This window comes from Gracilibacillus pellucidus, assembly GCF_033949965.1.
Classification (GTDB): Bacteria; Bacillota; Bacilli; order Bacillales; family Amphibacillaceae; genus Gracilibacillus; species Gracilibacillus pellucidus.
The window spans coordinates 230685-346027 of the sequence record NZ_JAWZSR010000003.1 but is presented as its reverse complement, the minus strand read 5'-3'; the positions used below and the strand labels follow the sequence as shown (position 1 = coordinate 346027).

Annotated in this window: 118 protein-coding genes, 1 pseudogene, 1 riboswitch and 1 other annotated feature (2 of these 121 cut by a window edge); of the genes and pseudogenes, 44 read left to right on the top strand and 75 right to left on the bottom strand. The window is 36.2% G+C overall.

The window, feature by feature from the left end:
- The 12 genes from pepF to SH601_RS07255 form a co-directional block, all read right to left on the bottom strand.
- On the bottom strand, positions 1-632 hold the 5' end (the start) of the coding sequence (gene pepF, locus SH601_RS07310; protein WP_319957619.1) for an oligoendopeptidase F. Its footprint begins 1180 nt before the window's first position; only the first 632 of its 1812 coding nucleotides appear in the window; it begins with the start codon at positions 630-632; its stop codon lies off the left edge, out of view.
- 53 nt (positions 633-685) lie between these two features.
- Positions 686-1774, bottom strand: a complete 1089-nt coding sequence (locus tag SH601_RS07305; RefSeq protein WP_319957618.1) for a competence protein CoiA — start codon at positions 1772-1774, stop codon at positions 686-688.
- A 52-nt stretch (positions 1775-1826) separates the two neighbouring features.
- Positions 1827-3221, bottom strand: a complete 1395-nt coding sequence (locus SH601_RS07300; protein ID WP_319957617.1) for an MDR family MFS transporter — start codon at positions 3219-3221, stop codon at positions 1827-1829.
- Positions 3222-3423: 202 nt separating this feature from the next.
- The gene (gene mecA, locus SH601_RS07295) at positions 3424-4107 is read right to left on the bottom strand and encodes an adaptor protein MecA (protein WP_319957616.1); all 684 of its coding nucleotides are present in this window, start codon (positions 4105-4107) and stop codon (positions 3424-3426) included.
- 438 nt (positions 4108-4545) lie between these two features.
- Positions 4546-4941, bottom strand: coding sequence for a transcriptional regulator SpxA (gene spxA / locus SH601_RS07290; RefSeq protein WP_319957615.1), 396 nt, complete (start codon positions 4939-4941; stop codon positions 4546-4548).
- Positions 4942-5152: 211 nt separating this feature from the next.
- Positions 5153-5752, bottom strand: coding sequence for a GNAT family N-acetyltransferase (locus tag SH601_RS07285; RefSeq protein ID WP_319957614.1), 600 nt, complete (start codon positions 5750-5752; stop codon positions 5153-5155).
- Positions 5753-5823: 71 nt separating this feature from the next.
- Positions 5824-7047, bottom strand: a complete 1224-nt coding sequence (locus SH601_RS07280) for a putative glycoside hydrolase (RefSeq protein ID WP_319957613.1) — start codon at positions 7045-7047, stop codon at positions 5824-5826.
- Positions 7048-7371: 324 nt separating this feature from the next.
- Positions 7372-8289 (bottom strand): ABC transporter ATP-binding protein, encoded by a 918-nt coding sequence (locus tag SH601_RS07275; RefSeq protein WP_319957612.1) that lies wholly within the window; start codon positions 8287-8289, stop codon positions 7372-7374.
- The gene (locus SH601_RS07270; protein WP_319957611.1) at positions 8286-9329 is read right to left on the bottom strand and encodes an ABC transporter ATP-binding protein; all 1044 of its coding nucleotides are present in this window, start codon (positions 9327-9329) and stop codon (positions 8286-8288) included. Before SH601_RS07270 ends, SH601_RS07275 begins: the two co-directional genes overlap by 4 nt.
- Positions 9330-9335: 6 nt before the next feature.
- Entirely contained in the window at positions 9336-10484 is a 1149-nt protein-coding gene (opp3C, locus tag SH601_RS07265) for an oligopeptide ABC transporter permease (RefSeq protein ID WP_319957610.1), read from the bottom strand.
- On the bottom strand, positions 10484-11416 hold the full coding sequence (gene opp3b, locus SH601_RS07260; RefSeq protein WP_319957609.1) for an oligopeptide ABC transporter permease: 933 nt from the start codon (positions 11414-11416) through the stop codon (positions 10484-10486). Before opp3b ends, opp3C begins: the two co-directional genes overlap by 1 nt.
- Before the next feature lie 111 nt (positions 11417-11527).
- Positions 11528-13168, bottom strand: a complete 1641-nt coding sequence (locus SH601_RS07255; RefSeq protein WP_319957608.1) for a peptide ABC transporter substrate-binding protein — start codon at positions 13166-13168, stop codon at positions 11528-11530.
- 316 nt (positions 13169-13484) lie between these two features.
- On the opposite strand from SH601_RS07255, the gene SH601_RS07250 reads away from it, so the two are divergent.
- Both SH601_RS07250 and trpS read left to right on the top strand, forming a co-directional pair.
- A complete protein-coding gene (locus tag SH601_RS07250; protein ID WP_319957607.1) occupies positions 13485-13841 on the top strand; it encodes a DUF3899 domain-containing protein in 357 nt (118 codons plus the stop codon).
- Positions 13842-13896: 55 nt separating this feature from the next.
- Positions 13897-14094: a binding site (T-box leader), on the top strand.
- Between the two features lie 60 nt (positions 14095-14154).
- Positions 14155-15147: a tryptophan--tRNA ligase gene (trpS, locus tag SH601_RS07245; RefSeq protein ID WP_319957606.1), complete on the top strand. Its 993-nt coding sequence runs from the start codon at positions 14155-14157 to the stop codon at positions 15145-15147.
- Between the two features lie 120 nt (positions 15148-15267).
- Here trpS and SH601_RS07240 read toward each other — a convergent pair whose 3' ends face one another.
- The 5 genes from SH601_RS07240 to SH601_RS07225 form a co-directional block, all read right to left on the bottom strand.
- On the bottom strand, positions 15268-16746 hold the full coding sequence (locus SH601_RS07240) for an aldehyde dehydrogenase family protein (protein ID WP_319957605.1): 1479 nt from the start codon (positions 16744-16746) through the stop codon (positions 15268-15270).
- Between the two features lie 160 nt (positions 16747-16906).
- The gene (locus SH601_RS07235) at positions 16907-17665 is read right to left on the bottom strand and encodes a DUF3603 family protein (RefSeq protein ID WP_319957604.1); all 759 of its coding nucleotides are present in this window, start codon (positions 17663-17665) and stop codon (positions 16907-16909) included.
- Between the two features lie 77 nt (positions 17666-17742).
- Positions 17743-17961 (bottom strand): YuzI family membrane protein, encoded by a 219-nt coding sequence (locus tag SH601_RS17690; protein ID WP_483401916.1) that lies wholly within the window; start codon positions 17959-17961, stop codon positions 17743-17745.
- A gap of 678 nt (positions 17962-18639) precedes the next feature.
- The gene (gene fabF, locus SH601_RS07230) at positions 18640-19881 is read right to left on the bottom strand and encodes a beta-ketoacyl-ACP synthase II (protein WP_319957603.1); all 1242 of its coding nucleotides are present in this window, start codon (positions 19879-19881) and stop codon (positions 18640-18642) included.
- 18 nt (positions 19882-19899) lie between these two features.
- Positions 19900-20835, bottom strand: a complete 936-nt coding sequence (locus SH601_RS07225; protein ID WP_319957602.1) for a beta-ketoacyl-ACP synthase III — start codon at positions 20833-20835, stop codon at positions 19900-19902.
- A 187-nt stretch (positions 20836-21022) separates the two neighbouring features.
- Here SH601_RS07225 and SH601_RS07220 point away from each other — a divergent pair, with 187 nt between their 5' ends.
- Complete coding sequence (locus SH601_RS07220) at positions 21023-21205, top strand: hypothetical protein (RefSeq protein WP_319957601.1); 183 nt, start codon at positions 21023-21025, stop codon at positions 21203-21205.
- A gap of 12 nt (positions 21206-21217) precedes the next feature.
- Here the strand turns inward: SH601_RS07220 and SH601_RS07215 are convergent, their stop codons facing one another.
- Entirely contained in the window at positions 21218-22198 is a 981-nt protein-coding gene (locus SH601_RS07215; RefSeq protein WP_319957600.1) for a BMP family ABC transporter substrate-binding protein, read from the bottom strand.
- Between the two features lie 560 nt (positions 22199-22758).
- On the opposite strand from SH601_RS07215, the gene SH601_RS07210 reads away from it, so the two are divergent.
- Complete coding sequence (locus tag SH601_RS07210) at positions 22759-22932, top strand: DUF2929 family protein (protein ID WP_319957599.1); 174 nt, start codon at positions 22759-22761, stop codon at positions 22930-22932.
- 101 nt (positions 22933-23033) lie between these two features.
- Entirely contained in the window at positions 23034-23852 is an 819-nt protein-coding gene (locus tag SH601_RS07205; protein WP_319957598.1) for an undecaprenyl-diphosphate phosphatase, read from the top strand.
- Positions 23853-23952: 100 nt separating this feature from the next.
- On the opposite strand, the gene SH601_RS07200 is transcribed toward SH601_RS07205, so the two are convergent.
- A complete protein-coding gene (locus SH601_RS07200) occupies positions 23953-24264 on the bottom strand; it encodes a metal-sulfur cluster assembly factor (RefSeq protein ID WP_319957597.1) in 312 nt (103 codons plus the stop codon).
- A 69-nt stretch (positions 24265-24333) separates the two neighbouring features.
- Positions 24334-25098, bottom strand: a complete 765-nt coding sequence (locus SH601_RS07195; RefSeq protein WP_319957596.1) for an alpha/beta fold hydrolase — start codon at positions 25096-25098, stop codon at positions 24334-24336.
- A 155-nt stretch (positions 25099-25253) separates the two neighbouring features.
- On the opposite strand from SH601_RS07195, the gene SH601_RS07190 reads away from it, so the two are divergent.
- From SH601_RS07190 to SH601_RS07180, 3 genes are all read left to right on the top strand, one after another.
- On the top strand, positions 25254-26108 hold the full coding sequence (locus tag SH601_RS07190) for a Cof-type HAD-IIB family hydrolase (RefSeq protein WP_319957595.1): 855 nt from the start codon (positions 25254-25256) through the stop codon (positions 26106-26108).
- Between the two features lie 130 nt (positions 26109-26238).
- On the top strand, positions 26239-26436 hold the full coding sequence (locus SH601_RS07185; RefSeq protein WP_319957594.1) for a DUF3813 family protein: 198 nt from the start codon (positions 26239-26241) through the stop codon (positions 26434-26436).
- 136 nt (positions 26437-26572) lie between these two features.
- Positions 26573-26836, top strand: coding sequence for a NifU N-terminal domain-containing protein (locus SH601_RS07180; protein ID WP_319957592.1), 264 nt, complete (start codon positions 26573-26575; stop codon positions 26834-26836).
- A gap of 32 nt (positions 26837-26868) precedes the next feature.
- On the opposite strand, the gene SH601_RS07175 is transcribed toward SH601_RS07180, so the two are convergent.
- Positions 26869-27780 (bottom strand): BsuPI-related putative proteinase inhibitor, encoded by a 912-nt coding sequence (locus SH601_RS07175; protein WP_319957591.1) that lies wholly within the window; start codon positions 27778-27780, stop codon positions 26869-26871.
- Between the two features lie 50 nt (positions 27781-27830).
- Positions 27831-28679: a YitT family protein gene (locus SH601_RS07170; protein ID WP_319957590.1), complete on the bottom strand. Its 849-nt coding sequence runs from the start codon at positions 28677-28679 to the stop codon at positions 27831-27833.
- A 231-nt stretch (positions 28680-28910) separates the two neighbouring features.
- Between SH601_RS07170 and SH601_RS07165 the strand changes: the two genes are divergently transcribed.
- Complete coding sequence (locus SH601_RS07165; RefSeq protein WP_319957589.1) at positions 28911-29771, top strand: DegV family protein; 861 nt, start codon at positions 28911-28913, stop codon at positions 29769-29771.
- Positions 29772-29846: 75 nt separating this feature from the next.
- On the top strand, positions 29847-30707 hold the full coding sequence (locus SH601_RS07160) for an SDR family oxidoreductase (protein WP_319957588.1): 861 nt from the start codon (positions 29847-29849) through the stop codon (positions 30705-30707).
- A 76-nt stretch (positions 30708-30783) separates the two neighbouring features.
- Here the strand turns inward: SH601_RS07160 and SH601_RS07155 are convergent, their stop codons facing one another.
- From SH601_RS07155 to SH601_RS07140, 4 genes are all read right to left on the bottom strand, one after another.
- On the bottom strand, positions 30784-32202 hold the full coding sequence (locus tag SH601_RS07155) for an alpha-amylase family glycosyl hydrolase (RefSeq protein WP_319957587.1): 1419 nt from the start codon (positions 32200-32202) through the stop codon (positions 30784-30786).
- A gap of 261 nt (positions 32203-32463) precedes the next feature.
- Positions 32464-34311 (bottom strand): asparagine synthase (glutamine-hydrolyzing), encoded by a 1848-nt coding sequence (asnB, locus tag SH601_RS07150; protein ID WP_319957710.1) that lies wholly within the window; start codon positions 34309-34311, stop codon positions 32464-32466.
- Between the two features lie 122 nt (positions 34312-34433).
- Positions 34434-34817: a YisL family protein gene (locus tag SH601_RS07145; protein ID WP_319957585.1), complete on the bottom strand. Its 384-nt coding sequence runs from the start codon at positions 34815-34817 to the stop codon at positions 34434-34436.
- 102 nt (positions 34818-34919) lie between these two features.
- Positions 34920-36092, bottom strand: coding sequence for a DUF418 domain-containing protein (locus tag SH601_RS07140; protein WP_319957584.1), 1173 nt, complete (start codon positions 36090-36092; stop codon positions 34920-34922).
- Positions 36093-36211: 119 nt separating this feature from the next.
- On the opposite strand from SH601_RS07140, the gene SH601_RS07135 reads away from it, so the two are divergent.
- The 6 genes from SH601_RS07135 to SH601_RS07110 all read left to right on the top strand — a co-directional run bounded on the left by SH601_RS07135 (position 36212) and on the right by SH601_RS07110 (position 38060).
- Positions 36212-36433 (top strand): spore germination protein, encoded by a 222-nt coding sequence (locus tag SH601_RS07135; RefSeq protein WP_319957583.1) that lies wholly within the window; start codon positions 36212-36214, stop codon positions 36431-36433.
- An 8-nt stretch (positions 36434-36441) separates the two neighbouring features.
- Positions 36442-36645, top strand: a complete 204-nt coding sequence (locus tag SH601_RS07130; protein WP_319957582.1) for a spore germination protein GerPB — start codon at positions 36442-36444, stop codon at positions 36643-36645.
- Between the two features lie 83 nt (positions 36646-36728).
- Positions 36729-37265, top strand: a complete 537-nt coding sequence (gene gerPC / locus SH601_RS07125) for a spore germination protein GerPC (protein WP_319957581.1) — start codon at positions 36729-36731, stop codon at positions 37263-37265.
- A 4-nt stretch (positions 37266-37269) separates the two neighbouring features.
- Positions 37270-37461, top strand: coding sequence for a spore gernimation protein GerPD (locus SH601_RS07120; protein WP_319957580.1), 192 nt, complete (start codon positions 37270-37272; stop codon positions 37459-37461).
- Positions 37427-37822: a spore germination protein GerPE gene (locus SH601_RS07115; protein ID WP_319957579.1), complete on the top strand. Its 396-nt coding sequence runs from the start codon at positions 37427-37429 to the stop codon at positions 37820-37822. Before SH601_RS07120 ends, SH601_RS07115 begins: the two co-directional genes overlap by 35 nt.
- Positions 37823-37841: 19 nt before the next feature.
- Positions 37842-38060, top strand: coding sequence for a spore germination protein (locus tag SH601_RS07110; RefSeq protein ID WP_319957578.1), 219 nt, complete (start codon positions 37842-37844; stop codon positions 38058-38060).
- Between the two features lie 21 nt (positions 38061-38081).
- Here the strand turns inward: SH601_RS07110 and addA are convergent, their stop codons facing one another.
- Entirely contained in the window at positions 38082-41783 is a 3702-nt protein-coding gene (gene addA / locus SH601_RS07105; RefSeq protein WP_319957577.1) for a helicase-exonuclease AddAB subunit AddA, read from the bottom strand.
- Positions 41783-45256, bottom strand: a complete 3474-nt coding sequence (gene addB / locus SH601_RS07100) for a helicase-exonuclease AddAB subunit AddB (RefSeq protein ID WP_319957576.1) — start codon at positions 45254-45256, stop codon at positions 41783-41785. The genes addA and addB overlap by 1 nt, the downstream gene beginning before the upstream one ends.
- Positions 45257-45518: 262 nt before the next feature.
- Between addB and SH601_RS07095 the strand changes: the two genes are divergently transcribed.
- Genes SH601_RS07095 through SH601_RS07085 form a run of 3 tightly spaced genes read left to right on the top strand, consistent with a single transcriptional unit; the run spans position 45519 to position 49044 of the window.
- Positions 45519-46937, top strand: a complete 1419-nt coding sequence (locus SH601_RS07095; protein ID WP_319957575.1) for an ABC transporter permease — start codon at positions 45519-45521, stop codon at positions 46935-46937.
- A 15-nt stretch (positions 46938-46952) separates the two neighbouring features.
- On the top strand, positions 46953-47624 hold the full coding sequence (locus SH601_RS07090) for an ABC transporter ATP-binding protein (RefSeq protein WP_319957574.1): 672 nt from the start codon (positions 46953-46955) through the stop codon (positions 47622-47624).
- A complete protein-coding gene (locus SH601_RS07085) occupies positions 47617-49044 on the top strand; it encodes a PASTA domain-containing protein (protein WP_319957572.1) in 1428 nt (475 codons plus the stop codon). Before SH601_RS07090 ends, SH601_RS07085 begins: the two co-directional genes overlap by 8 nt.
- A 140-nt stretch (positions 49045-49184) precedes the next feature.
- Here the strand turns inward: SH601_RS07085 and SH601_RS07080 are convergent, their stop codons facing one another.
- The 7 genes from SH601_RS07080 to SH601_RS07050 form a co-directional block, all read right to left on the bottom strand.
- A complete protein-coding gene (locus SH601_RS07080) occupies positions 49185-49694 on the bottom strand; it encodes a GrpB family protein (RefSeq protein WP_319957571.1) in 510 nt (169 codons plus the stop codon).
- Between the two features lie 38 nt (positions 49695-49732).
- Positions 49733-50614, bottom strand: coding sequence for an AraC family transcriptional regulator (locus tag SH601_RS07075; RefSeq protein WP_319957570.1), 882 nt, complete (start codon positions 50612-50614; stop codon positions 49733-49735).
- Between the two features lie 171 nt (positions 50615-50785).
- On the bottom strand, positions 50786-51793 hold the full coding sequence (locus tag SH601_RS07070) for a pectinesterase family protein (RefSeq protein WP_319957569.1): 1008 nt from the start codon (positions 51791-51793) through the stop codon (positions 50786-50788).
- Between the two features lie 19 nt (positions 51794-51812).
- Positions 51813-53300 carry an extracellular solute-binding protein gene (locus SH601_RS07065; RefSeq protein WP_319957568.1) on the bottom strand — a complete coding sequence of 496 codons (1488 nt, stop codon included), beginning with the start codon at positions 53298-53300 and terminating at the stop codon, positions 51813-51815.
- Positions 53301-53574: 274 nt separating this feature from the next.
- On the bottom strand, positions 53575-54489 hold the full coding sequence (locus SH601_RS07060; RefSeq protein WP_319957567.1) for an alpha/beta fold hydrolase: 915 nt from the start codon (positions 54487-54489) through the stop codon (positions 53575-53577).
- 141 nt (positions 54490-54630) lie between these two features.
- Entirely contained in the window at positions 54631-55176 is a 546-nt protein-coding gene (gene lepB, locus SH601_RS07055) for a signal peptidase I (protein WP_319957566.1), read from the bottom strand.
- 56 nt (positions 55177-55232) lie between these two features.
- Positions 55233-55901 carry a TVP38/TMEM64 family protein gene (locus SH601_RS07050; RefSeq protein WP_319957565.1) on the bottom strand — a complete coding sequence of 223 codons (669 nt, stop codon included), beginning with the start codon at positions 55899-55901 and terminating at the stop codon, positions 55233-55235.
- Between the two features lie 177 nt (positions 55902-56078).
- Between SH601_RS07050 and SH601_RS07045 the strand changes: the two genes are divergently transcribed.
- The 4 genes from SH601_RS07045 (at position 56079) to SH601_RS07030 (ending at position 57615) form a co-directional block, all read left to right on the top strand.
- Entirely contained in the window at positions 56079-56474 is a 396-nt protein-coding gene (locus tag SH601_RS07045) for a YhjD family protein (protein ID WP_319957564.1), read from the top strand.
- Positions 56475-56539: 65 nt separating this feature from the next.
- Entirely contained in the window at positions 56540-56911 is a 372-nt protein-coding gene (locus tag SH601_RS07040; protein WP_319957563.1) for a hypothetical protein, read from the top strand.
- Entirely contained in the window at positions 56898-57395 is a 498-nt protein-coding gene (locus SH601_RS07035; protein WP_319957562.1) for an RNA polymerase sigma factor, read from the top strand. The genes SH601_RS07040 and SH601_RS07035 overlap by 14 nt, the downstream gene beginning before the upstream one ends.
- Positions 57388-57615, top strand: a complete 228-nt coding sequence (locus SH601_RS07030; RefSeq protein WP_319957561.1) for a hypothetical protein — start codon at positions 57388-57390, stop codon at positions 57613-57615. Before SH601_RS07035 ends, SH601_RS07030 begins: the two co-directional genes overlap by 8 nt.
- A gap of 102 nt (positions 57616-57717) precedes the next feature.
- Here the strand turns inward: SH601_RS07030 and SH601_RS07025 are convergent, their stop codons facing one another.
- A complete protein-coding gene (locus tag SH601_RS07025; RefSeq protein ID WP_319957560.1) occupies positions 57718-58248 on the bottom strand; it encodes a competence protein ComK in 531 nt (176 codons plus the stop codon).
- Positions 58249-58439: 191 nt separating this feature from the next.
- Between SH601_RS07025 and SH601_RS07020 the strand changes: the two genes are divergently transcribed.
- Complete coding sequence (locus SH601_RS07020) at positions 58440-58892, top strand: DUF3939 domain-containing protein (protein ID WP_319957559.1); 453 nt, start codon at positions 58440-58442, stop codon at positions 58890-58892.
- A 228-nt stretch (positions 58893-59120) separates the two neighbouring features.
- Here the strand turns inward: SH601_RS07020 and SH601_RS07015 are convergent, their stop codons facing one another.
- From SH601_RS07015 to SH601_RS06980, 8 genes are all read right to left on the bottom strand, one after another.
- The gene (locus tag SH601_RS07015) at positions 59121-59993 is read right to left on the bottom strand and encodes an AraC family transcriptional regulator (protein ID WP_319957558.1); all 873 of its coding nucleotides are present in this window, start codon (positions 59991-59993) and stop codon (positions 59121-59123) included.
- A gap of 111 nt (positions 59994-60104) precedes the next feature.
- Entirely contained in the window at positions 60105-61043 is a 939-nt protein-coding gene (locus SH601_RS07010; RefSeq protein ID WP_319957557.1) for a hypothetical protein, read from the bottom strand.
- A gap of 14 nt (positions 61044-61057) precedes the next feature.
- A complete protein-coding gene (locus SH601_RS07005; RefSeq protein ID WP_319957556.1) occupies positions 61058-62233 on the bottom strand; it encodes a M48 family metalloprotease in 1176 nt (391 codons plus the stop codon).
- A 335-nt stretch (positions 62234-62568) separates the two neighbouring features.
- Positions 62569-63564: a lipoate--protein ligase gene (lplA, locus tag SH601_RS07000; protein WP_319957555.1), complete on the bottom strand. Its 996-nt coding sequence runs from the start codon at positions 63562-63564 to the stop codon at positions 62569-62571.
- Positions 63565-64015: 451 nt separating this feature from the next.
- Positions 64016-65413 (bottom strand): protoporphyrinogen oxidase, encoded by a 1398-nt coding sequence (gene hemY, locus SH601_RS06995; RefSeq protein ID WP_319957554.1) that lies wholly within the window; start codon positions 65411-65413, stop codon positions 64016-64018.
- Positions 65410-66345: a ferrochelatase gene (gene hemH / locus SH601_RS06990; RefSeq protein WP_319957553.1), complete on the bottom strand. Its 936-nt coding sequence runs from the start codon at positions 66343-66345 to the stop codon at positions 65410-65412. The genes hemY and hemH overlap by 4 nt, the downstream gene beginning before the upstream one ends.
- Before the next feature lie 15 nt (positions 66346-66360).
- Positions 66361-67392, bottom strand: coding sequence for a uroporphyrinogen decarboxylase (hemE, locus tag SH601_RS06985; RefSeq protein ID WP_319957552.1), 1032 nt, complete (start codon positions 67390-67392; stop codon positions 66361-66363).
- Between the two features lie 126 nt (positions 67393-67518).
- Positions 67519-69708: a transglycosylase domain-containing protein gene (locus tag SH601_RS06980; RefSeq protein WP_319957551.1), complete on the bottom strand. Its 2190-nt coding sequence runs from the start codon at positions 69706-69708 to the stop codon at positions 67519-67521.
- 157 nt (positions 69709-69865) lie between these two features.
- On the opposite strand from SH601_RS06980, the gene SH601_RS06975 reads away from it, so the two are divergent.
- Complete coding sequence (locus SH601_RS06975; protein WP_319957550.1) at positions 69866-70330, top strand: antibiotic biosynthesis monooxygenase family protein; 465 nt, start codon at positions 69866-69868, stop codon at positions 70328-70330.
- A 5-nt stretch (positions 70331-70335) separates the two neighbouring features.
- On the opposite strand, the gene SH601_RS06970 is transcribed toward SH601_RS06975, so the two are convergent.
- The 7 genes from SH601_RS06970 to SH601_RS06940 form a co-directional block, all read right to left on the bottom strand.
- The gene (locus SH601_RS06970; RefSeq protein WP_319957549.1) at positions 70336-70818 is read right to left on the bottom strand and encodes a thioredoxin family protein; all 483 of its coding nucleotides are present in this window, start codon (positions 70816-70818) and stop codon (positions 70336-70338) included.
- A 1-nt stretch (position 70819) separates the two neighbouring features.
- On the bottom strand, positions 70820-71242 hold the full coding sequence (locus SH601_RS06965; RefSeq protein WP_319957548.1) for a disulfide oxidoreductase: 423 nt from the start codon (positions 71240-71242) through the stop codon (positions 70820-70822).
- 323 nt (positions 71243-71565) lie between these two features.
- Complete coding sequence (locus tag SH601_RS06960; RefSeq protein ID WP_319957547.1) at positions 71566-72585, bottom strand: MoeB/ThiF family adenylyltransferase; 1020 nt, start codon at positions 72583-72585, stop codon at positions 71566-71568.
- Positions 72578-73348: a thiazole synthase gene (locus SH601_RS06955; RefSeq protein WP_319957546.1), complete on the bottom strand. Its 771-nt coding sequence runs from the start codon at positions 73346-73348 to the stop codon at positions 72578-72580. The genes SH601_RS06960 and SH601_RS06955 overlap by 8 nt, the downstream gene beginning before the upstream one ends.
- A 6-nt stretch (positions 73349-73354) precedes the next feature.
- Positions 73355-73549: a sulfur carrier protein ThiS gene (thiS, locus tag SH601_RS06950; RefSeq protein WP_319957709.1), complete on the bottom strand. Its 195-nt coding sequence runs from the start codon at positions 73547-73549 to the stop codon at positions 73355-73357.
- 21 nt (positions 73550-73570) lie between these two features.
- Positions 73571-74683 carry a glycine oxidase ThiO gene (gene thiO / locus SH601_RS06945; protein ID WP_319957545.1) on the bottom strand — a complete coding sequence of 371 codons (1113 nt, stop codon included), beginning with the start codon at positions 74681-74683 and terminating at the stop codon, positions 73571-73573.
- On the bottom strand, positions 74680-75294 hold the full coding sequence (locus SH601_RS06940; RefSeq protein ID WP_319957544.1) for a thiamine phosphate synthase: 615 nt from the start codon (positions 75292-75294) through the stop codon (positions 74680-74682). Before SH601_RS06940 ends, thiO begins: the two co-directional genes overlap by 4 nt.
- 97 nt (positions 75295-75391) lie before the next feature.
- Positions 75392-75489, bottom strand: a riboswitch (TPP riboswitch).
- A 138-nt stretch (positions 75490-75627) separates the two neighbouring features.
- On the opposite strand from SH601_RS06940, the gene SH601_RS06935 reads away from it, so the two are divergent.
- Together SH601_RS06935 and SH601_RS06930 are read left to right on the top strand one after the other, a co-directional pair.
- On the top strand, positions 75628-76071 hold the full coding sequence (locus SH601_RS06935) for a ferritin-like domain-containing protein (RefSeq protein WP_319957543.1): 444 nt from the start codon (positions 75628-75630) through the stop codon (positions 76069-76071).
- A gap of 150 nt (positions 76072-76221) precedes the next feature.
- Positions 76222-77391, top strand: coding sequence for a M20 metallopeptidase family protein (locus tag SH601_RS06930; RefSeq protein WP_319957542.1), 1170 nt, complete (start codon positions 76222-76224; stop codon positions 77389-77391).
- Between the two features lie 288 nt (positions 77392-77679).
- Here SH601_RS06930 and SH601_RS06925 read toward each other — a convergent pair whose 3' ends face one another.
- From SH601_RS06925 to SH601_RS06915, 3 genes are all read right to left on the bottom strand, one after another.
- Positions 77680-77970, bottom strand: a complete 291-nt coding sequence (locus tag SH601_RS06925; protein ID WP_319957541.1) for a hypothetical protein — start codon at positions 77968-77970, stop codon at positions 77680-77682.
- A 341-nt stretch (positions 77971-78311) separates the two neighbouring features.
- Complete coding sequence (locus SH601_RS06920; RefSeq protein WP_319957540.1) at positions 78312-79517, bottom strand: ABC transporter permease; 1206 nt, start codon at positions 79515-79517, stop codon at positions 78312-78314.
- On the bottom strand, positions 79510-80256 hold the full coding sequence (locus tag SH601_RS06915) for an ABC transporter ATP-binding protein (RefSeq protein WP_319957539.1): 747 nt from the start codon (positions 80254-80256) through the stop codon (positions 79510-79512). The genes SH601_RS06920 and SH601_RS06915 overlap by 8 nt, the downstream gene beginning before the upstream one ends.
- 284 nt (positions 80257-80540) lie before the next feature.
- Between SH601_RS06915 and SH601_RS06910 the strand changes: the two genes are divergently transcribed.
- From SH601_RS06910 to tnpC, 9 genes and pseudogenes are all read left to right on the top strand, one after another.
- Positions 80541-80960, top strand: a complete 420-nt coding sequence (locus SH601_RS06910) for an HIT family protein (protein WP_319957538.1) — start codon at positions 80541-80543, stop codon at positions 80958-80960.
- 118 nt (positions 80961-81078) lie between these two features.
- A complete protein-coding gene (locus SH601_RS06905; RefSeq protein ID WP_319957537.1) occupies positions 81079-81450 on the top strand; it encodes a YtxH domain-containing protein in 372 nt (123 codons plus the stop codon).
- A gap of 99 nt (positions 81451-81549) precedes the next feature.
- Positions 81550-81867, top strand: a complete 318-nt coding sequence (locus SH601_RS06900; protein WP_319957535.1) for an SDR family NAD(P)-dependent oxidoreductase — start codon at positions 81550-81552, stop codon at positions 81865-81867.
- 169 nt (positions 81868-82036) lie between these two features.
- The gene (locus SH601_RS06895; RefSeq protein WP_319957534.1) at positions 82037-82576 is read left to right on the top strand and encodes a DUF3267 domain-containing protein; all 540 of its coding nucleotides are present in this window, start codon (positions 82037-82039) and stop codon (positions 82574-82576) included.
- A gap of 133 nt (positions 82577-82709) precedes the next feature.
- Complete coding sequence (locus SH601_RS06890) at positions 82710-82889, top strand: hypothetical protein (RefSeq protein WP_319957533.1); 180 nt, start codon at positions 82710-82712, stop codon at positions 82887-82889.
- Positions 82890-83030: 141 nt separating this feature from the next.
- Positions 83031-83978, top strand: a complete 948-nt coding sequence (locus SH601_RS06885) for a peptidylprolyl isomerase (protein WP_319957532.1) — start codon at positions 83031-83033, stop codon at positions 83976-83978.
- A gap of 166 nt (positions 83979-84144) precedes the next feature.
- Positions 84145-85374, top strand: coding sequence for a hydrolase (locus SH601_RS06880; RefSeq protein WP_319957531.1), 1230 nt, complete (start codon positions 84145-84147; stop codon positions 85372-85374).
- A gap of 474 nt (positions 85375-85848) precedes the next feature.
- Positions 85849-86124, top strand: coding sequence for an IS66 family insertion sequence element accessory protein TnpB (gene tnpB / locus SH601_RS06875; RefSeq protein WP_319957530.1), 276 nt, complete (start codon positions 85849-85851; stop codon positions 86122-86124).
- 81 nt (positions 86125-86205) lie between these two features.
- Positions 86206-87709, top strand: a pseudogene (gene tnpC / locus SH601_RS06870) (IS66 family transposase).
- A 328-nt stretch (positions 87710-88037) separates the two neighbouring features.
- Here the strand turns inward: tnpC and SH601_RS06860 are convergent.
- From SH601_RS06860 to SH601_RS06835, 7 genes are all read right to left on the bottom strand, one after another.
- Positions 88038-88619: a hypothetical protein gene (locus SH601_RS06860; RefSeq protein ID WP_319957529.1), complete on the bottom strand. Its 582-nt coding sequence runs from the start codon at positions 88617-88619 to the stop codon at positions 88038-88040.
- 15 nt (positions 88620-88634) lie between these two features.
- Positions 88635-89378, bottom strand: coding sequence for an SAR2788 family putative toxin (locus SH601_RS06855; protein ID WP_319957528.1), 744 nt, complete (start codon positions 89376-89378; stop codon positions 88635-88637).
- Between the two features lie 9 nt (positions 89379-89387).
- Positions 89388-90230 carry a S8 family serine peptidase gene (locus SH601_RS06850; protein WP_319957527.1) on the bottom strand — a complete coding sequence of 281 codons (843 nt, stop codon included), beginning with the start codon at positions 90228-90230 and terminating at the stop codon, positions 89388-89390.
- Positions 90231-90903: 673 nt separating this feature from the next.
- Complete coding sequence (locus tag SH601_RS17625) at positions 90904-91149, bottom strand: HNH endonuclease (RefSeq protein WP_413775101.1); 246 nt, start codon at positions 91147-91149, stop codon at positions 90904-90906.
- A gap of 231 nt (positions 91150-91380) precedes the next feature.
- Positions 91381-91782 carry a GNAT family N-acetyltransferase gene (locus SH601_RS06845; protein WP_319957526.1) on the bottom strand — a complete coding sequence of 134 codons (402 nt, stop codon included), beginning with the start codon at positions 91780-91782 and terminating at the stop codon, positions 91381-91383.
- A gap of 14 nt (positions 91783-91796) precedes the next feature.
- A complete protein-coding gene (locus tag SH601_RS06840; RefSeq protein ID WP_319957525.1) occupies positions 91797-94625 on the bottom strand; it encodes an AAA family ATPase in 2829 nt (942 codons plus the stop codon).
- A 3-nt stretch (positions 94626-94628) separates the two neighbouring features.
- A complete protein-coding gene (locus tag SH601_RS06835; protein WP_319957524.1) occupies positions 94629-95825 on the bottom strand; it encodes a metallophosphoesterase family protein in 1197 nt (398 codons plus the stop codon).
- A 114-nt stretch (positions 95826-95939) separates the two neighbouring features.
- Between SH601_RS06835 and SH601_RS06830 the strand changes: the two genes are divergently transcribed.
- Positions 95940-96887, top strand: a complete 948-nt coding sequence (locus SH601_RS06830) for an NERD domain-containing protein (RefSeq protein ID WP_319957523.1) — start codon at positions 95940-95942, stop codon at positions 96885-96887.
- A gap of 421 nt (positions 96888-97308) precedes the next feature.
- Here SH601_RS06830 and SH601_RS06825 read toward each other — a convergent pair whose 3' ends face one another.
- The 4 genes from SH601_RS06825 to SH601_RS06810 all read right to left on the bottom strand — a co-directional run bounded on the left by SH601_RS06825 (position 97309) and on the right by SH601_RS06810 (position 101124).
- Entirely contained in the window at positions 97309-98568 is a 1260-nt protein-coding gene (locus tag SH601_RS06825; RefSeq protein ID WP_319957522.1) for an ABC transporter permease, read from the bottom strand.
- Entirely contained in the window at positions 98561-99460 is a 900-nt protein-coding gene (locus SH601_RS06820; protein WP_319957521.1) for an ABC transporter ATP-binding protein, read from the bottom strand. Before SH601_RS06820 ends, SH601_RS06825 begins: the two co-directional genes overlap by 8 nt.
- 95 nt (positions 99461-99555) lie before the next feature.
- Positions 99556-99906: a YlbF/YmcA family competence regulator gene (locus tag SH601_RS06815; protein ID WP_319957520.1), complete on the bottom strand. Its 351-nt coding sequence runs from the start codon at positions 99904-99906 to the stop codon at positions 99556-99558.
- A gap of 93 nt (positions 99907-99999) precedes the next feature.
- A complete protein-coding gene (locus SH601_RS06810; protein WP_319957519.1) occupies positions 100000-101124 on the bottom strand; it encodes a DUF445 family protein in 1125 nt (374 codons plus the stop codon).
- 83 nt (positions 101125-101207) lie between these two features.
- Here SH601_RS06810 and SH601_RS06805 point away from each other — a divergent pair, with 83 nt between their 5' ends.
- The 4 genes from SH601_RS06805 (at position 101208) to SH601_RS06790 (ending at position 104929) form a co-directional block, all read left to right on the top strand.
- Positions 101208-102437 carry a YheC/YheD family protein gene (locus SH601_RS06805; RefSeq protein WP_319957518.1) on the top strand — a complete coding sequence of 410 codons (1230 nt, stop codon included), beginning with the start codon at positions 101208-101210 and terminating at the stop codon, positions 102435-102437.
- Positions 102438-102479: 42 nt separating this feature from the next.
- Positions 102480-102662: a hypothetical protein gene (locus SH601_RS06800; protein WP_319957517.1), complete on the top strand. Its 183-nt coding sequence runs from the start codon at positions 102480-102482 to the stop codon at positions 102660-102662.
- A 138-nt stretch (positions 102663-102800) separates the two neighbouring features.
- On the top strand, positions 102801-103691 hold the full coding sequence (locus SH601_RS06795; protein WP_319957516.1) for a PucR family transcriptional regulator: 891 nt from the start codon (positions 102801-102803) through the stop codon (positions 103689-103691).
- 137 nt (positions 103692-103828) lie between these two features.
- Positions 103829-104929 (top strand): ABC transporter ATP-binding protein, encoded by a 1101-nt coding sequence (locus tag SH601_RS06790; RefSeq protein ID WP_319957515.1) that lies wholly within the window; start codon positions 103829-103831, stop codon positions 104927-104929.
- A gap of 51 nt (positions 104930-104980) precedes the next feature.
- On the opposite strand, the gene SH601_RS06785 is transcribed toward SH601_RS06790, so the two are convergent.
- The 6 genes from SH601_RS06785 to SH601_RS06760 form a co-directional block, all read right to left on the bottom strand.
- Positions 104981-105202, bottom strand: coding sequence for a hypothetical protein (locus SH601_RS06785; RefSeq protein ID WP_319957514.1), 222 nt, complete (start codon positions 105200-105202; stop codon positions 104981-104983).
- Between the two features lie 238 nt (positions 105203-105440).
- Positions 105441-105644: an alpha/beta-type small acid-soluble spore protein gene (locus SH601_RS06780; protein WP_319957513.1), complete on the bottom strand. Its 204-nt coding sequence runs from the start codon at positions 105642-105644 to the stop codon at positions 105441-105443.
- A 92-nt stretch (positions 105645-105736) separates the two neighbouring features.
- Positions 105737-107122 carry a class II fumarate hydratase gene (fumC, locus tag SH601_RS06775; protein ID WP_319957512.1) on the bottom strand — a complete coding sequence of 462 codons (1386 nt, stop codon included), beginning with the start codon at positions 107120-107122 and terminating at the stop codon, positions 105737-105739.
- 99 nt (positions 107123-107221) lie between these two features.
- Positions 107222-108082: a sporulation peptidase YabG gene (gene yabG / locus SH601_RS06770; protein ID WP_319957511.1), complete on the bottom strand. Its 861-nt coding sequence runs from the start codon at positions 108080-108082 to the stop codon at positions 107222-107224.
- A 271-nt stretch (positions 108083-108353) separates the two neighbouring features.
- Complete coding sequence (locus SH601_RS06765) at positions 108354-109172, bottom strand: M15 family metallopeptidase (protein ID WP_319957510.1); 819 nt, start codon at positions 109170-109172, stop codon at positions 108354-108356.
- Positions 109173-109458: 286 nt separating this feature from the next.
- Positions 109459-109704: an IDEAL domain-containing protein gene (locus SH601_RS06760; RefSeq protein ID WP_319957509.1), complete on the bottom strand. Its 246-nt coding sequence runs from the start codon at positions 109702-109704 to the stop codon at positions 109459-109461.
- 223 nt (positions 109705-109927) lie between these two features.
- Between SH601_RS06760 and SH601_RS06755 the strand changes: the two genes are divergently transcribed.
- Positions 109928-110803, top strand: a complete 876-nt coding sequence (locus tag SH601_RS06755; protein ID WP_319957508.1) for a cation diffusion facilitator family transporter — start codon at positions 109928-109930, stop codon at positions 110801-110803.
- A gap of 41 nt (positions 110804-110844) precedes the next feature.
- Here SH601_RS06755 and map read toward each other — a convergent pair whose 3' ends face one another.
- Positions 110845-111606 (bottom strand): type I methionyl aminopeptidase, encoded by a 762-nt coding sequence (gene map / locus SH601_RS06750; protein ID WP_319957507.1) that lies wholly within the window; start codon positions 111604-111606, stop codon positions 110845-110847.
- 381 nt (positions 111607-111987) lie between these two features.
- Between map and SH601_RS06745 the strand changes: the two genes are divergently transcribed.
- Together SH601_RS06745 and SH601_RS06740 are read left to right on the top strand one after the other, a co-directional pair.
- Complete coding sequence (locus SH601_RS06745; RefSeq protein ID WP_319957506.1) at positions 111988-112155, top strand: helix-turn-helix domain-containing protein; 168 nt, start codon at positions 111988-111990, stop codon at positions 112153-112155.
- Positions 112156-112389: 234 nt separating this feature from the next.
- A complete protein-coding gene (locus SH601_RS06740; protein WP_319957505.1) occupies positions 112390-112563 on the top strand; it encodes a hypothetical protein in 174 nt (57 codons plus the stop codon).
- A gap of 120 nt (positions 112564-112683) precedes the next feature.
- Here SH601_RS06740 and SH601_RS06735 read toward each other — a convergent pair whose 3' ends face one another.
- The 3 genes from SH601_RS06735 to SH601_RS06725 form a co-directional block, all read right to left on the bottom strand.
- Positions 112684-112788 carry a YjcZ family sporulation protein gene (locus SH601_RS06735; RefSeq protein ID WP_319957504.1) on the bottom strand — a complete coding sequence of 35 codons (105 nt, stop codon included), beginning with the start codon at positions 112786-112788 and terminating at the stop codon, positions 112684-112686.
- 263 nt (positions 112789-113051) lie between these two features.
- A complete protein-coding gene (locus tag SH601_RS06730; RefSeq protein ID WP_319957503.1) occupies positions 113052-114377 on the bottom strand; it encodes a hemolysin family protein in 1326 nt (441 codons plus the stop codon).
- A gap of 343 nt (positions 114378-114720) precedes the next feature.
- Positions 114721-115343, bottom strand: partial view of a (S)-benzoin forming benzil reductase gene (locus tag SH601_RS06725; protein ID WP_319957502.1) — the 3' portion only. The gene runs 130 nt beyond the window's last position; the window shows 623 of its 753 coding nt (coding positions 131-753); its start codon lies off the right edge, out of view; its stop codon occupies positions 114721-114723.

Below are 115343 nucleotides of genomic sequence, written 5' to 3'. Positions count from 1 at the left end.
TGATCTTTCGCTTCAAGGAAATTGATGAAGCGTCCGTGCGTCAACTCTACTTCATTTCCCTCTTCATCTTTCACAGTTGGGAATGTTAAGTCAGCATTATTTAACATACCAAAAGTTTGCGATGAACTATCCGTAACCTCTGATGCCTCCGCTAATAAAGCTTCTTCCTTTTCCGATAATACATGTGGACGCTGACGGTTAATTTCATCTAGTGTATGTTTATAAAGTTGTAATCCTTCATGCTCTTGTAAATAGTTCGTTAATGTTTGTTCATCCAATTTTAAAATCTCTGGTACAATAAAGCTCATTTTACTGGAAGCAATCGTAATTAAATTCTCTGCCTTCCCATTCAATGCCTGGTAAAATGAATTTGTTGTATCTTGATCGTAACGCATGTGTGCATATGTATAAAGCTTGCTTAATCGCTCTGATACTTCATCTTGTAATTGAAGTAGCTGATAAAGACTTTCTGCACCATCTTTTAATTTACCTTGAAAGTCATCAAACTTAGGTAATAATTGTTTGACTTCTTCCCATTCTTTATTCCAGTCATCATCGGTCGCAAAAATATCCTCTAACTTCCATGTTAACTCCTCAGGTATTTCTGAACGTTTTGGTAAAGATTTGGCCATATTGATTCCTCCTACTAACTATTATTCCCTTATTATATCGTAATTAATTCAATTCATACAATTGTATGCACTACTTTATAAGAAATATTCGAAACCTTCTGCAAAATATTTATATGCACTAATTGCTGCAAATATTCACCGATAGGGTCTTGGTTCACTTGAATTAAAGGAAAATGTTCTGCTGGGAGGTAATGCTTTTGAAGTAAGTATTGTGCTTCTTGTATCGTAAATATATCATGTGTTAAGAAGAGTTCTACATATAGCTTTGATTGCCATATCCACGGAGGGGTTTTCATTTGAAATTGTGTAGTGATTGGAAAATAACTATATGTAGGTAGTGATTGAACGGTTAACTGATGAAGATATAGCCATTGACGCCAATTCGTTTCTTCCTGATAATAATTCGGGGCCGGACGGTGTTTCCATTTACTCTTATACTTATGCCAATAAGAATGAAATGATTGCCGATTTCGAGTTCTAACCTTGAACAAATCTTGAAATAGTGTAGACGAGAGGGATTTCACATGTAATACTCCATATGTGAGTGTTTTGGATAGGAAAATAATATCTTGATAAATAATCCATTTCTTTTCATCAGAACAGTAATAATATAGACTGATTGGAAATGATGGATGGAATTGATGTAAGAACGCTTGGTTCGCCGAGGGAATGTGAAGGGAGCTTGCGGCCTTTCTTCTTAACTTATTCGCACCTAATATCCAAATTGGGATAATGCCTATTGAGCGATATCCATTCGTTCTTTCCATTATTTCATTACGTGAAATAGTTGCACATTGATATTCAATCGCTATCCGTTTTTTATTAACTTCTAGATAGATATCTGCTCGTTGCTTAATGGCTGGAAGATAGTATTCTAAATGTACTGTAAATCCTTGTTTCTTTAACCATACGTAAATATCTTTCTTACCATTTTCATGATAGATTCCTTCTCCAGTACTTAGTGTACAGTTTGTTTGCTTTTGATGTGCAAAATGCGGCGTATTCTTCCAACCTGCCTTTATCAACACTTTTTCTTTACAACCAGGACAATAAAAGTTTTTATCTTTAATTTGCTTGATTTGTTCTCGCGCTAATTGCCATAAAGGAACGAGATCACCTTGTTCATTTTCTGCTTGTAACAAAAAATCACCTCCTAGTAGATATATTCTACATAGAGGTGATTTTTCCTGCTTCTTAAGCAGTTTTTCTAGGGTTCGAATTTTTAATGAAGAATGCTAATATAAATCCTACTACAGAGATAAATCCTGCTACTAAGAAGGACATGTTAACACCATGTATCATTCCTGAAAGACCGTCTTCTGGAATCGCATGACTAATCATAACAGAAACAAGTAATGCCGTACCGAGAGCACCAGACATTTGGCGCATTGTATTATTCATTGCTGTACCGTGCTGAATCACTTCATTAGGTAACGTATTTAATCCTGCTGTTGTAACTGGCATCATGACCATTGCAATCCCTAACATCCGAATAGCATTAACAATCACAATATACCAGTAACTAGTATCAGTTGTTAAAATAGCAAATAGGAATGTCGTAACACTTAAGATTGCCAAACCAATAACGGCTAACCATTTAGCACCAAATTTATCAAACAAACGTCCCGTTACCGGGTTCATAATCCCCATTAAAACCGCACCCGGTAATAAAGCTAATCCTGAATGTAATGCATTAAAGCCTAAAGAATCCTGCATCATGAGTGGGATGATGATCGCTCCCCCGATCATTGCTAAAAAGGAAACCATCCCAATTACTGTTGTCAAAGTAAACATATTGTACTTAAAGATACGAAACTCTAAAATAGGTTTTTCTAGCTTAAATTGTCGGCGTATAAAGAAGAATAGTGCAATAGCACCAACAATTAATGGAATAAGTACCATTGTACTTAACCACTCATGATTGACGTCGCCTGCCATACTGAAACCATAAAGAATTCCACCAAACCCTAATGTAGATAAAATAATCGATAACATATCTAATTTAGGATATGTTTGTTTCGTCACATTCACTAACATTTTATTCGCAATGAATAAATCAATCACAGCAATTGGAAGGACTACGTAGAATAGACTTCTCCACGGAAAGGTTTCTACTAACCAACCTGATAAAGTTGGACCTATTGCTGGAGCAAAGGCAATAATCATACCGAATAAACCCATTGCTGTTCCACGTTTTTCAACTGGATAAATAAGAAACATAATGGTTTGCATAAGCGGCATTAATATACCTGCACCTGCTGCTTGCAAGACTCGTCCAATCATTAATACAGAAAAACTTGGAGCAATAGCCGCAACTAATGTACCTAATGCAAAGCTTCCCATTGCTGTTAAAAATAACGCTCTAGTCGTAAAACGTTCGATTAAAAAAGCTGTTACAGGAATCATAATCCCGTTAACCAGCATAAATATGGACTGTAACCACTGTGCTGTAGCAGCATCAATTTGTAAATCCTCCATTATATGAGGAAGAGCTGTTCCTAGTAATGTTTGATTCAAGATAGCGACGAATGCTCCAGACATTAACACAATCATTAATGGGGTTCGCTTTATCTCTCCTTCATTATTCATACTTTTCCTACTTTCTTTTTTAGCATATAAAATTTAGGATAACATAAATTATTTCGACTTTCGAAACAAACGCCTCATTTTTTATTGTTTACCCTTTTTATAAAAAAATGCAGTAACTCCCGAGCTAATTGTTACCATTCCATTCCCTTGTGCAACAAGCTTAAACACAAGAAAAAAACTAAGCATCTAATAAGATACTTAGTTATCGTGAAAAGTGTTCACTTATTTGTTCAAGTGCATCTTCTTCAAAAATGACATTACCGTATTCCTCCACTAGAAATACTGTTACAGACGATTCTTGACCATATTCTAAAATTTGACTAATCAAATCTTCTTGCTCATCATCAGATAAATAATCCTCATCAAAACGAGTGACTAACATATATTGTCCATTATAGGAATATAACTCATCTTTCATACCAATAACAGGCTCAAAAACATGACTTAATTGAATAATATCTTCTAACTCTTTAAAATTAACCACCACAACAAAATCTTGGCCATATTGCTGTTCGATATCTGGGATGTTTTTCTCTGGTGGACCAAATTTTTCTTCTAGAAGAGCTTCAATTTTATCATCTACAGGCATATCAATTGTTTTACCTGATTCAGTAGGTAATTGTAAATTTTGACCATCTTTTGATAATTGCGCCTTAGTGACAACAATTTCTAAACCTTTTTCAAGTGCCTGCACTTGTATCCATAACGGTCCGTCAAACTGAAATTCTTCTTCGTTATAGTTGACTTCATCCATTACTTGCCAAAAAAGCTGTTCACTTTTCTCACGATTATACCAAATTTCCTCACGATCAAAGCCACGATCTTCGATGTCCATGTAAGAGATATAAAACTTTATTGTATTTTCATTGATTCTTTCTATTTCCATCCTGTAACTCTCCCTTCTTACGATAAATGATTGGGCTTGAAGGGATAACTATTCATCTATCTAAACCCTTATATATTAATACCCTTTTGGTCACCCTTATATATGTTTAGAGTGTTAACACCATTGTATGATAAATTCGGTATATTTGAAAACATAAATACCCAAAAAATTAAAATTACTTTTAACAATGTATTAATTATAGATTGTAGCTTATTATATCCATTTTGTCACTCGATAAATACTCTATTCGTAAAGCGAGATTTAATCAATGATAGCATTAATTTCACACTGATTAAGAAGTTAACTTCTGTTTATTCTCCCCTTAACTTCCTCTTTACAATTCGAACCTTGAAATAGGGGGTTACAAACATTTGCAACCTGGTAAAAGTCAATAAAGTTAAAAAAAGCAGACCTACTATTAAGATCTGCTTTTCCAATTTAATTTACCATTCTCTGTGCTTCTCTAAGCTGGAATGTGCGAACAGTTCTAGGTAAGAAACGACGAATTTCATCTTCGTTGTATCCAACCTGAAGTCTTTTTTCATCTAAAATGATTGGTCTTCTAAGTAAACCAGGATTATCTTGAATCAGTTGGAATAAATCTTTCAATGGCAATTGATCCAAATTAACGTTTAGCTTTTGGAATACTTTGGAACGAGTTGAAATAATCTCGTCTGTACCATCTTCTGTCATTCGTAAAATTTCTTTGATTTCATCAAGCGTTAATGGCTCTGAGAAAATATTGCGTTCTTTGAAAGGAATTTCATGTTCCTCTAACCATGCTTTCGCTTTTCGACATGATGTACAACTTGGCGAGGTATAAAGTGTTACCATGTAACTTCACTCCTCATAATGGATTTATATTGCAGATGTACTTCACTTACATCTTTTATTACTTTAAAATGAATATAATCTATCATCTATGTACTAAGTATACTATATATTGCACTGGAATGATAGGGTATTATCCTTTTTTCTTTACTTTTTACATAACTTTTAGTATGAGTATACCCAATCACACTAACAATAAACCACATTTAAATAACTAATTGTTTTCTTTTGATTTATTTTCTAACATATCAAAAATATTATTTGCTTCTCTATTATCATCATAGCTTAATACTTCTTCAACAGGCTGATAGGACTTTCCATACAATTCTTTGTCCTTGTATGTATGGATATCTTCATACAATTTTTTCATTTGTTCATATATCTCTTCTTCATTCTGTGCCGTTGGTGACCAATATAAAATCTCTAATGTATTATGCTTATTCGTTGCTAATGACTTTCTTGTATAACCGATTGATACCGCGTGTTTAAAACCTTCTCGCTTATAAAAATGTAATCTCTTTGTCGAATCACTATCTTGATAATCGTACGGTTCTACTTCTAAAATAATCGGTTTATTTTTTTTCTTCAATTTTTCTATTAATTGATGACCAATTCCTTGTCCACGTGACTCTTGTGATACATAAACATAGTCAATAAACAGGAATGTAGGAAATTCTGCATACATCATCACATGATATTTCCCTTCATCCTTATAGTAAATATCACTTTTTTCTTTCAAAAGGATTTCCATATGTTGCTTAGATTTCATTTCCTCTACTGGAAAGTATTGATTTAATTTTTCATACCAATTCAAATGTAATCTCCCTTTCACAAATTCATCCCTTGAACACTGGAACATAGTTAGTTTACCCTAATTTAAAGAAATTAATCACTTGCTGGTGTATAATCCACACCTTTAGTATATGAGTTACCCGCATTCCAAATCAAGTATTCATCAATCCCATTCTCTTGCAATGCTTTAATTTGTGCCTCTACTTCCTTGGCACCGTAATGGAAAGTAGGTCCACTGTACAGCCATGGTGCATCGAAATCTTGAATCCATGGTCTAGAAACAGGTGGATCATCTAATGCTTCTAACACCTTATTTTCTACCTTTGCATATTCTGTTACTAGTCGATATGGTTCTGTATCCGGCTTTTCAATGCCAAAATAAGAAGTCCAATGACTCGGATAAATCATGGAAGAAATAACATCCACATTATCTGCAATTTTGGAAAAGTTTTGACCAATTCCTGGTGTTTCTTCAATTGTTGCTGCATAGCCGAAAATATCAACAGATACATCCACATTATAACCTGCTAACTCTTCTCGTGCATAGGAAACAAAATCTGTAACAGCTTCAACTCTTTTTTTAATATCATCTAAATCACTATCTTGATAGTCACCTTGCGCATATTCTAATTCCTGATCGCGCTTTTCAAACCCTTCAGGAAATCTGACATAATCAAACTGAATTTCCTTAAAGCCAAGTTGGGCCACTTTTTTTGCAATATCAATATTATAATCCCATACTTCTTTTTGAAACGGGTTTACAAATGCTTCCTTTTTACCATTCACCCACACCTCACCATTTTCTTGAAATGATAGATCTGGTCTTGCCTCAGCTAACATAGAATCTTTAAACACTACAATACGAGCAATTGGATATATATTTTTTTCACTTAATCTTTCTAGTACTTCTTCTACATTCATTAAATTTTTGCTAACACCTTCATAAGGCAGCTCTTCCTCGGGCTGATAGGTTACATATCCATGGTCTTCTTTAATATCAATAACCATTGCATTCAAATCAGTCGTATCTACTAAATCTACTAGAGAATCAAAATGACTTCCACCAGCTGAATTTCCTGTTACATAAATACCTCGCACAGCGTCTGGATAATCAAAGTCATATGTAGGTACCGGTGCAAATCTAGCTAACATGTCTGGAAACTCAAGCTGAGTGGATTTTGCTGTCCGTGTACTATTATTTCGAACTACTAATGCTTCTTCTTGGTCATCTGTCTCTGCAGACACACTTTCCACTGATAGTGCTGTCATCAATAGTACCACTATGATCATGATCCTTCTTGTTGTCACTCTATTCATTTCCTATCAAATCCTAACCATAAAAATGTGTATATATCTATTATACAGAAAATATGTTCTATTTTGTTGATTTTTAAAGAAAAAAATAAGATATTATCGAATTTGGTACTTTCCTCATATTTAGTATTGTTCTATTTTTCCCAAAGAAACATTCTCTATACCTCGTTTTATGTTTATCGTTCTTTTTGAAGCTTTGGGTTCTCTTCTTGCAACTTTGTCCTCTCTTCTTGCAACTTTGTCCTCTCTTCTTGCAACTTTGTCCTCTCTTCTTGCAACTTGAAAAGGGGCTGCACTCATCGTAACCGATGAGGCAGCCCCTTTCCATTATGCTTGATATGTTTTGAATTCTTTTTCTGAGCAAAGGACCCAGTGGCCTGGTTTTACTTCTCTGAATTCTAGGTTTTCTGTGTCATGCTGCGTGGGATCATAAACGATACGTTCACGATTACGTTCTACTTCTGGATCTGGTAGTGGAATGGCTGATAATAAAGATTTTGTATATGGATGTAACGGATTATTATATAATTCGTCACTATCAGCTAGCTCCACAATTTTACCGAAATACATAACTGCTATTCTGTCACTAATATACTTAACCATAGAAAGGTCATGCGCGATGAATAAATAAGTTAAGCCTCGCTCTTCTTGTAATTCTTTCATCAAGTTAACAACTTGCGCTTGAATAGACACGTCTAGTGCAGAAATTGGCTCATCTGCAATAATAAATTCAGGGTCAACTGCTAAAGCTCTAGCAATACCAATTCTTTGACGCTGTCCACCACTGAATTCGTGTGGGTAACGAGCGGCATGTTCTTTATTTAATCCAACTGTTTCTAAAAGTTCTTCCACTCGTTCTGTTTTCTCTTTATCGCTTTGTAGTAAGCCATGGATATTAATACCCTCAAGAATAATTTCTTTAACGGTCATTCTTGGATTTAATGAAGCATATGGATCTTGAAAGATCATTTGCATTTGTCTATTGAATTTCTTTAAGTCTTTTTTGGATTTTCGACCATGGACATCTTCGCCATTGAACTTCACTTCTCCACTTGTCGCATCATATAAACGGATAAGTGTTCTACCTGTTGTAGACTTGCCACAACCAGATTCACCAACTAAGCCAAATGTTTCGCCACGATAAATATCAAAGCTCACCCCATCGACAGCTTTTACAACTGTATGCTTACCAGTCTGAAAATGTTGCTTTAAATCTTTCACTTCTAAGATTTTTTCTTTCGTCATACTCGGTCTCCTCCCTTAGAAAACTTCTCCATTCTCTTTTTAATTACAGTAGGAGGGTCCACTTTTGGCGCATCTTCATGAAGAAGCCACGTTGCTGCATAATGAGAATCAGACACTTTAAACATTGGTGGCTGTTCTTCGAAATCAATTTGCATCGCATAATCATTACGTGCTGCAAATGCATCGCCTTTTGGTGGATGAAGTAAGTCTGGTGGCGTACCTGGTATAGCAACCAATTTTTCCGATTCATTTTCGACTGTTGGCATGGAACCAAGTAATCCCCATGTATATGGATGCTGTGGATTATAGAAGATATCATCAACATCTCCCATTTCAACAACCTTACCAGCATACATTACTGCTACACGATCTGCCACATTAGCAACGACACCTAAATCATGTGTAATAAAAATGATCGACATATCCATTTTTTGTTGAATTTCTTTCATTAATTCTAAAATTTGTGCTTGAATCGTTACGTCAAGTGCTGTTGTTGGTTCATCGGCAATTAGTACTTTAGGGTTACACGCAAGGGCAATCGCAATAACAACACGTTGACGCATCCCTCCAGAAAATTGGTGAGGATATTGATTCATTCTTGCTTCTGGATTTGGAATACCGACTAAATCAAGCAATTCGATCGCGCGTTCTTTCGCCTCTTGTTTCGATACTTTTTGATGAAGGAGAATTCCTTCCATTACTTGTTTACCAACCTTCATTGTTGGATTCAATGATGTCATCGGATCCTGGAAGATCATTGAAATATCTTTACCACGAATTTTTTGCATTTGTTTATCTGACAATTTCGCTAAGTCTTTTCCATCAAAAAGAATTTCACCTTCAGAAATTTTACCAGATGGTTTTGCAACTAATCCCATAATAGCTTTTGTTGTTACTGATTTACCAGAACCTGATTCGCCAACAATCGCCAATGTTTCCCCTTTTTTTATTGAAAAATTGACTCCGCGTACAGCGTGAACTACACCACCATACGTGTCAAACGTAACATTTAGATTACGAACATCTAATATATTTTCCATTTATTCTCACCTTCTCATTTTAGGATCTAGTGCATCACGTAATCCATCGGCTAAAATATTAAATCCGATCATTAATAAAGAAATAATCACTGCCGGGAATACTAATAAATATGGGTACACTCGATAATCTTGGAAAGCTGATTCGATTAATGAACCTAATGATGCATGTGGAGGCTGCAATCCTAATCCGATAAAGCTTAAAAACGATTCAAAGAATATCGCACTAGGAATAGTGAACATCGTATTGATAACAATGATACTTAACACATTCGGAATTAAGTGTTTCATTAAGATTCGATTATCTGTTGCACCTAGCGTACGAGAAGCTAAGATAAACTCTTGTCCTTTTAATTTCAATACTTGTCCACGCACAATACGCGCCATACCTATCCAACCCGTAATAGCTATTGCAACGGTTATCGCCATTAACCCTGGTTTCATAACAAGGATCATCAAGATAACAATAACTAAGTTCGGAATACCTGATAACACTTCAATAATACGTTGCATCACACTATCTGTTCTTCCACCGTAATAACCGGATATACCACCGTATAAAACACCAATCGCCATATCAATTAACGCTGCTAAAATACCGATATATAATGAGATTTGTGTTCCTTTCCAAATTCTCGTCCAAAGGTCACGTCCCATATTATCTGTACCGAACCAGAAATGTTCATCTTCAAAACCTTTCGCAGCGTAAACGTCTACCTCAAGCTCTACTTTGTAATAGCCGTTAGCACTTTCTTCAGGCGTTGCTAATACTTCTGTATCTTTCACGTACTGCTCATCAAATTCATACCCTTCCAAACCACGCTGGATGGCATCCTCTTCTGTCGAACCTTCTACTTGGAACTTTTGCGTACCATCTAAACCTAACCATTCCAAGCCACTAACTTTAGGTGGTAAATATGCAGCATCATAGTTAGGATCATCGAACGCTTTATCGTTCATTATTGGTCCAACTAATGACATGATAATGATAAATACAAGGACAATTAAGCCTGCAATTGCTCCAGTATTCTTACTTAGACGAAGAAATGCATCTTTCCAATAGGAGAGCTGTGGACGCGAAAGTTGTTCACCTAATTCTTCTTGCACTTGCACTCTCTCAAATTTTTCCTTTGGAATGTTTCTTGTTTCTTTGTCCATCAGTTCTTCCCTCCTGTCAAGCGAATTCTTGGATCGATTACACTATACAAGATATCCACAATTAAAATAACCCCAATAAACAGAATAGAGAAGAATAACGTTGTACCCATAATAACTGGATAATCATTTGTTGTAATAGAGGTAACAAATTGCTCCCCAATGCCAGGTACCGCAAAGATTTTCTCAATTACTAATGTACCTGTCATTAAACTTACAGTCATTGGCCCCAATACAGTAATTACTGGGATCAATGCATTACGTAAAGCATGCTTATATAAAATACGATTACCTGTTACACCTTTTGCTCTTGCTAACTCAATATAATCTGATCCTAATACTTCTAACATTTCTGTTCGCATAAAGCGAGCACAAATAGCCAGTGGGAAAATCATTAAAGCTATTGTTGGAAGTACGGTATAAATTGGACCTTCCCAGAACGACACAGGGAATAATCCCCATTTCACACCTAGATAATATTGGAGAAGACCGGCAAAAACGAAGGAAGGAATCGAGATACCGATAATCGCAATGATATTTGCAGCGTAATCCCAAATCGTATTATGCTTAATCGCTGACGCCATTCCTAAAATTATTCCTAATATCGCACCAATAATTAGTGCTTGTGCACCAAGTTGGGCAGATGGACCAATACGATCCAAAATTATATCTGTTACAGCTCTATTATTATATTGGAAGGAAATACCTAAATCCCCTTTTGTCATATTGACGATATAATTAACATATTGAACAGCAACAGGATCATTTAAGCCATATTTTTCATTTAGTATTTGTTCCTGTGCTTCTGTCATTTTTCCACCTAAATTGTTAAACGGGGAACCCGGTAACATCTTCATTAGGAAAAACGTGGCAGTGGCAATGATGAATAACGTAATAATCATATAGACGATACGCTTTAAAATATACTTTGCCATACCTTCCACCTCCTATAAACATAAAATTCTGACAAATACTCAAAAGAGAGCATAGCCTCTATCTTAAAAGATTAGCTATACTCCCTTTTCCACAGTTAATGAATATTCAATTTATTTTTCAATATCAACATATTTATAACTGTAGTTGTTTCCATAAGGATTGAAGTGATCAAATCCTTTTACATAGTTCTTAATAAGAACAGATGTTTTTCTTTGCATAATAGGAGCGATAGCTGCATCCTCAAGTAAAATCTTCTCCGCTTCCTGCATTGCTTCAAATCGTTCAACTGGTTTGTTAGCAAGTTCGCCTTTAACAGACGCAATTAGTTTATCATATTCTTCGTTAGAATAGTTAACATCATTGTTTTCTCCATCTGTTACCCAGATATCTAAGAAAGAAATAGCATCTTTATAGTCTGGTCCCCAACCTGAAGCTGCAATATCAAAGTCATCTTCACGTTGTAGATCTAATTGTTGTGACCATGGGACATTTTTAGTATCTAAAGTAAGACCATCTAAGTTCTTCTCTAATTCTGTTTTCATTACTTCACTGACACTCTTAGCTGTTTCATCGTCACCACTTAAGAAAGTAAGTGTTACTGTGTCGAAACCTAATTCTTCTTTAGCTTTTTCCCAATATTCTTGAGCAGCTTCTACATCATAAGATAATGTATCATTACCAACTTGGAAATCTTCACCTGTTTCGGGATGTTCTTCGAAATCTCTTGGTACGAACTCGTCTACAGGAACTGAGTCATTTCCGTATGCTACATCAATATATGCTTGTTTGTCAAAGCCTTTAGCAATTGCTTTTCTAAAGTTTACATTTTTCATATAGTCTGAACCATTTAATGGTTCTTCATTAAGTTTTAGGTAGAATGTACTTGCTTCTGATAATGATGTGTAATCAGGACTTGTTTGGTTATCTTTCACTTGAGCACCAGCCAATGTTACACGGTCTAAATTACCTGCCTCATAATTAGATAACCTTGTATCATTGTCTTTAATTACTTTAACATTAATTTCGTCAAGAGCGACATTATCGGCATCCCAATAATCTTCGTTCTTCACAACTTTCCAACCATCTTCTGTTTTCCATTCTGTCATTTTGAATGGACCATTTGCTAAGATAGCATCAGGTGATAATGAGAAATTATCTCCTTGCTCTTCCACAAATTCTTGGTGAACTGGAAGGAATGTTGAATTTGTTACATAAGAATCAAAGTATGCAACTGGTGTTTCTAGTTCTACTACAAATGTATGATCATCTGGCGCAGAAACAGCTAAGTCTTCTGGCTCCATCTCTCCATCAAAAATCTCTTTAGAGTTTTTGATTTTACCACTCATTAAATAGTTACCATAGAACGAACCACTATCTGGGTCTGTTGCACGTTGCCAAGCATAAACAAAATCATGTGCTGTTATTGGGTCTCCATTTTCCCAATTAGCATCGCGCAAGTGGAATGTATATGTTAATCCGTCTTCACTTACTTCTGTTTCGTCCATTTTTGCAATACCGGAAACAATTTCACCATTTGGTGCTTGACGATAAAGTCCTTCATACACATTATCAATCCATTGTGTTGAAATATTATCCTCTGTCATGATTGGATCCATTGTCGGAATATCTTGTTTTTCTGCAACTCTTAACACTTTAGATTCTGAGCCTGCATCATCGCCACTAGAACAAGCAACTAATGCCATACTTAACGTAATGGTAATCATTAGCAAAAACAACATTCTCTTCTTCATCTTTCTTCCCCCTTGTTATGTTTAGTCACTCGATGTTTATAGAGAATAAAAAACATTATACAACCAATTGTGCGAAAATTCACGAAAAATCTCGAAATTGAAACAATATAACTTATTATATGGACTTAATTGGTTTTTATATAAATCCAAATACCTATTAAAAAATTACCATTTCTGAATTTTATATATTTTTCATTATTTCTGATTATTCAGCTTGTTTTTGTTTCTTTGCTCACCTTTACAAGGTATAGTAAAGTAATAAAGGGATAAACCATTACAGATGAAGTTCATCAAGAGAAAGGAGTTTTTCGCTACTATGCCTAAACGGATAATACAAATAATCAGTCATTTGGTAGTATGTATCATTCTTTCGTTCTTATTCTATCGCTCCCTTAGTGTTGTGCACTATTCAGATACATTATTTTATATTGGCACTGCCTACGTGATGATCGGACTGTTCCTTTTTGTCGTTTCACGGAAGTTCTTCGATATAACTGCTTCTAGCTTCCAAAAGGTACTATCTAAAACAAATAGAAAAAAACAACTAGAGGATAAACACACAGAGTATATGTTACCTTCTGAACGTGTTAATAAAAACTGGATTCGTTTCTTTCTTATTAATGGAATATCTTTAAATATCATCATGTTCATTTTCTTGCTTCTCTTCTATTAATACACACTTGAAAAAAAGGAAGGGATTCTATATACTTTAACTAAATATTATGTTAGAAATCGGGAGTTAGAGTACTTCTTTTCCACTAGTTGAAGAGAGCCTATGGTAGCTGTGAATAGGTACTATGTAAAGAAGGAATTGGGGCTTCCAAACGGTATGTTTTCTATGTACACTAGGCATTAACTAGTAACAAGTGATCACTATAACAAGATAGTGATAACGAGGGTGGCACCGCGGTTCATTCGTCCCTTTTTTCATAAAAGGAACGAATGGGCTTTTTTTATTGGATATAATTATTAATGAGGTGAAGAATTTGAATACTATTTTTTCAGGCATTCAACCAAGTGGAAGTTTAACATTAGGAAATTATTTAGGCGCAATGAAACATTTTGTTAATTTGCAAGAAGAGAACAACTGCTATTTTTGTGTGGTGGATGAGCACGCCATCACTGTTCCTCAAGACAGATTAGAGCTTAGAAAGAACATTAAGTCATTAGCTGCTTTATATATTGCATCTGGTATTGATCCGGATAAGTCTGTCTTATTCATTCAATCAGAAGTACCAGCACACGCAGAGTTAGGCTGGATGCTCCAAACAGTCAGCTACATCGGTGAACTGGAACGAATGACACAATTTAAAGACAAATCACAAGGAAAAGAAGCTGTTTCGGCAGGACTTTTAACATACCCACCATTAATGGCAGCAGATATTTTATTATATGGTACAAATATTGTTCCTGTTGGAGATGACCAAAAACAACACATAGAATTAACTCGTGATTTAGCACAACGTTTCAATAACAAATTCAACGATATTTTCACCATCCCAGAAATTAGTATACCAAAAGTTGGTGCTCGCATTATGTCACTACAAGAGCCAACGAATAAGATGAGTAAATCAGATGATAACCAAAAAGCTTCTATCTTTATGTTAGATACAGAGAAGCAAATTGAGAAGAAAATCAAAAGTGCGGTAACTGATTCGGAAGGAATTGTAAAATTCGATAAAGAAAACAAACCTGGAATCAGTAACTTACTTACTATCCATGCAAGTTGTACAGGTGAAACCATAGAAGCTCTTGAACAAAAATATGAAGGTAAAGGATATGGTGAGTTCAAGCAAGATACAGCAAATGCTGTTATCGAAGTATTACGTCCTATCCAAGCGCGTTATAATGAACTAATTGATTCGGAAGAGCTAGATGATTTACTTGATCAAGGTGCAGACAAAGCCAATTTCGCTGCCAACAAAATGATTAGAAAAGCGAAAAAAGCTATGGGACTTGGGCGAGTGAAGAAAAAATAAAGATACATTCAGACGAATTTCTAGGATTCCACTAATTATTAGCGAAACTTACCTAGAAGTTAGCTTGATAATAAAAAGAAAACAGGCTTGAATTAGCATTAGCTAATTCAAGCCTGTTTTTTATTCAGGAATATATGGTAAGTCCCCATCTTTTGGTATGTTAATAACATGTGTATCTGTGTATGCAAGTAACCCTTCTTTGCCATATTCGCGCCCCATACCTGATTGCTTCACACCACCGAATGGAAAACGAACATCTAATCCTTGTATAGCTGCTGTATTAATCATTGTCGTACCTGCTTGGATATGTTGAGCTACTTCAATCGCATGTTCCTCATCACCCCAAACAGAACTAGTTAGTCCGTAAATACTATCGTTAGCTAATTTAATAGCTTCCTCGTCATTTTCAAACGTTAAAATCGGAACAGTTGGACCAAATTGCTCTTCGACTACTACTCTGTCGTGTTGAGCTGCGCCTAAAACAACAGTAGGCTGTAAGAAATAGCCTTCTTCAAATATATCTTGATCTAGGATTTCACCTAATTTTATTACTTCAGCACCTTTACTTTGTGCATCTTCCACTAATTCTTGTACATAATCCGCCTGCTTTTTATTGTTAACAGGACCAACTGTAACATTTTTATCAAATGGATCCCCTACTCTAATCCATTTATTTGCAGCTTCGATATATTTCTCAACAAACTTCTCGTAAATAGATTTATCGACATAAATTCGTTTCGCAATCATACATATTTGACCAGTAGTTAAGAAGTTTGAGATAACAAGTCGTGTCATCAACTTTTCATCATTAACATCAAAATCTTTCAAAATGATCGCTGCATCATTTCCACCTAACTCTAATGTCATATGTTTAATGGTATCTGCGGCAGCTTTCATGATATGTTTTGCTGTTTCTGTTCCACCTGTAAAGGCAATCTTGGCAATCTTCGGATTAGATGTTAATTCTACACCAACGTCTGCCTCACCATGCACCATGTTCAGCACGCCTGGAGGAAATTCATTTGCGATAATTGCTGCTACTTTGCTTACCGCAAGTGGTGCTAACGGACTTGGTTTCAATACCATTGTGTTTCCTGCTAATAATGCTGGGGCAATCTTAATAGTAGATAAAGATAATGGGTAGTTCCATGGTGTAATGGCTGCTACTACACCAATTGCATCTCTCGCAATAATCGTTTTACCTGTATCATGTTCTTGCACTTCATTTTTCACGACTTCTTTGACATTATCGCATGCGAACTCCATCCACATAAGTGAGACGCCAATCTCACCTTCTGCATCATACAGTGCTTTACCATGCTCACGAGATAATAATTTTGCGATCTCTGGAGTTTGATCTTTGATTTTCTGGATAGCAGCCCTCATCCGCTCTACTCGGTCATCAATAGATGATTCTCTCCATGTTGTAAAGGTATCAGACGCTACATCGATTGCTTTTTTCGTCTCTTCGACGGTATTCACTGGGGCATATCCGACAATTTCTTCTGGACGTGTAGGATTTTCACGTGGCTCATGCTTTTCGGTCTTATACATTTCTCCATTTATTATCGCATCAATAGTAATTGGGCTTTCCGACATAGAAATAGTCATCCTTTCTCGTAAATAAGCTACCTTTACTATTCCCTTTTTTTATACGCTTAAACAAAAAAATCAAAAAAGCTTTGGAAACAGTTGTCCAAAACTTTTTTCGCGGTGAGATATCTTGTAAATCACGTTATTAATCAGCACGAGTCTTACTTTATGATCGTAATGATTTTGTCGATTCTGGGTCAAGCTCTCGTTCCAAAATATCTTCATAAAAAGATTGACCTTTAATAATCTGTCTGCAAAAGTTTTCATGTTTTTGACTCCAACCTGCCGCAACACCATCATATAATGTATCCCACGCTTCTTGGAAAGTCATTCTTTTAATCGAATGATACTCTTCTGGTAACCACTCTGTTAACCAATATCTTATCTCTTCTAAACAATTAGCTACTTCTAATTGATCAAGTGCGATCATTAATAATTGTTTCAATTGACGCTCTCTTCTCGTTAATCCACTCATATATTTTGGTGGTAAGGATAATATGTGGTACTCTTTCTTCGTATCACTAGGAATAGTGTAGTTAGTAGCTGTTCGCCCTTTGATAAGGTCGAATACTAATCGTTCCTGCCGAGGAATCAATCTACTTTTACGGATCGGTATATGATATCCCATCGTATCAAATGCAAGTACAGCGGAACCATTTGTAATAATACACGCGTATTCCAACTGTTTTCGTTCTTGATTTTTTCGCGTATAGGCACGTTGATATATTTGATCTAACAATGGTTGTGGTATATCTTGTAAGTCGTTCTCTATGTAGCGAAATACTTTGTCAGTTAGAAACAAAATTGGTGCCTGATCTAATATTTCAATACCATCTGACTTTCTCCATTCATGAAAAGGACAAACATTGTAGCCGTTCTCTTCACCTTCAAACCAATTGACCCACACATCATGCAAATAAATCATATGACGAACCCTCACTTTGACTAATCTGTTTATCCAACAGTATGACCAATACAAGATAAATTATTCTTCTCTTACTATTATTTAACAGAGGATAGTGATAATTTTTGGACGGAAATTCCCATAAATAAAAGACCTATCAAGAAAAAATAACATTCCATTTTTGTTTGAATAATTTGGAGGTAATCTAGGAATGACAAACCAGCGGGGATAAAGTTTAAATAAAGAATAATCGAGATTCCACCTGAAATAGACAAACCAAATCCTATCAAAAACAGCAACAAATATATCAAATCCACCCGCTCCTTCCCCTCTTTGTATTCATTTATATGTACAAGCCTATAATCTATGACAAAAGGAAACAGAACGAAGAAGATGCACGTAATTTACGCAGTCTAAAAGCGATAGTCTCTTGTGGGCTAGATTTTCTCCCGTTCTATTGATGATGAGCGTTGGGATTAGCTCCGACAAAACACTACGCTTTCTGCGGGTACGGCTTCAGCTAACTTTGTGAAGAAAACCACTTCACAAAGTGGATCTTCAGCTCGTACTGTTCCCGCAAGAGTCTCCGTGTTTTGTCTCCGCTAAATGAAGCATTCTACTGTTTGTGAGTGGAAATACAAAGATTCATTCCTGGAAGAAATACGCTTAATCAGAGGACATGAAATGTAAGTATTCCTCTCTCATACAATAGAGAGTTTAACTAAAGTGAAGGCAGAATACGGAGACTCCTACGGAAAATGCGCAGTCTGAAAATCCACTTTTCAACCGCTCTTGTTGAAAAGTTAGTTGAAGACAAGCCCGTGGAACGCGTAGTATTCTGCCGTAGCGATAAGATATCCACTAACCATCAATCAGAATGAGTGAGCGCATTTCAAGGAGTAACCAACAGGGAGCAAAATCTACTTACGCTTTTAGACTGCGATTAATGGACATTAAAAAGAGAGCAGGATGCCTGCCCTCTTTTTACGCGTTATTTATTGTTGATATTTTTTAAATACTAATGTTACGTTATGTCCACCGAAACCGAATGAATTGCTTAATGCAACATCATATTCTTTTTCGATTGCTTCGTTTGGTACATAATTAAGGTTACATTCTTCATCAGGTGTTTCATAGTTAATGGTCGGTGGGATAATGCTATCTTGTAGTGATTTCACACAAGCGATGGCTTCCACCGCTCCACCTGCACCTAATAAGTGACCAGTCATTGATTTTGTAGAAGAAACATATAGATTCTCTGCATGCTCTTTAAATACCGTATTAATTGCAGCTGTTTCAAACTTGTCATTCAATCCTGTACTTGTTCCATGTGCGTTAATATATGTTACATCTTCTGGTTGAATGTCTGCATCTTCCATTGCTTGACTGATAGCTCGTGCAGCACCTTCTCCTCCTGGCGCTGGCGATGTAATATGATATGCATCACCAGTAGCTCCGTAACCAGTAATTTCCGCATAAATTGTTGCACCACGTTTTTGAGCTGATTCTAATGATTCTAAAATAAGAATACCTGCACCTTCACCCATTACAAAACCATCTCGATTTTTATCAAATGGTCTACTTGCTGTATTTGGATCTTCATTAAATGACAATGCTTTTGCTGTAGAGAATCCAGCAAATGCCATATTGGTTAATGGTGCTTCCGCTCCACCTGCGATCATATAATCCGCATCTCCACGCTCAATTACTTTAAACGCATCTCCGATTGAGTTTGCACCAGATGAACAAGCTGTTACCGAACAGTTGTTAATACCTTTAGCTCCTAATTGAATAGAGACTTGTCCTGCTGCCATATCAGGAATTAACATTGGTACGAAAAATGGACTGACACGACGATAGCCTTTATCAACAAACTTTCTAAATTGCTCATCATATGTTGCCATTCCGCCGATACCTGAGCCAATCCAAACACCTACACGATTGGCGATTTCATCAGTGATTTCAAGGTTAGCATCTTCTACTGCCATACGTGCTGCTGCAACAGCATATTGTGTGAATAGATCCATACGTTTTGAATCTTTCTTATCCATATACTCTGTTGGGTCAAACTCCTTAACCTCTGCAGCAACTTTCGCTGGAAATTCATCTTTGTTTACTTTCGTTACAAAATCAATTCCAGATGTACCAGATTTTAAATTATCCCATAATTGAGTAATAGTATTTCCTAATGGTGTCACGGCACCCATACCAGTAATAACCACTCGATTTTTGCTCATATCGATTCCTCCCTTTCTCTATTTACCCCACTTTAATGCGACAGCTCCCCAAGTTAAGCCTCCACCGAAGCCTACTAAGACCACTAAGTCATTATCATTTATTTTACCGTTTTTTACGCTCTCAGACAAAGCAATAGGTATTGAAGCGGCTGACGTATTACCATATTTATTAACGTTTACTGCCATGCGATCTTGCTCAATACCTAAACGTTGTCTCGCAGCTTCCATAATACGAATATTTGCTTGGTGTGGGATTAAGTAATCCACATCCTCTTTTTCATATCCTGCTTTTTCTACTACTTTTAATGAAGACTCAGGCATTTGGCGAACAGCAAATTTAAATACTTCTCTACCATTCATATAAATATAATCATCTTGTTGTTCTAAATGTTTTCCGCCGTTACCGTCTGAACCTAATTCAAATGATAAGACACCTTTATCATCACTTACAGGTCCCATTACAGCCGCACCTGCTCCGTCTCCGAAAAGAACGCACGTACTACGGTCTGTCCAATCTGTAATTTTTGACAACTTATCAGCACCGATAATTAATACATGTTTATATGCACCAGATTCGATAAATTGTTTGGCTGTTACCACACCATACATAAATCCTGCACAAGCTGCACTAATATCCATTGCTGCTGCATTTGTTGCACCTAGACGTGCTTGTAATTTACAAGACACTGTTGGAAATGGCTGGTCTGGTGTTACAGTAGCCACTAAAATTAAATCTAATTGATCAGCAGTAATTCCAGCTCCATTTAAAGCTTGTTCTGCTGCGTTATATGCTAAATCAGAAGTATCTTCATTATCGTTCGCAATTCTGCGCTCTTCAATACCTGTTCTAGTTCGAATCCATTCGTCACTAGTATCAACGATTTTTTCCATGTCTGCATTTGTCAATACTCTTTCAGGTGCATAATGCCCCGTTCCGATAATTCCTGCTTTCATCTTTATCCTTCCTCTCAAAGGAATTTTATTATCAAATATTAAGACTTGGTACTAATTTTATAGTAAGATGACGTTTTTTTCAAGTTTTAGCTTTCCAACCTGTTTCAGAATCATTCTCTACTTTTTATCAAAAATACCCATACCATTTCGTTTACCTTACCATAGTCTAATAATAGGAGGGGTATAAATGTCAGATAACAATCGATTCGATGAATTAATGTTCGGTCCAAGACCTCATTCAGAGGATACAACAGAGCAAGAAACAGAAAATAACGACACATTCGATCTAGCGAAAACAATTGAATTGCTTCATGACACTTATCAAAAACTTTCGCCAATAAAAGATGTGTTTAAAAACATGAAAAAATAGCTGTTATAACAGCTATTTTTTCATTTGGTGTGGTAACAATTCCGTTTCTTTATACTGCTCAATTAATTGTTCAAGCTCATCTATAAAAGATTCAGAAAGATGCTCACTATAAGGTCCCAGAGAGATAACTTCTTCTACAAAACCAAAATTATAAATACCACCTGTTAAATCACCTTTTTGCAACTCTTTTAATGCGTGTAAATATAGTTTATCTATATGCTGGATAGTACTTGTTAAAACAGAACTTCCACCAATCGATTGTTGGTCATTTACATAACCGATCGAATAATGACCATCATTCATCGCTCTTTCTACGATAGGTACGCTAAACGCATCACCTGCAGGATAAATTACATCCGCTTCATCCTCGGTTAATTCCTTATAATAATCCATTGCGACATCTTTTTCGTCCCAATTATGCACATATTTAATATCGATTGCTACATCACTATTTTGATAATTAGCACCTTCATAAAAACCTTCCACTTCTGGCTGCCACTCATGAGCTGCTATAACACCAATATGGTCAGTATCTGTCATTTCTGCTGCAACCATGCCTGCAAAAAATCCCATTGCTAGTGAGTTGAAATTTAGACTAATGAGGTTATCAGCCGAATATCCACCATTAACATAAATAAATTGAATATTTGGGTAGGAAGTTCTAATTTTATCGAAATATTCGCCAAAGTTACTACTATGACCAATAATAACTTGTACTCCTTGATTAGCAAATTCCTCAACAGCTATGTTCACTTCTTGTTGTGTTTGCACACCTTCTCGAAAGAATATATCCATCTTCAAATCTTCTTGTATTTCTAATAAGCCTTTGTATCCCTTACTTCCCCAATTTTGATCATGGATTGTATGTTCGATCAACATACCAACGCGCTCAATTTTTTCACCGCTTGCATTTGAGTGACAGCCACTTAAAATAGAAATAATGAAAATAAGCATAAGTATAAGCAAGCCAAAATGTTTTCTCAAAATCCGCACTCCTTATTAATCACGTAGATATCCCCTAGAACTATTTTACCGTTTACCTAACAGTCCGTAAACCTAGAAAAGATTACAAATAGATTACAAGCAGGTAAATCTCCTTAATATATCAACTGCATCATGATAAAGTGAGACTTCAATCAGTGCGAGTTTTTGACTCCCACTGATTGTTAGCAAAACGTATCAGGGCGTTAGCGTCCGTTTATCCCCCCACTTATCTTTTTTTTAACTCGAACCTTGAAATGGAGGTTTTACGGACTCATGCAACGTGATAAATAATATATGTATTTCCTCAAACTTTTTATTTATTTTATGATGGATATTTGATAAACTATATGTGGACAAAACGTAAGGGGATACATATTTTTTTTAGAGTAAGACTTTCCCGCCACAACGGGATTACGTCATAGAAAAACAAAACGTATCAGGGAGTCAGCTTCCGTTTATCTTCCGCCTAACTTCTTGGTTATCACTCCATCTGAATAGAAGTGGGCATATTATGGACGTTTGCACCCTGATGAATGAACTGGACATATAAAGAATAGAGAGGTGATTCGATGAAATATTTCGCAACTATTTTTTGGGCTGTTCTTATTTTAACGGTTGTTGCATATGTTCTAACTAGTATGGCCGGCTTACCATTTAACTTTGCAGGAGCTATTTCTTTAGCAGCAGTCTTCAGCATTGTGGCAATCGTTCTTGGTGAAGGCGTATTGAAGGAAGAAAATTAGTATACAATTACCATTTTTCTTCGACTTCCGAAATAACCCTTGTCAAAATTCATGACAAGGGTTATCTTTATGTAAGATAAATTTTAGGGGGATACATAAAAATGGAAGATCTCATTATATTGATAAAATATTTGTTTCTAGGATTAGTACAAGGTTTTACAGAACCTATTCCTATTTCATCTAGTGGACACTTAGTCATGATCCAAAAAATCATCGATGTAGGAATAACAGAAAACTTATCCTTTGAAGTATTAGTGAACTTTGGATCTTTAATTGCGGTATTAATCATTTATTGGAAAGATATTATCAAGATTGCGAAAAACGGTATTCATTTTATCGCTACGAAGGACAAAGATTCTCGTGATGACTTCATGTTTATTGTTTACTTAATTATCGCTACTATTCCTGCTGGTCTGTTAGGAATACTATTAAAAGACTATATCGAAGGTACTTTTGCCAATCAAGCAAAAATCGTTGGTATCACACTAGTGATTACCGGGATTTCTCTTTGGATTATCCGAAACTTACGTGGTAAGAAAAATGATGGAGCGCTAACGATTAAAGATGCGGTTATCGTCGGTTTTGCACAGTCCGTTGCATTACTCCCAGGAATTAGCCGTTCGGGTGCTACCATTGTAGCTGCTATGCTACTCGGAATGAAACAGGAAACGGCTCTTCGTTTTTCCTTCTTAATGTACATTCCTGTAAGTGTTGGTACAATGATGTTATCAGTTGGAGATGTCGTACGTGATCCTAACATTAGTACATTGTGGATCCCTTACCTTATCGCTTTTGTCGCAGCATTAGTCGCAACATACTATTCATTACGATGGTTTATGAACGTAATGGCAAAAGGAAACCTGAAATACTTTGCGTTTTATTGTTTAATCGTAGGTATTATCGCCTTTATTATTTTGTAACGTTTCTACAAAATGATCAATTGAAGAAAGCCACGAGAGAGCCTTCTCTCGTGGCTTTGTTTTAACTGTATACAAAAAACGCCCTTTCAGGCGCTTTTTATCAATCTGGAATACCAAGAGCAATTTTCGCGTATCTAGACATACGGTCTTTTGACCATGGTGGACTCCAAACAATATTTACTTCTGTATCTTTAACTTCTGGAATATCCTCCATCGCACGCTTCACATCTTGCTCAATGTGTCCAGCAAGTGGGCATCCCATTGCTGTAAGTGTCATTGTCACCGTCGCAATACCTTCGTCATTTAAATCTACACCATAAACTAAACCAAGGTTTACAATATCTATTCCAAGCTCTGGGTCAATCACATTTTCCAGTGCTCCCATTAAATTTTCTTCTAAAGCCTGATCCATCTTATTTCCCTCCTTCAAAAAACTTGTCTTTATTATAAAACAAATCTGTCTATTTTTAAATGATTAACATCATAGATGATTTTCTACCCAGTTAACAAACTCCACTGTAGCAAAACGAGACACTTTATGCCCACGTCCCATTTCTTTTAAAAAGCTAATGTTTTCAGGGTTTTTGTAATAGCTAATCGCTTCTTCATAAAAACTATATGAATGCCGGAACGGTACGACTTGGTCATCCTCACCATGCCAGAAGAACAGCGGTCGTTCAAATAACTTTTCTACTTGCAAGGAAAGGTCAATCCCTTTTAATTCGTCTAACAAAAACTCAATATGTTGCTCTGGAATAGGAAATTGTTGATATTTTTTCTTCATGTGTTCAATCATTTCTTGGGCGTATGTTTTAATTTTTGGTGAGCCCATTAGCACCCCAGCAGCCTTAATCCAAGGAAACTGTGTAAGAGCAGAAGCAGTAGTAATACCACCCATACTAGTACCTGCTAAGCCAAAACGATTACCATCTAATAACTGCTTTGCTACTAACTCTTGATAAAGACTTTCAATATCCTGCAAATTTTGCTTAACAATGTCAAAAAACTGTAGTTGCCTCTCATTGTCAGAAATACTTTGTTCTCTTTCCCCGTGTAGCATAGTATCTGGCAGGAGTACTCGGTAACCTTTTTCAGCTAATAAGTAAGCCAATGGTAAATTATGTTCTTTTGCACTTGTAAAACCATGTATGTACGTTAATGTTGGTAAAGCATTATTTTTCTTTTCATTATCCACGACATGTAGTAAAGGAATATCGCGCCAATATTCTTTCGTAATTGCTATCATCAGTACATCCCTTTCTGCTAATTATTCTTATTTTCATCATATAACTTCTCATGTAAACTTGCAAAATTTTCATACTTCATTATTTCTAATTATTTTAGAAACTTTACACATGAATCAAAGAAATATACACTATAATTAAATAGTGAGGTGAATGTATGCAAACGAATAGACATATGATAGCGTTAGATTTAGACGGGACACTGTTAACAGAACACAAAGAAATCAGTCCTTATACAAAAGCAGTTGTACAACAAGCAATGGCTGAAGGACATATTGTCGTTATTTCCACAGGTAGGCCACATCGTTCAAGTATTCGATATTATCGCGAGCTTGGATTAGAAACACCGATGGTTAATTTTAATGGCGCACTTATTCATCATCCAACAGATCGAAATTGGGATGTATTACATACTCCACTGCCTAACCGAACTGCTCTAAAAATTGTTCAAACATGTTATGATTTTGAAGTGGATAATATTTTTGCGGAGATCCAAGATAATATATATTTGGACCGTTTTGATCAAAAGGTAATTGATATCTTCACAGAACCTGGGCAAAACGAACTGATAACGATCGGAAGCTTGAAAAATCAATTAAAAGAAGACCCGACATCTTTGTTAATTCACCCTAAAGATGAACATTTAGAACAACTAAGAACTTATTTGGATGACCACCATGCATCTATTATTGAGCATAGAAAATGGGGCGTGCCCTGGAATATCATCGAAATCGTTCGAAAGGGCATTAATAAAGCGGTTGGTTTGAAGAAAATTGCTCATTATTACAACATACAGGCGAGTAATATTATTGCTTTCGGTGATGAAGATAATGATTTAGAAATGATTGATTATGCAGGTGTTGGTGTAGCAATGGGCAATGCGATTGATCCACTAAAACAAATTGCCAATTATCAAACGAAAACGAATGAAGAAGATGGTATCGGCCTATTTCTGTCTGATTATTTGAAATTGGAAGCAAACGTTAAGGCTGGCAAAGATCTATCGGAATAAATAATGATAATTAACTCATAATAAGCATGAACATCACATTGGTGTTCATGCTTTTCTCTTTTCGATATAACGGATCATAATGGTAATCCAATTGATAAGCCTAGTGATTCATATAACAGGAGGATTTATTATGCAAAACCAATTATTTCAACAAGCTAAGGATGCCGTCAATCGCTTAATGAATCGTGGTAACGGAAACTTCGCTGAAGCAGATAAGCAAGCAGCTCAAGAGGCTATTCAATCTGCCTATACAAACGCAACTGCAGAAGAACAAAAAGCACTTCAAGAGCTTGAAACGCAATTAAAGCAACAAAACGAATTAAAGTAAGACCCTCTCCCCTATACAAAGAAGGCATACAAGCTGTATGCCTTCTTTCTTCATCACCTTTTCCACTAGAAGTTCTTTCATAAACGATAACATTTTGGTATGATGGTGATAAAGTTCGTTTTATAGGAGGAATACAATGAGTATTATTGTAGAAGCAACACCTAATCCAAATGCCATGAAATTTACTAGTGACAAAATGATCTTTGAAGGAAATAATAGTATCTCTGTTATGCCTGGTCAAACAAGTGAATATGATGTATTAAATGAATTAATGGAACTAGAAGGTGTAGATAACGTTTTTGGTTTCCAACATTTTATTACAGTCAATAAAAAATTTGATATCGAATGGGAAGAACTAGTAAGCAAAGTTGAAGAACTAATAACAAAGCACGGATATTAAAAAAGCGAAGGGAATTCCCTTCGCTTTTTTCTTTATTCTATTACTTCTAACTGAACGGGAACTTGTTCTGAACGATCTTCGTTATACAAGATCATCATCACTGTTCCATTGTATGGTAATAAATCTTCAGAAACGGAAATGCTAACCTCAAAATCTTGCCAACCTTCACCTTTAACAGGTAATTCTGTTTGTTCCACAAGATAATTGTGACCATCTTCTACTTCATAATATGTAGTACCAATACTTGTATCTACTTGACCTTTCACTACATACTGCCCTTTCTCACCAGATACATCAATCGAACGAAATGGTCCATCTTCCTCTTCTTTTGTACTTGTGTCTTCTGTAGATTTATCTTGTTCTTCTGTTGCTGACGAAGTTTCTTCAGTGTCTTCTGTTACCTCAGGCTGTTCAGATTCATTGGTTTCTTCTTTCGTCTTTTGACTAGTAGCTTCAATTGTAACAGTTGTTGTTTGTTGTAAAGGTTCTCCTTCAACAACCTGCTCATTTATTTTGGAAGGAATAATCGACACTTCCACTTCGTATTCACCAGCTTCTACTTCAGTAGGAATATTCCAAGATTCTGTCCACTCTTTCACATCACCTGCAGCCAACGTTTCTTCTACTATAGCTTGTGTAAACATTTGATCCTCAGAATATTGATAAATAGCTTGGCCATCTTGAGATAAGATAATCTCATATTGCTGATCAGTAGCGAAAGTAAAATCAACTTCTTCTTCATTATCATTTAGCAATTGCAAAGTAAATACTAATTGTTCCTCTTGTTGTTCTGTCTCAACCTCTAGGCTAAGGTTCTGTATAATTGAAGAAATAGCTTCTGCATTATTTATTGGTTCCGCATTTTTGGAACCCTCTTCTCCATTACCACATGCTACTAAACCTAATATTGCGATCATTGAAACGAGTAATAATATTTTTTTCATATTTCTTCAACCTCCTTATAAGTATATACGCAAGATTACAGTGGAAAGTTTCAATCATTTCTTCGGAAGAATCCATAAACACCTGCTGTTTGGATAATATTCGTAAAGGCATGTTCATCCACTTCATGAATTATTTTTTCTAAGTCATATAATTCATACCTTGTGATAACTAAATATAACATATGCTTATCTTCTTTCGTATAAGCTCCTTTAACAGGCAAAATAGTAATACCTCTAATCATTGTATCATGAATCGCTTTCTGTAATTCATCTGCTTTTTTCGTGACGATCATAGCTGTTACTTTTTCGTGGCGTGTATGTATTCCATCAATGACACGTGTCGTCACATATAAACCAACTAATGTATAAAGCGCATTTTCTGGTTCATTTAATGTACCTGCGACGATAATAATGACCCCGTTGATAATCATCAAATATCCACCAATTGGCTTATCCTTTAATCGCGATAGAATCATCGCAATGATGTCTGAACCACCAGTAGATGCACCCCATTTTAACGTAATACCTACACCAGATCCTGCAATAACTCCACCGAAAACAGCATTTAAGAATATATCGTTTGATAAAGTAACAATCGGTAAAACTTCTAAAAAGAACGATGTAGCAACAACTGATAGAATACTGTAAATAGTAAATCCTCTACCAACCATCAACCAACCAAGAATCGCGACTGGAATATTTAAAATAAGTAAAATAATACCTGTACTAGCTATCTGAATTCCCAAATAATCCGATAAAATGGTTGATATAATTTGTGACATACCAGTAAAGCCACTCGCATATACATTTGCATTAATATAGAAAAAATTAAGTGCAATCGCATTGAGAACTGCACCAATAATTACTATGGTAATTCGTTTAGCTTGCATTAAAAACATTTGTAATCCCCCTCCTGTTCAGTTCTTTTCTTACCCTTTTTATTACTACTTTAAGCTTTTTATTTCGACTAATCGTATTGGAACAAGCATAAACTATACTAAAATTCTTTCTAAAAACCAAGTGTTTTGTGTAAAAAATATCAAATAATTTTGACGTAGCTATTTGTTACACTTACACTTATATTAAGCTAAAACGAAACATACATGCACAATAAATAAGGAGGGGCTTATATGGCAGTACAAATACTAGCAGATTCAGCATGTGATTTATCTGCAGAAGATTTTCAACAATATAATATAGAAATGTTACCTTTAACTGTTCAATTAGATGGTGAAGAATATCAAGATGGTGTTACGATCTCGCCAAAAAAAGTATACGATACAATGCGAGCAGGAAAAGCTCCTAAAACATCGCAAGTTAGTCCTCAACTTTTCAAAGATGTCTTTGAAAAACATGCGAAAGATGGAACAGAAGTAGTCTATTTAGCATTTTCCTCGGCCTTATCTGGTACATATCAGGCCGCTAAATTAATGGAACAAGAAGTAAAAGAACAATATCCTCATTTTGTGTTACATGTACTTGATACTAAATGTGCCTCATTAGGCTATGGACTTGTCGTACAACGCGCAGCAGAACTAGCTCAATCAGGTGCAACAGTCGACGAAATCGTCCAAACAAGTACATACTACTATGAGCATATGGAACACATTTTTACAGTAGATGATCTAGAGTATTTGTACCGCGGTGGGCGTGTAAGTAAAACAGCTGCTTTTGTTGGTACATTACTTAAAGTCAAACCGCTACTTCACATGGAAGATGGAAAACTAATTCCGTTAGAAAAAATTAGGGGTTCAAAGAAAGTATTCAAGCGAATGATTGAAGTGATGGAGGAACGAGGCAGAGACTTAGATAATCAACCAATTGCTATTAGTCATGGTGATGCACTTGATACAGCAGAACACCTTGCTTCAATGATCCGTGAAAAATGGGATGTAAAAGATATAAAAATCAACATGGTCGGCTCTTCAATCGGAGCACACTCTGGTCCTGGTACCATCGCACTCTTTTTCTTAAATGATTCACCGAAATAATAACATGCATTTTTTTACGTATATCGTTCCATTTTAACACCATACTAGAAGAAAAAGTGTCTAGGAGTGTTTTAAATGGCAAGTAATCAACAAAAACAAGTATTACCGCAGCAACATCAAGACAGGCAACCTGGGTTTGAATATAAAATGACACCACTTCCGGTTAGTATCCATTCGCATTATCAAGGTAGTAATAAATTAACAGATAAAGTAGCGATCATTTCAGGTGGTGATAGTGGGATTGGGCGAGCTGTAGCCATTCATTTTGCAAAAGAAGGTGCAGATATTGCGATTATATACTTTGATGAAGACCAAGACGCAAATGAAACGAAGAAACTAGTGGAAACAGAAGGACGTAACTGTAGTTTATTCCGCGGTGATATTGCAAGTAGCTCCTTCAGCAACGAAGTAGTGGAAAAAGTAATCAAGGAACATGGTAAAATAGATATCGTTGTTAATAATGCAGCTGTTCAATATCCACAACAAGATTTTCTTAACATCACAGACGCACAATTAGAAAAAACGTTTCAGATTAATATTTTTGGTTACTTTTATTTAACAAGAGCAGCATTACCGCATTTAAAAGAAGGAAATGTCATTATCAATACCTCTTCTATCACTGCTTTTCATGGTAACGAAACATTGATTGATTATGCTAGCACAAAGGGAGCGATTACCACTTTCACTAAATCATTAGCAAAGTCGCTCGCAACACAAGGGATTCGCGTGAATAGTGTGGCACCTGGACCAATCTGGACGCCACTAATTCCAGCCAGTTTTGATGAAAATCAAGTATCCACTTTTGGTTCCGATACAGAATTAGCTCGACCTGGTGAACCGGCTGAAGTTGCACCAGCATATGTCTACCTTGCTAGTGAGGATGCTAGCTATATAACAGGACAGACCATTCATGTGAACGGTGGGACCATTATTTAATACTAAACAACGCTTGGATAGCCACTTTTTTACTATCCAAGCGTTATTTTTAACATCGAAGCAATGAAAGCTAATTTTATGCTTGTTTTTTAAACTGACGATTTTTCACCCCAACCGCAATAATAAATGCGACAAAACCACCAAAGATGATAACCATCATGGAGATAAAAAACCAATTAAATCCACTATCTTCTTCTAAAATAAAGATATTACTTGTCTCACGATCCAAAATCACTTTATATGTACCATCTCTTTGTTGTCTAACAATATTATCTTCTAGCAGCCCTCTTAATTGCATATTTTCATCAATGTCCACAAGTGAAGCAACTTGTGTTTCCGTATCATTATTAATTGCTACATACATTACTTGCTCTGGAGTACTTCTTTTATACACTGACATTGCACCAGACTGTTCGATTAATTCTAGATCACCATCTGCCAGTGCATGAGAAGTCTTTCTAATCGTTGCCAGCTTTTCTAAATGATGCACTAATTCATCGTCCTCTTTATTCAGTTCAGCCATTCTGTGATCTGGTTCATCTACACCATTATCCATTGGAACCTCTACTCCTTGATAAAGGAATGTTGAGCCTGGCAACGTATAAAGCAATGTTACTGCAAGTTTCCATCTCGTAATAGGATGATAACCTTCTTTCACTGCCTCATGCGCAAAACGTGAGGTCAAAGCTGACTCTACATAGTGTACACCTGGTATGTTCTCTGAGAATAGTTCTTCTAATGATTGTCCAGGTTGTTTCAATATGTCTACTATTTCTGTCTGAAATACTGGATTCATCCCATTCTCATCATTCGCACCATCAATGATGAGAAGCGCATCTTCTTTTTCTGCATTTATACGTTGACGCAATTCATCAATGAAGCTTCTCGGGGTCTGTTCATTCACATAGACATGAAAACCATCAACTTCCGCATTGTTCATCCAATATATAGCTGTTTCAATGAAATATTGTTGTACATCTTCGCGATTCAAATCAACGGTTGGAAGTTCTTCTGCTAATGGATTCATAGAAGATTCTGCAATCCAGCCAGACTGTTCTGATACCAAACTATGCTCAGCAGAAACATGTGAAATAGCATAATCTAGAATGATTTTTATATCATTTTCATGTGCTGCATTCACAAGGTTTTGTAAGTCTGCCACACTGCCGAATTGCGGATCGATCGTTTGGTGATCTAACGGATCAAAGCCGTGGTAAGAATCCGCTGTCATTATGGGGCTTAAATTAATCGTTGTAATACCTAAGTCACTTATCGTAGGCAACTTGTCTATTATCCCTTGCAAATCTCCACCATGATAAGCAGAAGGATCATCAATATTAATGTCGATATCATTGCTGTTATCACCATTGACATACCTGTCCACCAAAATATAATAGATTCTTTCTTCCATCTCTTCATCTGCCATAACGGTTAAACTAGGTGCCACACATAAAAGCAAAAACAAAATGAAAACTATCTTTCTTATGTACTGCATAATGGTCTCCTTTTCTAAAATAGATTCATTATCTATTATCCTAGACAATCAAGAAAAGTCAAACAAGGAAATAGGAAAAATTGTAGGCTTGATAAGCTGTCTCATGGACATAACTCAGGCCAATTTAAAAGTTATGTCCTTCATAAGCCTTCTCACAGACATAACTCGGCCTAATTTAAAAGTTATGTCCTTGATAAACTCTCCTGAAAACAAAATAAAGAAAGCTAACTATATCCAATCAATAGTTAGCCTCTTGCAACCTTATATATCTATCGTTATCTCATGTTCTTTTAACCAAAAATCTATTTGAGCTAAATGTGCTAATAGTTGTGGTCCAGTCATCAATTGACCAAACCATGGTGCACTAATATCGGACGCTTTTTGTTCAACCAATACTCTTACTTTTTCACGATCTAGTACCTCAAATAATCTTGCATCTTTATCATTAATAATGTCATTCATCCAACTTGTCACCGCACTTGTATATGCTGGATGATGTGTTTTAGGATAAGGACTCTTCTTTCGGTAAAGAACCTCATCTGGTAGAATGCCTTCCAATGCTTTTCTCAAAATTCCTTTTTCTCTATCACCATACGTTTTTATTTCCCAGGGAATATTCCATACATATTCGACAAGATGATGATCACTAAACGGAACACGTGCTTCAAAGCTTGCTCCCATACTCATACGATCTTTTCTGTCCAATAATGTAGGCATAAACCAATGCATATTGACATAAAACATTTGCCTGCGTGCTTTTTCTTCCTCATCTTCCCCATCTAATAACGGTGCTTCCGCAACAGTCTCTTCATACCGGTTTATTAAGTAAGAAGAAAGGTCTAATTGTTGATCAAGCTCATCACGTAATAGATTTTGTCTAACCTCCGATGATCGTATCCACGGAAACCCTGGTCGATTCAAATCATCTTCGCGATAAAACCACGGATATCCACCAAAAATTTCATCAGCACACTCTCCTGATAATGCTACTGTTACATGTTGTTTCGTCTTTCCACAGAACCATAGCAACGAAGAATCTACATCTGCCATGCCAGGTAGATCTCGATAACGAACCGCATCCTTCAACAAATCAACCAATGTCTGATTATCAATGACAAAACTATGGTGCTTTGTTCCCAATGCTTGAACCATTTTTTCAATATAATGATTATCCTGATTTGGCTGGAAAGTGCTCTTCTTAAAATATTTATCATTTTCCTTATAATCTATCGAAAAAGTTTGTAATGCATCTTTTCCATTTGCTTCTAAGTATTTTGCAGCTATCGCTGTTATCGCACTTGAATCTACTCCACCTGATAAAAACGTACCAAGCGGAACATCTGAAACTAACTGCCTTTCTACTGCATCAATTAGTAAGCTTCTAACTCTTTCAGCAGTTTCTTCTACGGACTCGTCGTGCTTTTTACTCTCCACATTCCAATAGCGTCTTGTTTTCCAACCTGTTTGATCAAAAATCCCTACATGGGCTGCTTTTAATTCATGTAATTGATCAAACACACCATGACCAGGAGTACGAGATGGGCCAAGTGCAAATACTTCGGAAAGCCCTTCTTCTTTGATTATTGGTTTTACCTCATTATGAGCAAGAATAGCTTTGATTTCGGAACCGAATAACAACCCATTTTGATGCTGTTTATAGAACAACGGTTTTACTCCCAGTCGATCTCGCGCAAGAAATAAATGTTGTTTGACTGGATCCCAAATGGCATAAGCAAAAATACCATTTAATTTCTCTACATGTTCCTCTCCCCATTCCATATAGCTTTTTAATAGCACTTCTGTATCTGAATGAGAATCAAACTTCCACCCTCGCTTGATTAATTCCTTACGAATATCTTCTGTATTGTAAAGCTCCCCATTGTACACTAATACATATTGGTGTTGATCTTTTCTGTTACACATCGGTTGTCTCCCGCCAGCAGGATCTACTACGATTAAACGCTGATGTCCAAACCCTACATGTGTTTCAAAATAAAAATCTGTTTGATCAGGGCCACGATGACTAATACTTGTTGCCATTTGTTCTATTTGAGTTCGTTCATTTTCAAGGTTCCGGGTAAAATCGATCCATCCTGTAATCCCACACATACTACATGACACACCCTTCCCTTTTATAGTAACTTTAACTAATGTATGCAGCAATATGGAAAAAATGCAACAATCTTCCCAAGAAAACGAAAAGGACGCGGGAATTCCCGCGTCCTCCTTGATTACCCCATAAACTGAAAACCGATCGGCAGTCTGCCTAAACCTAGAACCAACACGATCACAAATGCAATAACGATTTGTATCCAAGCACCAGTTGCTGGTTTTGCTTTACTTGTCTTCGTTAGTAACATCTCCATGGCACCAATCATCCATAAACCAGCTACCATTTTCACGATTACTTCGCCAAGTATACCAGCTGAGCCTGTGTACACCGAAAAGTAATGTGTAAATAGTAAAACACCTGTAATAATGATTAACAAATAATCTAGTCGTAAAATCATATGTAGTATTTTTCCTGCCTTATTACCGCTCTTGTACATAGCATAAGAAACAAGCAACAAGATTACTCCAATTACCCATGCCGTAATGTGTAAATGTGTCGTCATCTTTTACATACCCCCAATAGTTAGACTTACTACTTGTATCATATCATGGTTTGAAACAGATTTCATTTACAATACTAACATTTCACTCCATCGTCATAATGATTATCTTTTATTAGCTAATCTTTGCTTATAATTGAGACTTCGCCACAACCATTCTAACGGTCCTCGCTTGTACTTCTGTAACCAGAGATAACTTAATACAATTTGAATGATGTATACAATGATACCAATCAAAATAGTTTGAAAAGGTGTTAGCATACCATATAAACCAAAGCCAACCGAATAAAATAACATAAATCCGATAATCGACTGCAAGATATAATTAGTTAACGCCATTTTTCCAACGTAGCCTATCAGTATAGCTAGTTTCTTCATCTTGTTAAAGAGAAGTGTTATCGTTATAATATAAAAAATAGCTGAGGATGTACCACCTATTACATTATGTACCCTAGTGAACCAAATTGGGTATCCAAATGTATATGGTACCACTTTGCATAAGATGGATAGTAGTAGCGTAGCTATCCACCATTTTTGCAATATTTTCCTATGTGACTGAATATCATGTAACCATTTATTCCGAGCAAAAAGTAAGCCAAGCAAAAAGATCGGCAACAAATTACAAATTGTCAAAATCAGTTGAAAAACCGTGTTACCAACTAGCCAGTCATTCGCATTTTGACTTAAAACTTCTCCTAAGGTTCCATTTCCATAATGCTGATACGCTTGTTCAATGGCAACCATATTAGCTAGACTGCTCATATCCCCTAGCAAACTGGCTAAATATAATAACCCTGTAAACATAGACGTTGGAATCAATAAAAGGCATAAACTCCAGACAATTAACGTAACATTTTGACGTTTTAAAAATAGTAATAATAAAAATCCAGTTATAGCATATGTAATAAGAATATCACCATGCCAAAATAAAAAGGCATGAACCAAACCAAAACCTAATAAAATAATTAAACGGCGTACCAGCCATTTTTGTGGTGCTTCCATCTTTTTTGAATGTAGGTTTTCATAAATAATTTGCATGCCGAAACCAAATAAAAATGAAAACAACGAATAAAAACTAGACTGAAAGAAAATCTCCACTATTGCTTGCCATATTCCTGGATCATCTAATCCCCAATAATTTGAGCCATTACTATACATAAAATATGGGGCATGGAAAGCTACTAAATTAACAATAAAAATACCAAAGATCGCAAATCCTCTCGCCGTATCTATCCATGGCAATCTTTTATTCTCTGCCAAAGGTGCTGCTTTACTCACTAATGTCCACGCTCCCTTACGCTCCCTTATATATTTTTCTACCAACACATGTATCACAAACTAACTCCACTTTTCATAAACTTAATATAGAATATTGTATCAATGTTAGGATGATGTCAATGCCCGCAATTGTTGGTGCAGTGAAAGTTATCAATCTTAGTTCTTCAAGTATCTTTCATATTGGCGATGTCTATAAAATCGAGCCATATACACAATCCAAAACCTTCGCTGGTGGTGGTTCCTTTAACACAGGAAATGAAATGCGGATTCATATGGTTAACGCCCAAACACATATGGTAGATAATGACCAATTCGATCAAAATATAACCGGTATATGGTAGGTGATAGGATGAATTTAACGGTAAATCAATCGATATATATTCATTTTTTAAAAGTGGAAAGCATCAATAACTCATCTGTTTTACAAATCGGCAGTACTGGGAAAATACAGGCACTCTCCCAATTATACAATACTGGTGGTTTTACCGGACCCGCTGAAGAAGCTGGCCCTGATGGTGTATCCACTCCACTAGTCCCATTATCCCCATTCTAATATTATTAAGAAAGGCGCTCAGAGCTAGACAAATACGCAAATCTTATACTTTCTTTACTTATCCAAAAAGGGAGTGATGACACATGGATTACCAAATGATGGTTTATTATATCACACAACTACAACAACATGTTCAACAACTTCATCATCAAATCAACTCCTTAGAGCAACGACTACAAAAGCTTGAACAAAAACAAGGGAATAAAACAAACATCGAAAAGCTCGAATATCACTTTGACCAACTAAAAATTGAGCGATTAGACGGTGCTCTCCATATTGGAATCACTCCTGAGGACTTACAATCCATTGATGAATTATCTATACCAGGGCAACATAATGGAAGCATGCCACCTATCCATCAAGCGTTAGATCAATATGTTCAAGAGGAGCTGCCTGAACACTTGCAAGCATTAGAACAAGAATATCAATTCCCGTTAGATCCAATCTACCGACAAACATTATTGAATGATATGAGACAACAACTTGCGGAAAGAATTACTCATTATAGCCAAGACAATGTTGTGCCAGAACAAATGAATCAACATATCATGACAAATGTAAAAAAAGAACTGCATACCGGATTAAAACAATGGTTTATAAATAAACAAAAGGAGCAATAATAGCATGTACTATAAAGTGAATAATTGGAATTTGTCAGTTGGAAATATTTCGCTTGATGATGTGACTAGTTCTTCCCTTTTTATTATCGGTGACAGTCATGAAATTCATTTATCTTCCCAGTTTGATACACCACCAGAATCATATATTGTAGGAAGCGCTAATGAACAACAAACCGTTCACACACCGAACAACTAACGTAAATCAGTTGTGGGTTAATAGTGTTGCAGATAGTTCCGTACTTCAAATTGGTGATACGAAAGAGTTAAATCCGAACGCGGATATTCTCGCCGTACAAAAAGAAGGTGGCATTACTAGTGATCAAGGATTTCATTTCGAGCAGTACCCAATCTTTCACACAACTATTCGACCTCTTCTTGATCAAAATATCATACTTGGCGAACGTAACCATTATAGGTCCAATATCCATGTGACAAATATGGATATCAGAGCACTTTCTACCTCTTCTTGTATGCAAGTCGGTAATGTGAGTAACGTGCACGCACTTTCTCGCACAAAGCACATTCGTATCATACAGTCTGAAAGAAATGCAAATTAAGCAGAAAGGTCGTGATTTTTTGCCCTCTATTGTAGGTCCAATCAAGATTAATAGTGTTGGTGGTGGAGTGATCAACTTTGGTGACAGTTTATACGTATCACCAAAAAGTGCAGAAAAATCTTCTTCAGGAGCTGGCTCTAATAATACTGGTGATTTCTTAAACACAAATACTGGTTTTAATATTACAAGCACGGTTGATCCAGATGTATCAGATCAAGCAATAGGTGGAAATGCATAAGGAGTAGCTACTCCTTATGCATCATACTTCAACAAGTAAACTTTTATCGAAGAAATAGAGATATTTCTCCTTCACTGGTCGTTTCCAAATTTGCTCTAATGCTTTTGCATAGAGATTGACTTGAATGAGATACCGTTGCTTCAATTTTGCTTCTAGTTCGGCACTTTCTTCCTCAGTTATTTGATCTGTCTTATAGTCAATTAAGATTAAACCTTGCTCGGTCTCGATGACACAATCGATCACACCTTGTAAAAATATGCGTTCTTCTTCCTCTTCTGTCCAATTAGGATACACTTCTTTAGCAGGTAAAGTTAAACTAAACGGTATTTCTCGTTCCACTTGTTGAGCTTCTACAATACGTTTACCGATATCCGTTCCAAAAAATGCTAAGATAGCTTGTTTATCAATGACATTGCCCTCTTCAGCTGTAATCATTTCCTGCGCCTCTAATTTTGCAATAAATTCTGTTAAGCCCGCTTCTGTCCATTCATCCGTGAGTGGTAAATGCTGCATAACCGTATGCATAGCTGTACCAATTTCGGCGCGGGTTAATGTCTGTTCCTGCTGCATAAAACGAGGTCTCTTTCTAATCGGCGCACGGAAAGCATCAACTATTTGCTGGGCACTATAGACATCTTTTACTTCATGTTGACGTTTCATTTCCGTTACCGTTTGCTTCGCTCTATAAAAAACAGAGTCCTGGTATGGATACTTGTATTCTAAATGATGAACGACTTTCTCCTCTAATTCTTTATTTTCTAATTCTAAGCCTTTCCACTCGTGAATTGCCGTTTCAAGTGCTTCGATTTGTTCCCGATTTGTATCATCTATATCTTGATAGTTACTCTGATGGACACGCTCGATCTTCCAAATAGACATGTCCTCTTCTATATCTGTTGGTACTTGCAAGCTTTCCTCATTACGTAAGATACTACCTTTTTGATGACGAACTAAGCTAGCCCCCACCCAGTCAAGATATGATAATGCTTCTAATCGATAATAAGACGGTAGAACCCAATCATGGTGATTGACTAAGTTTGCCCATTTCTTTTTCTTCTTATCTAATGATCCTACTGTACCGATTAATACGACTTTCTCCTTCGCTCTCGTTAACGCAACATATAATACTCGCATTTCTTCGGCTAGCATTTCTCGCTGCATTTGTTTCTTAATACCATGATATATCAGGGTTGGATACATAATTCGCTTAACGGGATCAATATATTTCGTCGCAAAACCTAATTCCTTATGCAATAAATATTTTGCCCGCAAATCTTGTTGATTAAATTGCTTATTCATTGCACCGACAATTACTAAAGGAAATTCTAACCCTTTACTTTTATGAATCGTCATAATTCGAACAACATCTTCCTGTTCACCTAAAGCTTTTGCTGCGCCTAAGTCATCTCCCTTTTCCTCCATCCGTTCAATAAAACGTAGGAAACGGAATAACCCTCTGAATGACGTTGATTCATAACTTTTAGCTCGGTCATATAAAGCACGCAAATTCGCTTGACGTTGGCGACCACCAGGAATTCCTCCAACAAAATCATAATAACCAGTCTCTTGATAAATATTCCAAATCAAGTGGGCTAATGCTCCTTGTCTAGCTTCACGACGCCAATATTCTAATTGTTGCAAGAAATGTTCAATTGCTTCGTTATCCGTCGTTTTGACGTATTCCTTTAATGCCTCAAAATATGGTGCACCTCTTTTCGCCAGACGAACTTTGGCAAGCATGTCTTCATCCAATCCAACAATTGGCGATTTTAGTACAGATGCTAAAGGAATATCTTGTCTCGGATTATCAATTACCTTCAGTAAACTAATCATCACTTGGATTTCAATAGCTTCTAAATATCCAGTAGAAAGCTCTGCATATACAGGGATTCCTTGCTTTTTAAATTCCTCCATAATCGTCGGCGCCCATGTCATGGAGCGTAATAAAATAACGATATCGCGATATTCTACTTTTCGAGATTGGCCAGTCGCCTTGTCCATAATCTCCGTAGGATTCTCTCCATTTGCTCCAATCCATTCTTTAATCTTCGTTGCATAAGCACGTGCCTCTAGTTGTGCTTTTTCTAAATCTTCTTCATTTTCACTGTCTTCTGCTAGCTCCTCTGTTTCATTTGTTTCCTGATCAATAAGCAGTAGTTCTGTCTCTGGATTTGAAAAAGGAACCTGATCATAGTCCTTATTACCATAGATTAATTCAGCATCTTCGTCATAATCGATATCGCCGACTTTTTGATCAAACAACTGTCTAAAAATATAATTTGCTGTACTTAGTACTTGCTCACGACTTCGGAAATTTCTTGCTAAATCAATTCGATAGCCTGGATCTTCTTCTGTCGCAAATCGATTATATTTTTCAATAAAAAGTGTTGGCTCTGCATGACGAAAACGGTAAATACTTTGTTTCACATCACCAACCATAAACATGTTGCCTTCATTCTCTTGATTAGATACGAGCGACAAAATTGTTTCTTGCACAATATTTGTATCTTGATACTCATCCACCATTACTTCTGTGAATCTTTGCTGAAACTCAAGCGCGACCGATGACGGTTTTCCGCTTTCCTTATCTTCTAATAAAATCTCTAAAGCAAAGTGCTCCAAATCAGAAAAATCAACGAGACCTTTTTCCTTCTTCGCTTCCTGGTAAGCAGCTTTAAACTGTTTAATCATTTCCGTTAGTTGTTTAATCGTTGGATGAAGCTCTTCCATATCACGAAGATGATCAGCTAAACTTCGTGTAAACCAATCGTTCGCAATATTTCCCCATCTTTTCTTTATTTGATCACGAATCGTTTTGACTGTCTCTTTTTTATCTTCATTACATTCTACTTTTTTACGCGACAAAGCTTTAAATTTACTACCAGCAAAAATCGTTCGCCCTTCTTCCCATGAAACAGCAATGGCACCTTTTGCCTGCTGAATCATCTCCTTATCTAAATCGATTGCTTCTGCATAATGATAAGGACCGTCACTTTCCCTTGTTACATCAAGCGCTTGTTCTGCTAATTGCTCCATCACCTCTAATTGATCGATAACCTCTTCTTTCAACAACGCTAGCCATGGAATTTCACTTTCCGCTAACTCTGTATTAACTCGATAAATTGTTGCCATCTGCTCAAGCCAATAATCTGGATTTGGGTGTTGGATCGAAAACTCATACATTTTCAAAATAAGTGATTCCACTTCTAAGTCATTACGATCACTACTAAAACGATCTACAACGGCAAAAAATGCTTCTTGTTCACCTGCTGATTCGTTACCATACCACTCTTCAAATAATTGCTCTAAAACATCTTGACGAATTAGGTCTGCCTCAATATCATCCGCAATTCGGAAATTGGGATCAATATCAATTTGATACGCATATTTGCGGACTAATTCCATACAAAAAGCATGCAAAGTTGAGATGGAGGCATTTTGTAATAAGGATAATTGTTTTTTTAAATGATTCGATGTTGGATTATTTTCTAAAGCTGATTCAATCGCTTCCCCAATTCGATTACGCATTTCTTGTGCAGCTGCATTGGTAAACGTTACGACAAGCAAGGTATCAATATCGACTGGCTGTTCTTTCTGTAATAATTTTTGAATAATCCGTTCTACAAGGACAGCTGTTTTACCAGAGCCTGCCGCTGCTGCTACTAGTATATTTTTTCCTGATTGATAAATGGCTTCTTCTTGTTCTTTTGTCCATTGTGGCATTATTCTTCACCTCGCTTGATCGCTTCGATAACTTCTTCATCTTTCATCTCTTTTAACTTACGGTAATTATTTTCTGCTAAGGTCGGGTCAAATTGACAAACCGAACGGAACTCACAAAATGTACATGCTGTTAATTGCTGCTGTTGATATGGATTAAGGTCTACTTTCCCTTCTGTTATAGCAAGTCCTGCATTTTCCATTAATTGATGAATATAACGGTGCAATTCGTCAAAGATTTCTCGTTCGGCAACTTGTGATCCTTTATAGAAAGATCCGCTTTTACTAAATCCTGCCGGAATAATGTTACTTCTACCTGATTCAAGTGATGTATCCATCATTCGAACGACATCTTCTTGGTCAACAAGTAAACCTTTCATCTTGAACTTTTTAAATATTTCTTGTTCGATTTTATCCTCTGCTAGGAAGTCACTAGCTGAAACCATTGGATTATGGACATGGAAGTACAGAACGCCTGCTGGTGATGCTTGGTGACCTAGCCAGCTTTCTGCATTTTGTAATACCACATCTAAGTAAGCAAGCATTTGTAGCGCTAGCCCATAATATACTTCTGTTAAATTCAACCCTTTTGAGCTTGACTTATAATCAATAATACGTAAATATAGTTGTTCATTCTCGATCGCTTGATCTACACGGTCAATCCGACCTCGCAACATCAATGTATAATCATTTGGTAATTGGACGGTTAACGGGTTTAACTGGTCAGGATAGCCAAACCCTACCTCTAATCCAACCGGTGAAAAATTCGTTTTTCGAGCCTGTTCACTAAGCACATATGTCGCTCTTGCAATAACATTTTCTAATTTACGTTGAATGTATTGATAACGATTCGAACTATGCAAAATTTGATGCTGTAATACAGAAGCCAGTTGTCCTACAGCACGATGCGCATATTTTTTCGCTTCTTGATCATAAATATCTGCAAACTGTCGACCTTCCTTTTGAATCCATTCTGTTATTTGTTTCAACGCTTCATGGAAAAGCTGACCAATATCTGGTGCATCCAATTTATAGGTTGGACGCTCATCTAAATTCAAGCTATACTTAGCAAAATGTTGATAGGAACAGCGATGGTACATCTCTAATCTTGACACACTTGCTTTAATTTCTTTTTGATACAATTGTTTAACGGTTTCTTCCGCTAAATCTGTTGGTTTATTTTGATAAAAGAGACTGTTCAACACACGTTTATTAAGCGATGGTTGATCAGATTTTTCAATAAACCAATTTAATGTATAATCCCATATGTCATCAATTGGATAGCCTCTTAATTTTCTAGCTAATTGCGCTGTTAATGCACCTCTTGTTTTATTCGGTGTTGTGACAAAGCGCTCTGCCTCTGTCATTTCTTCTGGATCTTGCAGAAATAAACGCGCTTTTTGCTTCGGAAATATTTCTTCCATTCTTTTGATTAATGGAGAGGCAACTTTCTGTTTTCCTTCTTCATTACTAATTGGATAGCTCACCCATAAATAATCAGATGGTAAAGTGAAAGCTAAATAGACATAAAACCAGTCGTCTAATAATTGACGCTTGCTTCCGTTTGCAAGTTGTAAGCCATGTGTTTGTAAAAGAGTACGCTCTTCTTCCGTAATCAAACCATCTCCGCCTGGCTTCATTGGCCATGTCCCTTCATTTACACCTAACAAAAAGGCCGCTCTTATACCATGCATACGTGAACGGTCAATTGAACCTACTACAACATGATCAATACTCGGTGGAACATGAGAAAAGCGCAACGAATCAAATCCAGATTCTAATACATTCCGAAATGTTTGAAGTTCCATCTCTTCTTCACCAGCCACTTCCGTAATCTCCTCTAAAAGCTGGATAATTGCATCCCAAACCTGGTCTTGTTCACGTCCCTTTTCCACACGACCTTCTTCATCATATAAGTCTCGCATCGTTTCTAACCGATTTGGTGCACCAATTGATTCCAGCCATTCAAATAAAGCAATAGCCTTTTCTTTTATTGTCGGCAATTCTCGAAGCTTCTTATCAATATCAGCAAGTGCATCTGTCACCTTTTCACGATATGTGTTAATTCGGTTTTGTGTGTCCAACTCATTATCCGTTTGCGCTGACTGATCAAAACCTTTGAATCGTTGGAATATCCATGGCTTATCACTTAACCATCTGCTTCGCCCTCGAACACCATATTCCAACACATAATTCTCCAATTCATCGATTGCTTCTTGGTCTAACTTGTCGTTACCTGCACCAATTGGGATAAAACCAGCCTTTAACAAACGAAAAACTGCATCATAACGCCAATTCCCCTCAATAACATCAAGTAGAGAGCGAATCGTTTCAATCAACGGATGGTGTAGCATCGTTCTTTTTTCATCGACAAAAATAGGAATTTGGTAATCTTCAAATACGGTTGTAATCAAATCATGATACACGTCTGGCTCACGAAGTAAAACCGCAATATCCCGATATCGATATCCTTTATCTCTTACTAATTGGACAATTTCTTGTGCCGCTCCTTCTATCTCTGCACGTGGATGAACTGCTTCGGCGATCTGAATCGGAGCTTCGCTATCGTAACTTTGAACAGGTCGACTATCGAAATGCTGATCTAAATGGATAAACGCATTCTCTTCGCCTTCCTCTGCTTTTAATGACGTTACTTCTGTGGGAATCATTGCTTGTTCAGCTAATTGCTTAATTTGATAATAGGTTTCTTTCGTTTGATAGAAAAGATCTAACGGTACTATTTCTTCATTGTTTACATTATCAACGGTTAATGTAATCGTGACATTTTTTGCTTTCTTCAACATGACATCTATTACGAACAATTCCTGTGGTGTAAATTGATGAAAACCATCAATATATATAGTAGTGTCCGCCAGAAAATTAGTTGTTTCTAGCTTTTCTATTAACTGCTGTAATTGATCTTCACTGTCCATATAATGACCAGCAAGTGCTGTTGTCAATTGCTGATAAATATAAACTAAGTCATCTAATTTATTATGTAACGCCTTTTCACTAATTGTTTGATGCTGAAATCGTTCCATTTCTTCCATTTGCATATGAATAGCATCTGGTGTGACACAATAGCGTTTAAATTCCGTTATCATGGTTTCTAATTGTTCAATAAAGCCTTGTTTTTCAATAGCCTTTTGGAATACTTTCCACTCTTCTGTTCTTTCTTCCACAATTTTTCGCAGCATCATTTGCATCCCAGTTGATGTAATGTATTTCTTTGTTGCCCCTCCTGTTAGTTGCATAACACGCCAAGCTAATCGTGAAAAACTATATACTTGTGCACGAATCGAGCCATTGACATCGGGATCATTTAATAATGCATATTCTTGTTGGAAGGTCATTTGATCTGGTACTAGATAGATAATTGGAGGTCCTTGCGGGTTAGAGGCAAGCTCTTGTCTTATTTCCTTGAGGCACTCTTTACTTTTGTTCACCGTTGCATTGCCAATTAAAAATCGCAACAAAGAAGACACCTACTTTCTTATTCCTTTTGTTTATTCTATCACAGATTATATCAAACGTACGTTCCTGAGTAAAATGATAGCTGCTTAAAATAAGAATATGATAGATGTCTTTACCATGAATTAAGAAGATACAGTTATTTATTCATTTTATTACAAGAAATTATAATTTTTTGTAATATACGGAACTTTTTCCTTAGTTAATACGTCTATAATATATAGGAATTATTTTTTTGAAGACATTATAGAAAACAGGGGGAAGATGATGAACTTTTTTAAGAGAGGACTACTAAGTGTTACGAGAAGATTAGGCAAATCTTTTATTCTACTTGCCGTCTTATTTATTCTCGGAAATGTAATTGCTGGTGCAATTTCCATTTCACAAGCAACAAGTAATGTGGAGAAAAACATTAAAGAAAGACTTGGAACCGCTGCAACGGTAGAGCTTGATTATGAGCAAATTGAAGAACTAGATGAATCGGAGTTAATGGAAATTGATTTTAGCTCTGTTGGAACCGATTTAATTAAACAAATCGGAGAACTACCATATGTTAAATACTATGATTATAACGCAACAGACTATCTCCCTTCAGAAGATATGGAAAGATATGAAGGAACAGCAGGAGAAGTGGACTTTGGCGATGATATGATACACTTCGAAATCAAAGGGGTTAATTACGCATCCATTCTTGACTTTGAAGAAGGGAAGGCTAATCTAATTGATGGTCGTGTATTTAACGATGATGAAATTACCAACGGAAGTCCTGTGACCATTATTTCTAAAAATTTAGCAGAAGCAAACCATTTACAAGTTGGGGATACATTTAACTTACTAAACCAAGTCTATGATTACGACGAGGAGACTGGGGAGGAAAGCATTACTGATTCACGGGACGTTCCATTAGAAATCATTGGGCTTTTCGAACCTACAACCGTTAATACAGAGCAAAATAATGACGATGATTTCCATGATTTTATGGATGGTGAATATCAAAATACACTTTATGTACCTAACGAAATGATTTTCCAAGAGTCGCAATTTGCTTATGGGCTTGATGATGATTTGTCCATGGATGATATGTATCTTTCACCAATCTTCGTCCTAAATAATGCAGAGGATGCGGAAGCATTTGAGCAGGAGACATTACCATTATTACCGCAGTATTATATTGTGCATCACGCTACAGATACATACGAGAATATTGCTGGTCCAATCGAGTCGATGTCTACTCTAGCTAAATATGTATTGATCGTTGCTGTTATTACTACCATTCTTATTATCGGTTTAGTTGTTTTGCTATTCCTACGTGATCGTAAACATGAACTTGGTATCTATCTATCATTAGGAGAATCTCGTCTACGTGTAGTTGGACAAATCATGACAGAGGTTATTATCATTTCCATTATCGGAATGACTTTGTCCCTCTTCACCGGAAATCTACTAGCACAAACTGTTTCTAGTTCGATGATTGAATCTAACAGTTCGCAAGAGGAGGATTTCTATTCTTATACAGAGCTAGATCCGCAAGTATCTTCTACAGATGTAATTGATGCTTATGAAGTTAGTTTATCAGGAGAATTCGTCTTATTCTTCTATGTAGTCGGAATGTTAACAATTCTTTTATCAACACTTATTCCATTAATTTATATTGTACGACTAAACCCTAAGAAAATAATGATGTAAAAGGAGGCACCAATCATGATATTAGAAGCAAAAGATTTAAATTATTATTATCAAGATGGCGAAAGTCGTCGCTTTATCTTAAAAGATACAAATGTTTCCTTTGAAAAAGGAAAATTTTATACAATTTTAGGTCAATCAGGATCAGGTAAAACAACGTTACTATCACTACTAAGCGCCATGGATAAACCACACACTGGTGAGGTGCTATTCAACGGTCAAAATCTTGAAGCAATCGGTCACGAAACATATCGTCGTAATAAAATCGGGATTATTTTTCAAAGTTACAACCTCATCCCTACTTTTACAGCAGTAGAGAATGTACTAATAGCTATGTCGATTACGCAAAATGAACTACCTAACGAACATAAAACAGTTGCTTATAATTTGTTAGATTACATTGGCATCTCTCGAGATAAAGCGGACCGTACTGTCAATAAACTGTCTGGTGGAGAGCAACAGCGTGTAGCAATTGCACGTGCGCTCTCAACAAATGTGGAACTTATTCTTGCCGATGAGCCGACCGGAAATTTAGATGAAGAAATGGAAAAAGAAATTATCGATATTTTTATGAATTTAGCCCATGAGCACAATAAATGCATCGTAATGGTTACCCATTCTAACGATATTGCCCAACAATCTGATCAAACATTTTATCTAAAGAAAGGCGTCTTGCATAACCATGAGTGATTTCCTTTCCAATTTTGATAAAGATAATTACGATAAGTTAGATAAAAAGAAGAAAAATCCAGTAGAACAACAACCGAAGCAAGAAAAAGAAGAAACAAAAGAATCGCCTAAGAAAAAAACAACATCTCCAACACCGAAACAAGAAACATATACACCTGAGACTACTGAGCACAACGATCAAATTGAAATTGATCCGAATTATCAACGAAATAAGCGAATCAAATTGTTGATTTATATCGGGAGTGGCGCTATCTTTCTTCTATTAATCGGGTTCATTTACTACTTTACGCAATACGTAAAAATGGAAAGCTTTATCGGTGAACCTGTTGCCGAAGCAAGAAAATGGGCGGACGAAAACAAGATGGAAATAGCTCTAGAACAAGAATATAGCATGGAATATGATGCTAACCAAGTTATCGAACAAGCGGTTAAACAAGGTAAACGCGTGAAAAAAGGCTCAACAATCACGTTAACTAGTAGCATCGGTGCAGATCCTGAAGCACATATCGAGTTGCCAGCCTTCGAAGAAATGACATTGAGTGAAGCAGAAGCATGGAAAGACGAAAATAAGGCGGATAATCTTCAAATCGTAACAGAATACAGTGAAGATATTGAAAACGGGGATTTCACTCGTTTTGTGATTAGAGATGAGTCTATAAATGAAGAAGAGTATAAGCGCCAAGACAATGCTACTGTCTACTTTTCCAAAGGTGAAGAAGTGTTCAAAAAAGATATTAAGGTTCCAAACTTTGTCAGCAAAACAAAAGAAGAAGTAGAGCAATGGGCAGAAGCAAATGATATAGAAATTAGCTTCAAAGAAAAGCCATCGAAAAAAATAGAGACCGGACTTGTAAGCAAGCAAAACATTGATCCTGAAGAAATGATTGCCAAAAAAGAAAAGATGAAAATCACTATTTCACTTGGAGAAGCAACAGAAGTACCTAACTTTGCTTCCTTAACGATGGATGAAGCAATGAATTATGAAGGTTTAAACGTTACCGTTAAACAACAATTCCATAATAATGTTAAATACGGACAACTTATTGCACAGTCCATTGAACCAGGAACAGAGATAACAGAACAAGATAATCAAAATATTACCGTTACGTATTCAGAAGGCAAACCATATTTACGAGATTATCGTGGCCAACTGGAAGGCGATCTACCTCGAGCATTTTACGATGATTATCAATCAAAAGGAGCAAGCATTTCCTATATCGTCAAATATGTTGACGCTCCAGAAGTAAAAGGAACCGTTGTAGGTATGAGTCAATTTAATGAGTATGTGTCGATGGACTATACAGTAGAAATACGGGTCAGCAATAATAAAAATGCGGAGCCAGGTATGTTTGACAGTCCTGATGATGATATCGATATCGAGATGGATGAAGCTGTTGAGATGGATGATGTAGAGAAATAATCCAAGTCATGTAAAAGCCACTGAGAATCTCTTGATTTTCAGTGGCTTCTTATGTCTATCTTAGTTGTTTTCATTAGTTTCAACATTTTGAAAGTAATGAAAACAATAGGGTTTTTACAGGCCTTTACACCATGATAAACTTATGTTCTAGCTTTCTCTATTATCCTCTTGATAAATGGCTCTTTCTTCTTCGTATATGTCTGTCGCTCATATTTATAGCTAAAAGCTAGTTTCTTTTTCATTTCTTCATATTCTTTAGCTGCCTCTGTATGTGACCTTAGATAATCTCGGAATAGTATTTTTTCTATCCATTCACTACTGCCGAATTCACAAATATGCAAATGAACAGTTCCTTTTCCCCATTCACCTTTCCTAAAAAAGCGTCTATCCTTTAACTCTTGCTTAGGCACATACTCATAACCGAGCTTTTTTAATGGTTGCACAAAGTCATGGACCTCCCGCAAATCTTTCATACCGACAAGAATATCTATAATCGGCTTTGCCATTATCCCTTCAACAGAAGTACTGCCAATATGTTCTATTGCAATTACTTGTGGCATCAAAACAGTTACAAGCTGCTCCTTCTCTAGATCAAATTGTTTCTTCCATTCAGGACTATATTCTTGTAGGTTTACTATTGTTTGTTCCATTGTGCCGTCTCCTTTATCTTTATCTTCATCTGCATTTTCTATGTTTCGAAATGCTTATTGTTTTTCCGATATTGATTCGGCGTAATTCCTGTCTTTTCCTTATATCTTCTATTAAAACTAGAAGCAGACATAAAACCAACATATTCCGCAATCTGATGGATTGGTATATCTGTTTCTGATAGTAATTTATTTGCTTCAAATACCCTTCTTTGCAAAATATATTCTTGAATCGTCACGCCAAATTCTTCTTTAAAAAAATGAGACACATAATACTTACTCATATGTAATTTTGCTGCGATGTTATCTAGTCGCCAATCCGTGTTCCAAACATCATTTATCTCTTTAATTAACCGGTCATGAACAGCCATTTTTTTATTTTGATGTTGTTCTATTTTTTGATAAAGGATATCTTTATGTTCATTTTTGACTTCTCGACAAATAAAAAGTAACAATTCTAATAAATATAATTCAATCGCCTCTTTTTGTTTCCAACTATCTTGCTGCCTGTGCTCTAGCAATAAATTATCTGTAATCACTTGTAGTTTTTCTGTTTGCCAGACGAATAGATTCAATAAGAAATGTGGTGAAGAAAGCTGCTCTAAAAAAGAAGAAAATGTTTGATAAATAGGATGACTATCAGGGAGAAAATCTTCGGTAAACATCACGACGATTCGCTCATATGTTGCTCCTTCTTTTAAACTTACCCGGTGGAATTCGGAGCTTTTAAAAAGAAGAATCGCATTTTTTCGTAACCGATATACCTTTTCTTCAAACATGTACATTGCCTCTCCTTCTTTCAGCCATACAATCTCATAACCTACATGTCGATGATAGATAGGCATTTGCGAAGGTTCCTTCTTATCTTGGATTAAAAAGCCTGGTACATATTCATCTTGAACTGGTACTGATAATTCTCCCATGAAAAGTCACCTCTGTGATTAATTATTTATCACGGAGCAAACGTCTGTAAAACCCCCACTTCAAATTTCGAGTGAAAACAAAGAAGGTAAGTGGGGGATAAACGGACGCTAACGCCCTGATAAGTTTCGCTAGCAATCAGTGGGAGTCACACACTCCCACTGATTGAAGTCTCACTTTATACAACGTTCTCTTAAGTAATGACGAAACGCATCTGCTTCGTTCTCTGGTAACTCTCTTCTGTTCTCATTAACAGCAGAACCTTCCCCTTGATTTTGATATTCATACAACCTTGCATCCATTGGCGAAAACCCTCCCATTTCTGTCCATGCTTCACGTTTAATATGGCCGTCCATATTACAACGATAAAACAAAACACTTGCTTGTGCATCTGGATCTCCACCTGGGTGCCAAGGTCTTCCTAAATAAACGGTTTCATTTTTCATTGTAGCTGATTCCTTTAATAAGTGGCAAGCTTCAAATAAATAACCATACGGTGTATGAATAGAAGTGCTTGCTGCTGTAATATATCCATTATTAAAGGACTCTCCTCTATCTAAAGAAATAATGTCACATTCTTCAAAAACTGCTTGCCCTGCTCCAAAAATAAAATCAACGGCACCTTCAATCATACAGTCTTTGAAATAGTGTGTTCCTTTATCTACAAGCAACGTATCTTGATATCCTTTAAAACGACATCCTATTATTTTCGTGTGATTACTTGCTTCTGCAGTCCGAAAAGCAACGGCCTGAACATTTTTCATTCTTGTTTCATCATTCTCATTTTTCGTATACTCTGCCATGTAGTCAAAGCCATTCGCAAATGTTAGATGATAAGCAGTGAAATTAGCTTGTTTGACGATTACACTTGCACTTTCAAACGTACCATATGTGGAACCATCATCTTTCTTTGTCCCACTCGCTACATCATAAGTTAGAATCGTTTGATCACGATCCTCTCCAACTAGTGTAACAGATGGAGAGGTTATTTCTAACTTTTCATAATAGATTCCTTTTGCTATAAAAATGTTGCCCGCTCCATCTTCTATACTACTTAAAGCGGAAGCAACCGTTGTATATACCTTTTTCCCTTGTATTTCATCTACTTTACTATGTTGATCAACAATCAAATCAATCGTTAGCTGATACTTCTCTTCTACTTTAGTGATATCATAACTCATTCCATCACACCTACTTTACTTATTGTTGATATGCTTCATTATATTCTTCGATTACTTGCTCTCCACCTTCTGCTTTCCATCTGTCTATCTCTTCATTGAATCCATCTAAATCAAGATCACCTAGCATATAATTAGACGTTGCGTCATCGATAATTTGCTGAAGTGCTCCACCTTTTTGACCAAATGTCTCTGAATCAAGTGGTGCGGTTGGATCATTAATTAAAATGTTGTTATTATCACGAATTTGTTCATATTGTTTCGCATATAGTTCATTTTTCGGATATGGCTGATATGCATCGACCGTTGTTTCATCACCAATAACAAGTCCTAAAACCGGACGAACTTCACGTTGTGATTGTTCTGTGGCAGATTCGATACCTTTCGCTTTACCGTCTACCACTTCATAATGTGTTCCTTCAATCCCATAAGTAAGTAAATTATAATTTTCAGGTTTCATTAATTCATTAAAAAAGGCTAATACGTTTCTTAAGTCTTCCTCTGTTTCGTTAGATGCTTTCGGAAATAACACAACCGATCCATAACCCGAATTAGACCAGTTACCTGGGCCATTATTTGGTCCTGAAATGCGATTTTGTACATCTAATACTGCATCTGGATCACTTGCTTGTAATTGATCTTGAAAGCTTCCTGCGCTACAAATACAACTTACTACCGCTCCAGCCTTACCTGTTATTAACATATCATTTTGATCACTTTGGCTCGTCGCAGGAAAGTCTTGGTTTACATAACCTTTTCCTCTTAAATCTTTAAAGAAATCCATCGTATCGATATATTCATCAAACATAAATTCTGGAAGTAGTTCACCATCTTTTTCGCCCCAATTGTTCGGTGTTCCAAAGTATGAACTAGTAAATTTAAAACCACCATATACAAGGTCTGAAGCTGCTGCTACACCAATTGTATCGTCTTCACCACTGTTATTAGGATCATCTTCTGTAAATGCTCGAAACATTTCATATAATTCATCCGTGTTTGTCGGTGCATCTAACCCTAAATTATCTGCCCAATCTTTACGATAAATCAATCCCCATCGTGATGCGTCACGCCCGGAATATAAAGTATACAATTTACCATTCACTCTAGTATTGTCCAATACATCGGGATTCAGATTACGTAAATACTCATAATCCTCAAGAAACGGCTCAATATCCCAGTATTGATTTTCATCGATGGAATCTTTCATCTTTTTAAATGAATCTTGATTTTTCACAAACAAAGCTTGAGGAACTGTACTTGTTGCAATAACTGCGTTCATCTTCTCATCGTATACTTCATCCATTACCCATGTGATGTCTAGTTTTGTATCTGTAGCTTCTTCTATTTTTTCAATAATGGGGTTATCACTTGCTGGCGCTTGAGCAGATGTTAAATTAGCCATGATGGTAATTTCATCTGATTGACCAGCACTGGAACTACTCGAACACGCCACACATATTACGAACAACAAACTAAACATACTTGCCTTTAATACATGGTATCCCTTCACTTTGTACCCCTCCTTGATATAAGAAACGCTTCTATTAAACAATATTCGTCAATTTCTTCAGAATCTCTTTATTTTGGTAAGCGTTTTCAAAAGAATTGTAACATACTTACCTATTCATTCCATTAACAAGGATTGCTAAAAAAATTGACCAATATTGCTGTCGTTCCTAATAGATTGATTATCGGTTAAATCTCACTTCTCAAAGAGACGGCAAGAATTACCGCCTCTTATTCACCTATTTTCTCGCTCTACTGTACATCTCCTAAAACAAGCATTACAAGGAGTTTACCCTATTCCTATGCATTATCTCACTTTCTTCATAATACTTATCAAGAAACATCCTGATCTCTTTATTCATTTTCACTAGATACTCTTCTGAAGGAAAATGACTCATGTCATAACTTTTAAATGCTACTAAATTAGGAATAATCTCTTTTGCTTTATCATGTATTTTACTTTCCGGAAAAAAAATATCCTTCTGCCCTGCGATTATTAAAGTAGGAGCACGATAGTTTGCTAATTCTTCTTTGTTTGTAAGTTTAGGCATGTTCTGTTCGAGCTTGACATATTTCATGACATCCCCGATTAACTCACTATCGATGTCTTTCATCATATTATCCGACATAGCATTTGTCATTTTTTTGAGGTGTTTCTTTGATGAAGTAATGCGGAAACAAATAAGTGGATATAAAACATCCTTTATCATACGCCGTTTAGAGCCAAGATTAATACCTGCTGGAGCTACTAAAACAGCACACGCTATCTTTTCCGGCATGAATGTCGCTAACCGAAGAATAATCCCACCACCATAAGATGGTCCGACAAATGCACATTTTTGAATGTGATAATGCTCCATTACATCTTCAATCCATTGAGGGAAACTTTGGTCTTCTGCAGATATTCTAGTTTCAGCACTAAGCCCAGGATGACCAATTGTATCAGGAGCATATATCCTATAACGTTTAGCTAATGATGAGAACCATGAAAGTGTCATCGGATTAATACAGTTACCACCCTGAAAAACAAAAACCGGTTGGCCATCCTCTGGTCCTGCCACAAGTACATGTGTTTCCCCAAACCTAGTCTCTACATACTCTCTTCCCACATCGAAGAGTAAAGTGTTCAAGTATTTTTCGTATTTATCATGTAATACCTGTTTACCACCTTTACTCTTATAAATAGTTGTCATCTCACACCTCTTTTTTAATTTTTTATAAATACTTGTTACGCCTTCTTTTCTCACCACGATTATACCATATAATTCCACAAAAAAAGAAGCCGCTCCACAAACATACTTTGCTAGAACGAGCTTTTATTTGAAATACTTTCCTTATTTAATAAATGTAAAATTAATATCTGATACTGGCCAATAGCGAATATCGACTTTTCCGACTACTGAACCTTGGTCAACAAATCCTATATCTCTACTATCATAACTTTTCGTTCGATTATCTCCTAATACAAACAATTGTCCTTCTGGTACAGTCGTTTCTCCTGTTAAGTCTTCCAACGTTAAATCTTCTGTTAATCGTTCCACTTGTTCTCTATACGGTTCTAAATAAGGCTCATCAACTGGTTCATCATTCACATATAATACATCGTCTGAATAAGTTATCTCATCACCTGGTATACCTATTACTCTCTTTACATAATCTTCTGTTTCATTGGCATGAAAAACAATCACATCAAACCGATTAATATCCATCATATCATATACCATTTTGTTAACCATTAATAGATTCCCATCATATAGCGTTGGTTCCATTGACTTACCATTTACAGCATAACTCGCAAATAGATAAGAACGGAAGAAGATGGTCAACAAAGAAGCAAAAATAACAATACGTACTATCTGCCAAATCCGTTTTTTCTTCATAGCATTTCCCTCCAAAGGGACTTTCTTTATTACTAATTTACCCCATTTGGAAAAATTTAATTCATTTTATCTCCATCTTTTTCCTCAGATCTTTTTTGTAAATAGCTCTCTATATATTTTCCGACCACCCAAAGAATGACTACACTTATCGCCACTATAATCGTTCTCATTGGGTTTTCAGCAAAAGAAGTAATACTTTCTCCAACATACGATATGGTAAATACCATCACACCTTTACCTAGTAAGACAGCTAACACAAATTGATAAAGTCCCATACTTGTTAAGGCAGCTACAACATTAATAATCGCTGTCGGTGAAAATGGAAAGCAAAGCAACAAAAATAGTGGTCCAAATCCGTGACGAGATAACCAATTTGTTACTTTCGATACTTGTTTATTTCTACTTAGCCATCTAAAAAACCTCAAATGTTGATAGCGTCTTACCAAAATGAACACGACAATAGTTCCAGCACTCGTACCAGACCAAGACAAAAGAAAACCTTCTAACAAACCATATGCCGCAGCATTTGTTACCACAAATAAAATAATTGGTAAAAAAGGGAGAAATGACTCTATAAACGGAAGTAAAAAACCTGGGATTGGACCTAAGCTCGCATAACTTTTCAGAAGAAAGTCAATTAATTTACCATATTCATTTGCTTCAATTAATGCATCTATTTGATCAACATTTATATGGATTAAATTACTTATATTGTATGCTATCATGCCTTGTATAACTCCTTCATATGACGAAAAACTTTCTTTTCACTATATTTTAATACGTTTTCTTCTCATTTCCTACTCTTTCACAAAAAATTCCTATTATTTTGCTTAAAATGTTGCATTTTTTTTAAAGTAAGCATATAATAAGAACAAACGTTCTTGTGGAGGTGGAAATGGAAAATGAGATATTTAAACGAACAAGAGTGGCAGTTAGCTTCACGTTTTCTATTTTTATCAATGGCTTTAACTGTCATTAAACATGATTTACAAAAGATGAACCAATTATCCCCATTTAAAATAAATGAACCATATATTGCACTATTAGAGAAGATGGAGAAAAACGCAACAAATGAGCGACGAGAATTACGTAAGAAGATGCAACAGGAGAAAATCCAAGTATTAGCTGCTGAAAAAAAAGATTCGTTCACCTCTTACTTGTTCCTTTGTAAAGGAAAAGAGGAAAAACGAAATTACTTTAATCCTGCTATTCGCAAAAAAGTCGAAGTGATTTTAGAAGAGTTGTTAGCACACGCTTATGATTCCGTATCTTCAGAAAAGGAAAAAATAAAACTGTAATTTCTTTCAAAAAATGAACCTTTCATCTCCATTAATGGTATAAATAAATGAAGGAGATGATAAAAATGGAAATAGGTTGGTTGATTAGTGTGATCGTTGCCAATGTTTTAGGTGGATTATTTGTCACGCTCATCGCTACGATGAACAAAAAAGTAGTAAAAGACAGACTGGGGAATATCGATTTTAAAAAATCAGATCTTTATTTTTACTGGACTAGATGGGATTATACTATGATCGTAGCTGCTATTTATACATTTATATGTATTACTGGATTATTTGTCTGTTTGCTTTCAGGAGAGAATATTGAAAACCCTTGGGTACAATTTTTCCTTCACCAAACATTCGTTTTTTCTTTAGTCACATTCATTTGGTTTATTACTCGATTAGCGTATGTATATAAAGGAATTAAAGAGCGGTGGTCTGATGAGTTCAAATGATCCTATCCAGATAGAAAACCTATTTAACACTTACCATCAACAAATTTATCAGTTCACCTACCGCTACACACAAGATGAAGCATTAAGCTATGATATTGTCCAGGATACATTTATTAAATTTCAAAAATATGCAGATGATTTTGATCCCACTAAGTCCCATATTCGCACCTTTTTGTTTAGAATCGCTTATCAATTAACGATAACTAAACTAAAAAGACAAAATAAATTTAAAAAGCTACTCCCTTTTTTATACGAACAACACCAAGAAGAACCTGTTTCACTAGAAGAAAAACTTACAATTCGTACTGCCTTACAGCAATTAAAGCATGAACATAGGTCTGTAATTATATTTTCTTATTATCATGATTTAAGTCAAAAAGAGATTGCAGATATTTTGCAAATTCCCATAGGAACAGTAAAGTCAAGGCTACACACCTCATTAAGACAGCTTAAACACCTATTGGAGGTTGATGATAATGAATAAGCATGATATTCCAGATGAATTACATCAAAAACTAGATGAATTTGAAATAGAAGTACCAGAAATTCCACTAAAAAAATCATTATCACAACGGATCGCAAACTGGCTTTATGCGCCAGCAAAAAATCCTGTTGATTATTTTTCCAAACAATGGACACCATTAAAAATCGCTTTATTTCCTATAATCATTTTATTTTTGTCTATACCTTTTCTATTCATTTAAATTTTTAATATAAACAATGATTCTTGCTGTCGTCCGTAATCCCCCACTTCAAAATTAAAAGATAAAGTGGGGGGACAGACAGAGAAAATGAAAATGACTAATTTAGATCCCTTTATGCCATTTTGCTTCGGCTACTTGTTGAGAAACTTCGAGGATATCCTGGACCTTGTTATTAAGCAGGTAACGATATTGAGCAGTGCGGTACAATTGATTGATCAGCGAAGCATAAGAAACTTCTAACACTAAATCGCGGCCATTTTTAAATACTACTCTTGTTAAATGTGGTTCCACTTTTTCCAGTTCTAATACGTGTGAATGAGCAATCCATGTACATGTTTTTTTCAGAGGGGATTCGACAGGAAAAAAATACATCCCGCTTATCCGATCGATCGCAATTGGTGGCTTATGTGTAATTTTACTTAACATTTTTGTACCTTCCATCAATCCTTTTAAACTAATGCCAAATGATTTGCACGTCATATCCATTACTTTTTGAGCACTGAAAGTAGTTTCATAGTCATCTACTTCCTCATACTCAATCACTCTAGTAAGGTACCCCTGCTCTGTCTTGTGACCTACAACTGCCAACGTTTTCGGACTAATTTCTCTAACTTTCTCCATTAACATTTCCATTTATCTTCCTCCTTTTACTTATTCCCCTATAATGTAACAAGTTATTGGCATTTTCGAAATCAAACATACGATAAAAGCCCTATTTTTCTATTCACACTACTATTTTTCTTGAAATTTGCTATAATTTTCTTAAATAGAGCAACTGAGTGGCCTTTTTTACTAAAATTTGCGCAAAAAGCGAGGTGAATCATTTGTGGTTTAAAAAGAGAAAAGACAAGAAGGAAAAATTCCCAACAAAAGCAATATCGTTAGAAGAAGTACGATCTGCCATCCATACCTACAGCAAAGACTTACCACCAAACATCCCACTTAAAATTTTAATTCAAGATGATTTATCATTGGACTACACATTATTAGCACCTATTTTGAAGGCGATTCCAGAAAAGAACTATTATATGTCGAAGGAGACGTATGATTTATTTGAAGAAGAAGACAAACATATCGCACATGCATTAGATCAAGTCCAACAAGCAGTCGATCAATATATCGCACAAACAAAAGAATTACCAGTCATTGATCATGATCCATACCGTAAAGTGAACTTTTTTAAATTGGAACAACTAAACTTGATTAACGAACGACCAGAAATGGATTTTTATATTACAGATCAGGAGCAGTTAGTGACAACAGAAAAACCTAAGTAAAAGGAGTCTGAACAGAATAAAGAAAAAGTTAAGCGTTAATCACCCTCAGAACCCTTGATTATACCGATTGGTGATGACATTACTATTTTCCAAGCAAATAAAGAATGAAGGATATAGCAGCACTTTATCCTTCATTCTTTCACTAGAGTACTTGTCCTATTATTTAATTTATTCTCGGAAATGCTTCTTATAGACCGTTTGTATCGTTTTTTTCTGCTAAAAGTCTATTTATTTCTTCTCAACTGGTATCCAAATCTCACATTTGAAAGTTGATGAATTAAAATCACTATTTTCATTCCAAAGAATCTCTGGACCTTTCGTTTGCTGATAATGAGAGGAAGGAAACCATTCTGAATAAATTCTTCCCCATGTTTCTTGCAAGTGTTGTGGAAAGGGGCCAATTGATTCAAAAACTGCCCAAGTATAAGCTGGAACCTCCAATGAACTCCATTGTTCTGGGCTCTCTTTTGTTGTAGCAACCCCAATATAATGATCCAATTCTCCCTCTTCCTCCATACGTCCTTCTGAGAAATTGGTGGATGCTTGAATGATCCCAGCAGGTTCTGTGTTCACGAACTCTTTCAATTGTGCTATTTTCTCCTTGTTCAGTGATTTCCACATGGCAGTGATCTCTGGATTCTCCCCTTCAAAAATAATTGGCACCCGTTTTTGGACACCAACAATTCGGAAAGAGTCCCTTTCTTCGATACGATAATTCATCTCATTTCCTCCTTCAATTGATAATTGGAAGGTCATTTTTGGAAAAGATTTCAATAGTGAACCATTCAGTTTTACTTCAGATGGGTTAATACCATGCAAATCACGAAAAGCCCTTGCAAAGGAATCTGGAGATTGATAGCCACATTTGATAGCAATATCAATCACTCTTGTATTACTATTTTGTAATTCGAATGCAGCAACAGTTAAACGTCGTCGGCGAATATATTCAGATAAGGCAATTCCAGCTAAAAAAGAAAACATTCGTTTGAAATGATACTCTGAACAACAAGCGATACTAGCTACTTTTGCATAATCCATCTCATCAGTAAGATGCTCCTCGATGTAATCCAATGCTTGATTTAGTTCTCGTAATCCACTCATTACATGACCTCCTTGACTAAAGAATAGCAGAAAAAGGATAAGCACACCCGACTTTTGGTGCACACTAATGTCGGATTAAAAAAAGTCCTCGACTGTGAATCGAGGGTTTCCCTAATTTGCATGATAGATAAGCTGTTCCCATATATGGTTTGCTTGATCAATGTTGTTGCTAACATCATGATTGAGACGTATTAGCTGTGAAATCGTCTCCTCTACTTTTTGATACATCTCACTTACTTGCTGTTCTGACTGGTTAATTTTATCTTGTACAAACCAGTCTACAATAAGACCATCAAAAAAGTAATCAGCAAACGTTAATCCGCCAGAAATCTCCACATTCGTTTGAAAAGATTTACCGATATCATTTAATTCATGTGAAAATTTCCGTAATAAACGCTGGGCATCATGTGTAGCTTGCTTAGCGTCATCGATATGGCTATGTTTTAAAGAAGTGGAAATCAAGCCTCCACCAAACATATCAACCGTTCCCCAGTTCTTCGCCTTATCTAGTGAAGATAGTGCTGATGATAGAGCTCGTTTTACCTTTTCGCCTGCATCAATCGCTTCGGCAATTTCCGTTTTCTCGTCTTGCATGTTGCCCAGTTTATCTAATACGTCAAGTGCTTGTTGTCCACTTTCATGATTAGTATCTAACAAATATTGATACTTCTCTTCTAATAAGTGCTGATAACGAACATCAGGCTCTCCTAATGCACAGATTTGTTGATCCAATGCGGAGATATCTTCTCGCACATCTTGAACAGATGCTTTTGCTTCTTGATAACGTAATTGCGCTCTTGCGACTTCCTGCTTCTCTTCATCTAGTTTTTCAGCCTTTTGACCAGTAATTGAATAAAAGATATTCGCTACACTAAAAGACTCTAGCTTTTCAACATCAATTTTTTCATCTTGCAGTTGTTGGTAGCATTCCTGTTTTTGTTGCTCTAACGTTTCTAACTCAACAGCTAATTCTTTTCGTTCGTGTTTGCATCGATTTAATTTGCGCTTATCTTCTTGAGCCTTTACAATTTTTTGATAATAATGAGTCAATGCCATCACCTCTATTACCTATACGAATCAAATGATGGATTTGTTTCACGATTCTCTATTTCTTCTTTGATTCGTTCCATACGCTCTGCTATAGAAGGGTGACTAGAACGAAACCAACTAATCCATGGTGCTGGTGAGATATCTGCTTTAGATTGTTCAGCAAGCAAACGATAGCTTGTCAATGCCGGATATAAGTTTTCCGTATGCTCAATCGCATATCGGTCTGCTTGATTTTCCATCTCCCTAGATACCCAAAGTGATAGAGGCTGGGTGAGCATGAGTATTGTTACGGTTATCAATAATAGTTTAGTTAAGGACGGCAAGGAATATATGCTTTTCCAAGAACGAGTCCATTGTTGCAATATGATACATACAACAAGTGTCAGCAAAAGATATAAGCCAACTCCCCAGTACACGTGATGATAAATATAATGCGCGATCTCATGGGCCATAATAAATAAAATTTCATTCTGATCCATGCCAAGAATGGTCGTATCCCATAACACAATCCGTGTATGCTGGAAGATACCTGTCACATAAGCATTATAGGTAGATGTTTTCTCACTTTTATTTGCAACGAGCAGTGTTGCATCATTAATGCCCGCATCTTCTGTTAACGTTTCGATTTCTTCGCGTAACTCTCCTTCTGGCAATGAGGTAAAATCATCGAACAACGGATCAATCCAAATCGGTTGTACGAATACAACAAATAGAACCACTGGAATGGCAAAAAGCCAAAGCATCAAGCCCCATAAGTTCGGCCATTTTTTCATCATTGCTCGTACCGTAAGTATGATGAAAAAGAGCACTAGCCAAAACATGCCGGTATGTAGTAATCGTTCTGCTAGCCAAGATAAGAAATCTTGAGTCCCTATTCCTTCTTTTATCGTGATTTGATACCAAATGAAGCGAAACGGGAAATGAACCACATAATCTAGAACGGTTAGCACCGTAACATATAACAGCACTTTCTTTATTTCTGATCGCATTCGTTCCAGTTGTTCCATTAGATTTGTTTTTTTTGTTAGTATGTATAACATCAATAGCTGTAATGGCCACATCGCAAAGAAAAAAGCATGAGCTAACGCTCCATAACGTGTATCATGAAAGGATGTGAGAGGATAAACATAATAAAAATAAAGAAAAAGTACTAATACATATACCGTATATCCTATGGTTATTTTTTTCATAGCGCCAACTCCTACATGAACTAGTTACTCCTATTATACGGATAAAGTTGGTATTTTTAGTCTTACTATATAAAAAAAGAAGCTGGGACAAAAGAGTAATTAGACAGAAAAAATCCGAACATCGAAACTTGCTTAAATATCGCTTCGGCAAAATACTTCGCTTTCCGCGGGAACGGCTTCAGCTAATTGTGTGAAGAAAACCACTTCACACAATGGATCTTCAGCTCGCGCTATTCCCGCAGGAGTCTACGTATTTTACCTACGCTTAGCATAGAATTGTTCGGATTTTGACTCTTCTTATTTAATTATGTCCCAGCCTCTATCAAAAGCTTGTTTTAATAAATTAATCCTAGGAAGTCTTCTTTGGTGATTTTACCTAAATAGTGTGACACGTCTATGTTACTTAACACTTCATCGATTGCTTGACGCTCATAGCGCACACCTTGTAATTGCTCTTCTAATTCTTTGACATCGCCAACACCGAAGAAGTCACCAAAAATCGTACATTGTTCAATGATACCTTTATGCACGTCTAAACGAACATCGACTAAACCACCAGCAAACTTATGAGATTGTTGAATATTAAATTTCGGTGATTTACCGTAATTCCATTCCCACTGTTGGTAGCGTTCTTTTGATAACTGGTGAATATTATCCCAGTCTTCATCTGTTAACACATATTGTGGTACATCTTCTACTGCTTCTACATCAAAGACATGGCGTAAAATATGTGCTTTTAATTCGTCCATTGATAATTTTTCGTCCATAAAATCAGAAATATTTGTGACACGACTACGAATAGATTTAATTCCTTTTGATTTAATTTTCTCTGTTTTTACATTTAGAGCACGAACAACATTTTCAATTTCAGAATCATACATAAGCGTACCATGACTGAACATTCTACCTTTAGTCGTAAATTGGGCATTCCCCGAAATCTTGCGACCATCTGCGACTAAATCATTTCGTCCTTTTAACTCTGCAGGTACCCCTAATTTATTTAATGCCTCCACTACTGGCTCTGTGAACTTCGCAAAGTTATGGAAGCTATTCCCATCATCTTTTGTAATAAAGCTGAAGTTCAAGTTTCCTTCATCATGATAAACAGCTCCACCACCAGATAGACGACGAACAACTTTAATGCCTTGTTCCTCTACATAATCTGTATTAATTTCTTCTATCGTATTTTGGTTTTTACCGATAATGATAGATGGTGCGTTAATATAGAAAAGTAAATATGTATCATCTGCACCAAAGTTCTTTAGCACATACTCTTCAATAGCTAAATTAATCATTGGATCGGTAATTCCTTTATTATCAATAAATTTCATTACTAGTTCACTCCTATTAATTGCTAATTATCTCTTACTAGTATAAAAGAAGTAGAAAGAGAACACAATGTATTGGCATTATTTCGACATAATACTCACTCACCTTATTGTACTATCACAAATAATTGATGTTTTTCTTTTGTTATAGTACAATGTTATCTATCAACACTTTTACATGAATGATTGTGTCGAATACTATCGTGCATCATTCAAAAAGTGTGAATTGTGCGGATTGATAATGTAGACGAACTACTATTATCCCGCCATCTAACTTATCATGTCTTTTACCCTTTTATCTTTCGTTTCTTTCATCCTTCTTATCCTGCAAAAGAGATGATGAACTTTCCCATCCAATTAATCAAGATAAAGTAAAAGACATATGCATCAAACAGACACCCAACTGTTTGATGCTTTTTTATTTGGGAAGAAAAAAGCAGAGCACTTATGAAAGTTACTCTGCTAAGAAATTCATTATTTTTTCAACTGCTGCCACGCCTTGGTCGATACAATCAGGTATACCGATACCTTCGTATGGACTACCTGCCACAAATACTCCTGGAAGTTCTGTCGCAAGACCGTTCTCCAAGTTATTCACTAACTCTTTATGACCAATACTATACTGTGGCATTGCATCCTTCCAACGAGAAACGACAGAAAAAAGCGGATCACCATCAATTTTCATCACTTTATTCAAATCATGTAAGACTATTTCTTCTAACGCTTTATCAGAAAGATCGACAACATCTTCATCACCTGGCCTGCCAACATAGCAACGAAGCAATGCTTTCCCTTCAGGTGCAGCTGTTTCAGGCCATTTTTTATGTGTCCATGTACAAGCCGTAATACGATAATTGCTGTTACGTGACACAACAAACCCTGTACCATCAATATCTTCTTTAATGGCAGATTGATCAAAAGCTAATGCGACATTTGCAACGGATGTAGCTTTCATATTTGCTAGATTATCGACAAACTCATGTCCCTTTAGCATCTGTTTCATAACAGAATATGGTGTCGCAATCAAGATAGCATCAGAAGAAATAGTTGAGCCACCCTTTAACTCTAATTCATAGCCGTCATTTGACTTCGTAATGTTGTTAACAGCTTTACCTTTCTGCACAATACCTTCTGATAAAGATGCCTCAATTGCCTCAATTAATGTTTGAAGTCCACCTTCAAGACTGTAAAACATACTTTTCTTCTTCTTACCTGGCTTTGGTGGAGCTGGCATCGTTTTTTGCAGTCCACGAATTAAACTGCGATGTTCCTGTTCCAACTGATAAAAATTCGGAAAAGTAGCCATTAAACTTAAATCATCCAAATCACCGGCATAAATACCAGATAGCAATGGTTCAATTAAATTTTCTACCACTTCATCACCAAGGCGACGTCTAAAGAATTTTCCTAATGATTGATCTGTTTGTTCTTCACCTTTAGGAAGAATGAAATCCATCCCTGCACGTAATTTACCAGTAAAACTAAATAATTGTGAGGATAAAAACGGTCGAACTTGTGTCGGGATCCCCATAAATGATCCTTGTGGCATACTGTAAAGATTATCACCTACTAAGATATACGATTTCCCTGAACCGTTCTTTACTAACTTATCGCCAACACCGACATGACGAGCTAGACGTTCTGCTGATTGCTTGCGAATTAAAAAGGAATCAGGACCTCGTTCAATCGTAAAGCCGTCACGTCTTTCGGTATTAATTTTTCCACCTAGACGATTGCTAGCTTCTAAAAGCTGAACTTGATAGTCAAGGTTGTTTTCTTTTATCTGTTGGTCTATATAATAAGCAGCAGTAAGCCCTGCTATACCGCCACCTATCACCGTTATCTTCTTCATGATTCGTCATCACGTTGGAATTTATTCCAAGCAACGCCCGCTAACGTATCAATAAATGCTGGATGTACATTTGGCATTGCTGGGCGATAATAGTCTGCACCGATCTCTTCACAAACTACTTTACATTCATAATCATTGTCATACAATACCTCTAAATGATCTGCTACAAATCCTACAGGTGCATAAATGAACGATTGGTAGCCCTTTTGTTCAAAAAGGTCACGAGTTAAGTCTTGGACATCTGGTCCTAACCATGGATCTGGCGTGTTTCCTTCACTCTGCCAACCAATTTCAACATTTGCAATGCCTGTTTTCTCTTGGATTAGTTTCGCTGTACGTTCTAATTGTTGTGGATATGGATCACCATGTTGCAAAATTTTCTCTGGTAAACTATGTGCAGAAACGACTAATACGGCTTTTTCTTTATCTGCAATCTTTTGATATTCTTCTGTAATTGCATCTGCCCAATAATTAATAAATCCTTCTGCATCATACCAGCTTTCCACTGATTTAATCGTAATACCATGTTTTTCTGCTTCTTCTTGTGCTCTACCATTATATGATTTCACACTGAATGTTGAATAATGTGGAGCAAGAACAAGAGAAATAGCTTCTTTTATACCATCTTTCGCCATTTGCTGTACACCATCTTCAATGAATGGCTCAATATGTTTCAAACCTAAGTAATAGACAAATTCTACTTCGTCTTGCATCTCATTCAAACGAGCTTCGATACCTTCTGCTTGCTCTTTCGTAATACGTGCAAGTGGTGAAATACCACCAATTGCTTTGTAACGTGATGTTAAGTCATCAAGCATTTCTTGGCTCGGTTTGTGTCCGTGACGAATATGTGTGTAATATCTTTCAATATCTGCTTCTTCATATGGTGTTCCATACGCCATTACGAGTAATCCTACTTTTTTCTTTGCCATTGTCAACATCCTTCCTTACTTCATTGAATATTCATGTATAAATGTTGTTAATTTTTTTAAACGTTCTGGACTAATTTCAGGTGTAACACCATGTCCTAGATTGAAAATATGACTTGGGTGTGCTTTTCCTTCATCAATAATTTGTTTTGCTTTCTCCTCGACAACATCCCAATCAGCTAATAAAAATGCTGGATCAAGATTTCCTTGAAGAGCTTTCGTGACATCTAAATCTCGAGCCTCTTTAATCGACATACGCCAGTCAAGACCAATTACATCTACAGGTAAATCATTCCACTCTTTGACTAAATGACCTGCCCCAACACCAAATAGGATTAAAGGAACATTCGTGTCACGTAATTCACTGAAAATACGATTCATGACGGGTTTAATGTACGTACGATAATCTGCTACATTCAATGCCCCAACCCAAGAATCAAAAATTTGAATAGCTTGTGCACCAGCATTCACTTGTGCCTTCACATAGGTAATCGTCATATCTGCTAGTTTATCCATCAAGGCAAACCATGCTTTATGATCACTATACATGAGTGCTTTTGTTTTATGATAATTTTTAGATGGGCCACCCTCTATCATATAGCTAGCCAATGTAAAAGGAGCTCCACTAAATCCGATTAACGGTACATTTAACTGTTCCTTCGTTAACAAACGAATAGTGTCTAACACATATGGAACATCACTCTCCGGATCGATTGTTCCAAGCTTCTCCACATCTTGTAGTGAAGCAATCGGATTATCAATAACAGGACCGATACCCGATTTAATTTCGACATCCACACCAATTGCAGGTAACGGAGACATAATATCTTTGTATAATATTGCTGCATCAACATTATACATTTCAACAGGTAACCTCGTTACATAGGCACAAAGTTCTGGTTGATGTGTTATTTCAAATAAAGAATATTTCTTTTTTAATTCACGGTATTCTTTTTGTGATCTACCTGCTTGCCTCATATACCAGACAGGCGTATAATCTGTCTTTTCTCCTCTAAAAGCTTTTAATATCGTATCATTAAATTTCGTCATCTCATTCACCCTTTTTTTCATTCTTCTCTATGATAGAAGGTTTCATCGATCCTGTATAGTACTTTTTTAAAACGTTCACTAAATTGTAATTATTATAACTAAGAAATCATTATAATTATTAGTTATTTAAAAGTCAAACTCTAAAACCGTTACGTTGGATGGTTCTCCATCCTGATTTGTTAAAGGATTGTGAGGGACTACATAGTACTCACCTGAACGGAAAAGATTAATGCGACTAATTGTGTAATGATCTTCTCCTTCTACCTCATCAATTAATTCGTCTTCTCCATCCTGCACACGTTCATAAATTCGATAGACCACACGGCTATCATCAGCAGGTGACCAAGTTAACGTACCTCGAAGTAGTGTCATGCCACCAAATTTGATCGTGGAAGTTAGATCATCTATTTTCGGCAAGTGAATAGGATCTGGCAAGTCCTCAACACCTTCTGGTTGCTCAAATTCTTCTGTTAAGTCCTCTCGTTTATCTACTTCGGTTAAAATCGACTTTGTTAATCTTGTAGCAGCTTCTGAACTAGTAGTAACATAATTATCCTCTGTTGCATTGTCATAACCGATCCAGGCCGTTGTAACATAATCAGGAGTAATTCCTGCAAACCAAGCATCCTTGACTGCACCTGTTTGTAATGGGTGTTGTGTCGATCCGGTTTTACCTGCTAACGCTTTGTTATATTCTCCTGCAGTTGCTGTCCCTTCCTCTGTAACACCTTGGAGCATCCGAAGCATATTCCAAGCTGTTTGCGGTTCGAAGACATTGGCAGTTTTCGGTGGATCTGGCAATACTCGCTCACCGTCTTTATTATAAACTGCTTGAACACTTCTCGATTCTACCCAGTTTCCATCACTAATAAACGTACGATAACCTTCTGCAACTTGAATAGGTGTTATACCTGTTTCCAAACCACCTAAAGCAATGGCAAGTCCTTTATCCTCTAGATGAATATCCATTTTTTCTAACATTGATTTACTATAGTCTATCCCTATTTGATCTAACAACCAGACAGCTGACGTATTCTTGGAATGAGCAACTGCTTGATACATGCTCACTTCTCCCTCAAACTTGCCATCAGCATTTTCAACACGATAATCATTATCATATTCGATATCTTGATCTGGAATCATGTCATATGGTTGATAATTTCCTAACTGCATAGCTGGAGCATATACTGCTAATGGTTTCATCACAGAACCAGGTTGTTTTTTCAGAAGCAAATGGTTCGGATCATTTAATTGAAAATGACGTCCTGCTAGTAAAGCTTTCAACTCCCCTGTTTTCTGATCCATCAACACAAAGCTACCTTCTATCTCATCATTAGATCCAGGGAAAAATGTGTCGTCTTGCATTTGGTCATAAGCAATCTTTTGTATGACAGGGTCCATATTGACTTTCACTGTATATCCACCACGTTTTAGCGCGTCACGACTCAATCCATATGTCGTATCCAACTCCTCCAATACATAAGCGAAATAATCAGCTAACCAAGGATCTCTTTCTTCATGTTGGGTAATTGTTTTTACTTTTTTCGCTTGAAGATCGAGCATTTCCTCTGTTGAAATAGTACCGAAATTCGACATTTGCTGCAGGACTAGATTTCTTCTCTGTTTCGCTTTTTCTATATCATTAATCGGTGAATACGTATTCGGCGCTTTCACCATCGCTGCTAATAAAGCGCCTTCTTCAATGGATAAGTCTTCAATATTTTTGCCAAAGTAATACTCAGCAGCTGTCCCTACACCGTGTACACCATGTGCTAAATAGATTTGATTTAAATAAAGCTCTAAAATTTCTGTTTTCGTAAAATTCCGCTCTAAATAAAACGAAGCCATTATTTCCTTTGTTTTTCTCATCCATGTTTTATCATTTACTAAAAAAAGATTTTTAGCCAATTGTTGGGTAATCGTACTTCCACCCTCCACTTTACTCATCTCGATAATATCACGATAAACAGCACGAGCAACAGAAACAAACGAAATACCTGCATGATCGTAAAACCGTTGATCTTCTATCGCTAGAAATGCATCAGCAACATGATCGGGAATTTGATCGAACGTGACATAATCTCGATTTTCTGTATATAATTTACCTAAGACAGTGCCATCATCTGCCACAACTTTGGAGGAGGTAGGCAAAATAACTGCACGTTCATCAAATACAAAACGTCCGCCAAACATAATAAATAAATAACCTATAATAGCGATTAAAAACATCGAACTAGTGATAATGGACAACCATTTATATCGTTTTATCCATCTCCAAATAGATGAAAGCATTTGTTGGATTTTTTCTTTTTTCAAATCATTACACCACCTTTCCTTCATTAGTGTAGTTTGTATGAAATATTGTTCATTAATCTAAAAACTCGAATATCGTGGTAAATTTCGACAATAACTTTATTTTATCATAAAAGTTTTCCAGAAGCCGAATGGAAGAATCGTGAAAGGAGTAATTAAGATGAAAGCATACATGACAAACGGAACGTATTCCTACTTGGAAAAGCTGAAGACCGAACAACATGTCAGCCCGTTATTATTACTAAATAATGAAGTAAAAACAGTTGCTTATTATGAAGACCCGCAACCATCTATCTTTGCAACGAGCCGAAACTTTACAATAATAGGACAGAGAGGCAAACTCGCTGAGGAAGGTTTTGTCAGTATCGTGCACATTCCCGTAACAATCGAAGGACGACCGATATTTGAACTAGAGTATAACGAGCGAATAGAGAGGATAAAGACAGCCGTAGCGATTCGATTACTACGTCCACAGACAGGAAATACGTATATATTGTTCATAGAATGGCTAGACAGTAGTGCATATAAAGAGTGGAAACAAACAAATCCCCTTCCACACAAAAAAGAAGATCCCTATATAGCCGGACCCGTCTATACAGAAACCTTCCATGTCGGAGAAGAATAGTCTCTCTACTCTTCTCCTAATACTTCTTGTTTAAAGAAGTTTTCGAAATTCGTTTGTGGTTGCTCTCCAACAATTCTTGCTGTTTCTTGTCCATTTTCATAATGGACAAGTGTTGGCGTACTTTCAATATTAAATTGTGGCCATGCAGGTTCAAACTCTAATAGGTTTAACTTCACTACATCGACACCTAATTCGTCTGCTAATGGTACAATCACAGGTGTCATTCGTTGACAATGCACACATTCAGGACTGTAGAAATAAACCGTTAAATCTTCGCCATCATCTAATTTACTTTGTAAGTCATCAGGCAATATTTGATTTTGATACATTGGATCGTCTAATTGATCAATCGTTGACTTACTTAAATCTGTTTTACCATATGGATTGTCTTTACCATCAATTTGTTTCGATTGTTGTTGCTGTACGACGAAAACTAGTGCTCCGAAAATAACGACGAGCACTGCTATAAAAATGATCATCTTCTTCATCTTAAGCGCTCCTTTTTTGCACAATTAAATAAATATGAATAATAAAAATAACAAGAAAAGCAACTAATGCTTGGAATGGAATAGAAATAAAACCAAGATAGTTCACATATGTTGTTGTACATGGAATCAAACCACATGCATCACCTGCCGCTTGCATTGCAGGTACTTTTTGAATTAAGTAATGATAAGCAGCAACAAATATACCTATTCCACTTAAAATAAGTCCTGGAAAAGCATAGCGAATATCTTTCTTATATAATGCATAGCCATAAATGACAACGAGCGGATACATTAAAATCCGTTGATACCAGCACATCTCACAAGGTGTATATTGCATTACTTCTGAGTAAAACAAGCTTCCCATCGTGGCAATTAAACTTTGTGCCCACACAATAAAAAGCAACGTGTCCTTTGTCTTGTTCATATCGCTCACATTCTCCTCTCACATTCATTATACATACAAGCATATAAAAAACAAATAAAGACAATAGGAATACTTTATTAAATAAAGTTTAAAATAGCAAGAGTGTATCATGAATTCATGTAATGATATCGACTTTGGTTTTTGGTCTAGTTGTTTTTCCGGCTTTCATCTCGCTTATGAGTGACCGGCTCCTTGCTCTCTGGTCCTTCGGGCATTCATCACCACTTCCTGAACCTTGAACAGCGCGATACTTACACTGTTCGTCGAATTAAATAGTTTTTCGTGCACACATACAAAAAAAGAAGCAACTCCACTGAGCTGCCTCATCCAATATATTGATAGTATACTTTTTTCGCCTCGGTGATATCTTTTGTTCCATGAATAAGGGTTCGTCCATCACGAAAAAGAACTATGCGAAATTTTTCGATTTCAAATGATAACAAATAGGGATTGGAAAATAATTTGACTCGTTTATTTCGTTCTAAATTATTTTTTAGTTCATCGAATGAGATTACTTTTTGTTCGCTTGATCTAATTTGCACAGTGTTCCTGCCACATAGGACAGCTGTTTTTAATTGTGATTGATAAGTTAAGTAAGGATATTGCTTTTTCGCACATGATGGACATTGATTATCCTTTAAGCTAGCTACCTTTACTTCGATGTGCTGATTTTTCCATAAATCAAAAGCGATTAATTTACCCGAAAGTGCGTCCGTATTGCCTGTCACTATTTTCAATGTCTCTGTTACTTGGTGGGAGACAACCATTTGCACTGCTGGACTAATAATCCCGACTGTATCACAAGTAGCTCCATCATTCGGTATATGATCCATCAGACAGTGTAAACAAGGACTATTTTCAGGCAGTACAGTAAAGGTTACACCGTAGCTTGATACACACGCACCATAGATCCATGGCTTGTGATGTTTTTGGCAAACATCATTTAGTATTAATCTTGTATCAAAGTTATCCGTTGCATCAATGACAACATCTACTTGTGGCACGATATTTTCTAGTTCTTCTACTCCCGCATCGATTACTTTTGCATGGATGATAGTAGAATGATTAATCTCCTCTAACCTCTTCTTTGCTGCAATTACCTTTGGTGTTTTCGCCTCCACGTCCGCTTCAGAAAAAAGCTGTTGCCGTTGTAAATTAGAAGCTTCCACATAATCACGGTCAAGCAATGTTAGTGTACCAACTCCAGCTCTTGCTAGCATTTCTGCATTGCTTGATCCAAGCGCACCAACTCCTACAATTGCTACATGACTTTCTTGTAATCTACGTTGTCCCTCTTCTCCGATAGGTTGAAACAGCATTTGACGATGATAACGATTATTCACTTACACTAACTCCTTCTTTCGGACTACTTGCTACAGCATAGTCCTTCTTCGCTATTCTGCCTGCCTCAAATCCTAATCTACCAGCATGAACAGCTAGCTTCATCGCTTCTGCCATCTTAACAGGATCATCTGCTCCTGAAACTGCTGTATTCAACAGAACACCGTCCGCTCCTAATTCCATTGCATATGCTGCATCGCTCGCAGAACCGATTCCAGCATCTACTATTACTGGCACATTTGCTTGTTCAATAATAAATTGCAAGTTTAATGGATTAATAATCCCTTGTCCTGAACCAATCGGGGACGCTCCAGGCATGATAGCGTGAGCACCTAATTCTTCTAATTTTCTAGCAAGTACTACATCATCTGACGTATATGGCAAAACAGTAAAGCCTTCAGCTAGTAATATTTCAGTAGCTTTTATTGTTTCAACAGGATCAGGTAGTAATGTTCGATCACAGCCTATTACTTCCACTTTAATCATGTCACATAATCCAGAAGCATCTGCTAATTTAGCAATCCTAACTGCTTCTTCTGCATTTTTTGCCCCAGCAGTATTCGGTAAAAAGCGATACTTCTTTTGATCAATTTTTTCCAAAAAGTTTGGTTGTTCTGGATCATAAATGTTCATTCGCCGAACAGCAAACGTTAGTATTTCTGTTTCTGATACATCCACTGCTTGTTTTTGCACATCATAGTTTGGATATTTACCTGTACCTAACAATAAACGAGATTGAAAAGTGTATTTTCCTATATTCAACATATTTAATCATCCTCCTCCAACAAAATGAACAATTTCTAAACGATCACCTTCTGAAAGGCTCGTTCCCTGATGATGTTCTTTTCTCAAAATAACTTGATTATGTTCAATGATTAATGACTTTTTTTCTAATCGTAACTCTTTTAATAAATCTGCTATATTCGTAACCTGATCATTCACTGTTAATGCATCACCGTTTATCATTATCTTCAAATCTATTCCTCCTCATACAGAGACTAGCCGCTCCCTTGTTAAGGAAAAAGCAGTTAAAAAATGCTGATTCACTTGTTTGCCCTCGATAAAATCCGCCATAAAAGTGGCTGTTCTTGCTGCTAATAATATGCCATTACGATAGTGCCCAGTAGCAACAAATAACCCCGATACATCTGGTACTTCCCCTAAGTAAGGGAGCCCGTCATGTGTCATCGGACGCACACCTGCCCATATTTTTTCGATAGATGCTTTGTTTAACGCCGGTAGTATTTGTTTTGCTCGCGATAATAAATGAAGGACACTCGCTACCTTGACATCTTTGTCCGTTTGATTTGGCTTCGAAGTAGCACCAATAATCAGTCTGTTTCCTCGCTTTGGTACGATATAGCAACCTTCTGTGAAAATGGTAGATTGGATCAATGGTTTATCCGTAATAACAGACAAGCATTCTCCTTTTATCGGTGTAATTCCTTTAATAAAACTTGAAAAACGACCGCTCTTAAATCCACAAGTCATCACTACAGCATTCGCATAATAGCTGTCGTCCGTAGTAGTAACTCCGATCACTTTCCCATGCTCAACAATAAAATCAGTCACCTCTGTTTGCTCATATATCACCGCACCATGACGCTCAGCTCCTCTTGCAAATGCCTTCGTTAAATGTGGTGCAGATACTTGACCTTCTGTCGGACAGTAAAGCGCGGCATAAAAGTCTGTAGCAAGTTCTTTTTCTGGCACGGTAGATGCGGAAATGATTCTTGCCTCTTTTCCTTGTTCTGTTTGAAACGTTGCAATCCTTTTTAATCGTGGTAATTCGTCCTCGTGATAGACAAGTTTCAATGCACCTTTTTCGATTAATTGAATGTCCACACCACTATCCTCTAACAACTCTTGTGCTAATGAAGGAAATAAGGCTCTACTTTCTTTGGCAAATTGAAATAAAGCTGAGTTCTGTTCAAATTCCATCTGTACACCTAGCATACCCGCTGCCGCACTTGATGCCTCTGCAGCTATTTCGTTTGCTTCTAGCAACAATACTCTGTAACCTCGTTTACTTAATTGATAAGCAATCGATGTTCCCATTACTCCTCCACCAACGACAATTTGGTCAAATGCTTGCTTCATACGACGCCTCCTTCCACTTTGTCGAACACGTCACGATAGTGCTTTAAAGCTTTGACTGGATCTTCGGCATCCCATATTCCTGACATAATCGCTATCCCGTTTGCACCAGCAGCAAGCACTTGGTGTACATTACTCGTATGTATTCCACCAATGGCAATGACCGGAAGAGACACATTGCGAGTTAACTCAGCCAATGCGGCAACCCCTCTTGGCTCTGCACCACGTTTAGAGTTGCTTGGAAAGATATGACCATACAGTAAATAATCCGCACCCTGTTGTTCTGCATCTAATGCTTCTGCAAGTGAATGAACAGACTTACCAACTAATAAATGAGGAAAACAAGCTTTTACATTCGCAATGGTAAGACTATGATAAGCTAATTGAGCTCCTCCACATCGCTTCACATGTGCCACATCGACACGATCATTAATGATAATCCGTTCTCGTGGTACATCTGTATCCATTAGTCTATCAGCAAGATCGGCTATCTCTTGTGCTGTTTTTTTCTTCTCACGCAGATGAAAAAAATCAAGCAACTCCATATTTCTCGCAACGAAATCTAACTCTTTCTCTGTTAATCTTCCATTTGAAATAAGGTGTATTCCTTGCATTGTCATTACTCCTTTGATTCGGTAGTGAAAAGAACGTCAAAAAGCCACTCACCCAGCATGGACAAGTGGCATAATTAAAAGCAGTTTAGATAAATCAGTGCTTTTCCTACCACTTCCCTCCGCTGGTGTTAACCAGATCAGGTTCAAAGGGTCCGAAGAATCGTCTCAGCCTAAAAGGCTCCCCTAGTGTTCATTACTATTTTATTCGCTTACAAAAAAAGAATAACATATCATATATTTTTTTCCAATAAAAATCTAGTATTTATGTTTAAACTTTTTGTAAAAGGGTAGATATATAGTGTAGAGATAATAATGAAAGGATGTTGAACGTAAATGGCACAAGATCAAGCAAAATTACAAGAGCTTATCGATGGATTAAATGTAGACTTAGCAAATGAGTATGCGGCAACGATTATGTATACGTATCACGCATCTGTTGTATCAGGATTATATCGCTCCTTCCTAAAACCATTTTTTGAAGATGAGATAAATGATGAAATCGGACATGCTTTATACTTATCCGATAAAATCAAAACATTAGGTGGTACACCAACAACCACTCCAGCAAAAGTCGAGCAACTAACAGATGTGAAAGAAATGTTAGAAGCGACACTTAAAGCAGAAACAGAAACAATTGAACGTTATGAGACAAGAAAACAACAAGCAGATGAGCTTGGTTTAACAGAATTAGTGGTTAAATTAGAAGATATTATTGCAGACGAAACAGGTCACAAAGAAGAAACAGAACGCCTTTTAGCAGATAAAAGCTTTCAATAAGTAGAAACAGCCTCCGGTTTTGGAGGTTGTTTTTTTGTGTTTAGTAAAGAACAGAAATATCGTTTCATTCATTATTAAAACATTAACAACAAACTGAATTTTCTCTATTTATGTTATAATGAGAAGAAATTCTTTTTTCGGGGTGAGAAAATGAGGGACACTTTATTCGAAGAAATTGATGCATTATATGAAGAAATGGTCGAAATGAGAAGGTTTTTACATCAACATCCAGAGCTGTCCTTTCAAGAAGAGAAAACAGCTGCTTTTATACAAGAACAATATCAATCATTACATATTCCTTATGAAGCAAATGTCGGCGAAAATGGGGTTGTAGCAACATTAAAAGGAACTAAACCAGGAAAAACGGTTGCCTTACGCGCAGATTTCGATGCGTTACCTATTCAAGATGAAAAAGAGGTAAGCTATAAATCAAAAAAAGAGGGGGTCATGCATGCTTGTGGGCATGACGGACACACGACGACACTTTTAGCAGTTGCAAAAGTGTTACAGAAACATCAAGACAAATTAGCTGGTACGGTTGTCTTTATTCACCAACATGCAGAGGAACTTGTTCCTGGTGGTGCAAAAGCAATGATTGAAGCTGGCGCCCTAGCGAATGTAGATGTTGTTTACGGAACACACCTTTGGACAAATACACCATATGGCGTCGTCCAAACCGCTCCAACGAACTTTATGGCAGCTGCTGACTCCTTTACGATACAACTTAAAGGAAAAGGTGGTCATGGTGCCATCCCCCATCAGACAAAAGATCCTGTTGTCGCTGGATCACAGCTTGTTATCAACTTACAACAAATTGTCAGTAGACGTATCGATCCGCTGGAAACTGCCGTCATAACAATCGGTAAATTCCTTTCAGGCAATGTCTTTAACGTGATACCAAATACCGCGGTCATCAGTGGTACTATACGTACATTTAATGCAGAAGTGCAACATTTTATTAAAGCAGAAATGGAGAAAGTTATCAAAGGAACGTGCCTTAGCTACGATATGGCCTATGATTTTGACTATGCATTTGGCTATCCACCAGTTGTGAACCATCCCGAATATGCGGAGAAAGTACTAGAAGCTGCCAAGCAAGTGAAGGAAGTACAAAAAGCGGAAATGGTAGCACCTACGATGACAGGTGAAGATTTTTCCTATTATCTCCAAAACAAACCTGGTGCTTATTTCTTTACAGGTGCACAGATCGACAATGGATTCGTTCCACATCATCATCCATTGTTTGACTTTGATGAACGAGCGATGAAAATAGCAGCAAAAACATTGATTGCAGCTACATTAGATGTGAATAAGTCTTGAAATAATTGGATAAAGAAAATCCGAACAATAATCGGTGCATATAAAGTGAGACTGCAATCAGTGGAAGTTTTGATTCCCACTGATTGTTAGCGAAACTTATCAGGGAATTAGCGTCCGTTTATCCCCCATCTTCGCTTCCTCGTTTTCACTCGAACCTTGAAGTGGGGGTTTTACGGACTCATGCACCGTGATAAAGTGAGACTGCAATCAGTGGATCGTGCACCGTAAAAGATTGTTCGGATCCTCTTTCTTTCACGACAAAAGATGAAGACAATAACCACTGAAAAGCTATAAGTTATGTTTCGCCATTAACTGAAGAATTTCACGTTTAAATAGCGCTTGTTTTGCTTCATCTCTGATTACTTCCTCAACATTAGCATTCGCAATAAACGAACGATACGCATCATGCTGAACAAATAATGGTGTGTATGTATTAGTAAATTCCTTAAACCATTGCTGCTTACTTAATTTTCGTATGTTTTTAGCATAGTTTCTCCCTTTTTTCGTAGCCACCCTTGCTATCAGTATCGATGCAACGATAAGTAAGGAAAAGATACCCGCTTCTATTAATAGTTCCAACGGTATTCCTCCAATCTAACTTGACTGCCCTTTTCGTCTATACAGCACGCAATTTGCTAAAAGCAAGATGACAGCACAAATTACCAACAGTAATGTCCTATTACTAATATTGACTTTCATCAGAAAAACAAACAATAGGTTGAAAATCATGACGGTTGCTAGTATGAATGAAAGAAGAGATATTTCTTTTGTACGTTTTCTTTGATTGTGCTTTTCCACTAAACGCCCTCCAAACTAGGTATTTTTTACCTTATCTAGTATATAAGATACAGTAATCTAATTCAACTTCTCCCTAACTAAAAAAATCCCCCATAAGCTTGTTCAACTTATGAAGGATTTCTTCACATTTTCTTTTGTAAGTATTGTGGAATAAGCATGCTCACAAATAAGAGAATAGCGATCACAAGTAATAGACCAACTAACCATTCTCCTATTACGAAAAGGAAAAGAGCATAGAGTACCCCTGCAAAAAAGATGATCTGTTTAATCCATTTAACAAAGGCTTCTTGACGTTCCCTTTCACTAATAGGATATAAGTCTAACCAGACTAATGTAGCGTGATGCTTCCATAATGGTATGACTTGTAAAAAGATCATGTAGATAAATAACAAAGCAAAAATTAGTTTCAACCATTGATTAGGGACGAAATAGATGAGCAATCCACCTATCACGATCAAGCGCAGATATATGCCTAAGTATTCACCACTTCTTACGGTTGTTAACCGATATAAATATGCATAGGCCCCCTTTTGATGAAAAGGAATAGCCTTCGTCAATAAACGAGCTAGCCAATGACGTCTTTTCACATTCACTTCAATGTGCGAAACATCAGTAAACATGTTCGCTAATCGGTAAAAACTACGCATTCTTCTATAATCACTTTCAATTAATAAGTCCCAATTAAGTGCTTTTTGTTTTCTCGCTGTTTGATAATTAGTCGCGAAAAGAACAATCAATAAAGCTGTTACAATTGCTAAAAAAAGCATTTCTTGCATAAGAAAGAAATAAACAAGCGTGATAACTAATGCAAAACGAACGATTTTATCGATGAGGCGTATGTTTTTATCCCGAACACGTAGCATCCACCAATTAGCTACCAAACTCCACGCTTTTATTACTAGCAAAATGATAAACAATAAGCCAAACGACGTACTTTCTGAAAACGCCTCAAGATACAGTGGCGCAACGACTGCAATAGCTAACACAAATAAATAAAGTTGTGTGACAAAGCTGTAGACTAAAGTACGGATAAAATACCCTGAAAGCTGTGGTTCTGCAGGTATTAAAAAGACAATATCTGCGCGCTTTAGTAAAGTTTGAATCGGACTATATGCACTAGCCAGACCAAGAACAACAGCGATCACCCATGCAGATGGAAAAGAATCTGGAATATCTTCGAGAAATTGCTGATAATAGACAGACATCGCTCCAACAATAAATATCACCGCAATCACTAAATGCTCGGTCAAAATAAAACGGAGATATCTACTTATTTCTTTTATATGTGCGGATAATCGTTCACGAAATAATTGATGAGCATTAAGCATATTGATCGGCTTCCTTCGTTAATTGAATATATAAATCATCCAATGTCGCTTGTGGTCGACCAAATGCTTCACGTAGTTCTTTCAATGTACCTTGTGCCCGAATAAGTCCGTCATCTAAAATCACAAAGCGATCACAATAACGCTCTGCCGTTGTAAGGATATGTGTCGACATTAATACACCAGCACCTTGAGCTTTCATCTGTTCCATTAATTGAAGATAGGATTGGATACCTAATGGGTCTAAACCGACAAAAGGCTCGTCCACAATATATAAATCAGGTTCAACTAAAAAAGCACACATAATCATCACTTTTTGACGCATCCCTTTTGAGAAGTGGATTGGAAACTGTTTTAACTTCTTCTCTAAGCGAAATTCTTTTAACAAAGGAGTAATTCGCGCTTGGTAGACATCTTCAGGAATTTGATAAGCCATCGCGGTTAAACGTAAATGCTCGTCCAACGTTAACTCATCATATAAAACAGGCATCTCTGGAATATAAGAGAAATGTTGTCGATAACTTTCTGGTGACTGTTGAAATGTCTTCCCTTTAATCGATACCGTCCCCTTATTTGCTTGCATTAAGCCAATGACATGCTTAATAGTCGTACTTTTACCTGCACCATTTAATCCAATCAATCCAACAATTTCATTCGGCTTTACATCAAATGAAATACCGTGTAGTACATTTTTATGTGTATAGCCGCCCTCTAAATTCTCAATATGTAATAAAGGCTCCATTATTCTACGTCCTTTCTATTATTACTTCTAATATGTATTCCCAATTCCTCACCATTATACCAAATATTATTAGCAGACAAAAATAGCATTGATGCTTTTTTACGTAAAGTAATACAACCTTGATAATTGCGGAAATTTTTGGACAAACTAAAAAAAGGACTGCATTCCTACTTTTTCTATTGTGAATAATTCACTTGTTCAAAAAAATCATGTATAATGGAAACAAATATTCTTATTTATTATGATATGATTTAAACAGACGTCAAATTAAGGGAGCGATAGCAATGAAGACGAAGGACGATTGTATTTTCTGTAAAATTGTAGCAGGTGAAATTCCTTCCGCTAAAGTCTATGAAGACGATGATGTACTGGCTTTTCTTGATATTAGTCAAGTAACGAAAGGGCATACGTTAGTCATACCGAAGCAACATGTTGAAAATATTTATGAAACCAATGAAGAGATTGCTGCAAAAGTGTTTGCTACCGTTCCAAAGATTGCAAATGCTTTAAAAGAAACATTTCAGCCGGTAGGAATTAATATACTAAATAATAATGAAGCTGCTGCAGGTCAAACAGTATTTCATTTACATATCCATCTCATCCCACGATATGATGAAACAGATGGGTTTAAGCCACAATGGACTACACAAGAACATCAGTATGATTTAGCAGATATGGCTAGTAAAATCGCAAATAATCTATAAAGCGAGACTTCAGCTCGAAGTGGGATTTTACGGACGTACGCACCGTAATAAATTGTATAAAACATGTTTGATTTTGATGAAAAAAGAGAATGTTATAAATAAGAAAGGAGTGTTCGGAATGATTAACGCAAAATCATTAGTACTCGGAGTATTAGCTGGTGGAATTGTAGGTGCTGCTGCTACTCTATTAACGACACCAAAAGCTGGAAAAGAACTACGAACAGATGTAAAGGAAAAGGGCGATGATGCCATTCGTTATATTAACCACCTAACATCAGAAGGTGTCGATATTAAAGAACAGATTACTAAAACATCTAAGGAAGGTGCTGCACTTATTAAAGACCTTTCCGTAGATATTAAAAACTCGATTGAATCATGGAAAAAAACAGTAGAACCACACCAAAAGAATATTCAAAAGTATTTGACTCAGATTGAAGAGAGTTTAAAAGAGTTAGAAGAAAAAACACAATCGAAAACAGAATCTAACTAACAAAAAAAGAGCTGATCCAAGCTCTTTTTTTATACCTCATTCAGAGTTGCGTTTGTAAATGTTTGTCTTATACGCTTTAATTGGTTCATTAGTGCTGGAATGCCAGAATACATTGCTTCCAAACATGCCGTTGCCGGCTTAACAAAAACTGCCGCATTGGAGTGTGCAACAAATGGTATCAGAGTCAATGGCGTAGCACCAGCAGCAATTGACTCTGCAATGCTAAGTAAGATCGAGAAAAATATGTCAGCAGAAGATGTTGAAACAGTCCGTAAGCAAATACAATCCATTGTCCTCATGGGAAGATATGGACTACCTAAAGAGGTTACACAAGTTGTTCTATTTCTCGCCTCTGAGCAAGCTTCTTTTTTCACAGGGGCAACCTATCCAGTTGATGGTGGATCACTTGCAACTTAAGTGTTTGGAGAATGCGAATTTTCCCACTATTCCTACTCATTTCACCCCCCTTTCAGCACGGAAAAAAATCATTCTTTTTTTACCAAAAACCTATTGATTTTTGTATAAAAAAATACTATAGTCATCTAGGGAAAAGAAACAATGATTTTAGCATGAAAGGGTGATCCTAGTGAACTGTTGGGATTCCATTAATATAAAGAAACAGCTGGGCTCATATCGAAGCATCATTTTATCACTATTATTCGGACTTTTATCATTCATTTTTATGTACGTACCTTTTACCTTGATTCATAAAGATGCTGTCGTAAAAGACCATGGCATTATACCTGTTTTACTTGCATTAGTAATTCTACCGTTTTTGCATAAAGCTTTACGGATTTTGCCGCTAAAACTAACAAATAAACAAATACGAATTAACTGGACGTTCGAGAAAAAACTGTTTCCGAATTTTCATGTATGTAACTATATGAAAACATCAAAACCTGTTTTATTATTAGCTCTATTAACACCAACCATTATTATTACGATCCCTTGTATTATGTGTGGATACTTTTTTGAAGCCTACTATCCTTATTTTTTATTGTTTGGTTCGATTAATTTAGGGCTATCTTTCGTTCATTTCCTCTATATTAGTCGTTTATGGAAAGCACCGAAAAAATGTGTGATTTCCAATGATGACGAAGGTTATGATATTTTAATACCACGTTAGCTCCGCTTCTTGCATGCAGAAGCGGATTTTTTTATACATATTTTTACTTTAACCCTAGTAAAATGAATGCACCTACTGTTCAAAACTTTAATTTTTTGTTAAAGTAATGAGAGAGAATAAGGAGGTCGGCTCGATGCTTTATGTTTTTATCCTAATCGCTTTTTTCATTTTATTTATTTTCAACTCACTAACAATGCGACTTTGTTTAAAGACAGAAATGTCCCAAGAGAAGCAGCCAAATGTTTTTCGAACTATAAATATTTTAATAACGATTTTACTCGTATCCTCTTATATTGAAGTTATTTATACATAAGAAATTATTCGATTATTTTAGTAGAAAAAAATAAGTAAAAAGATTGTAATCTTACTTTTTATTGTTTTTTTTCAAACAAAGTGTGATATATTATGGCAAGAGTTAAAAAATAGTCAAAGTATTTAGGAGTGTGTAGAACAAATGAAAAAATTAGCAATCACCGCAACATTCGCAGCAAGCATTATAGCTCTTTCAGCGTGTTCTTCTGGTGACCCTGAAACAGTTGTAGAAACAGACTCAGGAAATATTACAAAAGAAGATTTTTATGATCAATTAAAAGAAGCTGGTGGAGAACAAGTTCTTCAACAAATGGTGCTTGAAACTATTTTAGAAGATAAATATGATGTATCTGATGACGAAGTTAACCAAGAATTAGATACATTGAAGGAACAACAGGGCGACCAGTGGGAAGTAGCACTAGCCCAAAGTGGATATGCTGATGAAGATGAATTCAAAGACGCTATTCGCCTGAGCTTACTACAAGAAAAAGCATTAACAGAAGATATAGAAGTATCTGATGAAGAAATCCAAGAACGTTATGATGAACTATCTACACATTTAGTAGCTAGCCATATTCTTGTTGATGATGAGGATACTGCTAATGAAGTTCTGGACAAGCTAGATGATGGAGAAGACTTCGCTGAGTTAGCAGAAGAATATTCTCAAGATCCTGGTAGCGCTGAAAATGGCGGTGAGCTAGGAGAGTTTGGTGTAGGTCAAATGGTTCCGGAATTTGAGAATGCTGCCTATAACCTTGATATTGATGAAATCAGTGAGCCTGTTCAATCTCAACTTGGCTTCCATATTATTAAAGTAACAGATCGTGTTGATGTGGAAGATATCGAACCATTAGAGGATATGGAAGATGAACTTAAACGAGAAATTGCGTCAACAAAACTTGATCAAACGGAAACACAAGCAAAAATTCAAGATTTATTGAAAAATGCTAATATCGATGTGAAAGTAGACGATTTCGAAGATACATTCACATTTGAAGAGCCTGCTGCTGAGGAAAATACACCAGCTGAAGATGCTACTACAGAAGACGAATCTGATAGCGATGAATCTTCTGACGACGACGCTGAATAATGAAGAAGTTAACAACCCTATCTTCCCATAACAGAAGATAGGGTTGTTTTATATGTATGGAATAACTCATCTTACTTGCTTAAATTATGCTAAAATAAAGAGAGACTTCCATCAGTCAGATTTTACGGGCATTTGCGCCGTGATAAAATAAAGGATGTGATAAATAATGACCGAAGAGAACTATTTTTATGAATTGATTTCCATTGACTATTCACTAACAGACGAACAGAAGCAAACAATTGCTGAACACTTTCCTTTACCACAATTACCAGAGGAAATCAGCGGTATTCAATTACATACATTAACAAAAGGAACATCCATTAACGCACGTGTTCTATTAAATGATTTTGAAGTAAGGAAAACAAAAACAAATAAATCCTTTCTCAAGGCTACGCTTAGTGATCAGTCAGGTAACATCTCCGCTAAAATGTGGGACAATAATGGGGAAGTAGAAGAAATGCTCCCTATTCTTGAACAAAAAGGTGTATTCGATATCCGTGGACAAGTCGATGAATTTAATGGATTTAAAAGTATCACCATTTACGAGATGACACCTGCTAGCGATGAAATTGATCCATTTACTCTTTTAGCTTATACGAAACAAGATTTGGAAGCATTGCGCAATGAATTATTTGCCTATCTATATGACTTAAAACAGCCTTATCAAGATATTGCGCTCAAAGCAATGGAGCAATTATGGGAAAGTTTTCGTATTAGCCCTGCAGCCAAAGGGTTCCATCACAATTATTTAGGTGGCCTTTTAAAACATACAGTTGGATTAATGCGTTTCTGCAGATACATTACCGTACAATCCGACAATCCGTTTCGCGGGATTATCCAGCTTATTAATAAAGTAGAAACAGAGTATAAATTGGAAATTTGGCATTCATTAAAAGAAGATAATACACGTCCATCATATGTGTGGAGTGATAGTATTGATCATCTTTATAAAATGGTGCAAGGTATGGCGGAATATAAATATAACAGTATTAACTATGATGCGTTATTAACAAGTATTCTGTTCCACGATATTGGTAAACTTGCAGAATATGATTATGCAGGGAAATCATTAGATATTTTCCGCTTCTTGTTCCCAACAGGGGAGTTCCGTGATGAAAGTCGCAAACAAGCTGGTATTACGATGGATCCATTAGGAGTAACAATTGGACATATTCCATATGGAGTACTCGTATTATCTCGTGTAATCGAACAAAATCAGATAACTGTCTCTATGGAAGATATTCATTTGATGGCTCACTGCATCCTATGTCACCATGGACTACCAGAATGGGGTAGCGCCGTACGTAAACCTAGTAATTTAGAAGGCTATATCATCCATATCGTAGACTACTTAGATGCTAGATACGAAAACACCGAGGCAGATGAAGAGAAGTAGAGCTTGTTAAGAGAGAAATACTGACATTTTGATGCGGTATTTCTTTTCTTTTTGTCAGTAAATCTGGTTGGTGACATTTTCTCTTCTTTTTGTCAGTAAATCGATTTGCTGTCATTTTCACAGTAAGCCCCCATTCAAACGACGCATATAAACTCGCATCGTCTCTTTGTACGATACATGTATCAAATAAAGGAGGTGCTTTTCTATGTCGCAACAAAAATTAACGATCGTCCCCGTTACACTTCACTCTGAGAATAATCATCTCGACAAAACCACTTCTCGAACACCTCTACAAAATAACATTTGCTTAATTAAAACGGCAAACGTTGAAATATCCTTTTTCAACTGCATAGATGAATACACCATCCAAACCATCATGAGGGAATTGAAACATCTATGAGGAAGGATTATACCAGCACGAAAACTATCTACATCATTTGTGGGAAAACCGATATGCGCTAGGGCATAGACGGATTGGCCACACTGATTCAAGATTCTTTCAACTTAGATCCTTACAGCGATTCGATCTTTTTATTTTCTGGCTGGAGTAAAGATCACTATAAATGTTTATATTTTGACGGTGATGGCTTTGCCATGCTCTATAAACGGTTGGATAATGGAAAACTCCAATGGCCAAAGAATGAAAATGAAGTACGAAATCTCTCACAACAGGAGATTCGCTGGCTTCTTGAAGGTTTATCCATCGAGCAACCAAAGGCGATTCTGCCATCATCAAAAGGAGTGTTCTAAATTTAGCAAATCTACTAATTTTATCTTTATTCCACTCTTCAAACTATTTATAATAGAAGGAACGAATACGAACGAAAAGTGGTGAATGATGTGGGGAACGATTCTTCTAAGTACAATGAGAATGTAATTCAGCTACTCGAAGAGCAATTGGCTGATTCGAATCAAAAAAATAAAGAATTATCCAAACAGATAGAAACGTTATCCCAACAAATACGTCATTTAAATAAGTTATTATTTGGTTCTAAAACCGAAAAGTCTAAGTATAACGTACCAGATGGACAAGGTTCATTATTTGATGATGACCCATCTTTTAGCGAATCTGAGCACACAGAAGAACAAAGCCAACAGACGATTTCTTATACTGTTGTACGAAAAGTTCAAAAGAAACGAAATGATTCCTTACGTAATGATATAAAGGTAGAAGAAATCCATTATCACCCGGAACATACAGTCTGCGACTGTTGTCAAAGCCAAATGAATGAAATTGGTCGTATGATGGTCCGTGAAGAGGCCAAATTTATTCCTGCAAAGATGATGAAAGTACAGCATATTGAACATGCATATGAATGTAGAAATTGTAAAAGTCATACGTCTCATCCAGCTCAAATTAAACGTGGGAAAGCGCCGCAACCAGTTATTCAATGGAGCGTGGCAAGCCTTAGTGTCTTAGCTAAAGTCATCTATGATAAATTCGCACAATACTTACCCCTTTACCGTCAGGTAAAGGAATGGAATCGTTACGGATTGGAGACGAATGATAAGAATCTCTCCAATTGGGTGATTCGAGCATCTCATGATTGGCTTTTACCTATTTACGAACGGATGAAACAGATGATGATTACAAAATCTGTCTTACATGTCGATGAAACGTATGGACAAATTATCAATCGATCCGATGGGAAATCCGATCAATCCAATGCCTATAACTGGGTGTATCGAAGTGTGCCTAGCCAGGGGCCAACCATGACTCTGTTTCAAAGCTCTTTATCACGTGCGCGCACTATTCTAGAAAGTTTCCTTGAAGGATGTTCTGGAACGATTGTATGTGATGATTATTCTACCTATGGTAAGTTAGAAGACGTGACCTTCGCCAATTGTTGGGCGCATGTACGCCGTTACTGGCTCAAAGCAGACAGCAAAAATGAACGTATTGGTGTAAGCTATTGCGATGACTTATATCGATTAGAAAGGAAATTCAAACACTTGTCTCCGAGTAAGCGAAGAAAAAAACGGGAAAAATGCCCCCGCAAAAGCAGCTGACTACACATTGAACAGTGCAACTGGCCTGAAAGCTTTCCTAGATGACGGACGAATTGAGATTGATAATGATCCAGCCGAAAATGCCATCCGTCCTAATGTCGTAGGAAGAAAAAACTGGCTCTTTTCCGTCAGCGAAGCTGGAGCAAAAGCGAACACCATATGTTTGAGTATTGCAGAAACAGCTAAAAGCAACGGAGTTGATTTCTACGAGTACTTGAAAAAACTCTTTACGGATTTACCGAATCTCGGAATCCAGCAACTTCCTGAAATCTTGGTTCAATATATGCCTTGGTCAAAATCAATTCAGGCAGAATGTCGAAAATAAGCCGCATATCCGTTAAAAAAATTAGGATATACGGCTATTTGTGATGCGTACCGCTTAGGGACGCATTTTTTCTATAGTTCGGGCTTACGGTGGAAGGCTTTTTATAAACTCTCGCTTAATCTGAACTTAGCAATTACAATAGAGAAATTAAACAGCAAATTTTCAGCTGGCGAGAACTGTAATATCTAAGGTAAGAAAACACTAGCCCCTCAGTTTTTAGAAAAAGTGAAAATTTGTAAATGACTTTATGGTCAAGAAATAAACAAGGCACAGATAACTAAAAAGTTAACTGTGCCTTGTTTTCTCGCGGAATATTCCATTAATTTAATTAATCCTGTTTATATTCTGTAACTAGACACCAAAAAATAGAGTCTGGAACAATATATTCTTGTTCTTCTTCAGAATTATATTCATTATTAACTTTCACTAAATTTTTTATTAACTTACTTTTATCTTCATCAGTTAGAGAATCTATCTCATCCTTTAACCATACTGAATAGCTGTAAAAGGGTATCCATTCTCTGTTTTCAACGTTAATAATCCAATCGGGTCTTTCTAAATTCCCTTCGACTATTTCAAACTTATTTCTATAGTCTTCAATTGCACTTGAGATAACGATCATAATTTGAGAGTCAAAAATATTTGATTCATCAATATGTAATCGTATATCGAAAGCTTTTAATTCTCCTTGAGCTTGAATCTCCCAATGTTTTAAGATATCAATGAAACTAAGAACAACTTTTGATTTGAACCAATTGGGGATGAAATAAGAATTGTCAAGGTTAAATATTTTTCTATATTCTACCTGATAGTCTCTAAGTAAATCCAAGTCAAGAGGAATACTGTCATTCTTCCACTTTTCCAGCTGTCTTAATCTTCTTTTCCAACCTCGAATTTTTTTAAAACTCATAATAAATCTCCTAATCTAAAGATTGATAGTTCTTCCTCTTACGGGTCCTTTATACATTTCTCCAGTTAATGGGTCCATACTACCCAAATGTTTGCCTTTGTTATCGTAAACTTCAATATCATTATGTGTATTATCCCATTCGTAATAACGTTTCTTCTTCCCAGAACCATCAGTTTTTGTTTTACCTCTAAATGGTTTTAATTTTTTCCATACAGGGCTATCAGCTTTAGCCATATTTTTGGAAACTTGTCTTAAAGTGTTTTTTCCGAAATGCTTAACTGCTTGTTTAACTCCAAACCTTACAATGAACCCTACAACAACAGGAACAGCGGGTAAGATGGAAGCTTTTAATTCAGTTGAATCGTAGGTGTATTGTTGCCCTGTTTCTAGGTCTGTGAAGATAGCAATAAATATATCATCTTCCTCTGAAAATTCGATTAAATTAACATCGAGGTTGACCTCAGTAACAATTCCATCCTCTTCTACTTTCCCATGTACCTCAATATTTTCAGTTTCTTTATTTAAAATAACATCTACTGAAGTGTCAAAATCATTTGTTACCAATGTGTTTTCAACAACTATTTCATCTTTATTTTCTAGTACTTCTTGAACTAGGTCATTTTCATGGTTAGTTGCAACCTCTTGAACTTCATAACTATTGATTTCATCAGTACTAGGGACTTCTGTATTTGCAAAAGCAGGTGTAGCAGTATTTATTACAAACGACAAAATAATTAAACTAATTAATATCTTTTTCATAATAACCTCCTAATTTATCAAGATACCTTTTCCATACATTTCTGTAGGTTTATCAGTATCATACTTAAAAGTATTGTCATCTAAATCCTTTAAAATTTCCCTATTTGGGGAATTGATGTCTTTTTTATTTAATTGAGTTGCTATGACACCAGTAGCATAGGCAGTTGCAAATGACGTACCACTGTAATGCTCGTATGTACCTTTATTATTAGTTGATATAATATTTTTTCCTGGAGCAGAGAAATCTATTTTTCCTTTCCCCGAGGTACTTAAATAAACCAAGTTTTCATCAATGGCACTAATAGATAGAACATTACTATACTTTGCAGGATAATTCACAAACAGACCAAAGGTATTCCCAGCTGCCGCAACAATAATAATATCTCTATCTACTGCTGTATTAATAGTTTCCTCTAAATCAACACTATTTGTTTCCACACCAGAACTTATATGGATAATATCGACATCTTGATCTATAGCCCAATTAATACCTCTAATTAGACTTTTAACATCTCCAGTTCCATTTTCACCTAATACTTTCACATCATAAATTTCTACATTCTGCACAATGCCAATAATACCAAAATCGTTATCGTTAGCAGTAATAATTCCTGCGATAGCAGTCCCGTGATTAAAATCATCTATAATATTCTCATCGGTATTAATCGCATTAAATCTTTTCTTAATTTTCCCATTTAAGTCTTTATGATCCATATTAATACCGCTGTCAAGTATAGCAATTTTCACATTTCGTTTTGAATAATTCTCATCGCTCACCCCCACAAATTTTTGTCCCCAAGGTATTATTTGTTTATGTTCTAATGTTGCCAAATCTATTGAATCATCTTTCATCTTAATACGGTCATTAGAATTAAAAAAAAGAACAAAAATACCAATTAAAATAATTAATAGAAAAAAAATAATTCGCCTTACTAAAATCCTCTCCCTTCCATAAACGGAATTAATTGGCAATAAAATAAATAATATATCAAATTAATTATAATGACAAGTGAAAATATATTATTTTCGATTAATATATATGAAGTAATGGAATTTCTCATAGTTTAATTACCTTAGCACAGATATCTTTTAGAAAAAAACTACATAATTAGACACAGGTTAGTCACTCTTTATAAGTACCTATTCCTGTAAATTAATCGGCACATTTTATTAGAACTAAAAAAACTTAAAGCGTCTCTTTACGAGAATATTGCGTTTTTTATGGTATTGCTGCGTGTTATACCTGTCTATACGTGATAAATTTATATCATCGGAATTGGTGTGTAATGCAAAATAAAAATCGAGAGTATTACAATGGACTTAAGCCGTTGCAACTTTATACGGAGAAGTGAGCATGATACCCTTGTTAACTTAGCCAATCCTTTATATAGCTGGCTTTTTGGCTAATTATTCATGCTCATAATAGCAATAGGTAAGGCTTTGATGTAATCTCCACCTTTTCCCCTGCTCCACACCGTACATGCAGCTTTCACCGCATACGGCGCTCCATCTTATCTATGTTTTATTAATCAATAAGTTCCAAATTACTCATTTTACGGAGTTTATTTACTATGTCTATCTCAAATGTACTGAGTTGAAGTATATTTTTAAGAGTAGTAATCGTCTCGTTTCGTGTTGCGTGAACTAACTTATGAATTTCTTTGTGTAAGATACATAAATTACTAAAGTTATCATTTCCTCCAAGACTTAATGGTATTTTGTGATGACAGTGAACCTCATTTGCGAAGAGAAAAATTTCCTGTAACTTCACATTTACCCAGATTCATACTATACCTGTGCTGTAGAGTTGTTGTTGGTACTTTAATTCTATCAAAGAGGGTCCTTTTTGTTTAGTTTAATATTAAAAAAACAAAAAAATCGTGGCGTGCATCAACATGGATGCACGCCACGATTTTTTATTTTACCGGGTTTTGTCCCAGCCTCTTTTCAAAACCATTAAGAAACCATCCATAAAAGGCAAACAACCTTTTATGGATGGTTTTTATTTCGTTCTTTTTATAATAAATCCGTTATCCGCTTTATCGAATCCTATTTTCGGATAATAGTCGATTGCGTCTGGTGCAGATAATAAAATAAGTGCAACTTCTTTGCTAATTTCTTGTTGGACCTGTTCGATTAATTTTTTGCCGATGCCTTGATGTTGATAGGCTTTGTCTACTGCTAAGTCAGATAAGTAGCAGCAATAACTGAAATCTGTTAATCCTCTTGCAACTCCTACAATCCTGATTCCATCCCATGCAGTAATGAAAATATTGGCATGCTCCATCATTTGCTGTAGTCTTTCCAAATCATCATATGGTCGTTTAATGCCTGAAGCTCGAAACAGATCAGACAAATCCCTCGGTGTTATCGAAATATCACTTTTATACATAATATTATTCATTGTACACTCTCCCATTACAGTTTGATTATTGCATTGTTGGTTGGATTAGCAGTGAAATAGAATAGTTGATGTTCCTTACTTAATTCTTCTATTATCTCTAACACAATCGCCTTTCTATTCGAATCAAAGTGGACGAATCCATCATCAATTAAAAATGGTAATGCTAGGCGACTAGCCATGACATGACTTAATGCGAAACGAATCGCAATATATAATTGGTCCTTTGTCCCCTGTGACAATTCTAGCACATCAAAAGTAAATTCATCGCTATCCTTCACCATCATTTTTTCATCTTCCATATAGATATACTGATAATTACCCAGTGTTAGCTTTGCAAAATAATCGCTTGCTTGTTCCATTACCTGTGGCAAATATTTTTGTGAATACGTTGTTTTTGCTTTAGCGAGATTTGCTGATGCAACTTGATACACAGCCCACTTGTTTGCGGATTCTTGTAATTCTTCTTGCTTCATTGCTAATTGATGTTTCAAAATCGAAACATCTTCATTATTTTCCAATACTTTCACGCTAGCTTTTCTGTCACTTAATGTAGCTTGTGCTTGCTTTATTCTGTTCGTCACATACTGTATCTCTTTAGCTAATTCTTGCAAGCGCCGTTCTAATGTTTCTTTATCTGCAAATGCCCCATCTACAAATGGTTGAAGCTCCTTTTCACTGAACAAAACAACTAAACTATCTGTCAATTGTTGCCGTTTTTCTTGCAACAAGTCAAGTTCTTCTTTTTTCTCCCCTTTTGCAATAAAAGCATCTTCTGTATCTACCTCTGCTTGTTGGAGGAGCTGATTGATTTCTTCCTGATAAGGCTTTTGCTTTTCTATGATTGTTGTAAGTTGTGCTTGTATTTCGTCTTTTCGTGCTTGTAATCTCTTATTATCGTTTCTTTTATCTAGTTCATGCTGATAGGCTTGTTCTAGATTTTCTACATCCAAATTCAATCCATCTAGCTTTATCTGTTGATCCTTTAATTGTACATCTACCTGATTGATTGTTTTCTTTAGCTGCTGCACTTCCGATAATTTTTGCTTTTGCACGATAATCTGTTGATATAGTCTGGACCAATATGGTACCTCAATCATTGATAAAAAAGGATATGCTTGTTCTTGCTCGGTTATCTTTTGTTCTAATTGATCGATTCGTTCTGTTAAAAAAGTGTGTCTTTCTTGCTGTTTTACTTGCTCTTGTTGGTACTTTTGAATGTCTTTATCTATTTCTGCTAAAGCATTTTGCAATTCTGTTTGATATTGAATCAGTCGCTCAAGCTCTTGAATTTCCGCTTCTGATAAGGTCGATACCGTCGCCTTATCAGGCTGTAACCATTGTTTAAATACTTTACCATACAGCCTTACAGTAATATTTTGACCGATCGTCACTATAGCTACAACTACCGACCATACATCTGTTAGAAAGAAAAGTCCGACTGCTACAACTAATCCGATAACAAGCAATATATTTGAGTTTTTTAGCTGCTTACGATAGGTGCTATGCCACTTTTGATATTTTTCTTGCTGTTCTACTTTATTCACTTGTTCGAGCTCTTTTTGGTACTCTTTCAATTCCGTTTGTCCGATTTGTGATGTTAATAAATGTTCTTTTTCTTCACGTAATTCTTGCTTTCTCTTCTTTATAGAAGCTTGTTCATTTTCTATGTATTGTTTTTCAACAGCTAATTTCTCTAGTTGATTGGTTAAATCTGCCCATGCTTCTTCTAGATAAAAAGGAAGTTCCATATTTTGTAAACCCTCGACCGTTAGGTTAATTTGCATGGTTGCTAATTTGGAACGGACTTCTTCTTCTATTTCCACCATACGCTTATGCATATCTTTTCGTTCAGACTTCAATGCTTCAATTTGTTGAAAAAGCTCCACCCCTTTTGCTAAGGTCGCAAGCTGCTCATCTGTCATCAACTCAAGACGATTAATCTGTTCTTCTATTTCCTGTTTAGAATTAGCAAGAACTCTCTCTTCACTTTTTAAAGGTAACAACGCTTCCTTCCATTCGTTCCAACGTTTGATTCCTTGAGCAGGAAATGAAATATCATGATCAAGTCTATTCCATCTAGCATTTGTATGGTAATAATCTGTTATCGTTTGATAATGTGTCCGTTGTTTTTCAATTTGTTGTTGCTTGTTCTCTAATTGATGCTTTTCTTGCTCTAATGCTACTAACTGATTCTCTATTTGTTCGATTTCTACAAGTTGCTGTTGGTAGCTACTCTCTAATTTTTTTGCTTCTGTTAGTTTTTCTTGAAGGTCTTTCAACTCTTGTAATAATTGATTAATTGCTGGTTTTTTTCCATTAGGTTTAAACCATTCTGCTAGTTTTTTCTCTACATGTTTTTCCGTATGATAAATTCGATCTGTACCTGTCATGCCAACAGCTAAAAGCACTTCATGTAGTGATTGATTGTCCATCTCTTGAATTTGTCTTAAATCATGAGCATCAAACGTGTAAATGGCTTGAAAATCCGTTTCCTTGATTCCTTTTAGTTCTGTTCTTAACCAGTCTTCATCCATTTCTCTTCCGTCTTCTGTCCATACAAGCGCTTGATTTTTATGCTTACCTGCCACTCTTTCAATCGTCAACTGGCTACTAACAATCCCAGACAATTTCATTCGACCACCAACAGTTGATCCTTGCTTTGGTATAAAACGCTCCAATTCTTTTGGTTTCATGCCAAATAAAATATAGGAAATAAACTTTCTTAACGTTGTTTTACCAGATTCATTATTACCGGCAATTTCAATTAGGCCGTCATGGTCAAAGGTAAACTGTTGATCGGTCCATTTACCAAAACCATATATATGTATACTATCAATTCGCAATACTCACCCCTCCTTTTGATGGAGTAATTGATCTACTAATAGTTCTGCTTCTTGTACAATCTCTTTTTCTTCAAGGTCGTGAAGCCAAGCTCTAGCTTCCCTATGCTTCCATAAAGCTTGGACTTCTTGCTCTACGTTCATTTCCGCAAAAGCAGTCGCAAGCTCTTCTAAAAAGCGGCCGCCGTGCTTCCATTCAGAACGTTTCTGCTCACTTGTCCACTTATAATTAATGATATAACTCGCGACTAATTCCTCGTTTAAATAATTCACCATTTCTGTTACATAGCCATTGATAAACCAAGTTTCTTTATCTTCTGTAACCTGTGAAATAACTAACTGAATGAGTGTCGTTCCTTCTGTATAGGTGTTCAATTTTTTTAGCAATTGTTCTGTTACTTGTGGAATATCTGTCCATTCCCTTGCATCTACTTCCACTTTTTCAAAAGTCATCGCAGAAAGCGGAAGAAAAGTTAATGATGGGTTGTTTTCAGTTAAAGTAACTAAATAACAGCCTTTTTCTCCTGTTTCCTTTGTTGACCTGCCTTGTATATTGCCTGGGTAGACAATTGGTGGATGCTCTGCTAACACATCTCTTTTATGTATGTGCCCTAATGCCCAATAATCAAATCCCGCTTCCTTCAATTCTGATAATTGAAACGGTGCATATGTAGCATGTTCTTTCGCTTGCTCATTTCCGATACTCCCATGTAATGTTGCGATATGAAAACATGGTTCATCCGTTTTCTGGTACTCTTTTATTTTATTGTCGAGTACTGCTCGATTTTCATAACTAAAACCGTAAATCCTTGCTGCTACTTGTTCACCTTTTTTAAAAGGATAAGAACTTACTGTTTCACTATTAAAAACATACACATTGTCAGGATAATTTCGCGGAAACGTTTGGCTAGCTAAATAGTCATGATTACCAAAGGATATATATACGTTTATCTGATGTGCTTCTAGACGTCTGAATGCTTTTAACAGTGCCATATGCGCTTGCATACTTTGCTCTTCTTGATCGAAAACGTCACCAACTAATAGAACAAAATCTACTTGATGTTTGATTGCTTGTTCCGTTAAGTTATCAAGTGCTTTGAACGTACTTTTTCTAACCGCTGCTAATAAATCAGTGGGAATATTTTTTAATCCTTTAAACGGACTATCTAAATGCAAATCCGCACAATGAATGAATGTAATCAATCAATTCACCTACTTTCATTTTCTATTGTAGCAGAGGTATTATAAGAATGCACGTTCGTTTTTTGTATGTTAAACTATTATTATTCATTACGCTAAAAAGGAGGATCACTTGCCGTGCTTGATTGTGTCAGAAAATCTTTATATGTGAAACAGTTAGAAATCTTGATGAGAAGACTCTCCACTCATGATGTAACTGAAGCGCTTGAAAAAGCGTACGGACGAGAAATAGCAGGTTATTCTGGCGAAAAGAAATTACCGTATTATTTACAGATGGTTCCGCGAGAAAAACGACTACTATTCGGTGTTCGAATACCTTGGCAAAATCATTTTTTCCAAATCGATAACTTATCCTTTTTCCAAAATAGGCTCTTCCTTTGTGAAGTCAAGCATCTTAAGGGGACACTCTCCATTAATGAAGCAGGACAATTAACACAGGAAACAGCAGACGGCAAGCTTGAAATCTATGATAATCCGTTAGTTCAGGCGACATTTCAACGAGAGAAATTAACGAATGTACTTCATCTCCATGACTTCAACATTCCCACCATTCATCCAATTGTTGTTTTCACACACCCTAGCGCAAACCTCACTTTTCAGCATCCTGATATGCTGCCTATTCAGCAATTGCCACATAGAATAACAGAGCTGCTCCAACAGGATACTCAACCGCATTATTCCTTATCAGAACATAGACAGTTAATGGACTTTATCGCAAAGCATCACCAGGAGCGGAATGTAAACATATTAGATAAATTTCAAATTCATCCTCGCAAGCTAATTCGAGGCGTATTTTGTCCTACTTGTAAAAATGTTAAAGCGAATAGAGTCTATGGTACTTGGCAATGTTCAAAATGCGGGAGGAAAGATAAAATGATGCATGTCGAGGCACTAAAAGAATGGGCACTGCTTTTTCAACCGACGATAACGAATAAGCAGGCGAGATGGTTTTTGACGAATATTTCAATTGATTTAACCAAAAGACTTTTAACGCAACTAAATTGTCCACATACTGGGAGCTATAAAAATCGCCAGTACGATTTAACTAATTTATTTCAGAAATAAATTAATAGATTATCGAGCATACTTCACTTAGTTTTTCTGGCAACTTTCCAGATTTACTAGCAACTACTCTTTCTTTTCTGGCAACTTTCCAGATTTACTGGCAACTACTCTTTCTTTTCTGGCAACTTTCCAGATTTACTGGCAACTACTCTTTCTTTTCTGGCAACTTTCCGGATTTACTGGCAACTACTCTTTCTTTTCTGGCAACTTTCCGGATTTACTGGCAACTACTCTTTCTTTTCTGGCAACTTTCCAGATTTACTGGCAACTACTCTTTCTTTTCTGGCAACTTTCCAGATTTACTGGCAACTACTCTCGCTTTTCTGGCAACTTTCCAGATTTACTGGCAACTACTCTTTCTTTTCTGGCAACTTCAATGAAAAAGGCTATTTCACTGTTGTGAAATAGCCTCTCTTTTTTCTTATTCTTTTTTTGATAATTGTAATGCTCTCTTGATGTCTTTGAATGATGTGGATGATCCATACATCAGTACGCCGCCTCGGTATATTTTTGCTCCGATAATCGCTAAGATAGCAATCGTTGTGATGAGAATAGCAATACTCAATCCGACTTCCCAGAAAGGAATATCGAGTAAGCCAACACGTAAGAACATAGTCATTGGAGCAAAGAACGGGATAAAGGATGATATAACGACAAGTGGTGTATCAGGCATGGAAATACCCATCATTGAAATTATGAAAGCAGCGACAACTAAAAAGATAACTGGTGTCATCAATTGTTGCACATCTTCTGTTCGACTTACTAACGAGCCTAACATTGCGGAAAGGGTCGCGTATAAGAAATATCCGAGCAGGAAGAAGATGACTGCATAAACAAATGTCAAAGCACTAACGTCTGATAAACCAAATACATCAAAGAACCCGCCGACTAATTCATCTTGCTTTTGTTTAATCAGAATAAAGCCAACACCTAAGAAGAGTACCATTTGCGTTAAACCTGCTAAACCTATCCCTAATATTTTGGCAAACATCTGACTAACTGGTGATGAGCTTGAAATTAATATTTCCATTACTCTTGACGTTTTTTCATTCGCGATATCACTAGCAATCATATTACCGTATGTGATAACACCAATGTATAACAAGAAGAGGATAATATAAACCAGTCCACGAGCACCGCTTAACTCTTCTTCCGACTTAACATTACTCGTTTCACCATCAACAGCTGGAATAAGTTCATTTTCAAATGACACCGGTTCATAAATCGATGCAATGGTTTCTTGTTCTATTCCAGATTGACTTGCTGCAATGGCTACTTTTATTTGCTGTAGTTCATTTTCTAGCATATTTTGGATAAATTGGTTGCTGTAATCATTACTATAATAAGTCGCTGCAGGTAAACCGTCTGCTTCGGTAATTTCCAGTGCAGCGATGGCATCTCCATCACGAACGACCTCTTGAGCATCTTCAAGCGTACCACTAGATGAAACGAGTTCCGCTTCTTCTTCCATCGTTGATTGCAATTGATGATATATATCTTCTTGTTCCGTTACTACCACAACTTTGTCCAATGCATCTTCATCATCAAACATATTGATAATTGTTTGGATGTTGGCGAATACTACTAACATTGCGAGAATAATTGCCGTCGTAATAATAAATGATTTCGATTTAATTTTTGATAAGTACGTATGGGCAAAGACAATACCAAATTTATTCATATGATTCACCCGCCTTTTCAATAAAAATGTCATTTAGACTAGGTTCGTCTAATTCAAACTTACGGATAAACCCTTTGCCTAATAGTTCTTGCAACACATTCTGTGAAATCTCCTCATTCTCAATTTGGCATAGTGCCGTATCATTAAAATACTTGACTTTCACTACACCTGGAATCGTTTCTAAAAAGGATAAATCAAAGTCTGCTTGAACGGTTAAGTTTTTCTTACCAAACGATCGTTTGATTTCACGAAGGTCACCATGTAAGATAGGCTGACCATGTTGCATCATACAAAGATACTGACACAATTCTTCTACATGTTCCATTCGGTGTGAAGAAAATACAATCGATGTTCCTGCCTCTTTTAATTCCACTACTGCTTGTTTTAGTAACTCAACATTAACTGGATCTAATCCTGAAAATGGTTCATCTAAAATAAGCAACTTTGGCTTATGTATAACTGCAGAAATAAATTGGATTTTTTGTTGATTCCCTTTTGACAATTCTTCTACTTTCTTATCAAGGTATTGTGGCACCTTCAAGTATTCTAGCCATTTCTCCAACTCGACTAATACTTCCTTCTTTTGCATCCCTCTTAATTTACCTAAATAAATTAATTGATCACGTACTTTCAACTTCGGATATAGTCCTCTTTCTTCAGGCAAATAACCGATCTGATCACTTTTACTGTAATCAATCTTTTCCCCATTCCATGTAATCGATCCAGAGGTTTGATCAATTAAATTGAGAATCATTCGAAATGTGGTTGTTTTTCCTGCACCATTTGCTCCTAGAAATCCGAAGATATTTTTTTCAGGAATTTCAATAGATAAATTATTAACGGCAGTAAAATCTCCAAACTTCTTTGTTACATTTTCTATTTTTAACGCCATCTTCCCCACTCCCTTCCATAGATTATACGTACATACTTCTTCATTTGTTTCATATTTTAAAAAAGAGCTACAGAAAAACTGTAACTCCAGGTGACTTATTGTTGTTGCATTCCGTATAATTCTTCTAATGGTTTTGTGATAATACGACTAATATCGTTAATCAACGAATTAACACGTTGTTCTTGTTCCATTAACTTAGCAATTACATCATGTTGTTGAACTTGCTCTACAACTTCTTTTGCTTTTTCGACTTCTTCTTCTGTAATTTCCATACCTTGCATTTGTTTTTGTTGTAATTCAAGTTGAATATTACGGAAGTTATCGAACATTTCTTTTGCATTTGCATCAGCCATTACTTGATCATAAGCTGCTTTTAACTCTTGAAATTCTGTACTTTCCTTAATTGCTTTTTCAAGCTCATTTGCACTATCATAGACATTCGTCATAAAATGAAATCCTCCTAAAAATAAGTACGTTCTTCTTATGCTATGTTACATACATATATGTTTCTGCATATACTTTACCACTATAACAAAGATTTAAACCACGATAAAGAGAATCGCCTGAATTAATCCAATTAATCCTCCTAATAAAGCGCCTAAATAGGTGATTAATTTAAATTCTTTGCGTGAAATCGATAGAATAATTTCTTCTAGTCGTGCGGTTGGAAATGATGCTACTTGTTGTTCTACCATCTTATCTACTGCTAATTGTTCCAGCATATTTGGCACACTTTCATCCAATTTATTGAATAACTGTTCCACCACTACAGGAAATATTTTTTCTTTTATTTGATGAGAAAAAGGGTGCACGATTTCTTGCAATGGTTTCTCTAACCATTCTTCTACTGGAATATTTTCCGTAATCATTTGGCTGATGAGTTGTTTCGTTTCTTCCTTTTCCCATAATGGCCTGATCACACTGATGTTTTGTTCTTTAATATTTTCCCATTCTTTTTGAACAGAGCGATATATCCATCTGCTACCATCTTCCGATTGTAAGTAGGTTGTCACTAAATTGGAGATTTTCCCCGCCAATTCATCACTACTGAACATGGATAATATCATATTACCGAAAAATCCTTTTGACTCTGCATATTGCTTAATAACCGCTTCTATCTTTTGTTGTGTCTCTACATCATTCAACAAATCAATCCCTTTATCGCGAAGTAGCAAAGAGACATTCTCTAGTTCTTCTTCACTAACTGCTTGCTCTAGCCATTCTTTTAACGGCTTGTCTTGATTGATTTGCCAAAATTGTTCCATTTGCTCCATGACAATATAAGCTATTTTCCCTTTTACATCATCTACTGGTATAGATAATTGGAACTTACTAGCTAACTGATTGACAGTGACTGATTGTGTTAAAAAATGGTCCCATTCCTTCTCTAGCTTTGCTTGCACTTGTTGATGTAACGGTTGTTCTTGTAGCTTCAGCTTTATACTTTCTGCTGTTACTAAATGTTTTACAACTAGTTCTCCTAATTGTTTAGCTAATTGGTCACGCCTTTTCGGAATAACTCCTGGTGTGAATGGAACCTTCCATTTACCGATATATTTTGCTTCATATGGTCTAAATAACATTTTGATAGCTATGGAATTCGTTAATCCGCCAATAAAGCCACCAATAACAACCATTATTAATATTGTAATAAAGATTTCCACCTTTTCTCCACCTTTCTTTTTTTCATAGAAGTACGACTGTTGCATATAATGAATTAGCTTACCGAATGAAAGCAGGTGTTCACATGTATCAATTATTTCAAGTCAAATCCTATCCAAATAATAAACAAAGATTAATTATACCATCAACAACTTATGCGAACATGAAACATATATCTGCTCTTCGGCACGGCTTGCAGAGTCTTTCTTGTGATATTTTAACGCATCATCGGCACACAAACATTATGTATGTTTCTTCCGCTATTATGCGAAAATGTTCCTTAAAGAACAACACCATTATTCTCCTTACAATAGACCAACACACTTGCCATATTCACTACCCATTAGGCGTATTTATTCATGATGCCCCAAATAAAATAGCGCATGCAAGGCTACTACAAGAAATGGCTAGAGTTGGCCATTCAATGGGATTCGAAAGTATTTTCTTTTCCTATCAACATATCGAGAAGGATTCCGCTTCATTGACTGGATTTGTTTGGGATGAACATAACTGGCATACGATCAAAACAGAGATACCTCCCGTTATTTACAATCGGATTCCTAACCGTAAAATGGAAGCCAATCAATATGTTGCAAACACGAAAAATCAGCTAGCAGCACACTCTATTATATTCAATCCGCATTTTTTTAACAAATGGCAGCTATATGACAAGCTGATTAATCAAGAAACAATCAGCTACCTATTACCAGATACCATCTTTCATCCTTCTATCCAAATGATTGAACAAAAACTGGAGGAGCATCCCGTATATGTGGAATCACTCCAACAAGATACTACTTTTCATTTAGCTAAACGAGGAGATACGATTGTTGTCACGAATAAAAAAGGAGAACAGTTCTATTATCCAACTGTAGCGCGACTGGCATTGATCCACTTTCCAAATGGTTTTCACCAATATGTATTACAAGATGATATTAACACCAATACCTATCATGGAGAGCCATACTATATGAAGGTACATTTGAACAAAATAAAAGATTGGCATGTTTCATTTTTATATGGAAAACAACGAACAAACGGTGATATCATCGACGCCGATCATTTACCAAAAATATCCAAAACAAAATCATTAGCCATTTCAATAAGCAATGATTTAGAAAAAATACTACCTGGTCCAATCGGTGAACTCGGTTTAGATATTGGAATCGATCAAGAGCAAAAACTCTGGTTATTAGAATTTCATGCTAAACCAACATGGAAGATACTATCTCATCCATCATTCAGTAGCCATACACATCAATATTTCACTTCTCTTTTCCAATTTTCTTTCGTTACACAACTAGATTTTGTATGATTTTATCCTTTCCGATCATGCTATGAATAAGGAGGGATATGCATGGCGAAGCCTTCAAATAAAGAAAAAGACGCACGTATTAACTATGAATTAGATGTAGATCGCATGATTAACGAAGGAATGGCGGGTGGTACTACTGCGTCTAACAAGGAACGAATGCAGATAGAACAAGCAAGAGCACTACCGAAAGATGACGAAGCGTTTCCAACAGAAAACGAAGAGTAACTTTTGAAAGCTAGGGCACCTCATTCATTGTGTCCTAGCTTTTTACTTGTCCAGATTATTTGATCATCAAAATATTCACAACTTTCCTTCTTTGTTATAATAGTAAAAAAAAGACTATTTAATGAAAGAGGATGAAATATGTTAGAACAACTAAGGCAGATGTTTCCTAATTTAATTGCTAGTACTATCCAATCCAAAATGGATACCGATACATATAAATGGTATGTAACGAATGATAATGACATTATTGGTGTACCTAAAAGTGATTTAACTGATAGAGAAACCGAATTACTAGAAATTTTGCTTACCCCATATAAAGCGAGTCAACCACCAACAAATGAACGTGAAAAAATGTGGATGGATATTTTATTTCAACAAGAACATGTTACAGAAACACTGTCTGAAAAGATTTCTAAGTTTCAATTCGTATACTTTTCTTTATCAGATGAAACGATTGATCCGGAATCATTTCGCGAGGCCATCCATGGACTGTTCCCGGAGAAAACAGCCATCCTATGGGAAAACAACTATGAAGGTGTTATTATTCAAGAAGACTTAGATACCGAAAATAGTGTTTCCTACTCAGAAATTATCGAAGTTCTAACAACAGATTTTTACATAAATATTAAATTATTTGTCGGACCACTGTTATATCATATCCAACAAGCAGCTGCTTTTTACCGTTTAATAAAAAAATGCTATCACTTAACAAGACGACATAATCATGATGTATTAGCTTTTCTCGAAGCAATTCCACATCTATTTTTACATCATATAACAGAGCAAGACCAGCAATTAATCACAGATGCCATTCTACATGATGTGAAGGATGACGAAGAATTATTAAAAACCGTTCAAGTCTTTTTAGAAGCGAATTCTAACACAACATTAGCAGCAAAAAAAATGTATATGCACCGTAATAGTCTTCAATATCGTGTCGATAAATTCATTGAAAAAACAGGGATTGATGTGAAGCAATTTTCTGGCGCAATTGCTGTATACCTCTGTCTGCTTATTCGAACAAAATAAGGATAGACAACCATTTTGTAACCGTGCACAAACAGTGAAACTTTTTTTGTGCACGCTTTCTATTTACGGATAACACTTTTACTAGTAAACTTATACTCATAACATAAAACGCTTTCAAACAATTAGGAGGGAATACAATGGCAGAATTATCATTAAGAAATATTGACAAGGTTTACAATAAAGACGAGGGAAAAGCGGTTGATGATTTTAATCTTGAAATTAAAGATAAAGAGTTTATCGTTTTCGTAGGCCCATCTGGTTGTGGTAAGTCAACAACACTTCGTATGATCGCTGGTCTTGAAGAAATTTCTAGTGGAGAATTTTATATCGATGATAAATTGATGAACGATGTTGCTCCTAAAGATCGTGATATCGCGATGGTATTCCAGAACTACGCATTATATCCTCACATGAATGTGTATGACAATATGGCATTCGGTCTTAAACTTCGTAAGTTCAAAAAAGACGAAATTGAACGTCGTGTAAATGAAGCTGCTCGTATCCTTGGACTTGAAGCATATTTAGACCGTAAACCTAAAGCACTTTCAGGTGGTCAGCGTCAGCGTGTTGCATTAGGCCGTGCAATTGTACGTGATGCGAAAGTATTCTTAATGGATGAGCCTTTATCAAACTTAGATGCGAAACTTCGTGTACAAATGCGTGCAGAGATTCAAAAGCTACACCACCGTCTGCAAACAACAACGATTTACGTTACACACGACCAGACAGAAGCAATGACAATGGCTACTCGTCTTGTTGTATTAAAAGATGGTATTATCCAACAAGTTGGTGCACCAAAAGAAGTATATGACAAACCAAATAATGTTTTCGTTGGTGGTTTCATTGGTTCACCTGCAATGAACTTCTTTAACGGAACACTTGAAGACGGTAAAGTTTTACTAGGTCAAACACCTATTGAAGTACCTGAAGGAAAAATGAAAATACTTCGCGATCAAGGTTATGTTGGTAAAGATGTGGTATTAGGTGTTCGTCCAGAAGATATTCATGATGAACCAGTATTTTTAGATGCAAACCCTGGTAGAAAGATTACAGCTACTATCGATGTTGCTGAATTAATGGGCTCTGAATCTTACCTATACTCTGAAGTAAATGGTCAAGATTTCGTTGCACGTGTGGATTCTCGTACAGATATTCATGGTGGCGAAAAGATTGAATTAGCATTTGATATGAACAAATGTCATTTCTTCGACAAAGATACAGAAGCACGCATTAAATAAATCATTCTGATTAAACCCGTTTCACATTATTTGTGAAACGGGTTTTTAATGTTATTGAATGATATTGAACTCATTAACGGTAACTTCATCTGTAAAATTACAAACCGAGCAAACACCAACATGTATACATTGATGGTTGCTACTAGTATTAGGGATACCATCAATCAATTGTGCATTATCTATTTCCATATACGGCGCATAATCATCATAATAATCTACAAGCTTACCACCGTCTAACATATTCCCGCCACAAACCGAACAACTATGCTCCATTTTCGTTAAACCATTACATAGATAACAAATATACATTTATCACGGAGCAAATGTCCGTAACCCCCCTTTCAATCAAGCTTCGAGATAAACGGACACTAACGCCCTGATAAGTTTCGCTAACAATCAGCGGGAGTCAAAAACTCCCACTGATTAAAGTCTCACTTTATATCCTCCACAATGATAGTGAAAAGGAGACACCTCAAACTAAGCGTCTCCTTTTCTACTTTACACTATGTCATTATTGTTGTTGACTTCCGCCAAATTGTTGTTCAGCCATTGTTACTAAACGTTTTGTGATTTCTCCACCAACAGAACCGTTAGCACGAGAAGTAGAATCAGCACCTAAGTTTACACCAAATTCTTGTGCAATCTCATATTTCATTTGATCTAAAGCTTGCTCTACTCCAGGAACAACTAGTTGATTTGAATTGTTAGTTGCCATCTTTGATCACCTCCTGTACAACATATTGTGAACAAAAAGATGATCTATATGCTTAATATGTTCTAGTAATTATTAGTAACATTGGCAAATCATTATTTGGGATAAGTCATTTCTTCTGGTTTAATCCATTCATCAAACTGTTCAGCTGTTAATAAACCGGATGATACTGCTGCTTCTTTTAATGTAGTATTATCAGCAAATGCTTGTTTCGCAATTTTTGCTGCATTTTCATAACCAATATGAGGATTTAAAGCTGTTACTAACATCAATGAGTCATTTAAATTCTTTTCAATTTGGTCATAGTTCGGCTCTAAACCTACCACACAGCGATCATTAAATGACAACATACTATCCGCTAATAGTTGTGCAGATTGTAAGAAGTTATAAGCAATCACTGGTTTAAATACATTCAATTCAAAGTTACCTTGACTTGCTGCAAAACCAATTGCAGCATCATTTCCCATTACTTGTGTTGCCACCATTGTAATGGCTTCACTTTGAGTAGGGTTTACTTTACCTGGCATAATCGAGCTGCCTGGCTCATTAGCCGGAATAGTCACTTCACCAATACCACAACGAGGTCCACTTGCTAACCAGCGAACATCATTGGCTATTTTCATTAAATCCGCCGCAAGTCCTTTTAATGCTCCATGTGCATGAACTAATTCATCATGACTTGTTAAAGCATGAAACTTATTAGGGGCAGAAACGAATTCTTTTTCCGTATATTTATTTATTTCGGCTGTAACACGTTCAGAAAATTCTGGATGGGCATTTAATCCAGTACCAACTGCTGTTCCACCGATAGCTAATTCTTTTATATATGGAATACTATCTTGGATCATAGAGGCTGTTTTTTCTAACATTCGATGCCAGCCACTAATTTCTTGTCCTAACGTTAATGGCGTTGCATCTTGGAGGTGTGTTCTTCCGATCTTGACAACATGATCGAACGCTTCCATCTTTTCTTTCAAAGTTGCTTCCAGTGTCTCTAATGCAGGTAAAACAACATCTTCTAATTTGCGCACTGCCGCAATATGTAAAGCTGTTGGATACGTATCATTCGAACTTTGTGATTTATTGACATCATCATTAGGATGTAATGTGACGTCACTATTCTGCTCCTTTAACCACTCGTTTCCTACATATGCGATTACTTCATTCACATTCATATTGGATTGCGTCCCACTACCAGTTTGCCATACTACCAATGGAAAATGTTCATACAATTCGCCTGCTAAAATACGGTCTGCTGCATATCTAATGGCATCTGCTTTTACTTTTTCCATTAAATCTAGCTCGCTATTGACAATTGCCGCACTTCTTTTTAGAATAGCGAAGCCCTCAATGATTTCTTTCGGCATTAGTTCATTACCGATTGGGAAATTTTCTTTACTTCGCTGTGTCTGCGCTCCCCAAAACTTATCACTTTCTACTTTAATCTCACCGATTGTATCACGTTCAATTCGATAATTCATCACACGTTCTCCCCCCATTTTCCGATTATTAAAATGCTTACATTCTCCTTTTCTATTGTACCAAAAAAATGAAGTAGCTGGAACAAAAAAGAGACAAAGCTACTTTGTCTCTACATAAGGTATTCCAGTACGATAAAGCCCCTTCGTCTCCATTCCCCCAAGCCCTCTTTCACCTGTAAATGTGTTTTTTAACACATCATAAACATTCACTTTATTCATAAAAGGTGTATAGGCCACTTTCGCTACTACATAAACGGGATCTAACGCATGTATATTGACGCGATCTGGTGAACTGGCAAAATTAGCCCCTGCTCGAATAAGCGATTCGAAATGTGATTGACATGCTCCAGCGAAAATAATTAACTGGTCTAAATTTGGTGACCATGTTCTGGCTTGCCTTACTGCTTCTACAAAGAAGCGTGTATTACGGTATGCTGCCATATCTTTTTTACTGCCTTTTGCTTCAGAATATGCATCATGTCCTGTAATGACAATCATATCTGGTTGAATTTTTTTAACTAAAGCAGGCATTTCTAACGGTAATTCTTTTTCTGGCACGTAAACGCCATGTACTTGTATACCTAAACGCTGATATAATTCAATACATTTCTTTAAATATAGCCTGTCACCATCAATATGCAATACTTTAACTGGTAATTGAAACCTTTGAATTTCATGCGGTTCTATTTTTCTATGTTCGTCATTTTTTTTTTCTTTCATTAGCTGATAATCTTGTCGGAACAGACGATAAGAATATTCTTCTTTTTCTTTTATTTCTTCTTGTCTTTTCCTAATATCTTCTTCTGGTAAGATACGTAAATCGTCGACTGGAGCATCTGCTTCCAAGCGCAAATCCTCGCCATGTAGCACTACTTTATCATCTTGTATATTTTTTATCCGAAACACAATATCATGTTCATATGAAAAACGTGTCACAAGCATTCCTGTCATCAGTTTCACCAAATCACCCCATCATGACCTTGCTACTATAGGCTATGTATACATAGATGATTTGGTGAATAGAAGGTCTGGATACTTTTAGCAGTCTTCGGGAGTTTGTTGAGTTGATGATGAGTGACCGGATTTTGGTTTTTGCTCGGTTTCGGGCTTTCATCAGCTTGATGAGTGACCGAACTTTCACTTTTGCTCCATTTCTCATCGGAAAGAAAAACGCCTTACCTCCATTTTTTAAAATGGAGGTAAGGCAATTTCTCACAAAACAGTGGTTCAATTATTCATCTAATCCTAAGTACTCTTCTAGTGTTATTTGTTGTTGATATATTTCCTTTGCAGCTTCTTTACCAACATAACGAATGTGCCATGGTTCATAACTATATCCTGTAATATCTTCTTTTCCTTCTAGATAGCGGATAATAAAACCATGTTCATGGGCGTGATCTGCTAGCCATTGGCCTTCGTTTGTCTCACTAAAGCTTTGTTCCAATGCTACTTGCTGAGCAGATGAAACATCCATTGCTAAACCTGTTTGGTGCTCACTTGCTCCTGGTTGTGCTGAAAATTTATCTGTTTCTTCTTTACCTCTTTGTGCTACGTTCCGATCATAAATCTCTTTTTGTCGATCATATGAACGATAACCTGAAACAGCAACTAAATCCAAACCAGCTAATTCTGCATCTTCAAAAAGATCTTCTAATGGATTAACAACGACTTCTCTTACTAATCGCTTCGGATCTCCTTCTTCTGCATAGTAAGGTATATTTGCTTCCGTTAAGTCTTCTGGAATATAGCCTTCCGCTAATTTTCTTTGTCTGTTAACTACTACAAGTGTATCATCTGGGTTATCTACCTCAACAACAGAATCTTCTTTTTTATTTTCTTTTTCCTCTTTTTTTTCTTGTTTAGAAGCTTCTTCTTTTGGTTCTTCCGCGTTTTGCTGTTCTTCATTCGGTTCTTCTTCAACCACAGAATCAGCATCATCTTTGTGTTCTACTTGATCTACTTTTTTCTCGGATTGTTTTGCAACCTGTTCATTCTGTTGACAACCAAATAAAACGATCGACATCAAAATAAGTAGGACTATTTTTTTCATTTTAAAACCCTTCTCTCCTTACAACTTCACCTATCGACTTTGCCTAGTATAACATAATTTGTATTGGAACAATATAGTTAGACAGTACCAAAAAACACATAAAGTGAGACTTCAATCAGTGGGAGTTTTTGACTCCCGCTGATTGCTAGCGAAACTGCTCAGGGCGTTAGCGTCCGTTTATCCCCCATCTTCGCTTCCTCGTTTTCACCCGAAACTTGAAGTGGAGATTTTACGGACTTTTACACCGCGATAAAAAAAGCTCGCCCAACTCAGGCGAGACTTTTACTTAAGATTCCCATATATAGCTATTATATTGATTGCTTAATTCTCTAAATGATTCTTTATCATTATTGTCAATGGATCGGTTTATTCTTTCTTCCAAGCGTGCCTTATTCCAGTTAAAACAAAGATCGTCTAGTAAAAGTTGTGATGCCAAACGAATTTCATACGATATCTCTCTTCGCGCATTAAGTACCGGCTTTTGGTTTATATGGAACATTTTCAACTGATAACTCACCTTATGTTTTTTCATGACGCACGCCTCCCTTTTTTACTTCTACTTAAATACCATTTTATGAAGAAACTTTACAAATGTTAATGGTTAGTAAAAATATTCCCTTAAAATGGTTATCTCAAACATAGTCTGTATTCTTTTCATTATTTTTTTAAAACAGGAAACACTAGAGCTAGACGGGAAACACTTTCATTTGGTACGCTTAATTTACTTATTACACCTTAAGGTCGGAGGATGTTTTATGGACCAATATCATAAATTTAAAGAAGGGGAAAAAGGGGCATGGTTGAGCATCATCACCTATGTCATACTAGCCACTATTAAACTAATTGTCGGTACGATTGGAAATTCCTCCGCATTAAAAGCTGATGGCCTGAATAATGCGACAGATGTTGTTGCATCAATCGCCGTATTAATCGGACTAAAAATCTCTCGTAAACCACCAGACGAAGACCACCATTATGGGCATTTCCGTGCAGAAATGATCGCATCCTTAATAGCCGCTTTTATTATGATGATGATCGGTATTCAAGTATTATTTGATACAGGGCAAACGATTTTCACTGGTAACTATACACAACCAGATATGCTTACTGCTTGGACAGCTCTAGGCTCCGCACTTATTATGTTTTGTGTCTACTTATATAATGTAAATTTAGGGAAAAAGGTGAATAGCACTGCCTTACAGGCTGCAGCACAAGATAATAAATCTGATGCATTAGTTAGTATTGGAGCATTTATCGGTATTATTGGGGCTCAATTTCAACTTTATTGGCTAGATCCACTTGCTGGTTTAATGGTTGGACTCATTATTTGTAAAACTGCTTGGAATATTTTTAGTGAAGCTACACATACACTCACTGATGGGTTTCGACCAGAAGAATTAGCAGCAATTAAACAAACCATTCACAGCCATTCAGATGTACTTGCTATTAAAGATGTGAAAGGTCGACTCCACGCAAACCAAGCATTAATTGAAGCAACCATTTATGTAGATCCGTTAATGACCGTTGCAGCAAGTCACCAAATTGCTGATTATATCGAAGAGCAATTACAGGAAAAACATAATGTACCACATGCACATATTCATATTGAACCGTATGAGAGAAAAGATTAAAAAGGAGCAGATAGACTACCTATCTATCTGCTCTGACTACTTCATTCTTCGATATTATCTTGATCCGTTAAGATAATTGGACCATCTTTTGAAATAACAATGGTATGTTCAAATTGGGCAGAGCGACTACCATCAATCGTACGTGCTGTCCAATTGTTATCGTCCATCGTACTTTGCCATGCTCCTTCATTAAGCATTGGCTCAATCGTAATAACCATCCCTTCTTTCAAACGAGGCCCTTTGCCTGCTAATCCATAATGAGGAATTTGTGGCTCTTCATGAATAGTCGGTCCGATACCATGACCAGTAAAATCACGAACAACAGCTAAGCCTTCTGCTTCTGCATATTGTTGAATAGCATGACCAATGTCACCGATTCGGTTACCTGGCATTGCCTGTTCAATTCCTTTGTATAGAGACGTTTTTGTTACTTCCAACAATTTATCTGTCTTCTCATCTGATTCGCCAACAACATATGTCCAAGCAGAATCAGCTAATCCACCATTAAGGTTCACAACCATATCAATAGTGACAACATCGCCCTTCACCAATTTTTCGTCACGAGGGAATCCATGACATATCTCATCATTGATTGACGCACATGTAGCATATTCATAACCGTTATATCCTTTTTGCTCAGGTGTTGCACCGTGCTCTGCCAAAAAGGATTCTACAAAATCATCAATCTCTTTTGTTGTCACGCCTGGTTTAATACGCTGAGCTATTTCTTTATGACAGCGAGCTAATAATTTACCCGCTTCATGCATCATATCTATTTCGCGTTTACTCTTTCTGGTAATCATTTACAACTTCCTTTCAACATTCTTCTTCATAAAGTTTATCATATTTTTCGCTAAGATGTGCTACGGAACATACTATTGATATGAATTTTTATAATAAAACGAGACCTCCTCCAAAAGGACAAACTTTCATTAGATAATGTTCAACAATTAATTATTCATTCCATAAACGAGCAAAATACATGAGCAAACGCCAAGGTAAAAAAGCAATGATTAGAAAGAAGCAACCAAATACAATTGCTACAGGTAAACCTAGATACTATGGGACTGCCAATCCGGGAATAAACTCCATTCTGATATGCATTCCAAAAGTATATAAATGACAAAAAATAGCATTTTATATAGTTCAATAAATTATTATAGTATGATTGTCAAGAGGAGGAAATGAATAAAAAACGTTTAACACATGAAGAAAGAAAACAGGAAACAAGAAAAATACTTTTAGAATCAGCTTCTGTGGATAAGATTGCGGAATTTGCAGGTTTTACTAAAGGAGCTATCTACACACACTTTAAATCTAAAGAAGAATTATTCCTTGCCCTTTTGGAGTAACAAATTCACTCCCACTTAAATACTATTTATCAGGTAATAGATGTAGAAAAAACGATTGATCATTTCATTTCAAAAACAGGCCACTATTTTGACTTAGATAAGGAAATTAACCAGGTTTGGAGTACTTTGAATATGGAGTTTCTTTTAAGTGCAATGAGAAATGAAGCAGTACGACAAAAATGGACAAATGTAATTCTAGAAGCAGTAAACCACATAACGAAAGTGATCGAATAGATGAAACCAAATAACGAGTTAGGTACAGAACTATCTGCTGAAGCTCTGGCTTGGACCATGCTATCACTTGAAAATGGAATGGGGATTTTTCATTTTATTGCTGGAGATAAAGTGCCAGCATTTTTATATGAGAAAACATTAAAGAATATCTTTGATTCTGAAAATAATTCATAAATAACACGTTGTAGTCTATGTTTTGATATATACATATTAGTTAAACCCGCACCATAAGCTTATGGAACGGGTTTAAATCTTGTGAGATAAAGTTTTGCGAATATTTATATTCCGTTATGCTTAGTAACCGCCGTATCCCCAAGAAGCACCAATGATAATTAAAAGAATAAACAATACAACGAGTAACGCAAAGCTTGAACCATATCCACCTTTTTGTGCAGTCATTCCTAATCCCTCCTTAATGTACTTTCATTTATACAATATGTAAGTGAAAAGAAAATGTCCGTCTCCGAAATGAAAATGGGTGGATACCTAAGTCATCTATTTTTATCACGGTGCATGTGTCCGTAAAAATCCCTGATAAGTTTCGCTAACAATCAGTGGGAGTAAAAAACTCCCACTGATTGAAGTCTCACTTTATATTATTGATTAAACATACAGACAAACAATATCTGATCAATATCGACCAGCCCCCAAAATTTAGGTATTCAAGTTGCACTTTTATCGCTATTTTTTTCATTTATTTTTAATTCAATCGTAAGAATTTGATAATTTTGCATTTCACGAACAATCCATCTATTCCCTTCTTCCGTAACTATCTCATCACCTTCAGAAATATCAGCTTTTTGATATTGCAACCAACCTGCAATAGTGTCAATACCTGCTTTATTTTTGAAAGCCATTCCTAACTGTTCTGTCAAATCCTTCAATAAAACTCTTCCATTAATTATATATTGTCCCTCTCCCACTCGTTCGATATTTGGTCGTTCATCTTCATCAAATTCATCTTGTATTTCCCCTACAATTTCTTCCAAAATATCTTCTAATGTCAATAAGCCTGCCGTTCCTCCAAATTCATCAATAACCAATACAATATGAACGTGTTCCTTTTGCATTTTTACCATTGCCTGTTGAAGAGGGGTTTGTTCATTTATCGATACAATATGTTGCAAACTATTTTCTAATTTGTAGTCAGGTTCTTTTGACATATTCATTAACAAGTCTTTCACATTAACAAAACCTATAATATGATCCTTATCACCATTTTGGGTGATAGGAAAACGAGTATGTTGAACTTCATAAATCGTTCTGAATACTTCTTCACGTGTCATTGCTAGATCTAACGTTTTCATTTGAACACGTGGAATCATAATATCTTTCGCTACTCTTTCGTCAAAAGCAAAGATATTCTCCATATACGAAAGTTCTGTTTCGTTTATTTCTCCACTTTTATAACTTTGTGTCATAATAATTTTCAATTCTTCTTCTGAATGTGCTTGTTCATGACTAGCAGGCTTTACCCCAAAGATTCGAAGTAATAAACGTGCAGCACCATTCAGTGTCCAAATAGCAGGAAACATTATTTTACCAAACCAATACATTGGACGAGCAGCTATGAGTGTTACCCGTTCTGCATATTGAATCGCTAATGTTTTTGGTGCTAATTCTCCAATTACTACATGTAAAAATGTTACTAATATAAAAGCTAGTATAAAACTAATGACTGCTGAAACGGAGGGGGGAATGCCTAACTGATCAAATAGTGGATGTAAGATTTTTTCAACAGTTGGCTCTCCTAACCAACCTAATCCTAATGCGGTAACAGTGATACCAAGCTGACAGGCTGATAAATAATAATCTAAATCCGTAACAAGTTTTTTTACTGTTTTCGCTGCTTTATTTCCATCTGCAATTAATTGCTCGATTCGAGACATTCTGACTTTAACTATAGCAAACTCTGCTCCAACAAATAAAGCAGTTAATCCGATTAAAAGTATGACGAGTAAGAGATTAATCATTAATATACTATCCATTCCATATCCTTTTTAAAAAGGAATTCACCTCCGAAATGATACTAGACGCTAAAGCGAAAATTAGTGTCCTTTTATCCCCCTTCAAATCTTAACTTGAACGGAAATTTTACAAGCTTTTGCATCATGAGCAAATTGTATAACTTCTATATATTAGTATCTCTACTCTTAGGAAATTTATTTTCATTATTCCATTTTCTTGTGTTAAAAAGTGGGGAAGAAGCGAAAGGCGGACAAATAGAGAAGGGGAAATCTTTTTTTTAGCAACAGTGATAGTGCCATTAGGGAAGATATTCGGGACAGTGTTATAGACTTCCCCGAACATCTCTAACCTCAGTAAGTTTTCTTACAATACATCCTTCACACTATAATACTCACCATTCTGAATAGTCGTTTCATCCAACAGCCTGTCAACTAACACTTTCGCAACATCATCGGTATCACGAAGTTTATTGTCCGTCTTATAATTTTTAAACTGTTCCACGTCAGCAAATTGACTTTGATCAGATGAACGAATTTCTCCTTGCATTTCCGTATCCATAATACTTGGATCAAATAAAAATACTTTATTACCTGTACCTAGTGTGTCTTGTTCCAATGCAACTGTATTGGTATAGCGATCAAGTCCAGCCTTACTACTTCCATAGGCATTCCATCCATATACAGAGCGATTTGCTGCACCTGATGTGACATTGACAAGGACTAATGGTAAGTCACTATCACGCCAAGCATCTAACCATAAATTAGTTATAATCATGGGAGATAATAAGTTAACGTGCACATGTGCTGTTAATTGCTTGCTATCTTGCTTTCCGACTTGCTCAATCGGTGTAACTAAAGCAGCGTTTTGCACTAATTGTAATGATTCTAGTGGCTGCTTCTTTAGAAACTCTATTATTTCCATAAATGTTTGTTGTGTTTGTTCCAGATCGGCTAAATCTGTTTGATAATGTTGATAGCTCCCCGGCA

What these genes read in the sequence shown, in the direction of transcription:
- SH601_RS07040 (WP_319957563.1), top strand. Translation starts at nt 56,540, where the DNA reads ATGGAAATAGGTTGGTTGATTAGTGTGATCGTTGCCAATGTTTTAGGT.
- SH601_RS06740 (WP_319957505.1), top strand. Translation starts at nt 112,390, where the DNA reads ATGAAACCAAATAACGAGTTAGGTACAGAACTATCTGCTGAAGCTCTG.
- mecA (WP_319957616.1), bottom strand. Translation starts at nt 4,107, where the DNA reads ATGGAAATAGAAAGAATCAATGAAAATACAATAAAGTTTTATATCTCT.
- SH601_RS07200 (WP_319957597.1), bottom strand. Translation starts at nt 24,264, where the DNA reads ATGGATCAGGCTTTAGAAGAAAATTTAATGGGAGCACTGGAAAATGTG.
- SH601_RS07175 (WP_319957591.1), bottom strand. Translation starts at nt 27,780, where the DNA reads ATGAAAAAAATATTATTACTCGTTTCAATGATCGCAATATTAGGTTTA.
- SH601_RS06765 (WP_319957510.1), bottom strand. Translation starts at nt 109,172, where the DNA reads ATGAAAAAAATAGTCCTACTTATTTTGATGTCGATCGTTTTATTTGGT.
- SH601_RS06975 (WP_319957550.1), top strand. Translation starts at nt 69,866, where the DNA reads ATGAAAGCATACATGACAAACGGAACGTATTCCTACTTGGAAAAGCTG.
- SH601_RS07300 (WP_319957617.1), bottom strand. Translation starts at nt 3,221, where the DNA reads ATGAATAATGAAGGAGAGATAAAGCGAACCCCATTAATGATTGTGTTA.
- SH601_RS07190 (WP_319957595.1), top strand. Translation starts at nt 25,254, where the DNA reads ATGCAAACGAATAGACATATGATAGCGTTAGATTTAGACGGGACACTG.
- SH601_RS06910 (WP_319957538.1), top strand. Translation starts at nt 80,541, where the DNA reads ATGAAGACGAAGGACGATTGTATTTTCTGTAAAATTGTAGCAGGTGAA.
- hemY (WP_319957554.1), bottom strand. Translation starts at nt 65,413, where the DNA reads ATGAAGAAGATAACGGTGATAGGTGGCGGTATAGCAGGGCTTACTGCT.
- SH601_RS07210 (WP_319957599.1), top strand. Translation starts at nt 22,759, where the DNA reads ATGAAATATTTCGCAACTATTTTTTGGGCTGTTCTTATTTTAACGGTT.
- opp3C (WP_319957610.1), bottom strand. Translation starts at nt 10,484, where the DNA reads ATGGACAAAGAAACAAGAAACATTCCAAAGGAAAAATTTGAGAGAGTG.
- SH601_RS06815 (WP_319957520.1), bottom strand. Translation starts at nt 99,906, where the DNA reads ATGACGAATGTCTATGATAGTGCAAATGAGCTTGAAAAAGCAATTAAG.
- SH601_RS06800 (WP_319957517.1), top strand. Translation starts at nt 102,480, where the DNA reads ATGGCGAAGCCTTCAAATAAAGAAAAAGACGCACGTATTAACTATGAA.
- hemH (WP_319957553.1), bottom strand. Translation starts at nt 66,345, where the DNA reads ATGGCAAAGAAAAAAGTAGGATTACTCGTAATGGCGTATGGAACACCA.
- thiO (WP_319957545.1), bottom strand. Translation starts at nt 74,683, where the DNA reads ATGAAGCAAGCATTTGACCAAATTGTCGTTGGTGGAGGAGTAATGGGA.
- SH601_RS06760 (WP_319957509.1), bottom strand. Translation starts at nt 109,704, where the DNA reads ATGAAAAAACATAAGGTGAGTTATCAGTTGAAAATGTTCCATATAAAC.
- map (WP_319957507.1), bottom strand. Translation starts at nt 111,606, where the DNA reads ATGATTACCAGAAAGAGTAAACGCGAAATAGATATGATGCATGAAGCG.
- SH601_RS07005 (WP_319957556.1), bottom strand. Translation starts at nt 62,233, where the DNA reads ATGAAAAAAATAACCATAGGATATACGGTATATGTATTAGTACTTTTT.
- SH601_RS07050 (WP_319957565.1), bottom strand. Translation starts at nt 55,901, where the DNA reads ATGATAGCATACAATATAAGTAATTTAATCCATATAAATGTTGATCAA.
- spxA (WP_319957615.1), bottom strand. Translation starts at nt 4,941, where the DNA reads ATGGTAACACTTTATACCTCGCCAAGTTGTACATCATGTCGAAAAGCG.
- SH601_RS06850 (WP_319957527.1), bottom strand. Translation starts at nt 90,230, where the DNA reads ATGAAAGATGATTCAATAGATTTGGCAACATTAGAACATAAACAAATA.
- SH601_RS07235 (WP_319957604.1), bottom strand. Translation starts at nt 17,665, where the DNA reads ATGATTTATTTGCATGATGTGTGGGTCAATTGGTTTGAAGGTGAAGAG.
- SH601_RS06845 (WP_319957526.1), bottom strand. Translation starts at nt 91,782, where the DNA reads ATGAATAATATTATGTATAAAAGTGATATTTCGATAACACCGAGGGAT.
- SH601_RS07130 (WP_319957582.1), top strand. Translation starts at nt 36,442, where the DNA reads ATGAATTTAACGGTAAATCAATCGATATATATTCATTTTTTAAAAGTG.
- SH601_RS07160 (WP_319957588.1), top strand. Translation starts at nt 29,847, where the DNA reads ATGGCAAGTAATCAACAAAAACAAGTATTACCGCAGCAACATCAAGAC.
- lplA (WP_319957555.1), bottom strand. Translation starts at nt 63,564, where the DNA reads ATGAAATTTATTGATAATAAAGGAATTACCGATCCAATGATTAATTTA.
- gerPC (WP_319957581.1), top strand. Translation starts at nt 36,729, where the DNA reads ATGGATTACCAAATGATGGTTTATTATATCACACAACTACAACAACAT.
- SH601_RS07035 (WP_319957562.1), top strand. Translation starts at nt 56,898, where the DNA reads ATGAGTTCAAATGATCCTATCCAGATAGAAAACCTATTTAACACTTAC.
- SH601_RS07015 (WP_319957558.1), bottom strand. Translation starts at nt 59,993, where the DNA reads ATGAGTGGATTACGAGAACTAAATCAAGCATTGGATTACATCGAGGAG.
- SH601_RS06780 (WP_319957513.1), bottom strand. Translation starts at nt 105,644, where the DNA reads ATGGCAACTAACAATTCAAATCAACTAGTTGTTCCTGGAGTAGAGCAA.
- SH601_RS07060 (WP_319957567.1), bottom strand. Translation starts at nt 54,489, where the DNA reads ATGACAACTATTTATAAGAGTAAAGGTGGTAAACAGGTATTACATGAT.
- asnB (WP_319957710.1), bottom strand. Translation starts at nt 34,311, where the DNA reads ATGTGTGGGATTACAGGATGGATCGATTTTACCCGGAACCTTGAAAAT.
- SH601_RS07090 (WP_319957574.1), top strand. Translation starts at nt 46,953, where the DNA reads ATGATATTAGAAGCAAAAGATTTAAATTATTATTATCAAGATGGCGAA.
- SH601_RS07205 (WP_319957598.1), top strand. Translation starts at nt 23,034, where the DNA reads ATGGAAGATCTCATTATATTGATAAAATATTTGTTTCTAGGATTAGTA.
- opp3b (WP_319957609.1), bottom strand. Translation starts at nt 11,416, where the DNA reads ATGGCAAAGTATATTTTAAAGCGTATCGTCTATATGATTATTACGTTA.
- SH601_RS06805 (WP_319957518.1), top strand. Translation starts at nt 101,208, where the DNA reads ATGTATCAATTATTTCAAGTCAAATCCTATCCAAATAATAAACAAAGA.
- SH601_RS07195 (WP_319957596.1), bottom strand. Translation starts at nt 25,098, where the DNA reads ATGATAGCAATTACGAAAGAATATTGGCGCGATATTCCTTTACTACAT.
- hemE (WP_319957552.1), bottom strand. Translation starts at nt 67,392, where the DNA reads ATGACGAAATTTAATGATACGATATTAAAAGCTTTTAGAGGAGAAAAG.
- SH601_RS06900 (WP_319957535.1), top strand. Translation starts at nt 81,550, where the DNA reads ATGCCAGAATACATTGCTTCCAAACATGCCGTTGCCGGCTTAACAAAA.
- SH601_RS07025 (WP_319957560.1), bottom strand. Translation starts at nt 58,248, where the DNA reads ATGGAAATGTTAATGGAGAAAGTTAGAGAAATTAGTCCGAAAACGTTG.
- SH601_RS07255 (WP_319957608.1), bottom strand. Translation starts at nt 13,168, where the DNA reads ATGAAGAAGAGAATGTTGTTTTTGCTAATGATTACCATTACGTTAAGT.
- SH601_RS07240 (WP_319957605.1), bottom strand. Translation starts at nt 16,746, where the DNA reads ATGTCGGAAAGCCCAATTACTATTGATGCGATAATAAATGGAGAAATG.
- thiS (WP_319957709.1), bottom strand. Translation starts at nt 73,549, where the DNA reads ATGATAAACGGTGATGCATTAACAGTGAATGATCAGGTTACGAATATA.
- SH601_RS07155 (WP_319957587.1), bottom strand. Translation starts at nt 32,202, where the DNA reads ATGCAGTACATAAGAAAGATAGTTTTCATTTTGTTTTTGCTTTTATGT.
- SH601_RS07095 (WP_319957575.1), top strand. Translation starts at nt 45,519, where the DNA reads ATGAACTTTTTTAAGAGAGGACTACTAAGTGTTACGAGAAGATTAGGC.
- SH601_RS06825 (WP_319957522.1), bottom strand. Translation starts at nt 98,568, where the DNA reads ATGAATAAATTTGGTATTGTCTTTGCCCATACGTACTTATCAAAAATT.
- SH601_RS07250 (WP_319957607.1), top strand. Translation starts at nt 13,485, where the DNA reads ATGCCTAAACGGATAATACAAATAATCAGTCATTTGGTAGTATGTATC.
- SH601_RS07030 (WP_319957561.1), top strand. Translation starts at nt 57,388, where the DNA reads ATGAATAAGCATGATATTCCAGATGAATTACATCAAAAACTAGATGAA.
- SH601_RS06885 (WP_319957532.1), top strand. Translation starts at nt 83,031, where the DNA reads ATGAAAAAATTAGCAATCACCGCAACATTCGCAGCAAGCATTATAGCT.
- SH601_RS07080 (WP_319957571.1), bottom strand. Translation starts at nt 49,694, where the DNA reads ATGGAACAAACAATAGTAAACCTACAAGAATATAGTCCTGAATGGAAG.
- SH601_RS06790 (WP_319957515.1), top strand. Translation starts at nt 103,829, where the DNA reads ATGGCAGAATTATCATTAAGAAATATTGACAAGGTTTACAATAAAGAC.
- SH601_RS07185 (WP_319957594.1), top strand. Translation starts at nt 26,239, where the DNA reads ATGCAAAACCAATTATTTCAACAAGCTAAGGATGCCGTCAATCGCTTA.
- SH601_RS06795 (WP_319957516.1), top strand. Translation starts at nt 102,801, where the DNA reads ATGTTAGAACAACTAAGGCAGATGTTTCCTAATTTAATTGCTAGTACT.
- SH601_RS07070 (WP_319957569.1), bottom strand. Translation starts at nt 51,793, where the DNA reads ATGAGTTATGATATCACTAAAGTAGAAGAGAAGTATCAGCTAACGATT.
- SH601_RS07270 (WP_319957611.1), bottom strand. Translation starts at nt 9,329, where the DNA reads ATGGAAAATATATTAGATGTTCGTAATCTAAATGTTACGTTTGACACG.
- SH601_RS07085 (WP_319957572.1), top strand. Translation starts at nt 47,617, where the DNA reads ATGAGTGATTTCCTTTCCAATTTTGATAAAGATAATTACGATAAGTTA.
- SH601_RS06905 (WP_319957537.1), top strand. Translation starts at nt 81,079, where the DNA reads ATGATTAACGCAAAATCATTAGTACTCGGAGTATTAGCTGGTGGAATT.
- SH601_RS07170 (WP_319957590.1), bottom strand. Translation starts at nt 28,679, where the DNA reads ATGTTTTTAATGCAAGCTAAACGAATTACCATAGTAATTATTGGTGCA.
- SH601_RS06920 (WP_319957540.1), bottom strand. Translation starts at nt 79,517, where the DNA reads ATGCTTAATGCTCATCAATTATTTCGTGAACGATTATCCGCACATATA.
- SH601_RS06820 (WP_319957521.1), bottom strand. Translation starts at nt 99,460, where the DNA reads ATGGCGTTAAAAATAGAAAATGTAACAAAGAAGTTTGGAGATTTTACT.
- SH601_RS07220 (WP_319957601.1), top strand. Translation starts at nt 21,023, where the DNA reads ATGTCAGATAACAATCGATTCGATGAATTAATGTTCGGTCCAAGACCT.
- fabF (WP_319957603.1), bottom strand. Translation starts at nt 19,881, where the DNA reads ATGAGCAAAAATCGAGTGGTTATTACTGGTATGGGTGCCGTGACACCA.
- SH601_RS07145 (WP_319957585.1), bottom strand. Translation starts at nt 34,817, where the DNA reads ATGACGACACATTTACACATTACGGCATGGGTAATTGGAGTAATCTTG.
- SH601_RS06930 (WP_319957542.1), top strand. Translation starts at nt 76,222, where the DNA reads ATGAGGGACACTTTATTCGAAGAAATTGATGCATTATATGAAGAAATG.
- lepB (WP_319957566.1), bottom strand. Translation starts at nt 55,176, where the DNA reads ATGAAGAAAAAACGGATTTGGCAGATAGTACGTATTGTTATTTTTGCT.
- SH601_RS06890 (WP_319957533.1), top strand. Translation starts at nt 82,710, where the DNA reads ATGCTTTATGTTTTTATCCTAATCGCTTTTTTCATTTTATTTATTTTC.
- SH601_RS07115 (WP_319957579.1), top strand. Translation starts at nt 37,427, where the DNA reads ATGAACAACAAACCGTTCACACACCGAACAACTAACGTAAATCAGTTG.
- SH601_RS06745 (WP_319957506.1), top strand. Translation starts at nt 111,988, where the DNA reads ATGAATAAAAAACGTTTAACACATGAAGAAAGAAAACAGGAAACAAGA.
- SH601_RS06785 (WP_319957514.1), bottom strand. Translation starts at nt 105,202, where the DNA reads ATGGAGCATAGTTGTTCGGTTTGTGGCGGGAATATGTTAGACGGTGGT.
- SH601_RS07075 (WP_319957570.1), bottom strand. Translation starts at nt 50,614, where the DNA reads ATGGGAGAATTATCAGTACCAGTTCAAGATGAATATGTACCAGGCTTT.
- SH601_RS06860 (WP_319957529.1), bottom strand. Translation starts at nt 88,619, where the DNA reads ATGAGTTTTAAAAAAATTCGAGGTTGGAAAAGAAGATTAAGACAGCTG.
- SH601_RS06915 (WP_319957539.1), bottom strand. Translation starts at nt 80,256, where the DNA reads ATGGAGCCTTTATTACATATTGAGAATTTAGAGGGCGGCTATACACAT.
- SH601_RS06970 (WP_319957549.1), bottom strand. Translation starts at nt 70,818, where the DNA reads ATGAAGAAGATGATCATTTTTATAGCAGTGCTCGTCGTTATTTTCGGA.
- fumC (WP_319957512.1), bottom strand. Translation starts at nt 107,122, where the DNA reads ATGAATTATCGAATTGAACGTGATACAATCGGTGAGATTAAAGTAGAA.
- SH601_RS07045 (WP_319957564.1), top strand. Translation starts at nt 56,079, where the DNA reads ATGAGATATTTAAACGAACAAGAGTGGCAGTTAGCTTCACGTTTTCTA.
- SH601_RS06965 (WP_319957548.1), bottom strand. Translation starts at nt 71,242, where the DNA reads ATGAACAAGACAAAGGACACGTTGCTTTTTATTGTGTGGGCACAAAGT.
- SH601_RS06935 (WP_319957543.1), top strand. Translation starts at nt 75,628, where the DNA reads ATGGCACAAGATCAAGCAAAATTACAAGAGCTTATCGATGGATTAAAT.
- SH601_RS07180 (WP_319957592.1), top strand. Translation starts at nt 26,573, where the DNA reads ATGAGTATTATTGTAGAAGCAACACCTAATCCAAATGCCATGAAATTT.
- SH601_RS07120 (WP_319957580.1), top strand. Translation starts at nt 37,270, where the DNA reads ATGTACTATAAAGTGAATAATTGGAATTTGTCAGTTGGAAATATTTCG.
- SH601_RS06730 (WP_319957503.1), bottom strand. Translation starts at nt 114,377, where the DNA reads ATGGATAGTATATTAATGATTAATCTCTTACTCGTCATACTTTTAATC.
- SH601_RS06940 (WP_319957544.1), bottom strand. Translation starts at nt 75,294, where the DNA reads ATGCAAGGAATACACCTTATTTCAAATGGAAGATTAACAGAGAAAGAG.
- SH601_RS07280 (WP_319957613.1), bottom strand. Translation starts at nt 7,047, where the DNA reads ATGAATAGAGTGACAACAAGAAGGATCATGATCATAGTGGTACTATTG.
- SH601_RS06880 (WP_319957531.1), top strand. Translation starts at nt 84,145, where the DNA reads ATGACCGAAGAGAACTATTTTTATGAATTGATTTCCATTGACTATTCA.
- SH601_RS07275 (WP_319957612.1), bottom strand. Translation starts at nt 8,289, where the DNA reads ATGACGAAAGAAAAAATCTTAGAAGTGAAAGATTTAAAGCAACATTTT.
- addA (WP_319957577.1), bottom strand. Translation starts at nt 41,783, where the DNA reads ATGCCACAATGGACAAAAGAACAAGAAGAAGCCATTTATCAATCAGGA.
- SH601_RS07225 (WP_319957602.1), bottom strand. Translation starts at nt 20,835, where the DNA reads ATGAAAGCAGGAATTATCGGAACGGGGCATTATGCACCTGAAAGAGTA.
- SH601_RS06855 (WP_319957528.1), bottom strand. Translation starts at nt 89,378, where the DNA reads ATGAAAAAGATATTAATTAGTTTAATTATTTTGTCGTTTGTAATAAAT.
- SH601_RS06955 (WP_319957546.1), bottom strand. Translation starts at nt 73,348, where the DNA reads ATGTTGAATATAGGAAAATACACTTTTCAATCTCGTTTATTGTTAGGT.
- SH601_RS06735 (WP_319957504.1), bottom strand. Translation starts at nt 112,788, where the DNA reads ATGACTGCACAAAAAGGTGGATATGGTTCAAGCTTTGCGTTACTCGTT.
- SH601_RS07165 (WP_319957589.1), top strand. Translation starts at nt 28,911, where the DNA reads ATGGCAGTACAAATACTAGCAGATTCAGCATGTGATTTATCTGCAGAA.
- SH601_RS07135 (WP_319957583.1), top strand. Translation starts at nt 36,212, where the DNA reads ATGCCCGCAATTGTTGGTGCAGTGAAAGTTATCAATCTTAGTTCTTCA.
- SH601_RS06755 (WP_319957508.1), top strand. Translation starts at nt 109,928, where the DNA reads ATGGACCAATATCATAAATTTAAAGAAGGGGAAAAAGGGGCATGGTTG.